Annotated in this window: 99 protein-coding genes, 3 tRNA genes and 1 pseudogene (1 of these 103 running past the window's edge); 40 read left to right on the forward strand and 63 right to left on the reverse strand. The window is 57.4% G+C overall.

Annotated elements, in window-relative coordinates:
* From ACFPM8_RS06545 to ACFPM8_RS06580, 8 genes are all read right to left on the reverse strand, one after another.
* Window positions 1-364, reverse strand: partial view of a redoxin domain-containing protein gene (locus ACFPM8_RS06545; RefSeq protein WP_378996254.1) — the 5' portion only. The gene continues 191 nt to the left of window position 1, outside the view; 364 of the gene's 555 nt are visible here — the first part of the coding sequence; the start codon lies at window positions 362-364; its stop codon lies beyond the left edge, outside the window.
* 70 nt (window positions 365-434) lie between these two features.
* Entirely contained in the window at window positions 435-980 is a 546-nt protein-coding gene (locus ACFPM8_RS06550) for a carboxymuconolactone decarboxylase family protein (protein ID WP_378996256.1), read from the reverse strand.
* Between the two features lie 275 nt (window positions 981-1255).
* Window positions 1256-1909, reverse strand: coding sequence for a MarR family winged helix-turn-helix transcriptional regulator (locus tag ACFPM8_RS06555; RefSeq protein ID WP_378996259.1), 654 nt, complete (start codon window positions 1907-1909; stop codon window positions 1256-1258).
* Between the two features lie 200 nt (window positions 1910-2109).
* Window positions 2110-3078, reverse strand: coding sequence for a PDR/VanB family oxidoreductase (locus ACFPM8_RS06560; protein WP_378996261.1), 969 nt, complete (start codon window positions 3076-3078; stop codon window positions 2110-2112).
* 47 nt (window positions 3079-3125) lie between these two features.
* The gene (locus tag ACFPM8_RS06565; RefSeq protein ID WP_378996264.1) at window positions 3126-3845 is read right to left on the reverse strand and encodes an MOSC domain-containing protein; all 720 of its coding nucleotides are present in this window, start codon (window positions 3843-3845) and stop codon (window positions 3126-3128) included.
* A 134-nt stretch (window positions 3846-3979) separates the two neighbouring features.
* Complete coding sequence (locus ACFPM8_RS06570) at window positions 3980-4693, reverse strand: glutamine amidotransferase (RefSeq protein ID WP_378996266.1); 714 nt, start codon at window positions 4691-4693, stop codon at window positions 3980-3982.
* A 242-nt stretch (window positions 4694-4935) separates the two neighbouring features.
* Window positions 4936-5964 (reverse strand): diiron oxygenase, encoded by a 1029-nt coding sequence (locus tag ACFPM8_RS06575; RefSeq protein ID WP_378996268.1) that lies wholly within the window; start codon window positions 5962-5964, stop codon window positions 4936-4938.
* Between the two features lie 44 nt (window positions 5965-6008).
* Window positions 6009-7226: an LVIVD repeat-containing protein gene (locus ACFPM8_RS06580; RefSeq protein ID WP_378996270.1), complete on the reverse strand. Its 1218-nt coding sequence runs from the start codon at window positions 7224-7226 to the stop codon at window positions 6009-6011.
* A gap of 722 nt (window positions 7227-7948) precedes the next feature.
* On the opposite strand from ACFPM8_RS06580, the gene imuA reads away from it, so the two are divergent.
* From imuA to ACFPM8_RS06595, 3 genes are read left to right on the forward strand one after another with little or no spacing between them, the layout of a single operon-like run.
* On the forward strand, window positions 7949-8695 hold the full coding sequence (gene imuA / locus ACFPM8_RS06585) for a translesion DNA synthesis-associated protein ImuA (RefSeq protein ID WP_378996272.1): 747 nt from the start codon (window positions 7949-7951) through the stop codon (window positions 8693-8695).
* Window positions 8628-10112, forward strand: a complete 1485-nt coding sequence (locus tag ACFPM8_RS06590; RefSeq protein WP_378996274.1) for a Y-family DNA polymerase — start codon at window positions 8628-8630, stop codon at window positions 10110-10112. Before imuA ends, ACFPM8_RS06590 begins: the two co-directional genes overlap by 68 nt.
* Before the next feature lie 14 nt (window positions 10113-10126).
* Entirely contained in the window at window positions 10127-13279 is a 3153-nt protein-coding gene (locus tag ACFPM8_RS06595; protein ID WP_378996276.1) for an error-prone DNA polymerase, read from the forward strand.
* 222 nt (window positions 13280-13501) lie between these two features.
* Here ACFPM8_RS06595 and ACFPM8_RS06600 read toward each other — a convergent pair whose 3' ends face one another.
* Window positions 13502-14095: a hypothetical protein gene (locus tag ACFPM8_RS06600; RefSeq protein ID WP_378996278.1), complete on the reverse strand. Its 594-nt coding sequence runs from the start codon at window positions 14093-14095 to the stop codon at window positions 13502-13504.
* 1109 nt (window positions 14096-15204) lie between these two features.
* Here ACFPM8_RS06600 and gspG point away from each other — a divergent pair.
* The 14 genes from gspG to ACFPM8_RS06670 all read left to right on the forward strand — a co-directional run bounded on the left by gspG (window position 15205) and on the right by ACFPM8_RS06670 (window position 27718).
* A complete protein-coding gene (gene gspG / locus ACFPM8_RS06605; RefSeq protein ID WP_378996280.1) occupies window positions 15205-15669 on the forward strand; it encodes a type II secretion system major pseudopilin GspG in 465 nt (154 codons plus the stop codon).
* Between the two features lie 9 nt (window positions 15670-15678).
* Window positions 15679-16902, forward strand: coding sequence for a type II secretion system F family protein (locus ACFPM8_RS06610; protein ID WP_378996282.1), 1224 nt, complete (start codon window positions 15679-15681; stop codon window positions 16900-16902).
* A gap of 5 nt (window positions 16903-16907) precedes the next feature.
* Complete coding sequence (locus ACFPM8_RS06615; protein WP_378996284.1) at window positions 16908-18605, forward strand: GspE/PulE family protein; 1698 nt, start codon at window positions 16908-16910, stop codon at window positions 18603-18605.
* Window positions 18586-19368, forward strand: a complete 783-nt coding sequence (locus tag ACFPM8_RS06620; protein WP_378996286.1) for a hypothetical protein — start codon at window positions 18586-18588, stop codon at window positions 19366-19368. Before ACFPM8_RS06615 ends, ACFPM8_RS06620 begins: the two co-directional genes overlap by 20 nt.
* 9 nt (window positions 19369-19377) lie before the next feature.
* A complete protein-coding gene (locus ACFPM8_RS06625) occupies window positions 19378-19920 on the forward strand; it encodes a hypothetical protein (RefSeq protein ID WP_378996288.1) in 543 nt (180 codons plus the stop codon).
* The gene (locus tag ACFPM8_RS06630) at window positions 19917-20474 is read left to right on the forward strand and encodes a hypothetical protein (protein WP_378996291.1); all 558 of its coding nucleotides are present in this window, start codon (window positions 19917-19919) and stop codon (window positions 20472-20474) included. Before ACFPM8_RS06625 ends, ACFPM8_RS06630 begins: the two co-directional genes overlap by 4 nt.
* A gap of 1 nt (window position 20475) precedes the next feature.
* Window positions 20476-21006, forward strand: coding sequence for a hypothetical protein (locus tag ACFPM8_RS06635; RefSeq protein WP_378996293.1), 531 nt, complete (start codon window positions 20476-20478; stop codon window positions 21004-21006).
* Complete coding sequence (locus ACFPM8_RS06640) at window positions 21006-23678, forward strand: cohesin domain-containing protein (RefSeq protein WP_378996295.1); 2673 nt, start codon at window positions 21006-21008, stop codon at window positions 23676-23678. Before ACFPM8_RS06635 ends, ACFPM8_RS06640 begins: the two co-directional genes overlap by 1 nt.
* A gap of 22 nt (window positions 23679-23700) precedes the next feature.
* Window positions 23701-24225, forward strand: coding sequence for a type II secretion system protein (locus ACFPM8_RS06645; RefSeq protein WP_378996297.1), 525 nt, complete (start codon window positions 23701-23703; stop codon window positions 24223-24225).
* Between the two features lie 2 nt (window positions 24226-24227).
* Window positions 24228-24602, forward strand: coding sequence for a type II secretion system protein (locus ACFPM8_RS06650; protein ID WP_378996299.1), 375 nt, complete (start codon window positions 24228-24230; stop codon window positions 24600-24602).
* The gene (locus tag ACFPM8_RS06655; protein ID WP_378996301.1) at window positions 24592-25119 is read left to right on the forward strand and encodes a type II secretion system protein; all 528 of its coding nucleotides are present in this window, start codon (window positions 24592-24594) and stop codon (window positions 25117-25119) included. Before ACFPM8_RS06650 ends, ACFPM8_RS06655 begins: the two co-directional genes overlap by 11 nt.
* Before the next feature lie 4 nt (window positions 25120-25123).
* Window positions 25124-25819: a response regulator gene (locus ACFPM8_RS06660; protein WP_378996614.1), complete on the forward strand. Its 696-nt coding sequence runs from the start codon at window positions 25124-25126 to the stop codon at window positions 25817-25819.
* A gap of 70 nt (window positions 25820-25889) precedes the next feature.
* Window positions 25890-27248 (forward strand): cytochrome C, encoded by a 1359-nt coding sequence (locus ACFPM8_RS06665; protein ID WP_378996303.1) that lies wholly within the window; start codon window positions 25890-25892, stop codon window positions 27246-27248.
* Window positions 27249-27430: 182 nt separating this feature from the next.
* Entirely contained in the window at window positions 27431-27718 is a 288-nt protein-coding gene (locus ACFPM8_RS06670; RefSeq protein WP_378996305.1) for a high-potential iron-sulfur protein, read from the forward strand.
* Between the two features lie 282 nt (window positions 27719-28000).
* On the opposite strand, the gene ACFPM8_RS06675 is transcribed toward ACFPM8_RS06670, so the two are convergent.
* Window positions 28001-29098 (reverse strand): sensor histidine kinase, encoded by a 1098-nt coding sequence (locus ACFPM8_RS06675; protein WP_378996307.1) that lies wholly within the window; start codon window positions 29096-29098, stop codon window positions 28001-28003.
* Between the two features lie 154 nt (window positions 29099-29252).
* On the opposite strand from ACFPM8_RS06675, the gene ACFPM8_RS06680 reads away from it, so the two are divergent.
* Window positions 29253-29612: a hypothetical protein gene (locus tag ACFPM8_RS06680; RefSeq protein ID WP_378996309.1), complete on the forward strand. Its 360-nt coding sequence runs from the start codon at window positions 29253-29255 to the stop codon at window positions 29610-29612.
* A gap of 98 nt (window positions 29613-29710) precedes the next feature.
* Here the strand turns inward: ACFPM8_RS06680 and ACFPM8_RS06685 are convergent, their stop codons facing one another.
* The 4 genes from ACFPM8_RS06685 to ACFPM8_RS06700 all read right to left on the reverse strand — a co-directional run bounded on the left by ACFPM8_RS06685 (window position 29711) and on the right by ACFPM8_RS06700 (window position 34737).
* Window positions 29711-30517, reverse strand: coding sequence for a class I SAM-dependent methyltransferase (locus tag ACFPM8_RS06685; protein WP_378996311.1), 807 nt, complete (start codon window positions 30515-30517; stop codon window positions 29711-29713).
* A 194-nt stretch (window positions 30518-30711) separates the two neighbouring features.
* Window positions 30712-31308 carry a nicotinamide riboside transporter PnuC gene (gene pnuC, locus ACFPM8_RS06690; protein WP_378996312.1) on the reverse strand — a complete coding sequence of 199 codons (597 nt, stop codon included), beginning with the start codon at window positions 31306-31308 and terminating at the stop codon, window positions 30712-30714.
* A complete protein-coding gene (locus tag ACFPM8_RS06695; RefSeq protein WP_378996314.1) occupies window positions 31308-32492 on the reverse strand; it encodes a phosphotransferase enzyme family protein in 1185 nt (394 codons plus the stop codon). Before ACFPM8_RS06695 ends, pnuC begins: the two co-directional genes overlap by 1 nt.
* Window positions 32482-34737, reverse strand: a complete 2256-nt coding sequence (locus ACFPM8_RS06700) for a TonB-dependent siderophore receptor (RefSeq protein WP_378996316.1) — start codon at window positions 34735-34737, stop codon at window positions 32482-32484. Before ACFPM8_RS06700 ends, ACFPM8_RS06695 begins: the two co-directional genes overlap by 11 nt.
* Before the next feature lie 164 nt (window positions 34738-34901).
* On the opposite strand from ACFPM8_RS06700, the gene ACFPM8_RS06705 reads away from it, so the two are divergent.
* On the forward strand, window positions 34902-35168 hold the full coding sequence (locus ACFPM8_RS06705; protein WP_378996318.1) for a CCDC90 family protein: 267 nt from the start codon (window positions 34902-34904) through the stop codon (window positions 35166-35168).
* Between the two features lie 5 nt (window positions 35169-35173).
* Here ACFPM8_RS06705 and ACFPM8_RS06710 read toward each other — a convergent pair whose 3' ends face one another.
* Window positions 35174-36589, reverse strand: coding sequence for an MFS transporter (locus ACFPM8_RS06710; protein ID WP_378996320.1), 1416 nt, complete (start codon window positions 36587-36589; stop codon window positions 35174-35176).
* 86 nt (window positions 36590-36675) lie between these two features.
* On the opposite strand from ACFPM8_RS06710, the gene ACFPM8_RS06715 reads away from it, so the two are divergent.
* Both ACFPM8_RS06715 and ACFPM8_RS06720 read left to right on the forward strand, forming a co-directional pair.
* Window positions 36676-37380 (forward strand): ArsR/SmtB family transcription factor, encoded by a 705-nt coding sequence (locus ACFPM8_RS06715; RefSeq protein ID WP_378996323.1) that lies wholly within the window; start codon window positions 36676-36678, stop codon window positions 37378-37380.
* Window positions 37381-37424: 44 nt separating this feature from the next.
* Window positions 37425-38477, forward strand: coding sequence for a DMT family transporter (locus ACFPM8_RS06720; RefSeq protein ID WP_378996325.1), 1053 nt, complete (start codon window positions 37425-37427; stop codon window positions 38475-38477).
* A 3-nt stretch (window positions 38478-38480) separates the two neighbouring features.
* On the opposite strand, the gene fghA is transcribed toward ACFPM8_RS06720, so the two are convergent.
* The 4 genes from fghA to alr form a co-directional block, all read right to left on the reverse strand.
* The gene (gene fghA / locus ACFPM8_RS06725; RefSeq protein ID WP_378996328.1) at window positions 38481-39326 is read right to left on the reverse strand and encodes an S-formylglutathione hydrolase; all 846 of its coding nucleotides are present in this window, start codon (window positions 39324-39326) and stop codon (window positions 38481-38483) included.
* A gap of 168 nt (window positions 39327-39494) precedes the next feature.
* The gene (locus ACFPM8_RS06730) at window positions 39495-40601 is read right to left on the reverse strand and encodes an S-(hydroxymethyl)glutathione dehydrogenase/class III alcohol dehydrogenase (protein WP_378996330.1); all 1107 of its coding nucleotides are present in this window, start codon (window positions 40599-40601) and stop codon (window positions 39495-39497) included.
* 36 nt (window positions 40602-40637) lie between these two features.
* Window positions 40638-42008, reverse strand: coding sequence for a DNA repair protein RadA (radA, locus tag ACFPM8_RS06735; protein ID WP_378996332.1), 1371 nt, complete (start codon window positions 42006-42008; stop codon window positions 40638-40640).
* 445 nt (window positions 42009-42453) lie between these two features.
* Window positions 42454-43542: an alanine racemase gene (gene alr, locus ACFPM8_RS06740; RefSeq protein WP_378996334.1), complete on the reverse strand. Its 1089-nt coding sequence runs from the start codon at window positions 43540-43542 to the stop codon at window positions 42454-42456.
* A 163-nt stretch (window positions 43543-43705) separates the two neighbouring features.
* Between alr and lplT the strand changes: the two genes are divergently transcribed.
* Window positions 43706-44968 carry a lysophospholipid transporter LplT gene (lplT, locus tag ACFPM8_RS06745; protein ID WP_378996336.1) on the forward strand — a complete coding sequence of 421 codons (1263 nt, stop codon included), beginning with the start codon at window positions 43706-43708 and terminating at the stop codon, window positions 44966-44968.
* A 37-nt stretch (window positions 44969-45005) separates the two neighbouring features.
* Here the strand turns inward: lplT and ACFPM8_RS06750 are convergent, their stop codons facing one another.
* From ACFPM8_RS06750 to tsaB, 4 genes are read right to left on the reverse strand one after another with little or no spacing between them, the layout of a single operon-like run.
* Window positions 45006-45995, reverse strand: coding sequence for a DUF1853 family protein (locus tag ACFPM8_RS06750; RefSeq protein WP_378996338.1), 990 nt, complete (start codon window positions 45993-45995; stop codon window positions 45006-45008).
* Complete coding sequence (locus ACFPM8_RS06755) at window positions 45976-46893, reverse strand: uracil-DNA glycosylase (protein WP_378996341.1); 918 nt, start codon at window positions 46891-46893, stop codon at window positions 45976-45978. The genes ACFPM8_RS06750 and ACFPM8_RS06755 overlap by 20 nt, the downstream gene beginning before the upstream one ends.
* Window positions 46890-47372: a ribosomal protein S18-alanine N-acetyltransferase gene (rimI, locus tag ACFPM8_RS06760; RefSeq protein WP_378996343.1), complete on the reverse strand. Its 483-nt coding sequence runs from the start codon at window positions 47370-47372 to the stop codon at window positions 46890-46892. Before rimI ends, ACFPM8_RS06755 begins: the two co-directional genes overlap by 4 nt.
* Window positions 47369-48073 (reverse strand): tRNA (adenosine(37)-N6)-threonylcarbamoyltransferase complex dimerization subunit type 1 TsaB, encoded by a 705-nt coding sequence (gene tsaB / locus ACFPM8_RS06765; protein WP_378996346.1) that lies wholly within the window; start codon window positions 48071-48073, stop codon window positions 47369-47371. The genes rimI and tsaB overlap by 4 nt, the downstream gene beginning before the upstream one ends.
* Window positions 48074-48205: 132 nt before the next feature.
* Between tsaB and ACFPM8_RS06770 the strand changes: the two genes are divergently transcribed.
* A complete protein-coding gene (locus ACFPM8_RS06770) occupies window positions 48206-48637 on the forward strand; it encodes a thioredoxin family protein (RefSeq protein WP_378996348.1) in 432 nt (143 codons plus the stop codon).
* Between the two features lie 3 nt (window positions 48638-48640).
* Here the strand turns inward: ACFPM8_RS06770 and ACFPM8_RS06775 are convergent, their stop codons facing one another.
* Genes ACFPM8_RS06775 through ACFPM8_RS06785 form a run of 3 tightly spaced genes read right to left on the reverse strand, consistent with a single transcriptional unit; the run spans window position 48641 to window position 52086 of the window.
* Complete coding sequence (locus ACFPM8_RS06775; protein ID WP_378996350.1) at window positions 48641-50923, reverse strand: xanthine dehydrogenase family protein molybdopterin-binding subunit; 2283 nt, start codon at window positions 50921-50923, stop codon at window positions 48641-48643.
* A gap of 58 nt (window positions 50924-50981) precedes the next feature.
* Window positions 50982-51317, reverse strand: a complete 336-nt coding sequence (locus tag ACFPM8_RS06780) for a hypothetical protein (protein WP_378996352.1) — start codon at window positions 51315-51317, stop codon at window positions 50982-50984.
* A 19-nt stretch (window positions 51318-51336) separates the two neighbouring features.
* Window positions 51337-52086 carry an ABC transporter ATP-binding protein gene (locus tag ACFPM8_RS06785; protein ID WP_378996353.1) on the reverse strand — a complete coding sequence of 250 codons (750 nt, stop codon included), beginning with the start codon at window positions 52084-52086 and terminating at the stop codon, window positions 51337-51339.
* Here ACFPM8_RS06785 and ACFPM8_RS06790 point away from each other — a divergent pair.
* The gene (locus ACFPM8_RS06790; RefSeq protein ID WP_378996355.1) at window positions 52085-52768 is read left to right on the forward strand and encodes an arylesterase; all 684 of its coding nucleotides are present in this window, start codon (window positions 52085-52087) and stop codon (window positions 52766-52768) included. The genes ACFPM8_RS06785 and ACFPM8_RS06790 overlap by 2 nt on opposite strands.
* A gap of 97 nt (window positions 52769-52865) precedes the next feature.
* On the opposite strand, the gene ACFPM8_RS06795 is transcribed toward ACFPM8_RS06790, so the two are convergent.
* The 12 genes from ACFPM8_RS06795 to ACFPM8_RS06850 all read right to left on the reverse strand — a co-directional run bounded on the left by ACFPM8_RS06795 (window position 52866) and on the right by ACFPM8_RS06850 (window position 67360).
* Complete coding sequence (locus ACFPM8_RS06795) at window positions 52866-54827, reverse strand: SurA N-terminal domain-containing protein (RefSeq protein ID WP_378996357.1); 1962 nt, start codon at window positions 54825-54827, stop codon at window positions 52866-52868.
* 83 nt (window positions 54828-54910) lie between these two features.
* Window positions 54911-54987, reverse strand: a tRNA-Asp gene (locus ACFPM8_RS06800).
* 58 nt (window positions 54988-55045) lie between these two features.
* Window positions 55046-55121, reverse strand: a tRNA-Val gene (locus ACFPM8_RS06805).
* Between the two features lie 87 nt (window positions 55122-55208).
* Complete coding sequence (locus tag ACFPM8_RS06810; protein WP_014006418.1) at window positions 55209-55481, reverse strand: HU family DNA-binding protein; 273 nt, start codon at window positions 55479-55481, stop codon at window positions 55209-55211.
* A gap of 270 nt (window positions 55482-55751) precedes the next feature.
* Complete coding sequence (lon, locus tag ACFPM8_RS06815) at window positions 55752-58163, reverse strand: endopeptidase La (protein WP_378996360.1); 2412 nt, start codon at window positions 58161-58163, stop codon at window positions 55752-55754.
* Between the two features lie 312 nt (window positions 58164-58475).
* Window positions 58476-59744: an ATP-dependent Clp protease ATP-binding subunit ClpX gene (gene clpX / locus ACFPM8_RS06820; protein ID WP_378996362.1), complete on the reverse strand. Its 1269-nt coding sequence runs from the start codon at window positions 59742-59744 to the stop codon at window positions 58476-58478.
* A 216-nt stretch (window positions 59745-59960) separates the two neighbouring features.
* Window positions 59961-60587: an ATP-dependent Clp endopeptidase proteolytic subunit ClpP gene (gene clpP, locus ACFPM8_RS06825; RefSeq protein ID WP_378996364.1), complete on the reverse strand. Its 627-nt coding sequence runs from the start codon at window positions 60585-60587 to the stop codon at window positions 59961-59963.
* 124 nt (window positions 60588-60711) lie between these two features.
* Window positions 60712-62064, reverse strand: a complete 1353-nt coding sequence (gene tig / locus ACFPM8_RS06830; RefSeq protein ID WP_378996365.1) for a trigger factor — start codon at window positions 62062-62064, stop codon at window positions 60712-60714.
* Window positions 62065-62269: 205 nt separating this feature from the next.
* The gene (locus tag ACFPM8_RS06835) at window positions 62270-62761 is read right to left on the reverse strand and encodes a CreA family protein (RefSeq protein WP_378996616.1); all 492 of its coding nucleotides are present in this window, start codon (window positions 62759-62761) and stop codon (window positions 62270-62272) included.
* Between the two features lie 103 nt (window positions 62762-62864).
* Window positions 62865-62951, reverse strand: a tRNA-Leu gene (locus ACFPM8_RS06840).
* A gap of 114 nt (window positions 62952-63065) precedes the next feature.
* Window positions 63066-66167 (reverse strand): efflux RND transporter permease subunit, encoded by a 3102-nt coding sequence (locus ACFPM8_RS06845; protein ID WP_378996367.1) that lies wholly within the window; start codon window positions 66165-66167, stop codon window positions 63066-63068.
* On the reverse strand, window positions 66164-67360 hold the full coding sequence (locus tag ACFPM8_RS06850; RefSeq protein ID WP_378996370.1) for an efflux RND transporter periplasmic adaptor subunit: 1197 nt from the start codon (window positions 67358-67360) through the stop codon (window positions 66164-66166). Before ACFPM8_RS06850 ends, ACFPM8_RS06845 begins: the two co-directional genes overlap by 4 nt.
* A gap of 247 nt (window positions 67361-67607) precedes the next feature.
* On the opposite strand from ACFPM8_RS06850, the gene hpnC reads away from it, so the two are divergent.
* The 3 genes from hpnC to hpnE all read left to right on the forward strand — a co-directional run bounded on the left by hpnC (window position 67608) and on the right by hpnE (window position 70913).
* Window positions 67608-68426, forward strand: coding sequence for a squalene synthase HpnC (gene hpnC, locus ACFPM8_RS06855; RefSeq protein WP_378996372.1), 819 nt, complete (start codon window positions 67608-67610; stop codon window positions 68424-68426).
* Window positions 68427-68699: 273 nt separating this feature from the next.
* Window positions 68700-69533, forward strand: a complete 834-nt coding sequence (gene hpnD / locus ACFPM8_RS06860; protein WP_378996374.1) for a presqualene diphosphate synthase HpnD — start codon at window positions 68700-68702, stop codon at window positions 69531-69533.
* 24 nt (window positions 69534-69557) lie between these two features.
* Window positions 69558-70913 carry a hydroxysqualene dehydroxylase HpnE gene (gene hpnE, locus ACFPM8_RS06865; RefSeq protein WP_378996377.1) on the forward strand — a complete coding sequence of 452 codons (1356 nt, stop codon included), beginning with the start codon at window positions 69558-69560 and terminating at the stop codon, window positions 70911-70913.
* Between the two features lie 12 nt (window positions 70914-70925).
* On the opposite strand, the gene ACFPM8_RS06870 is transcribed toward hpnE, so the two are convergent.
* Window positions 70926-71147: a DUF1059 domain-containing protein gene (locus ACFPM8_RS06870; protein WP_378996379.1), complete on the reverse strand. Its 222-nt coding sequence runs from the start codon at window positions 71145-71147 to the stop codon at window positions 70926-70928.
* Between the two features lie 261 nt (window positions 71148-71408).
* Between ACFPM8_RS06870 and ACFPM8_RS06875 the strand changes: the two genes are divergently transcribed.
* Window positions 71409-72554 carry an alpha-hydroxy acid oxidase gene (locus ACFPM8_RS06875; RefSeq protein ID WP_378996381.1) on the forward strand — a complete coding sequence of 382 codons (1146 nt, stop codon included), beginning with the start codon at window positions 71409-71411 and terminating at the stop codon, window positions 72552-72554.
* A gap of 124 nt (window positions 72555-72678) precedes the next feature.
* On the opposite strand, the gene ACFPM8_RS06880 is transcribed toward ACFPM8_RS06875, so the two are convergent.
* From ACFPM8_RS06880 to ACFPM8_RS06900, 5 genes are all read right to left on the reverse strand, one after another.
* Window positions 72679-73365 (reverse strand): ankyrin repeat domain-containing protein, encoded by a 687-nt coding sequence (locus ACFPM8_RS06880; protein ID WP_378996384.1) that lies wholly within the window; start codon window positions 73363-73365, stop codon window positions 72679-72681.
* Entirely contained in the window at window positions 73358-74152 is a 795-nt protein-coding gene (locus tag ACFPM8_RS06885) for a TatD family hydrolase (protein ID WP_378996386.1), read from the reverse strand. The genes ACFPM8_RS06880 and ACFPM8_RS06885 overlap by 8 nt, the downstream gene beginning before the upstream one ends.
* Window positions 74153-74277: 125 nt before the next feature.
* Complete coding sequence (rph, locus tag ACFPM8_RS06890; RefSeq protein ID WP_378996388.1) at window positions 74278-75012, reverse strand: ribonuclease PH; 735 nt, start codon at window positions 75010-75012, stop codon at window positions 74278-74280.
* 6 nt (window positions 75013-75018) lie between these two features.
* The gene (locus ACFPM8_RS06895) at window positions 75019-75948 is read right to left on the reverse strand and encodes a PP2C family protein-serine/threonine phosphatase (protein WP_378996390.1); all 930 of its coding nucleotides are present in this window, start codon (window positions 75946-75948) and stop codon (window positions 75019-75021) included.
* A gap of 84 nt (window positions 75949-76032) precedes the next feature.
* A complete protein-coding gene (locus ACFPM8_RS06900) occupies window positions 76033-77049 on the reverse strand; it encodes a serine/threonine protein kinase (RefSeq protein WP_378996393.1) in 1017 nt (338 codons plus the stop codon).
* Between the two features lie 111 nt (window positions 77050-77160).
* On the opposite strand from ACFPM8_RS06900, the gene ACFPM8_RS06905 reads away from it, so the two are divergent.
* The gene (locus tag ACFPM8_RS06905; protein ID WP_378996618.1) at window positions 77161-78060 is read left to right on the forward strand and encodes a YicC/YloC family endoribonuclease; all 900 of its coding nucleotides are present in this window, start codon (window positions 77161-77163) and stop codon (window positions 78058-78060) included.
* An 89-nt stretch (window positions 78061-78149) separates the two neighbouring features.
* Here ACFPM8_RS06905 and aceB read toward each other — a convergent pair whose 3' ends face one another.
* Entirely contained in the window at window positions 78150-79736 is a 1587-nt protein-coding gene (gene aceB / locus ACFPM8_RS06910; protein WP_378996395.1) for a malate synthase A, read from the reverse strand.
* 237 nt (window positions 79737-79973) lie between these two features.
* On the opposite strand from aceB, the gene ACFPM8_RS06915 reads away from it, so the two are divergent.
* The gene (locus tag ACFPM8_RS06915) at window positions 79974-80879 is read left to right on the forward strand and encodes a LysR family transcriptional regulator (RefSeq protein ID WP_378996398.1); all 906 of its coding nucleotides are present in this window, start codon (window positions 79974-79976) and stop codon (window positions 80877-80879) included.
* Between the two features lie 324 nt (window positions 80880-81203).
* Window positions 81204-81914 carry a TerC family protein gene (locus ACFPM8_RS06920; protein WP_378996400.1) on the forward strand — a complete coding sequence of 237 codons (711 nt, stop codon included), beginning with the start codon at window positions 81204-81206 and terminating at the stop codon, window positions 81912-81914.
* A 78-nt stretch (window positions 81915-81992) separates the two neighbouring features.
* Here ACFPM8_RS06920 and ACFPM8_RS06925 read toward each other — a convergent pair whose 3' ends face one another.
* Entirely contained in the window at window positions 81993-84032 is a 2040-nt protein-coding gene (locus tag ACFPM8_RS06925; RefSeq protein WP_378996402.1) for an OPT family oligopeptide transporter, read from the reverse strand.
* Between the two features lie 135 nt (window positions 84033-84167).
* Between ACFPM8_RS06925 and ACFPM8_RS06930 the strand changes: the two genes are divergently transcribed.
* Window positions 84168-84635, forward strand: a complete 468-nt coding sequence (locus tag ACFPM8_RS06930; protein ID WP_378996404.1) for a (2Fe-2S)-binding protein — start codon at window positions 84168-84170, stop codon at window positions 84633-84635.
* Complete coding sequence (locus ACFPM8_RS06935; RefSeq protein ID WP_378996406.1) at window positions 84632-86950, forward strand: xanthine dehydrogenase family protein molybdopterin-binding subunit; 2319 nt, start codon at window positions 84632-84634, stop codon at window positions 86948-86950. Before ACFPM8_RS06930 ends, ACFPM8_RS06935 begins: the two co-directional genes overlap by 4 nt.
* A 182-nt stretch (window positions 86951-87132) precedes the next feature.
* On the opposite strand, the gene rraA is transcribed toward ACFPM8_RS06935, so the two are convergent.
* The 6 genes from rraA to thrC all read right to left on the reverse strand — a co-directional run bounded on the left by rraA (window position 87133) and on the right by thrC (window position 93908).
* Entirely contained in the window at window positions 87133-87636 is a 504-nt protein-coding gene (rraA, locus tag ACFPM8_RS06940; RefSeq protein WP_378996408.1) for a ribonuclease E activity regulator RraA, read from the reverse strand.
* A gap of 26 nt (window positions 87637-87662) precedes the next feature.
* Complete coding sequence (gene clpB, locus ACFPM8_RS06945) at window positions 87663-90266, reverse strand: ATP-dependent chaperone ClpB (protein ID WP_378996411.1); 2604 nt, start codon at window positions 90264-90266, stop codon at window positions 87663-87665.
* A gap of 78 nt (window positions 90267-90344) precedes the next feature.
* On the reverse strand, window positions 90345-90824 hold the full coding sequence (locus tag ACFPM8_RS06950; RefSeq protein WP_378996413.1) for a molybdenum cofactor biosynthesis protein MoaE: 480 nt from the start codon (window positions 90822-90824) through the stop codon (window positions 90345-90347).
* Between the two features lie 31 nt (window positions 90825-90855).
* On the reverse strand, window positions 90856-91113 hold the full coding sequence (moaD, locus tag ACFPM8_RS06955) for a molybdopterin converting factor subunit 1 (RefSeq protein ID WP_378996415.1): 258 nt from the start codon (window positions 91111-91113) through the stop codon (window positions 90856-90858).
* 44 nt (window positions 91114-91157) lie between these two features.
* Window positions 91158-92417 carry a molybdopterin molybdotransferase MoeA gene (locus ACFPM8_RS06960; protein ID WP_378996417.1) on the reverse strand — a complete coding sequence of 420 codons (1260 nt, stop codon included), beginning with the start codon at window positions 92415-92417 and terminating at the stop codon, window positions 91158-91160.
* Between the two features lie 30 nt (window positions 92418-92447).
* The gene (gene thrC, locus ACFPM8_RS06965; protein WP_378996419.1) at window positions 92448-93908 is read right to left on the reverse strand and encodes a threonine synthase; all 1461 of its coding nucleotides are present in this window, start codon (window positions 93906-93908) and stop codon (window positions 92448-92450) included.
* 422 nt (window positions 93909-94330) lie between these two features.
* Here thrC and gmk point away from each other — a divergent pair, with 422 nt between their 5' ends.
* The 4 genes from gmk to ACFPM8_RS06985 all read left to right on the forward strand — a co-directional run bounded on the left by gmk (window position 94331) and on the right by ACFPM8_RS06985 (window position 97849).
* The gene (gene gmk / locus ACFPM8_RS06970; RefSeq protein ID WP_378996620.1) at window positions 94331-94975 is read left to right on the forward strand and encodes a guanylate kinase; all 645 of its coding nucleotides are present in this window, start codon (window positions 94331-94333) and stop codon (window positions 94973-94975) included.
* A gap of 43 nt (window positions 94976-95018) precedes the next feature.
* Window positions 95019-95222, forward strand: coding sequence for a DNA-directed RNA polymerase subunit omega (gene rpoZ / locus ACFPM8_RS06975; RefSeq protein WP_378996421.1), 204 nt, complete (start codon window positions 95019-95021; stop codon window positions 95220-95222).
* Window positions 95223-95255: 33 nt separating this feature from the next.
* On the forward strand, window positions 95256-97535 hold the full coding sequence (locus tag ACFPM8_RS06980; protein ID WP_378996423.1) for a RelA/SpoT family protein: 2280 nt from the start codon (window positions 95256-95258) through the stop codon (window positions 97533-97535).
* Between the two features lie 95 nt (window positions 97536-97630).
* Window positions 97631-97849 carry a hypothetical protein gene (locus ACFPM8_RS06985; RefSeq protein WP_378996425.1) on the forward strand — a complete coding sequence of 73 codons (219 nt, stop codon included), beginning with the start codon at window positions 97631-97633 and terminating at the stop codon, window positions 97847-97849.
* Window positions 97850-97931: 82 nt separating this feature from the next.
* On the opposite strand, the gene ACFPM8_RS06990 is transcribed toward ACFPM8_RS06985, so the two are convergent.
* From ACFPM8_RS06990 to ACFPM8_RS07000, 3 genes are all read right to left on the reverse strand, one after another.
* Complete coding sequence (locus ACFPM8_RS06990) at window positions 97932-98339, reverse strand: hypothetical protein (protein WP_378996427.1); 408 nt, start codon at window positions 98337-98339, stop codon at window positions 97932-97934.
* Window positions 98340-98401: 62 nt separating this feature from the next.
* Window positions 98402-98746, reverse strand: coding sequence for a zinc ribbon domain-containing protein YjdM (locus ACFPM8_RS06995; protein WP_378996430.1), 345 nt, complete (start codon window positions 98744-98746; stop codon window positions 98402-98404).
* A 154-nt stretch (window positions 98747-98900) separates the two neighbouring features.
* Complete coding sequence (locus ACFPM8_RS07000) at window positions 98901-99806, reverse strand: DMT family transporter (protein WP_378996432.1); 906 nt, start codon at window positions 99804-99806, stop codon at window positions 98901-98903.
* 133 nt (window positions 99807-99939) lie between these two features.
* Between ACFPM8_RS07000 and ACFPM8_RS07005 the strand changes: the two genes are divergently transcribed.
* Window positions 99940-100383, forward strand: coding sequence for an Lrp/AsnC family transcriptional regulator (locus tag ACFPM8_RS07005; protein ID WP_378996434.1), 444 nt, complete (start codon window positions 99940-99942; stop codon window positions 100381-100383).
* A 171-nt stretch (window positions 100384-100554) separates the two neighbouring features.
* Here the strand turns inward: ACFPM8_RS07005 and ACFPM8_RS07010 are convergent, their stop codons facing one another.
* The 4 genes from ACFPM8_RS07010 to ACFPM8_RS07025 all read right to left on the reverse strand — a co-directional run bounded on the left by ACFPM8_RS07010 (window position 100555) and on the right by ACFPM8_RS07025 (window position 103239).
* Window positions 100555-101583 (reverse strand): questin oxidase family protein, encoded by a 1029-nt coding sequence (locus tag ACFPM8_RS07010; RefSeq protein ID WP_378996436.1) that lies wholly within the window; start codon window positions 101581-101583, stop codon window positions 100555-100557.
* A 203-nt stretch (window positions 101584-101786) separates the two neighbouring features.
* Window positions 101787-102452 carry a hypothetical protein gene (locus tag ACFPM8_RS07015; RefSeq protein WP_378996438.1) on the reverse strand — a complete coding sequence of 222 codons (666 nt, stop codon included), beginning with the start codon at window positions 102450-102452 and terminating at the stop codon, window positions 101787-101789.
* 39 nt (window positions 102453-102491) lie between these two features.
* Window positions 102492-102668, reverse strand: a complete 177-nt coding sequence (locus ACFPM8_RS07020; RefSeq protein WP_378996634.1) for a hypothetical protein — start codon at window positions 102666-102668, stop codon at window positions 102492-102494.
* A 28-nt stretch (window positions 102669-102696) separates the two neighbouring features.
* Window positions 102697-103239, reverse strand: coding sequence for a phospholipase D family nuclease (locus ACFPM8_RS07025; protein WP_378996440.1), 543 nt, complete (start codon window positions 103237-103239; stop codon window positions 102697-102699).
* A gap of 430 nt (window positions 103240-103669) precedes the next feature.
* On the opposite strand from ACFPM8_RS07025, the gene ACFPM8_RS07030 reads away from it, so the two are divergent.
* Window positions 103670-105724: a M3 family metallopeptidase gene (locus ACFPM8_RS07030; protein ID WP_378996443.1), complete on the forward strand. Its 2055-nt coding sequence runs from the start codon at window positions 103670-103672 to the stop codon at window positions 105722-105724.
* A gap of 62 nt (window positions 105725-105786) precedes the next feature.
* Here ACFPM8_RS07030 and ACFPM8_RS07035 read toward each other — a convergent pair.
* Window positions 105787-106065 (reverse strand): annotated as a pseudogene (locus ACFPM8_RS07035) (IS630 family transposase); the annotation flags it as partial.
* 14 nt (window positions 106066-106079) lie between these two features.
* Here ACFPM8_RS07035 and ACFPM8_RS07040 point away from each other — a divergent pair.
* Complete coding sequence (locus ACFPM8_RS07040; RefSeq protein ID WP_378996445.1) at window positions 106080-106670, forward strand: dUTP diphosphatase; 591 nt, start codon at window positions 106080-106082, stop codon at window positions 106668-106670.
* 243 nt (window positions 106671-106913) lie between these two features.
* Here the strand turns inward: ACFPM8_RS07040 and ACFPM8_RS07045 are convergent, their stop codons facing one another.
* The 3 genes from ACFPM8_RS07045 to ACFPM8_RS07055 form a co-directional block, all read right to left on the reverse strand.
* A complete protein-coding gene (locus ACFPM8_RS07045) occupies window positions 106914-107837 on the reverse strand; it encodes a hypothetical protein (protein WP_378996447.1) in 924 nt (307 codons plus the stop codon).
* Window positions 107834-108895: a DUF2515 family protein gene (locus ACFPM8_RS07050; RefSeq protein ID WP_378996449.1), complete on the reverse strand. Its 1062-nt coding sequence runs from the start codon at window positions 108893-108895 to the stop codon at window positions 107834-107836. The genes ACFPM8_RS07045 and ACFPM8_RS07050 overlap by 4 nt, the downstream gene beginning before the upstream one ends.
* Window positions 108888-110452: DUF2345 domain-containing protein (locus ACFPM8_RS07055; protein ID WP_378996451.1), on the reverse strand; the 1565-nt coding region annotated here is incomplete at its 5' end. The genes ACFPM8_RS07050 and ACFPM8_RS07055, both read right to left, overlap by 8 nt.

The raw sequence follows: 110452 nt of genomic DNA on the forward strand, positions 1-110452 counted from the left end.
GCGTTCCGCGCAAGCCATATGCCTGCATCGTCAAAGGAACCGGGCCGACCGCAGCGGCTTGATCGATCGCAATCGGAAAGCTCAATTTATATTCATGGATGAAGGCCTTCAACGACACTGCCGTCATTGCCTCATGATGCTCAAACACCGAATGCAGCCCGATCACGGCGACCGATTCCTGCGGGAAGGTGCGGTGCACGGCCAGCGCTTGCGGAATGCCATGCGACACGCAACCTGGACACAACATTTGGAACGCATGCAGTACCACGACTTTTCCGCGCAACTGTTCCAGCGTGATGGCTTGGCGGCTGTTCAGCCATTGCGACACCTGTAACGCAGGCGCCAGGCGAAGTTCTTCTTTCACTTTATTCTCCCTTTCATATCAGGCAATCGGCGACGAGGCGGAGTCGCCGCCTCGTCAGCCGATGCGAGGATTAGTCGACTTTGCGCAGTGCGACTTTCGGGAAATCGACTTCGACGTTCAACGCGACGTTGATGTAGTTGGTGAACAGGTTCAACGCAACGTGCGCCAGAATTTCGACCACGGCTTCGTCGTCGAAATCTGCATTTTTCAAGGCAGCGATGTCGGCTGCGGTTACCTGAGCGCGGTTTTCAACCACTTTCAGCGCAAACGTCAGTGCTGCAGCCGTTCTGGCATCGGTCGAATGTCCGATTTGCGCAGCTGCCATTTCAGTAGCGCTGGCGCCGGCACCCTGACCCAGCACAGTGTGGGCGGCCAAACAATATTCGCAGCTATTGCGGTTGGCGATCGCTACCGCAATTTGCTCGCCGAGTTTGGCGCCCAGCTTGCCTTTGCCCAGCGCGCCAAACGAGCCCCACATGCTGTTGAGCGCAGCCGGCGAGTTCGCGACCGCGGCGAACATGTTCAGTTCTTTGCCAAAGGTGGCTTTAATTTGTTCCAGGGCAGGTTTGCTTTTTTCGTTGGCAGTTGCAAGGGTAACCAGTTTGACGTGCGACATATAAATCTCCAGATAAAAGGGGCGGGTTAACAAGAGCATGTGCGTGCCCGAACACACATGCTGAAATCATTCAGTCACTGCTCGCAAATTCGATGCATACCATCGGCCAGAAGGCGCCCTCATCATATTTTAAGTAGGACTCCTAAATTAATGGAGTAAAAAAATAGGCGCTTTCGCGCAACTCCACTTTTCAAGGCCGGCATAAACCCTGCCTCGTAAAATTTACCAACTCAATTCAATCTGCGGTCCTGCTTATATGGACCAAAAAATCCAGTTCATCCCGCAAAAGACAGCCAGTTCCTATTCGCCACCAGCGGCTCGGCTTCGCTATGCTCCGGACAATCCAGCCTCAGGTGATACACCCCCATCGGGGCACTGACCAGATTGCAATGGTGCGGCGTGGTCGAGCCGACATAACGATTTGCGTCGAAATATTTACAAGTAACGCACATGCGCGAAGTCGGTATCTTGCCGCTTTCCTGCAAGTTGCGAATCACCTTGATCATCATCCGCAACAACTGTGTTTTCTCTTCCTGGCCCAGGGACTGCACTGCCAATCCCAAGAAGCCGCTGGCTTCAGCAACCGTGGCCGACAACTTGGCGCCAGATGCACTCAGACGCAATGCAATCGCCCGTCCATCTTCCGCATCACGCCCTTTTTCCGCCAAGCCTTTTGCGACCAAAGTGCTCACCGCATCGCTGGCGGTGGCGGGTGTGATCGCCAATTGCTCGGCAATCACCGACAAGCGTAGCGGACTACTGCGTGCGGCCAACAAAGCCAGAATATCGACCTGGGTAGGCGTCAACCCATTCGCCACAGCCAGCTCCCACGCTTGACTGCGCATCGCGGTGCCGATCCGCGCAAAACTTGTTGCAATGCGACTCTCTATCGGCGTGCTGATGCTATCGAATGTGGTAGATGTGAACATTGAGTTGTTTCACCCAGGATTATATTATGCAGTCCTAATAATATGAGTCCCGCCAAAACATGTCAAGCATTTCGTATAAACAAATTCGGTAGCCGCGCGTTCCGCTTGACTTGCCCGCTACACCGAGCGAGCAGGGATGGCTTTGACCGCATTCACCCCTGCTGCACACGGCGCCGGATCGTGCTCGCCCCTGCTGCGCGCTACAGGTCCAGCACCAGAAGTTTGCTCTTCGCCCTGGAGCAACAGGCGATCACCTGGTTGTTGGCGCATCGTTCTTGCTCGGTAAGGAACTGGTCGCGGTGATCGGGTATGCCGTCGACTACCGTGGTCAGGCAAGTACCGCAGATTCCCTGCTCACAGGAGGTCGCAATCGCGATCCCGTGTTTGCCGAGCGCGGTGACGATGGTTTCGTTCGCGGCAACCGCATAGATCTTCCCTGTACTGGCAATCTGGATCTCGAATCCGGCATCGGCCGAGCTGCCCGCGGCGATTTCGGCTGAAAAATATTCCGTGTGCAAATTGGCGGCGTCCCAACCTTGCCGTTTTGCGGTATTCATCACCGCGTCGATGAATGGCTTGGGGCCGCAGACATAAACATGCACGCCCGGCTGCGGGCTACGCAGCGTGTGCTCGAGGTCGATGTATTGTTCCGGCGACTCATCATCGAAATGACAATGCACCTGATGCGAAAAATCGGAGTTTGAAATGCGATCGAGGAAGGCCGTGCGATTGCGCGACCGGGTGCAGTAATGCATTTCAAAATCGGTCCGGCTCAGCGCCAGTTGTTCAGCCATGCTCAGAATCGGGGTAATGCCGATCCCGCCGGCAAACAGCAAGGCCTTGCTGGTGTTCTCGGCCAGCGCGAACAGATTTTTCGGCTTGCTGATGGTAATCAAATCGCCTTCCCTGACCCGGTCATGTATCGCCTGCGAGCCGCCGCGCGAACGTTCGTCGCGCAATATGCCCAACAGATACCTATGGCGCTCTTCCGGGCTGTTGCAAAGGGAATATTGACGCACCAAGCCATCGCTTATGTGGACGTCGATATGCGAGCCGGCAGTAAAAATCGGCAGATTATTGTGCGCCGGGTCCACCAGTTCAATGGCGCAGATCCCCTGCGCCACAGTCGTCTTTTTCTTTACCACCACGGTCAACATTGATTGAGTCATTTCTTTATTTACCTTCTCTGCGTTGGATGAGATAGATCATGATCCGGTTAACCAGCTGCACCGCTTTCGACACCGGTCAGACGCGGCGACCAATCCTCGACGGCCCCTCTTTCCAGCCGCTTTTGCGCCAGTTGCCGCCATGAGAAACTGAGCGGAGCGAGATTGGCAATGCCGACCAAGGATGGTTTGTGCATTCTGGTTGCGTCGCCGTAGAGCGTCTCCAGAAGCTTGATCAGCGTCCAGTTGGGGCAAGGCCGATCTTCCAGCAAGAAGCAATCGCCGGCGGCAATCAGCCCAGTCTCCAGCACGCGGTAATACCATCCGGTCAGACGTGTTTTTTGAACCAGCGCGGCCATATCGTTGCGGCCAAAACGATGATTGAGTTTCCAGCATGGCTGCCGCGCCTGGGATATTTGCAACAGTGCAGTTCCTACGCGATAGATATCGCCGACGCAGCAGTTGTGTTCGGTCATGCCGACGGTGCTGATGTTCTCGCCGAATGCGCCCGGCCGACTGAGGACAGGGATTTCTCCGCACACGTCTATCCAGCTCGCATAGTGCTCGTATGGATAGTGATGCACGGCTTTTTCCGGTCCGCCATGACGCACCAGATCCCCTTGTTCATCGCCTTGCAAGCCGGTGTGACCGACAATTTGCGCGGCTTGGCAAGGATGCTTATCGATACCGCTGATGGCGCCGCTGTCATTCAACGGCACCGCCTTGCCGGTCAACAGGGTGACAATACTTACCGCATTATTTTCTGTCATAAGAGCTTCTTCTTTAAGCATAAAACCTTTGAGAGCTGGACCAGTCAGTTGCATGGCTGGACATGCTATGCGCCATGTCCAGCCATGCCCTCCAACTATTGACAACACTCGTTAAAGCTTGGCTTGCGGGGTATTCAGGCCAGAGAAACTTGTTCCAGCCATGCTGCGAAAAACTGCTTTGCCTGCCCTTCCAGGTGCGCGGCATGACTCGCGGTATCGGCCCGCAAATCGTTGACAGTGACGCCTTGTGCATTCGCGATTTCGCATGCATGACCGATCAGCCAGGCTTCGATGCTGTTGGCCAGTACTTCGGCATGGAACTGCAAGCCGAGTACATTTTTGCCGTATGAAAAAGCCTGGTTCTTGCACAATTTGGTAGACGCCAGATGCACCGCGCCTTCGGGCAGATCGAAGGTATCGCCGTGCCAATGGAGCACGGAGGTAGGTGCTTGGCCCAAAAAGGACAGCGGCGAGTCTTTGCCGGCATCCGACAGAGTCAGCGGCGACCAGCCGATTTCTTTGTAGCCGCCGGAATAAACCTTTGAGCCGAGCGCGGAGGCAATCAACTGCGCGCCCAAGCAGATACCCAGCGTCGGCTTCTTTTGCGCCAATCGGTTTTGCAGAACGCCTATTTCCTGCCGCAGACAAGGATAGTGCGCGGTTTCATACACCCCTATCGGTCCGCCCAGCACAACCAGCAGCTCGGGGTCGACTTCAGCGACATGCTGATAGAGATTGTCTTCTGTCGCTTCCAGATATTGAATGGAAAAACCTTTGTCTCTCAGAACCTGCTCGAAGGAACCGAGATTTTCAAAATGTACGTGACGTATTGCAATGGCTGTTTTCATATTTAGCTAACCGATCCTATCTAATAAATTCCTGTCCGATTTCACAGGTTTGCAAAGTAATTCTTTTACCGTAACCTTCATTTTGTTCTGGTTATGAACCGGCAGCGCCAGGCTGCCGGTCATAACGTCAATAGAAAAGGAAGGCCATGAATTCCAGTGCAACGACTTTCCTTAGGGCCGCACTCTGGAAAAAATGCTGGACTTCATTTTCGTTTCAACATGCTCTCCGGCTTGCGCCGAAATCAACCCAGCAAGCCTTGTTTTGCGAAACTGTCCCGGCCTACTTTGGTATCGAGCATGCCGATCTCGGATGCCAGCGAAACGATGCCGGCATAGTCGAGTGCGGCAAGATCGACTTCATGTTGATCCCTGCATTCCTGGATCATTGCTTCAGCATCTGGAAAATTAATTTGCTGCAACAAGGACAGCCAGACGTCCAGTTCCCGGTCCGCGAACCAGACCACGGGACGCGGCAGGATGTCGGCGCAAAAGGCTTGCTGGGCCTCTGTCAAGTTGTAGAAATAGAGCTTTCCAAAAGATCTGAATAACGGGCTGTGCGACATTTCGTCATGGCGGTGGGCCTCGACGGTTTGTCGGTTGAATGACTGGATTTCCTGATTCTCACTGAGTAAATGGAGGTAGTCGCTGATGAAGATTTCAGAAACCACTGCGGTGCAAAATTGAATCATCTGCCGCTGCCACGCGTGCTCCATCTGTGCTTGCATTTGCTTCATATAGCCGACCAGGTGAAATTGCGGCACATGCAGCGTATCCATGCCGCGCCAGCGCTTGGTCAAGCGATTGGCCTCTTCCACCAAATGCAGATGATAGGCCTCATCCACCATGGTTTCCGATGCCGCCAGCTGTGCTTCCGGGTCATCCAGTCCGGGCAGCCGTCCCGCAGTAATATCGGAGCAGGCAGGCGCAACGATTTCGGTTTCGATCTGTACGGTTTTGGCGTTGTACATAATCCAGCCGCAAGTCAGCACCTTGGATTTCATTTCCTTGGACGCGCTTAAGTACCGCGCCTGGTCTTTGAAGGGCAGCAGCTCTTCAAGGAAATCTTCCTTGTTTTCTTCGAAAATCGGGACGAGTTCTTCTTTCTTTACTCGCGCTCGATTAGGCCATGTTTTGGCAAATGCGCTCAGCATGCGTTTACTGCGTGAGACGTCATTTGACAGTGTTGATACGTCGTCGTTAAAGGCAATCATGATGTCTAAAATTCCAATGAGTGATGTTGCTAAAGAAACCGAAGGGCGGAAGCGAATCACCTGCTCACTCGTCGCCTGACTTGATACGACCGACCCCGGTGAATTTATCTATTCCTTCCCGCGGCAAATTCACCGTGGAACATTTCCAGGCCATCGGCTTTCGAGAAGACCTTGACCACCTTGTCTGTCTTGGTATCGATTTTGATCAGATAGTTGGAAATGAAGCTGGAAACAAAAACAAAGTCGCCGTCCAGCATCGCAGAAGCGGTATGCGCATTGCGGAAGTCGGCCGGCAACTCGCCATCGCCTGGAGACAGGCGTTTGATGAGCTTCGGCTGGCTCTGCTTACTGATATCCCAGATGGAAATGTAACCGTCACGACCGTAGTCGCCTTTCGGTGCATTCGTTTTTTCGCCCCAGGAGTCTTCTTCCGCGACATACATCTTGTTACCGACAATGGCGATATCCGACGGCGAACGCAACAGTCCATCTTTGGTGCCGTAGCCGGAAGTGGAGGCAGTGCCGATCACGCGTTTGGCGGTGCCTTCCTGAACGTCGATCAGCCAGACGCTAGGTTCAATGATTTTGAAGCCTTTGGGCGTAGTCGAAGTCGCGCCTTTTTGCATCGTCCCCATGTAGGCATAGCGATCATTCAACCACACCGCGTAGTGGGCAAACGCGCCATAGCTTTTACCTTCGCCAAGATGGATTTTCTTCGTGACTTTGATTGCTCCAGTCTCGCGATTCGGCGTGTAAACACGCAAATCGCTCATGTCGTAGTCGTAGCCGACGCCGAGACCGACCGTGCCGGCGTCGTTGAAGTTGACACCGTGTGTTTGACGGGTAAGGTCATGATCGCGATAGAGAACTTTTTGTTCCAGTTTTCCATCCGGCTGGACTTCGAAGCCGCGAATACGGTCATCCGTGTAATGCGTCAAATAGACGAATTTCGAATGAGGCAGGATAGTCGGCGCATGCGTCTGCGTGTACAACGGGCGCGACCACGGCATGATCGGCTGATTCTTGTCGGTTTGCGTCACGGCTGGGAAACTGGAACGCGTTCCAGAGGGATCCAGTTCGAGAGTCTGAAGAATCTCGGCATTCACCATGTGATTGGCCCAGTCAACCATGCCCAGCTTGACCGCGACCACGGCTGCCTTGAAAGGCGGCACCGCATCAGTCGTCACATACGCGGTCTTTTCGTCCGAAGCGATCATCGTGTGCTGGCAAGTTGCAGGGTTCCAGCCACGCAGTTGCGGCAACATCACTTTCGCCATTTCATCCGTGTCTGAATTGATCAGGATAAGTTCACAATGCATCATATTCACGGCTGACAAAATATGATGGGCAAACGCTGGGGACGACATCTGAAGCGCAATACCGACTGCTGCTGCAAGTACTGTCTTACGTGACGCGAATTGGCTGAATTTCATTACAGTTCCTTTAGGTAAACAATGTAAATAAATTTCGTAATCCTAACGGCATATCATTAATGCCACATGTATTATGGATTGCTAAGTGTTTATGTTGAGCAATTATTTTGATATATTTTTTTCTATCGTTTTTTGCTTCTTAATGGTGAAAATCTATTTTGATTTGCACCATAGTGGTGCTAGGCAGCTTGGCGATACCGCTGAAACCCTTATATTTACTTGGGTTTACGTCAAATTGGAAGAGTGGATTTGTTGACTGTGCGACAGCAAATGACGCACCAAAATCCAGCGTTCGCGGCATGGGGTGCAAGAAAGACAATTGAAGTAAATTGCCAATTAGATATTTTATTTATATTTCGTACTGCAGATTATCTTGATTTAACATGAATGTATTTTGCTGTACTGCAATGTAAAACTGGATGCCAACTCATGCTAAAACCAAGATGCAAGAGTTTGATTTCAGCTGTTGCTCACAATGCAAAACCAAGCATTTCACGTATATAGCGCGTCAGCTTCCATTACCAAATCACATAAGCATCCAAGCATTTATACTGTATATTTGTACAGTATAAATCGGCGATTAATGTCGCCGCTGTCACTTGGAGGCTGCCATGTCGGCGCAACTATCAACACTTTCCACGGCCGCGCAACAGCTCGTTTCGCACATGCCGCATGCGATTTGGCGTGCCGATCAAATGGGCTCGTATGCCACTGGCGTCACCGCGTCCGGCCATCCTGCGCTGGATGCCGAACTCCCCAATCACGGCTGGCCGGCCGCTACCTTGATCGAACTGCTATTGCAGCAGACCGGGATCGGTGAAATGCAATTGCTGCGGCCGGCGCTGGCGACTATCGCGCAACAGCGCCGCATCGTCTTGGTGCAGCCGCCGCACGCACCGCACATCGCAGCCTGGCTGGGATCGGGCTTGCCGCCGGAACGCCTGCTATGGATTAAAACCGCACGCAGCGCGGATGCCTTATGGAGCGCCGAACAGGTCTTGCGCAATGGCAGTTGCGGTGCGGTGCTGCTCTGGCAGACGCAGGTGCGGTCCGAAGCCTTACGCCGGCTGCATCTGGCGGCACAAGGCGGCGACACCGTGTTCTGGATGTTCCGTCCGCTGACGACGGCGCAAGATGCATCCCCCTCCCCGCTGCGGCTTGGATTGCGCCCCGCGCGTGCCGGCATCGAGATTGACTTGATCAAGCGGCGTGGGCCGCACGCCGCGCAAACGCTCTACCTGCCGCTGGCCGCCATGCCATCGGCTCCCGCAACCATACCCCCCGTTCGCCATGCGCTTTTGGATCAGCGTGCATCTGCCGCTATTAGCACTCGAAACCTTGCGCCCGCGCTGGTCTGAACCCGGCCCGCATGTCGTGCTTGAGCGCGAACAAGTGCTGGCGGTCTCTGCCGACGCAGCAGCGTATGGCGTGCATCTCGGCATGCGGCGCGGCGGGGTCGCCGCGATCGCACCCGCTGCGGTGCTGCATGAACGCGATGCAGTCAGGGAACAGCAAGCGCTCGACAGCATCGCATTGGCGCTGCTGCAATACACGCCGGAAGTCGCGCATGCGGAAGAGTCCAGCTTCGTGCTGGATGTCAGCGCCAGTCTGCGCGCCTTTGGCGGCCGGCTGGCACTGCTGCACCTGGTGCGCGCCACTGTCGGCGCTCTCGGTTTTACCGTACGCATCGGCAGCGCCCCCACGGCGCAAGGCGCGTGCATGCTGGCGCACTATGCCGGCACCAGGCAGACGTCGAAATGCCGCCGCAGCATCAAGCTCGGCACCATGACGCGCAGGATCGATCGGCTACCGTTCGAGGTCTTGCCCGCCGCGCGCCCTTACCGCGATTTGCTGGACGGTATCGGCTGCCGCAGCATCGGCGATCTGCGCCAGCTGCCGCGGGCCGGCTTGCAGCGCCGCACCGACCAATCCGTCCTCAACGCCATCGACCGCGCCTATGGCCAGGCGACCGAATTGTTCGACTGGGTGCAAGCGCCGCTGACATTCTCGGCAAAACTGGAATTGCCAGACCGGGTTGAACATGCGGAAGCGCTACTGTTTGCCGCACGCCGCCTGATCTTGCAGATGACCGGCTGGCTGGTCAGCCGGCAACTGGCGGTGTCGCGTTACGTCCTGTTGCTGGAACACGAACGCGGCCGTCAGGCGATTGCGCCGACAGCGGTCGAGATCATGCTGGCCGAACCCGCATGGCATGAAGAACATCTGCTCAGGTTATTGAAAGAACGCCTGGGCCGGGTCGAACTGAGCGCCCCGGTCATCGGCTTGCGGCTCGAAGCGGTACAGGTGACGACTATGCTGCCGCCGACGGCGACGCTGTTTCCGGAACCTGGATCGTCAAGCGCCGACTTCCATCGCTTGCTTGAATTACTCACCGCACGCTTGGGCCGTGACAACGTGCTGCTACCCGCCCCGGTAGCAGATCATCGTCCGGAGCGATGTAATGCTTGGGCGCCTGCAGGCACGGCTAAAAAAGCATCAGCGCAAGTTCCATTTCCATTGCCGGCCGGGATCGCGCGTCCGTTCTGGCTGCTGGAACAACCGATCGCACTGCCGTTGCGCGAGCACCGGCCGTTTTATGGTTCGCAGTTGCGCCTGATCAGCGGACCGGAGCGGATTGAAGCTGGCTGGTGGGACGGTGCGCTGGCCGTGCGCGATTACTTTGTCGCGCAAGGAGATGAAAACGCCTGCTACTGGATTTACCGCGAACGCGCCGACCAGGATGCGCGTTGGTATTTGCACGGGCTGTTCGCGTAAGTTGAGGCGTGACGATGACGACCATTCCTTCCATCATCCAGACCTTGCCCGCCTATGCGGAACTGCAGTGCGTGAGCAATTTCAGCTTCCTGCGCGGCGCGTCGCATGCGGAAGAGTTGGTGCAGCGCGCAGTGGAATTGGGCTACGCGGCGCTGGCGATCACCGACGAGTGCTCGGTCGCCGGCGTGGTGCGCGCGCATGGCGCCGCCAAAGGACAAAATCTGCAGCTGATCATCGGCAGCCAATTCACGCTGTCCAATCAGGATGGCAGCCCGGACTTGTCGCTGATCCTGCTGGCGCAAAACCGGGAAGGCTACGGCAACCTGTGCGAGCTGATCACGCATGGCCGCACCCATGCCGACAAAGGCAGTTACCTGCTGCGGCGACAGGATCTAGCCGCGCCGCCGCAAGCGGACATCGCCCATCTGCGCGGCATGCCGGATTGCCAGGCGATCCTGACGCCGGCATATGGCGCCAGCGCCGACGATATCAGTGCGCAAGCGGCATGGATCGCCGCCACGTTTGCAGGACGCGCTTCGATCGCCTTGACATCCTTGCTGCGTTCCAACGATGAACAACACCGCGCCAGCGTCGAAACAGCGGCTGCCCGACATCGCTTGCCGCTGGTCGCCACCGGCGATGTCTGCATGCATGTGCGGTCGCGCAAGCCGTTGCAGGACACCTTGACCGCGATCCGGCTGGGCCGGCCGGTTGCCGCATGCGGCTTTGAGCTGGCGCCGAATGCGGAACAGCATCTGCGGGCGCGGATCCGGCTCGCCAACCTGTATCCGGCGGCGGCGCTGGCGCAAACGATACGGATTGCGCAACGATGCACGTTCTCGCTCGACGAACTGCGCTATGAATATCCGGATGAGCTGGTGCCGGCGGGACAAACCGCTGCCAGCTATCTGCGAACGGAAACCTATATCGGCGCACGCCGGCGCTTTCCGGCCGGCATACCGGCGAAGGTCGAATCGCAAATCGAACATGAGCTCGAACTGATTGCCGACATGCGCTATGAGCCGTATTTCCTGACGGTGTACGACATCGTTCGCTTCGCCCGTGCCGAACGCATTCTGTGCCAGGGCCGGGGCTCTGCGGCCAATTCGACGGTCTGCTATTGCCTCGGCATCACCGAAGTCGATCCGGCGCGCGGCGATTTGCTATTCGAGCGCTTCATCAGCAGGGAACGCAATGAGCCGCCCGACATCGATGTCGATTTCGAGCACCAGCGGCGCGAAGAAGTCATTCAATACATCTATAACAAATACGGCCGGCTGCGAGCGGCATTGACCGCCGTCGTCATCAGCTATCGGCCGCGCAGCGTGCTGCGCGATGTCGGCAAAGCGCTCGGCGTCGATAGCACGGTGGTTGAACAGATCGCCAAATCGCACCGCTGGTGGGATGGCGAGTTATCCAAACATTTTCTCGCCGCCGGCCTCGATCCCGATTCGCCGGTTGCCCAATTGTGGCTGACGCTGTCGGCCACATTGCGGAACTTTCCGCGTCATTTGTCGCAACACCCGGGCGGCTTCGTCATCGCTCGCGGCAAGTTGTCGCGGCTGGTCCCGATCGAAAGCGCAGCGATGGCCGATCGCAGCGTGGTGCAGTGGGATAAAGACGATCTGGATGCGCTTGGCTTGTTGAAAATCGACGTCCTGGCGCTGGGCATGCTGACCACCCTTCGGCGCGCACTCGACCTGGTGGCCGAGCAGCGCGGCCAGCCGTTTGGCTTGGCCGACATTCCTGCCGAAGATCCGGCTACCTACGACATGATCTGCCGGGCCGATACGGTGGGCGTGTTCCAGATTGAAAGCCGGGCCCAGATGACCATGCTGCCAAGACTGAAGCCGCGAACCTATTACGACCTGGTGATCGAGGTCGCGATCGTCCGACCGGGGCCGATCCAGGGCGGCATGGTCCATCCGTATCTGCGCCGGCGGCAAGGTTTGGAGCCGGTCACGTATCCGAGTGCGGACATGAAAACAGCCCTGTCGCGCACCCTGGGCGTGCCGATTTTCCAGGAACAGGTGATGCAGGTGGCGATGCTGGCGGGCGGCTTTACGGCGGGCGAAGCCGATCAGTTGCGGCGTGCGATGGCGGCCTGGAAGCGCAAGGGCGGACTGGAAAAATTCCAGGGCAAATTGATCAACGGCATGCTGCAACGCGGCTATACAGAACAATTTGCCGCGTCTATCTATGAACAAATTCAGGGCTTTGCCGAATATGGTTTCCCCGAGAGCCACTCGGCAAGCTTTGCGCTGCTCGCCTATGCCAGTTCCTGGCTCAAGTGTCACGAACCGGCCGCCTTCCTGGCCGCGTTATTGAATAGCCAGCCGATGGGATTTTATTCGCCGTCGCAACTGGTGCAGGATGCGCGCCGTCACCAAATCGAGGTGCGTCCAGTGGATGTGTGCATCAGCAATTGGGAGGCGACACTGGAACCGCAAAAACCGTCGCAAGCGGCGGTCCGGCTGGGACTGAACAATGTGCAGGGCATGTCACGCGAGGCCGCACGCCGCATCGAACAGGCGCGATCAATCCGGCCGTTCGCCGATCTCGACGACATGGCGGCCAGAGCGCAACTGACGCGCGCGGATTTACAGGTATTGGCTGCGGCGAATGCATTGGAACAATTGGCCGGCCATCGGCGCCAGGCGCTGTGGCAAGCGGCGGTGGCGACGCCCGACAAAGGCATCCTGCAATATGCGCCGGTGCGCGAAGCGGAAGTAACGCTTGCCGCGCCGACCGAAGCGCAAAACATCGTTGCTGATTACCAGGCATTGGGGCTGACGCTGGGACGGCATCCGCTGGCCCTGCTGCGCCCGACTCTCGCAAAAAGACGTTTTTTGCCGGCAGAGGTTCTAAACACCTTCGTGACGGGGCAATGCGCCCGCGGCTGCGGCATCGTGACGGTAAGGCAAAGGCCGGAGACGGCCAAAGGCACCATGTTTGTAACGCTGGAAGATGAGACCGGCCCGCTCAACGTGATTGTGTGGCCGCGACTGGTGGAAAGGCAAAGGCAGGAATTGCTCGGCTCAACGCTGCTTGGCGTTTACGGCATTTGGCAATGCGAAAGCAATGTGAGAAGTCTTGTGGCGAAAAGACTGGTGGATCTATCGTATCTATTGGGTGGCTTGACAACGACTAGCAGGGATTTTGCCTAGCCGAGCAATGATGTTGGCATGCGTCAAGAACCCCATGGTTCCCGCTTTATCGGCGGGAGCCATGGATGCAGGGTTCAATTTGTCATAGACAAGAACGCCTCTAAAAACCGTAGCGAGCGGCCCAAGGTCGGGGAGACGATGTTGCAACACCTGCAGCCGTACGGAGCGGGCGAGCATCGCAGCCCCGAGATTGGGTCGCGCAGTAGGTTTTTAGAGGTCGCTTTAAGCAACTGCTCGATCGAATCGTCCGTTCCCCATGTTGTTCTTCGCCCACATCGTCAAAAGAAGCATCGTGAAGAAACCGCCGGCGATCAGAACCGGGTAAGCCGCCAGCAATTGCACCAGCGAATACTTCCAGGCAAGCGGACGACCGACACCCAGCATCGCGGCATAGAACCAGGACACGCCGGATACCGCACCGGTGAACAGCGCCAACGTGCGCTGGCTGAACGAGAGCTTCAGCAAGGAACCGGCTTTTTGCAAGGCCGGCATCACGGTGCTGTGCAACAGGAAACCATTGATGGTCAATAGCACCACGATGGTGATTTTTGCCTGCATTTTCGGATTAAGGAAATAGACCAATCCTTTACCGGACACATCCATCCAAACAATCGCAATCCCCGTAATCCAGAGTGCTATGAGAGAGAGAGAAACCGTTTTTTTAAGATCGGCAAGATGGGTATTGTCGCTGTGATCCAACGCATCACCGTTGATGAGTTGCTTGATCATGGCAATGTCGCTGGTCAGAACAAGTCCGATTGCCACACAACAAGCGATAAGATGAGCGTAAACGATCCCGAGGCGCAATAATTCCATAAAAACTCCTTGTTTCAGTAATGAAATAATGTAATAATTCAATCACATTTTAATTTGTAAGATAACTTAACTATTGCTCAAGATTTTAGAGGGTCTGAATAGCAATAATTTGAGTCGTAAAATGGTATTTAGCTATTGCCAAACTCCATCAGAAAACATTGAAGTGTCGGTTTGCCTCCCCCCTTTTATAGAAAATTGAAAACACTTTGCCCACGCAATAAAAATTGCACGGCATTACTTTTAATTTGAGTGTGTGTACTCAAGGATCGAGCGCTGGCACGTGGACGAGGCTTCGTGTGCCGCTCTTTTCAGGTTATAGAAAACTGAATTGGTCCCGTTTGTAATTAATTGGATTTTCACCAGCAAGGCATCAGTCCCCACTGGCTCGCATTGACATCAATAACTCCTCCGATGTCAACATCCAATTTACGGCAGTGCAAATTGCCCGATCTTTTTACAACAATCCTGGCTGCACAGCGCTTTTGATGAGTCAAACTCATTGCGGATGTATCAAGGCTCTGCTACAAAAAAAGGCCATTATACCCGCTACTTCCTCATCTGCCTAAAAAATAATCAGATAATTCTGATTTCCTCCTGTTTTACCAGTCATCTCCCGCCGGTTTCGCTCTCTTCAACTCCACAGCAATCGAGCTCCCGCCCCTCGACATGAAAGCCGGCAAGAGTCGCAAAGGACGATCACACCCTCCCTCACAGAACGTCCGAAAACCAAACGAAAACCTGCAAAAACTCCGTCATTGCCATGCCCCACCCGCCAGGACGAGGGACCTTACTACATTGCCGGTAGGGGGATTACTACTTCGGGCTCACTCCAAAAAAGGGCGATTACTACTACGCGCAGTGTGCAAATAAGGGGGCTTACTACTTTGCGCCCTACCCGAAAAAGGAAGCGCCCTACTTTAGGCTCATGCAAGCCAATACCCACGTTGACAAACAGGGATATTAAATTACAATCAAATTGCATTTAAGACAAATAACTGAGACCTGAACCGGGTCCGGCAGCTTCGCAGGCATTTGCGGGAAAAACACCGCGTAATGATGCACTACTTGTTTGCCCACCGGGGTGGGTCTGTAGTTCAGGGAGAAGGATCATGACCCGTACCGCCATCTGTGGCGCACAGCGTCTTGTGCCTGTTCGCAGCAATCGGCACACCGGCTTTACGCTGCTGGAACTGCTGGTCGTGATCGTCATCATCGGCCTGCTTGCGGGTATTGTCACCCCCCGCTATTTCGAGCAGCTGGGTAAATCCAATACCAAGATTGCACGCGCCCAGATCGATTCCATAGGCAAGGCCCTCGACCAGTATCGGCTGGATATAGGGCGCTACCCCACCACCGAGCAAGGTCTGCAGGCGCTATCCATCAAACCCAATAACGAAGAGAAATGGCAAGGCCCGTATCTGCAAAAGGCCGTGCCCAGCGATCCATGGAGCCGCGATTATCTCTATAAATCGCCGGGTGATCACGACGAATACGATCTGAGCTCACTCGGGGCCGACGGTCAAGTTGGCGGCACCGGTGAAAATGCCGATGTCGGCTCCTGGCTGCCGCGCTAGGAGAGCGACATGGGCGATCCGCGCATGCTCGAGTTCGATATCGTGGCGAAAGCCCCAGCCGGCATCATGCGCACTCTGCGCATTGCGGCGCTGGATGCGGAGCTGGCAACCCGCCTGGCGGAGCGCGACGGTCTGCGCGTGCTGTCCTGCAAGCCGCGCCCCGGCGGATTTTCCCGGATCGGCCGACGCAAAAACGCACTCAGTCGCGTGCGCCTGGATGTCGCCCTGTTCGCGCATGAACTCGGCTCGCTGCTGGACGCCGGATTGGGCATCATCGACGCGATCGAAACACTGGCCGAAAAAGAGCGCTCATCCGAAACCAGCCGTGTCCTGGCGCGCCTGGTACTGTCGCTGAAAGAAGGACGCAGCCTGTCTTCGGTGATGGGCGATCGGCCGGACGTGTTCCCGCAATTGCTGATTGCCACCATCGCCGCCAGCGAGCAGACCGGCGACATGGCGGCCGCGCTGCGCCGCTACTCGGCCAACTTTGAAACCCTGCGCGGGATTCGATCCAAGGCCATCAGCGCCGCGGTGTATCCGCTGATGTTGCTTGGGGTCGGCTTCCTGGTTGTGCTGTTTCTGCTGGGCGTGGTGGTGCCCAAATTCTCGGTTTTAATCGAAAGCTCGCGCGGCGATATCCCGTTCGCGTCGCAGATCCTGATCGGCATCGGCAAAACCATCCACGCCCATCCGCAAATGATGGCCGCCGCCGTTGTCACCCTCTTGATAACGCTGGTCTGGAGCATTCGCCACGCCGCCAACGCCAACTGGAACCTGCCGGTGCTGGAGCGGCTACCGCTGATCGGCGCGCTGATCCACATGTTCCGCCATGCGCAGTTCTACCGCACCAGCGGCATGCTGATCGAGGGCGGCATTGCCGCGGTGCGCGCTTTTGAGATGTGCGGTTCGCTGCTCAGTCCCGGCGACCAGCAAAAGCTGCTGCGTGCGGTAGTGTCGATACGCGAAGGGGCGGCCATCGGGCCGGCTTTGCAACGGGCCGGACTGGCCGATTCGGTCGCGCTGCGCATGCTGACCGTGGCGCAACGCACCGGCCAGCTGGCGGAAATCCTGGCGCGCATCGCGACCTTCCAGGAAAGCACGCTGGCGCGCGCGATCGAAGTCACCACCCGCCTGTTCGAACCGGTCCTGATGTTATTCATCGGCCTCATCATCGGCGCCATCGTGGTGCTCATGTATCTGCCTATTTTCGACCTTGCATCCAGCCTCCAGTGAGCATCATGAAAAACGAACCGATTTCACTCAAACGCGTGCTGGATGCCGAATTCATCGTCGAGATGCAGCGCCAATCCAGCTCTGCGCTGAATGCGATCGAACTGATCGCGGAAAGCTTCGGCGCCGATGCCGACGGCTATCTGCAGGCCGCCGCAGCTTACTTCGGCATGGCGCCGGTCACGATAGACGGCATGCGCCTGATGAAACCCGAATTCGACCTGATCTCGTTTGTCGACGCCAACAAAAGGCTCTGCATTGCGTTCACCGACCAGAACAACGAATTGAAGCTGGTCACCGCCGACCCGCTCGACGTGCGCACCCGATCCTGGATTTACGCCCGGCTGCGCAATCGCAGCGCGCAATCGCTGAGCTGGGGCATCGCCACCATCGGCGACCTGCGCTCCTACCTGGTATCGATGGAAAAAACGGTGCGGGCGATGGACTCGATCGGGATTTCCGACACCGTCAACGCCAGCGACAGTGCGGCGCTGTCGATCTCGATCGAAGACATCAGCAGCACCGGCAGTCAAATCGTGCGCCTGGTTAACTCGACCATCTACGACGCTCTGCGCGCCGGCGCCAGCGACATCCATCTCGAAACCCTGTCGCACGGCATGAATATCAAGTACCGCCTGGACGGCGTCCTGACCACGATCAAGCATATCGACGGCAGCGACACCTCCGAGCAGGTGCTGTCGCGCATCAAGGTGATTTCCGAGCTGGATATCGCCGAACGCCGGATTCCGCAGGATGGTCGCTTCAAAGTGCTGGCCGAAACCAGGGAAATAGACCTGCGGGTCTCGATCATGCCCAATCTGTTCGGTGAAGACGCCGTGCTGCGCATCCTGGACCGCTACCACCTGTCGGGCGAACGCCAGACCCTGAGCCTGGAAACCCTCGGCTTCGCCGACTCGGCGATGGCTTTTGTGCGCCGCCTGTCCTTGCTGCCGTACGGATTGCTGCTGGTCACCGGCCCCACCGGCAGCGGTAAGACCACCACCGTGTATGCCGCCATCTCGGAAATCAATACCGGCCTGGACAAAATCGTCACCATCGAAGATCCAGTCGAGTATCAGTTGGCCGGGGTGCTGCAAATCCCCGTCAATGAAAAGAAAGGCCTGACCTTTGCACGCGGCCTGCGCTCCATCCTGCGTCACGATCCGGACAAGATCATGGTGGGCGAGATCCGCGACCCGGAAACCGCGCAAATCGCGGTGCAAGCCGCCCTCACCGGCCACCAGGTGTTCACCACCGTGCACGCCAACAACGTATTTGACGTGATCGGCCGCTTCGCCAATATGGGCGTGGATTCCTACAGCTTCGTGTCGGCCCTCAACGGCATCCTGGCGCAGCGCCTGGTCCGCATCAATTGCCCGCAATGCGCGATCGACGACCAACCGTCGGCCGAGCTGATCCACCGCTCCGGACTTGGCACCGCCGCGCTATCCCGCTTCAACTTCAAACGTAGCCTGGGCTGCGCCCACTGCCGCGGCACCGGCTTTAAAGGACGACGCGCGATTGCCGAAACCTTGTCGCTGGACGACACCCTGCGCGACCTGATGGCGGAACGTGCAGCGCTCTCCAAGATCAAGCACGCGGCACGCCTGGCCGGCCTGAGAACGCTGCGCGAATCGGCCGTCGACCTGGTCGCGGCAGGCATGACCACGCTGGAGGAAATCAATCGTGTTACTCCTGTCGAATAGACCCGCGCAACTGGTGATCGAAGCCGATCAAGTCTCGGCGCAACTGGTCGCTCGCGGCAACCTCAGCGCCGACGTCGTGGTCCCGGTCGCCAAGGAGCACGACGCGATCGGCCGCTACGAGCACATCGCGCAGGCCGTCGGCGATGCCATCATGCAGCTCTCCAGCCAAGCCCCGCACGCGTTGCGCACGCTCAATCTGATCGTCGGCGACAGCTTCGTCTTCTATGACGTGCTGGAAATCGACGCCCGCCGGCTGTCTGCGCCCGAATTGAACCGGATGGCCAGCCTCGGCATGGCCGATACCCTGGGTCTGGATGCGAGCGAATTGCTGATCCGCTGTTCAGTCCAGAAAGGCGGCATGAGCGCGGTCATATGCGGCATCCCGGTGGTCTTGGTGGACGCGATCAAGCGCGCTGTCGGCGACGCCGGATGCAGATTGAACCGGCTGGAACCGGCCTTCGTCGAATTCCTGAATCGCCATCGCTTGCAGCTTAAGCAGCGCCACGCCTTGATCGCACGGCTGCAAAATCATTCGCTGATGCTGGGCCTGCTGCAAGACGGCAACTGGAAAGCATTCAGCGCCGAACGTTTGTCGAAAATCGTCTGGACCGAGTTGCGCGACAACTGCGAGGCCTTTTGCAGCCGCATCTGCGTACCGGATCAGCAGCTGCTGCCTATCCTGTTCGACGCCGACACCGTGGAAATCCCGGTGGAAGCCAGCGAGCGCTGGCACCCTCTGCCGCTCACCAGCGAATTTTCCTAGGAGTCCGCCGTGTCAGCGCTACGCAAGCTGGATCTGGATTTTGGAGGGCGGACAAGCCGTCCGCGGCCGCTCGGCATCGCCCTGCTGGCGATCGGCGCGACGGCCGCTATCGCCGCCCTGTTGCAGTTAAGTACGGCCTATAGCGCGCGCCAGCTTGAACAGTCGGCCAACGACACGCTCAGCGCCCGCATGCGCTCGTTCCAAAGCGACGACGACAGCCACGTCAAGGTCTCGCCAGCCCAATTGCAGCGCTATCGCAATGCGGCCGCGGTGGCGGATCAATTGCGCATGCCTTGGGACGATTTGCTCAAGATGCTGGAATCGGCGCCGATGGAACATGTGGCCCTGCTGTCGATAGAACCGATCGCCTCGCGCCATCAACTGCGACTGGCGGCCGAGGCACGCGATGTCTCCACCATGCTCGACTACCTGAGCTATCTGCAGCAGCAGCCGACCCTGCATCAAGTCATCCTCAGCTCGCACCAGATACAGCGCCAGGCGCCGGGCTCGCCGGTGCGGTTCCAGATCCAGGCGCAATGGAGCGAAAAATGAACAACTTCAACTCCATGCAGCTCACCCTGCGCCATGAACTCAGCCGCTTGCTGGGACTGAAGGGCGCGATCGGGGCCGGCCTGATCGCACTGGCGATCTTGATCCTGCTGCTGATTGCGCCGCGCTTGCACAAGGACGCCCGCCAGACCAGACTGCAGACCGTGGCGCAACTGAAAGCGTTTAATCGCGACCGCCTGGTGCACCGCAGCGCCCCCAAATCCGGCGAGCAGCTGACCCAATTCAACGCCTGGTTCCCGACCATCAACCAGAATGCCGGCGACCTGCGCCGCGTGCTGGACCAGGCCGACCAGGCCAAGCTGGTGATCAACAAGGGCGACTACCAGATTTCCAGCGATGTCGGCATGTCGTTTGTGAAGTATGAAGTGGTGCTGCCGGTCAAAGCCAACTACCACACCATCCGCAGCTTCGTCGCCGGCGTACTGAACGCCGTACCGCACGCCTCGCTGGTCGAACTGCACATGGAACGCCCCGCCGCCAATAGCGACGTGCTTGAGGCCCGCATCCATTTCACGCTTTTTTATCGCGGAGCCTGAGATGCGACTCCCCCTCACTCATCGCAAATTGGTCCTGCTGCTGGTGGCCGGCGTGCTGGCCCTGTATTCCGCCCTGCATTTTCGGGAAGGCAGGCCTGAAGCAGGTCCGGCCGAGCCCGACCACCGCGCACGCGCCCATGCCGAGGCGCAATCCACTACTACCGCGGCCGAGGCCAAACCGGCGCTGGCGCTAAGCTTGCCGAAACGCGGCGACCTGGATCAAAAGCCGAAAGCCAATTTGTTCGCCGCCACCGACTGGACTCCGCCGCCACCGCCGCCACCGCCGCCGGTCAAGGCCGCTCCACCGCCGCCGCCGCAAGCGCCGCCGCTGCCGTTCAGCTTCGTCGGACTGCTCGAAGACCGCAGCAAACCGACGGCCTTCCTGGCCAACGGCGAAGCGCTGCTGATCGTTGCCGCCGGCGACACGATAGACAACACCTACCATGTAGACACAGTCAGCCCAACGGAAATCGCCCTGACCTATCTCCCGCTCAATCAAAAGCAAATCATCCGAATCCAAGGAGAACTCTAGTGCGCCTCCTAACCACACTCACAAGAGCCCGACTGTCCCGTGCGCTCACGCCGTTGCTGCTGGCAGCGTTGCTGGCCGGCTGCGCCGCCCAGAACCTGCATCGCGACGGCCAACGTCAGATCAAGGCAGGACAGACCGACCAGGGGCTGGAAAACCTTCGCCAGGCGATGCTGCTGGAGCCCGACAATTTGCGCTACCGGCTCGACTACAGCAATGGCGTGAATGACGAAACCAAAAAACTGAACCAGCGCGCTGAAGCCTTGCGCACCGCCGGCGACCTGAATGGCGCGCGCGAGACTTTCGTGGCCGCGCTCAGAGTCGACAACAGCAACGAGCGCGCGCAACGCGGCATCGCCGAGGTCGACAGGGATATGCGTCATGCGGCGATCCTGTCCGAAGCGGAAAAGCTGATCGCCGGCGGCAAGTTCGACGCCGCCAAGGAACGCATCAAGGCGGTCCAGATGAGCAACCCGTCCAACCCGCACGCGCAAGACTTGATGCGCAAGATCGACGACGAACTGGGCAAGCAGCATCGGGCCAAGGAAGCTCTCATCGTCAGCCAGTCCATCATGAAAAAGCCGGTCACCTTGCAATTCCGCGATGCCAATCTGCGCATGGTGTTCGAAGCACTGTCGCGCACCACCGGCCTCAACGTCATCTTCGACCGCGATGTGCGGCCGGATTTGAAAACCACCATCTTCGTGCGCGACGGCACGGTCGAAGACACCGTCGATTTGATCCTGATGCAAAGCCAGCTGGAAAAAAGAGTCCTCAACGCCAACACCATGTTCATCTATCCGGCCATCCCGGCCAAACAGAAGGAATATCAAGAACTGAAAGTACGGACCTTCCCGATTTCCAACGGCGACGCCAAATATCTCCAGGGCATGCTCAAGAGCGTACTGAAGATCAAGGAAGTCCAGGTCGATGAACATAGCAACACTCTGGTGCTGCGCGACACGCCGGAAGCATTGGCGGTAGCGGCCAACGTCATCGCCGCGCACGACCTGGCCGATGCCGAGGTCATGCTGGAAGTCGAAGTGCTGGAAGTCTCGCGCGACCGGCTGTCCGATCTGGGCATCGCCTGGCCCGACAACTTCAGCCTGTCGACGCCTACCGGCAGCGGCGGCGGCGCACTGACCCTGGGCGAGCTGCGGCACCTGAACCGCAACCAGCTGCTGACCACGCCGCTGCAGGCAAGCTTGAATCTCAAACTGCAAGACACCGACGCCAATATCCTGGCCAGCCCGCGGATTCGCGTGCGCGACCACGAAAAAGCAAAAATCCTGATTGGCGACAAAGTCCCTATCATCACCAACACCGTCACCCCGGTATCGACCGGCACCCCGGTGATTACCGGCTCGGTCCAGTACATCGATGTCGGCATCAAGCTGGAAGCCGAGCCGCATGTCTACACCGAGGGCGACGTCGGCATCAAGCTCAATCTCGAAGTCAGCAATATCGTCAAGGAAATCTCCGGCCCCGGCGGCTCGCTGGCTTACCAGATCGGCACCCGCATGGCATCCACCAGCCTGCGCCTGCATGACGGAGAAACGCAAATCCTGGGCGGACTGATCAGCGACTCCGATCGCAACACCGCCGCCAAAATTCCGGGCCTGGGCCAGCTGCCCATCCTGGGACGCCTGTTCTCCAACAACAACGGCGACCATACCAAAACCGAGATCGTGCTCTCCATCACGCCCAGGATCCTGCGTGCCAAGGGCATCGCCGAAGACAGCATGAGCGACGTCTGGTCAGGCACCGAATCGACCATCCGCGAAAACCCTCTGCGGCTAGACCCGATCGCCAACGTCAATGCAGGCCCGGCCAGCACCGCCGCCAGCACGGTCAGCGCCAGTCATCGCAGCGATCCGGCTGCACAGGCGGTGCCGGCAGCAGCGCCGGCACTGGCCAAACCGGTCGAGCCCGCCGCTCCTGCGGTCAGCCCGCTCAGTCCGGTCAGCGGCAGCGTGGTGGTTGCGCCGCCGACGCCATCGGCGCCGCCTAGCCTGCCTGCGCCACCCGCAGCGTCATCGCCGCCGGCCACAGTATTGCCAGCCGAGATACTGACGCCCAACGCCGCACCGGCCAGCCCCGATCCGCACGCCGAGCAGGCGCCGGGGGCCGCCAAGATCGCGCCCAAAGCCGCAGAGCCGAAGATCAGCGCCGACAACAGCGCCGCCGCGCCCGTGCCCATCATCGCGGCCGCCATCGTTCCAGCCGCCGCAGTTGCCAAAGGTGCCACAGCTGCCACAGGTACGGGACCGCAAATCAGCTGGAACTCGCCCGACGGCATCAGGACCGGGGATCGCTTCAGCGTCACCGTCAGCGGCGCCAATTTCGACAACATCCACGCGCTGCCGCTGTCGATTCACTACGACTCGGCGGTCCTGACCTTCGTTGAAGCCAGCGCAGGCGAGTTCAGCACCCGCGCCGGCGCCGCCACGATAGCGCCGACCGTCAATCAATCGGCCGGCCGCCTCAGCATGCTGCTGACCGCGGATAAAGCCGCATCGTTCGCCGGTTCCGGCGACCTGTTGAACCTGACCTTTATCGCCAAACTGCCGCGCAAGCAAACCCAGATGCTGCTGGCCCAAGTCGATGTCAATGACGGCCACGGCTCACTGACCATTCCTCGCCCGCAGCCGCTGACATTGACAATCGATCCATAGCCCCTAAATTGAGGTTTGAGCAATGAACACCTTGACGGTTTGGATCAGAAAACGTCAGACCCGTCGGCACCTGGTTCCGGCTACGCGCGGCTTCACGCTGATTGAACTCATCATCACCCTGGCCCTGGTCGGCGTGGTCGCCCTGGTCGCCCTGCCGCTCTATGAAATCACCTCGGTGCGGGTCAAGGAAACCGAACTCAAACTCGCCCTGCGCCAGATTCGCAGCGCGCTCGACGCTTACAAAACCGCAGCGGACACCGGCCAGATTCCCAAACTCTCCGACGAATCCGGCTACCCACCGACCCTGCAAGTCTTGGTGGATGGCGTAGAAAACTCGACCGATCCCAACAAGACGCGACTGGTGTTCCTGCGCCGCATTCCACGCGACCCGTTTTTCCCGGATGCCAGCGTCCCGGCTGAACAGACCTGGGCGCTGCGCAGTTACGGCAGCCCGCCGGATGCCCCGCAGCCGGGGGCCGACGTGTTCGATGTAGCGTCACAATCGACCCACAAGGGTCTCAACGGCATTTCCTATACGGAGTGGTGATCATGTCGCGACCTCCTGGCAAAACCGGCAAGCGCGCCGCTGGCTTCACCCTGATTGAAATGGTGATTGTGCTGGCCCTGATCGGCCTGCTGCTGACCTTGGCCGTGCCGCGCTATTTCAGCGCCCTCGATAATGGCAAAGTCAAGGTCCAGCAGCAGAACCTGTCAACCATGCGAGATGCAATCGACAAGTTTTTCGGCGATCGCGGCCGCTACCCGGACACGCTCGACGATCTGGTGCAAAAGCATTATCTGCGCAGCGTCCCGCTAGACCCGCTGACGGAAAAGAGCAACTGGCTGATCGTGGTCCCCAGCGACCCGACCTTGGGCGGAGTCTATGACGTGCACAGCGCCACGGATGCGCACGATGAAAATTAACCAACACTATCCCCGGCGCGCGCGCGGCGTCGTCTTGCTGGCCCTGCTGCTGACGCTGGCCCTGATGGCGATTGCGCTGATGGGCGCGGCCAACTGGTGGGCGTTCGAGCGCCAACGTCAAGCCGAAGAACAGCTGCTGTTTGTCGGCGACCAGTACCGGATGGCGATCGCGCACTATTACTACGCCACCCCTGGCCCGGCCAAAGCGCTGCCGCTAAGTCTAGCCGACCTGCTCGAAGATCACCGCTTCCCGGTTCCGGTACGGCACTTGCGCCGCCTCTACCTGGATCCTATAACTGAAGAACCATTCGAGCTGTTGCATAGCGACGAACAGATTTATGGGGTGGCGAGTACCTCGACCAAACAGACCATCAAGCGCGCCGGTTTCAGCCCGCGTTATCGCGCATTCGAAGGACTCGAAACCTACAAACAGTGGCAATTCTCGTTTAGCCCTGCGCGACTCGGAAAGGCCCCGGCTTTGGCGCCGCCAAAGACAGCCAGGCCAATAAAAAAGTAGGGAGATAAACATGAGTCATCGAGTCTTGATCGTCGAAGACCATAATCTGCTGCGCGAAGGCCTGCGCTCCATGATCATGCGGCTGCCCGATTACGAAGTGGTCGGAGAGGCATGCGATGGCAAGGAAGCCATACATAACGCGATTTTATTGCGGCCCGATCTGATCCTGATGGATCTGTCCATGCCCGGCATCAACGGCATCGAGGCCACCGCCCAGATAAAGCGACGCATGCCGAACGTCCGCATACTTGCCCTCACCGGCTACAAGACCGATGAATACGTGCGCGAAGCGCTGCGTGCCGGTGCCGACGGCTACGCTCTCAAGGACTCGTCCTATGAGGAATTCGTCAACGCCATCCACACCGTCATCCGCGGCAAAAAATTCATCTGCCCGGACGTCTCCGTGCATCTGATCGACATCATCCTGCATCGCGGCAGCCCGGCGCCGTCCAGCACTCCCTGGGATACGCTGACCTCGCGCGAACGCAGCATCATCAAACTGATCGCCGAAGGACGCACCAATCGCATGACCGGCCAATTTCTCAACATCAGTTCCAAGACCGTGGAAAAACATCGCGCCAATCTGATGCACAAGCTTGGCTTGAAAAATGCGACGGAACTAGTGCTGCTCGCGCTGGAAATGGGCTTGATTGAAAATCGAGGAGAAGCAAAAAATAGCGCTCAGCAGTTGCAAAATTAATCTCGTCTGCTAACTTGATTCAGAGCATCGAAGGAAACAACAACGATTTACAAATCAGGGAGAGTTCATCATGCTGAATTTGCATACGTATTTAAAACGCATTGCAGTCGCCTTGTACTTAACCGTTTTTCTGGGATTTTTCTCCAGTGCCATGGCAAATCCGCTGTTCGCCAGGCAAACAGCGCTGAAGTGTTCTTCCTGCCACACCATCTACCCCGAACTCACCCCCTTTGGCCGCAAATTCAAGCTCGGCGGCTACACGCTGGGGGAACGCGAAACCATTCCGCTGGCCTTGATGGCCATCGTTTCCAGGAACCAGATCAGGGACAACACCGACAAATCGACCGGCGACAAACTGTTCGGCAAGGATAGAGAATTTGTCGCCGAAGCCTTCAGCCTGTTCTCCGGCGGCCGCTTTACCGATAACGCCGGCGCCTTTATCCAGTGGACCTATAACAATATTGCGACGAGTGACGGCCAACAATTCCATGGCCACGGCGCGCTCGACAACACCGATTTCCGCCTCGTCAAGAATTTCGGCACCGAAGAAAAACCGACCATCTTCGGCCTCACCCTGCACAACAACCCGACCGTGCAAGACGTCTTCAACACCACCCCGGCCTGGAGTTTTCCGTACTATGCACCGACCATCGCCTCCGTCGGCCGCGGCGTGCCGACTTTCCTCGAATCGGGAGCACGGGTAGCCGGCTTTGGCGGCTACGCCTACCTGCAAGATTCCATCTACCTTGAAGCGTCCTCCTACCAGACCGCCAAGGGCGCGCTGTCGGCCCTGCGCTGGGGCACGCCTGAAGACCAACGAGTCGCGCTGGATGGCGCCAATCCTTACTGGCGCCTCGCCTACACCTACACCTTCGACTCCGAACGCCAGAACGTCACGTTCGGTCACTTCGGCACCGTCACCTCGCTCAAGGCCAGCGACGGCAATGCCAAAGGCGATCGCTTCCGCGACATCGGCTTCGACGCCCAGTATCAGTACATAGGCAAGGATGGCCACCACATCATCTCGGGTCAGGCTTCCACCATTTCCGAGCACACCGACTGGCGCTCCAGCTTTAACGACGGCGGGGTTGACAATCCGACCTCAAAAATACGCTCAACCAGGGCCAAGCTGTCCTACCTGATGGATCGCACCTACGGCATCACAGGTGCAGTGTTCCGCGTCACGGGCGATGCCGACTTCGCCAGATTCGGCAGCACCAACGGCAAACCGGATACCTCAGGCTACATCATTGAGCTGAACTACTGGCCGCAGTACGTCTTCCCGTTTGATCCGCAGGCCAATGTCCGCTTCGGCCTGCAGTACACCGGCTACACCAAGTTCAACGGCAGCTCGTCGAATTTCGACTCCACGATGAGAAACGCCAAAGACAACAACACGCTTTATCTGTACGCGTGGTTCATGTTCTAGCCAAGAAGGTCTTATTTAGCGCTGACGGCCGTTGTGGGGGGAGTCCTCCCCCCACAACGGGGGAAATAGCGTAGTGCTGTCAAGTGCCCCAGTAATTATTCTTAACCTAACTGGCAAGCTGCTGATTCGCTTGCAGCGGAGGTCGTTCGTACAACCTACAGCTATACCGTTTGGAGGGAACCATGAGCCCGATTAAACAAGTATCGCGCCGGAGGGCGCTGCGTAGGGTGGGTGAATTGCTGGGCTCAATTTTCCTGCTTCGATTCGTGGCGCAGTCGCGCCCCGCCATCGCCGGTACCGCCAGCAAAGCCAGCATGCATTATCAAGACCATCCGAACGACGGCGACAAGTGCGCCGACTGCCCCTCGTTCCGCCTCAACCCGGAGCCGGACGCGACCATGGGCAAGTGCAAGATCGTGGCGGGAGATATCGATCCTAACGGCTGGTGCATAGCTTTCTCTCGCCGGTGAGATTGTCGCCTTTATAAACCTACTGTGCGGCCCAATCTCGGGGCTGTGATGCTCGCCGTACAAGCGTACGGCTGCAGGTGTTACAACATCGTCGCCCCGACCTTGGGCCGCTCGCTACGGTTTCTAAAGGCGACCTTGAGGTCCGTTAAACCCCAACAAGTAGGGCGGAAAAGCGTAGCGCCTTCCGCCGTTGGATGCGCCACTTACGTTCGATGCATCCAACACGGCGGATAACGCTGCGCTCATCCGCCCTACAGGCCGTTGCGGATTTTGAACAGGGTCTTAGGGTACCAACGACCAATAAGCTTCTACTGTCGTGCCGCTATTGGGCGCCGATTGAATCGAAAACCGCCCGCCGGTCGATTCAACTCGCTCCCGCATGCTCTTCAAGCCGACGCCTCCCTCATGCTCACTTTGATCGAGATCGAAGCCCTTGCCGTTGTCGCCGATGCGCAAGCGCAGATTGGCGTGCTCGACTTGCAGCGATAGCGTCACGGTCGATGCATCGGCATGCTTGGCCGCGTTGTTCATCGCCTCTTGAATGATGCGGAAGATGTCCAGCTTGAGCGCTACCGGGATCTCTGCTTCAACCGCGTTCAGTTCCAGCTTCAAGTGCACGTCCCGGTAGGCGTTTTGATAATTGCGGCAATGCCATTCTATGGTCGGAATCAACCCCAGGTCGTCCAGGCTGCTGGGCCGCAGCTCGATCGAGATGCGCCGGATTTCACTCATCGCCTCGCGCAGCCGCAACACCGTCTCATCCAGGATGCGGCCGCCCTCATCCGATTGGCCGCCCTTCACGTGGCGGGCGGCGTCTTCCACCATGAACTTGATCATCGCCAGCACTTGGCCGATGCCGTCATGCAGCTCCGACGAGACCCGTTTCAATTCGAGTTCGTGGGCGGCAATCAGGCGATTGGAAAATTGCTGCAGCTCCGGTTCGGAACGCTGCAAGGTTTGCAGCAAGGCGCTGCGGCTGGTTTTTTCCGACAGCACCAGCAACACCGAGTGCGTCGCGCCGTCGCTATGATCGAGGTATTGCGGGATCACGCAGAGGATGCTTTTGCGGCCGCTGCGCCCCCGGAAAACCAGGTCGAACAGTTCCGGATTGTCGGCCCTCCGGCCCGGCTTGAGGACTTGTTCCAACGCGCTCAAACCGTCGATCACCAGCCGCGTCAACAGCGTTCCGCGCAACTCCTCTGCTTTGAAGCCCAGCATGCCAGCCGCCATCTCATTGATGCTGAGGATCGCGCCGTCGCTGTCGACAATCACCGAGGCGATCCCGATCAACTCGCTCAACTCGCCGAACTGCGCCTCCGACAGTTCCAGCTCGCTGCTCATGACCCGCATCGCCCTCATCATCTGCTGCAGTTTCAACATGATGTCGCTCCTTCTATCAGCACTCCAGAATCTCATGTACTGCGATATTGCCGCCCACCTGTCAAATTTACTAGTGGCATAGAGCAACATGTTCGCCTAGCTTACTTTTACTGACCATCCGGTCAGCAGACCGTGTAGAAAAGCGAGGATCATCATGCCATTTTTTGGACTCGAACCTTTTGATACAGCAAAAGTGACTTATGTGTGGATGGGCGTTGGCGGACCAGGCGCATTTTTTGTAGAGGTCTCCGGCCACGTTCGCAAATTCACCAGCCATATTGAACTCTTGCGCGACAAAGATTTTGTGGGCGGCTTGAAGATAGATGTCATGGGATGGACCGGTCCGTTAGCAGAACCACCGAGCACCACTCCCTACACAGTAAAAGCGTCTTTTAAAGGCTTGCACGTACCTAAAGTAGTCATCCATGGCAGCAATAAAACGCTGGTGGTCGAGGTCAAGCAAATCCCCGAGTCGGAAGCCGAGGCCTACCTTCAGAGCCTGGCAGCTGATTGATCAGCGCCTGCAACGCAAGGGCACCCTGAAAACCTGCAGCACGTTGCAGCAAGCCCCCCAATCTCGAGGCTGTTCGTTACGGTTTTTAGAGGTGCCCGTTAAGGCTTGATCGCACAAGTAGCAATAAAAGTCGGCAAGAAACGATCAATCACAAAACGCGGATTCGGCTGAAAATCTTCGTAGTAACCCGACATCAACAGACCGGCATCCAGCTGGGCGCCGATCTGGTCAGCCAGACTATGACCGAATACCAGCGCCTCGCCGCGCGCAAGCTTCTGCTGCAATGCCGCTTCTGGCATATCGTCCAAGTCCGAGTAAGGGATCTTGTAACACGGCCGGATCATGCCTTGTTCGGCGTACTCCGGATGACGGTCGCCGACAAAGACGACAGGATTGTAGAAACTGGCCAGCAGCTTGCCGCCGCGCTTCAAAACCCGGGCGCACTCGCGCCAGACCGGTTTGACATCCGGGACATAGAGGTTCGAGATCGGATTGAAGATCAAATCGAAGGACTCATCAGCAAAAGCCGACAAATCCCGCATATCGCCTTGTATCGTCGCCAGCGTCAGGCCATCGCGTTGCGCCACCATGCGATCCTGCTCCAGTTGTTTCTCGGATGCGTCAAGTACCGTTACCGCTGCGCCCGCAGCGGCCAAGACTGGGGCCTGCTGGCCACCGCCGGATGCCAGACACAGAATGCGCAAGTTCCGCACGTCGCCCAGCCAGCTCGCCGGCATCTCGCCGGGTGTCAGCCTGACCGACCAACGGCCTGCGCGCGCCGCCGCCACCACCTCGGATGAAACCGGGAGCGACCATTCGCACGCCTGCGCCGCTTGGCGATCCCAGGCCTCGCTGTTATAGGAAAAGACGTCAGGATGAGTTGGAGAAGAGGTTGAAATTGGCATTGAAGTTATCTCAAAAAAATAAAGGTCGATCTCAAGACGCTGTTGCGCGAGCCCATGACGTGCTTTTCATAATGACATTTGTCAAACCTGGCGCCGTGTCAATCCGAGGCGGTCGGCGTCGTAGATCGCGAAGATCGGCCCAAAACCGCCAATCGACAATAGCTTGCCGTCGATCCGCGTACATCGTCATTTATTTACATAGCCGCAGCTAGCTCGACAGCCTGCCCCCGCTCATGCAATCGCAGCTCGCGCCGCCAGTTGCGCAAACCGATCAGCGCCAGCACGATGAACGCGGCATACAATCCGGCGGTCAAGGTCAGGTCCTTGTACAAATACACGCCGACATAGACGATATCGACGGCGATCCAGAGCCACCAGTTGGCGACGTATTTGCGCGCCATCCAGAACTGGGCCACCAGGCTGAAACTGGTCAACGCCGAATCGAGCCACGGAATATGCGCATCGGTGAACCGCGCCATCGTATAGCCCAGCAGCAGGCCGCCCAGCGCGCCGATCAGCAGCCCCGCCGCCCAGCCGGATGCGGACAGTCGTTGCGGCTGGATGTCGTAACGGTCCGGGGTGGCGCGGCTCCACTTCCACCAGCCATACAATTGCATCAACGCAAAAATCAATTGCAGCAACAGGTCCGAATACAGCTTGGCCGCGAAGAATATCCGTGCATACAGCAGCACCGAGACAAACCCGATCGGCCAGCACAGCAGCTTGCGGCGCGCGGTCAGCCAGACCGCCAGGGCGCTGACGACGACGGCGGCGATTTCCAATGCGGACATTACGGTTCCTTGTTCATCAAATGTGCGTAGCGCTGCCGCAGGTGTTCCAGCAGATACTGGCCGGCATCGCTGTGGAACCACTCTGCGTGGCCGAGCAAATAAGTATCGTAGGCGAGCGCCGAATTGTCTGCCGATCCCAGCACGCCATGAAAATAAGCCAGCTCCGACAACGCAAATTCGACGTGGGCCAAAGGCAGCAAGGCCGGCAGCGCGGCGGCCTCCTGCGGCGACAACGGCGTGACCGCTTCGTAAGCGTCGAGCATGGCATCCAGCTGGTCGATATGCACCAGCTGGCGCTGGCTGCTTGGGTGCGATGGCAGCGCCAGCCATTCGATGATGTTGCGTTCGATGGCGTTGGCGATGTCGTAGACGGCACAGGTCCGGTCCGCCAGGCCGAAATCGAGGATTGTGGTCACCTCGGCTGCGGCTGACGGTGCTTTGGTGTGCCACAGCAGGTTGGACGCATGCCAGTCGTTGTGGGTCCAGAGCGGCGTCAAGCCGTTCAACAGCGGCTGCAAGCGCGCATGGAACGGCATCAATACCCGCTGCACGTCATCGCGCCAGGGACGCTGCGCCAGATAGTCGGCCAGCGCCGGCCGTTGCGCGATGTATTGCTGCATCCGGGTCAGCGGATCGTCCGCATTAAAGATCGTAAAGCCGGACACCAGCAGTTGCGCGCTGCGTGCCGGCGCATCGTAGCCACGCGCCGCACTGTGCATGTGCGCCAGCGCGGTGCCGGCCGCAGCCGCATGTTGGGGTTTCAGGAAAGGGGTCCAGGAAGTAGCGTCGCGGTACAGATCGACGCCGGCGCCGATCCGGTGCACCTCGTAAGTCCAGCCGTCATCGGCAATCGCCGAAGCGCCGTCGGCGGCGTGCAGCACCTCGCTCGCCGCCAGCCCGCGCTGCTGCAAATGGGCCATGAAGCGATGCTCTTCCATCAACTCTTCCACGCTCCTGATCGCCTGTAGCAAGCGTTTTACGAACACCGGCCCGGAGGCGGTATCGACCGTGCAGGCACTCGAAAACGGCCGCGGGCTGTGCCAGCTCAAGCCTTGCACCGCGCCGACTTGCGGATAGCGCTGCAACAGCCGGACCACCTCGTCCAGCCGCAATGCCGGCCAGCTAGGCGCCACCGGCTCCAGGCCCATGCCGTGACTCAACAAGGGGGAATTGTCAGAAGTCATATTGCAGCGCCAGGCGCGCGGTGCGCGGCGCGCCCAGATGCAAGTAGCCGTCGCCGACGTATTCGCCGACGTCTTTCCAGTAGCGCTTGTCGAACAGGTTATCCACGCTGAGACGCAGCAGCGCGGCGTGGCCGGCCAGCACAGTCTTGTAACGCAGGCCAGCGTCGAACACGCTGTAGGCCGGCACCTCGACATTGCCGTCCCGGGTCGCGGCTTTGCGGCCGCTGTATTGCCAGCCGCCTTGCACGCTCAGGCCCGGCAACTGCGCCAGCGCGTAGTCGGCATACAGCGCGGTCCGCAGCCGCGGCACGTTGATCGACTGATGCGCATCGTATGCCGCGGTGCCGGTCCGGTCGGCCTGTGCCTGGATCAAGGTCGCGCTCGCTGTCAGGCGCAATTGCCGGCTGACTTGGCCGGCCGCTTCCAACTCGATGCCTTTGTGGACTTCGCTGCCTTGCTGCACGTAGGTAAAGCCCAAGGCATCCGGTTTTGGATATTCGTAGGGTTTGGTCATCTGGAACACGGCGGCGCTCAAGCTCAGTTGATCACGCCAATCGAACTTGAGGCCGGCCTCGATTTGGCGCGACACCGTTGGCGGCAGGAACGCTTGACTGTTCTCGGCCCAGTAGGCGGCCTGCCCGCCCATGCTCAAGCCCTTGCTATAGCTGGTATACAGCGCCAGATTGGTTTGCGGCTTGTAAATCAGGGCCAATTGCGGCAGCAGCATGGATTGGTCGGTGGTGCGGGTCGCGGCGCCGCTGGCATCCAGCGCCCGCTCATGAACCCACACCTGACGCGCACCGGCCAGCAACTGCCATTGCTCGTCAAACTGAAGGCGATCTGTCACGAACAAGGCCTTTTGCCGGCTATCGAGACGCAGCGTGGAGGCATCGGGCGTGGCGTCTGCCGCTGCAAATACCTGCGGATTCGGGTTGTAAATATTGTCGATGCCGATAGGCTGATTGACGCCGTCGCTCTGGCTGACGGTACGCCGGAAAGTACTGGCGCCGAAAGTCAGGTCATGGCGGATTGCACCGGTACGGAGCTTCCCTTGCAACACCGCCTGCAACTGATCGTTGCGCCGCGTATCGTCTGGGAACCGGTAATCGTAAATGTCGAAATTGCCGCCGGCGCTGAAGTAGCGCTCCGGCGTCGACCCGTCGTTGCAACCGGTATAGATCGCGCAACCGTACGGGAAAGCGGAATTGTCGTCGATCACCACCCGGCTGCGGCTGGCCGCAACATAAGTATGCCAATCGGCGGACAGATCGAGATCCAGCCGCAGGTTGAGATTGAGCGAGTCTATCGTGACCGGCTTGGCCCAAGGCTGGCCGCCCAGCAGCGTCGATGGCGACACATTAGACGGCAGCGCGCTGCCGCCCAGCAGTTGATAACCCGGCGCCGAGCGCTGCTCGCGATGTTGATATTCGGCGTCGAACTGTAGCGAGGCTTGCGGCGAAATATGCCAATCCGCGGCCAGCGAGGCGAAATTGCGGTGGCCGTCGTCGTTCTTGACGTAGGAGTGCATGTCCTCATGCGCGGCGTTGATGCGCAAGCCGAACTGCCGTCCGGGACCGAATACGGTGCCGACATCGGCTGCCAGGTAAGGCGATCCGCGGGAATCTGTCGCCAACGTGACCGAGCGCACATTGGCCGGACGTTTGGTGACGTAGTTGATCAGCCCGCCGGGCGCCGCCATGCCGCTTTGCAGGCCGGCCAGGCCCTTCAGGATTTCGACGCTTTCCTTGTTTTCAAGGGCGACGGTTTGTTCACCGGCGATGCTCAGGCCGTTGATTTGGTAGCTGGACGCCAGATCGAGCGGAAAGCCGCGAATGCTGAAATTTTCGTAATAGCCCAGCGGCGCGTAATTGGCGCCCACCGACGCCTGGTTTTTCACGACGTCGCTCAGAAGCCGCGATTGCTGGTCATCCAATTGGCTGCGCGTCACCACCGAGACCGAGGCCGGCGTATCGAGCAGGGATGCTGCGCCGAAAGCCGCGACCGTGGCTGTGCGGCTGCGATAGCCGTTGGCGCCGGATCCGGGTTCGGTAATGGTCACTGTCGGCAAAGTCGGATCGTTGTTTTGAACAGGGACGTTTTGCGCTTGCACGATACCTGTGGCGAAGACAGCGGCGAGGATTGTAGGTTGGGCTGCAAAGCCCAATGTTTGATAGCGATTAAAGAAATGTTGGGCTTTGCAGCCCAACCTACGACTGCTTGTTTCAGTTACTTTTCTATTTGTCATGACTCTGTTGCGATTGAGCTTGCCGATGAATGAGGCAATCAGCCTCATCAAAGCGGCGTATTTTATCTCTCAACGCGCGATTCAAACGCAAACGCGTTTGGCATGGCTGAATATAATTTCGAATTGGTCACCATGATAAAATCCGGCAGATAGGAGATTTGCTGATGGCGACCGTCACATTCGATACGCATAAATTCGTTAAAACCCTTGAAGCCGCCGGCTTGCCCGAGCAGCAGGCGGAAGCTATTTCCATCGCAGTTCGCGATTCACATGAGTCTGTCGATGTCGCTACCAGGCGTGACGTGGATGACTTGCGCAAGGATATTGACTCCAAGCTGGAAAAAATGGAGCTGCGCCTGACCATCAAACTAGGCACCATCGTCATGCTTGCCTTGGGCGCATTTACCGCACTGTCGAAGTGGATCGCCTGAGATAACTATCCAGTCGTGCCCACCCCTACTCCTCGCGCCAAGCTCGCGTCCGACGGCCTTATCCAATAAGCCAATCCTGCCGCCGCCATCAGCATCATTGACGCGGTCAGCAAAGCGATTTTGACGCCGGCAATCATTTCCCCATCCGCACCGCCACTGACCAGCGCCCCGAATACCGCAACGCCGATCGCCCCGCCAACCTGCCGGGCGGCATTCAGTACTGCCGACGCCGTGCCCGAGCGCGCCTTTTCCACGCTGGAGAGTATCGAAGTGGTCATGGCCGGGACCGCCAGCCCCATGCCGCCCGGAATCAGCACGAAGCCAGGCAACAGATCGATGAAGCTGGCGTGAGTCGTTATCCCCAGCCCTGCCAACAGCGCATAGCCCGACGCGCCGATCAGTCCGCCCAACACCATAGGTATCCGCAAACCGACCCGCCCAATCAGCCAGCCGCTGACCAGATTGGAAAAAATGAAGGTGCCGGTGAGGGGTAAAAAGGCCAGTCCGGCTGCGATCGTGCTGTAGCCCAAGATCTTTTGCAGATAAAAACTTAAAACGAAAATCACCCCGTAATAGGAAAAATTGACCAGTACGCCAAACAGCACCGCTGCCGTGAAACTGAACTGGCGGAAGAAATGCAGCGGCAACATCGGCGTCGACGTTTTCTGCTCAACCCGGATGAACGCCGCGCCCGCTATCAACGCCAGCAAGAACCCGCCCAGCACCAGCGGATGCCGCATGCCCAGCGGATGAAATTCAATCACGGCCCCCACCAATCCGGTCAGGGCGAGGATGGCAAGCAACTGCCCCAGCACATCGAATGAGCGCGACTGCAGCTTGCCCGGCAGTTGCGGCACGACCCGCAATGTCAGCAAGAAACCCAAGGCGCAAATCGGAATATTGACCAGGAAAATGCTGCGCCAGCCAGCGACCGATAGCAGCAAACCGCCGACCACCGGCCCGGCCGCGATCGACACGCCGCCGGCGGCGGTCCACAAGCCGATAGCGCGCGCCAGCAATTTTTTATCGTGAGCGCAAGCATGATTCAAGATGGCGAGCGAACTGGGGACCAGCAATGCCGCGCCCAGCCCCTGCAGCGCCCTGGCGCCGTTCAGGAACACCGCATTGGGTGCAAAACCACAGGCCAGCGAGGCGGCGGCGAAGAACAGGAAGCCGGCCAGGAACATGCGCCTGGAACCGAACTTATCGCCCAGCGCTCCCGCCGACAACAGGAAAACCGCGAAACCGAGGGTATAAGCATCCACCACCCACTGCAGATCGGCGACACGCGCCCCCAGGTCGGCCCCCATTTGCGGCAGCGCGACGTTGACGATCGTCACATCGAGTTGCACGATGACAAAGGCAAAGCTGGTGGCGGCGAGAATCCAGCGCACGGCTGAAGGCTGTTGGATGGTGCTCATGGTGATGCTCCCTAAGAATCAATGTTGCAATTCTGGGGGAGCTCGGATAACTTGTCACACATCAACAGTACGGTTTCAACCAAACTATGAACGACGAACCTGATATCGGCCGCTTGGCCCGCACCATCGGCGACCCGACCCGCATCAAGATGTTGCGCCTGCTGATGGAGGGCCGCGCCTTGACCGCCAAGGAACTGGCCTACGGCACGGACGTAGAGCCGGCCACCGCGACGACCCATTTACGCCGGCTGCTGGACGACAATTTAGTGGGCATGACCACCCAAGGCCGACATAAATACTTTCGGCTGGCCTCGCCGGATGTGGCGCGCCTGATCGAAACGCTGATGGTGGTTGCCCCTGCCGGCAAAAGCAAGCGCGCCGACCATGCCGAGGACGCCATCTGCACCGCGCGGTTTTGTTATGACCACCTGGCAGGCAAGCTGGGCACCCAACTGACCGCGGTGCTGCTGGAGCGGGGGCTGCTGCAGGCCGATGACGGCCCGGCGGAGGACAAGAAATTCTCGATCCCGGCGGCAGGCGTTGCCTGGTTTAGTTCTTTCGGCATCGATCTCCAGGCGCTGAAGAAAAGTCGGCGCCGGTTCGCCTATCCCTGCCTGGATTGGAGCGAACGCAAAGACCATCTGGCCGGTGCGTTGGGCGCGGTGCTGGCCCAGCGCATGATAGCGCTGGGCTGGCTCACGAGGAGTAAACATTCGCGCGTGGTAGCCATCACCGAGGATGGACACAGCGCTTTGGAGGCACAATTCGGGATCATCATGCATCAAAAGTAAGGCGTAAACTCGACTGAAATTTCTAGCAATTCAGGATAAAGATCATGCACCAAGGCGTTCTCTACGCATTCATGGCGGCGGCACTGTTTGGCGCCAGCACCCCTTTTGCCAAACTATTGATAGGCCAAGTGCCGCCGGTGATGCTGGCCGGCTTGCTGTATCTTGGCAGCGGTCTTGGCCTGTCGGTTTGGTACGGCGTGCGGCGACTTCAAGCGCATGACAAGCAAGCTGGCACCGGCCATTTGGTCGCCGCCGACCTGCCTTGGCTAGGCGCTGCGATTGTCAGCGGCGGAATTGCCGGTCCGATGTTGCTGATGTTCGGCTTGGCGCAAACACCGGCCTCGACTGCCTCGCTGCTGTTGAATATGGAAGGCGTCATGACTGCGCTGCTGGCGTGGTTCATCTTCAAGGAAAACTACGATCGGCGTATCGTGCTGGGGATGCTCGCCATCATCTTGGCCGGCGTGCTGTTGTCGTGGCAGCAAATGCCGGAGTTCGGCGTGCCGTGGGGACCGCTGGCGATTGTCGCCGCCTGCCTGTGCTGGGCGATCGACAACAACCTGACGCGCCGCATTTCGGCCAGCGATGCGGTCCAGATTGCGAGCATCAAGGGATTGGTGGCCGGCTCGGTCAATCTGGGATTGGCGCTGATGCTGGGAGCGCAACTGCCGGGCTTGCAAAAAATAATGGCGGCAGGACTGATCGGTTTTTGCGGTTATGGCGTCAGTCTGGTGCTGTTCGTGCTGGCCTTGCGGCATCTCGGCAGCGCCAGGACTGGCGCTTATTTCTCGATCGCGCCGTTTGTCGGCGCCGCGATTTCCCTGTTACTGCTGAACGACACTGTCGGCCTACTGTTCTGGCTCGCCGCGGCATTGATGGCGGTCGGTATCTGGCTGCACCTGACCGAGCGCCACGAGCACCCGCATACCCATCAGGAACTGGCCCACACTCACAGCCATCGCCACGACCAGCACCATCAGCACGAGCATGACTTCGAATGGGACGGCAGCGAGCCGCATACCCACCAACATCGGCATCTGCCGATTACCCACAGTCATGCGCATTACCCTGACATCCACCATCAACACAGTCACTAAGGACTAATTCGCCGTCAGTATCCGATGGTGAAAAGCCAGATGATCCTCAATCATGGTCGAGATGAAGTAATAGCCGTGGTCGTAGCCGGCGTGGCGGCGCAGGGTCAGCGGTTGTTGCGCCTGCGCGCAGGCGGCTTCGAAGCGTTCCGGCATTAATTGCTCGGTCAGGAATTTATCGCCCAGGCCCTGATCGATCAATATCCCCTGCGGGAACGGCTGCTGCAGCCCCTGCATCAAGGCCGTTGCGTCGTACTGCTGCCACGCGGCTTGATCCGCGCCCAGATAATTTCCGAAAGCCTTTTGCCCCCACGGGCAGTGGCTGGGTGCGGCGATCGGCGCAAACGCCGACACCGAATGAAAAATCGCCGGATTGCGCAAGGCCAGCACCAGCGCCCCATGGCCGCCCATCGAATGACCGAAAATACCGATGCGGTCGGGCTGCGCCGGGAACTGCTTCAAAATCGTTTGTCGCAGCTCGTGCAGCACGTACGAATACATCCGGAAATTCGAGGCCCACGGCGCTTGCGTCGCGTCCAGGTAAAACCCTGCGCCATCGCCGAAATCCCAGCTATCGGCAACGCCGGCGATACCGGTGCCGCGCGGACTGGTATCCGGCGCCACCAGCATGATGCCGTGCTGCGCCGCGTAACGCTGGGCGCCGGCCTTGATCATGAAGGTTTCTTCGGTACAGGTCAGGCCGGCCAGATACATCAGCACCGGCACCGGCCCCAGCCGGGCTTGCGGCGGCTGGAATACCGAAAACCGCATCGGCAAGCCGATTTCAGCCGATGCGTGCCGGTAAAAACCTTGTATGCCGCCAAAGCAGGCATGTTCGCTGATGAGCTCCATATGCGTCCCGATAATCCTGTTGACTAAAAATACGGCGTAGGTCGGAAAAGCGCAGCGCCTTCCGACGTGCCTCCAGCCGCTAAAAAAACCACGGGCCTGACCGGCTGATGCAATTCACGCCGTCGGAAGACGCTACGCTTTTCCGACCTACCGAATTGGCACTGTCCGTCAATAAATAACCACCGAGCGAATCGACTCGCCGCTCTTCATCAGATCGAAGCCTTCGTTGATCCGGTCCAGTGGCAAACGATGGGTGATCAGGTCGTCGATATTCAGTTTGCCGTCCATGTACCAGTCGACGATTTTCGGGACGTCGGTACGGCCGCGGGCGCCGCCGAATGCCGAACCTTTCCAGACCCGGCCGGTCACCAGCTGGAACGGCCGGGTGCTGATTTCCTGACCGGCGGCGGCCACCCCGATCACGATAGACTGGCCCCAGCCCTTATGGCAGCACTCCAGCGCCTGGCGCATGGTGGTGGTGTTGCCGATGCATTCAAAACTATAGTCGGCGCCGCCATCGGTCAGGCCGATGATGGCATCGACCACGTTTTCGACGTCGTTCGGGTTGATGAAATGGGTCATGCCGAATTTGCGCGCCATCTGCTCGCGCGCCGGGTTGATGTCGATGCCGATGATCTTGTCGGCGCCGACCATGCGCGCCGCCTGGATCACGTTCAAGCCGATGCCGCCGAGACCGAACACCACCACATTGGCGCCGGCTTCCACCTGGGCGGTGAACAGCACCGCGCCGACCCCGGTGGTGACGCCGCAGCCGATGTAGCAGACCTTGTCGAACGGCGCATCTTCGCGGATCTTGGCCAGCGCGATTTCCGGCACCACGATGTAATTGGAAAAGGTCGATGTGCCCATGTAATGAAAAATCGGCTTGCCGTCTATCGAAAAGCGGCTAGTTGCATCCGGCATCAAGCCGCGTCCCTGAGTCGAGCGGATCGATTGGCACAGATTGGTTTTTTGCGACAGGCAGAATTTGCATTGACGGCATTCCGGCGTGTACAGCGGGATCACATGATCGTCTTTCTTCAGGCTTTTGACGTCGGGGCCGACATCGACCACGATGCCGGCGCCCTCATGGCCCAGGATCGACGGAAAAATACCTTCCGGGTCGGCTCCGGACAGAGTGTAATAATCGGTGTGGCAAATCCCGGTGGCCTTGATTTCAACCAGCACTTCACCGGCCCGCGGGCCGCCCAACTCGACTTCCTCGATGGTCAATGGCTGACCGGCTTTCCATGCGATAGCTGCTTTGGTTTTCATTTTTTTGTCCTTTTATTTAAACAAGCCACGGTGGCCCTATTCGGCCTCGCGTATTTTAGTCAAAGCATCGTCGATGCGCTCCACCGCCAGCACGGTCAAACCTTCGATCTTTTGTTTGGGCGCATTCGATTTCGGGATCATCGCAATCGAAAACCCCAGTTTGGCCGCTTCGCGCAAACGTTCCTGACCACGCGGCGCAGGGCGGATTTCACCGGCCAGACCGACTTCCCCGAACACCACCAAGCCGCGCGGCAGCGGCCGGTTGCGCATCGACGAATGGATCGCCAGCAGCACCGCCAGATCGGCCGCCGGCTCGGTGATCTTGACGCCGCCGACCGCATTGATAAACACATCCTGGTCGAAAGCAGCAATCCCGGCATGCCGATGCAGCACCGCCAGCAGCATTGCCAGGCGGTTCTGCTCCAGACCGACCGACAAGCGGCGTGCGTTCGGCACATGCGAGGCATCGACCAGCGCCTGGATTTCGACCAGCAACGGCCGCGTGCCTTCTTGTGTCACCATCACGCAGGAACCCGGCACCTGGTTGTCATGCTGCGACAAGAACAGCGCGGATGGATTCGATACGCCCTTCAAGCCTTTTTCGGTCATCGCAAAAACGCCCAGTTCATTGACGGCGCCGAAGCGGTTTTTAAACGCCCGCACCAGGCGGAAACTGGAATGGGTATCGCCTTCGAAATACAACACGGTATCGACGATATGCTCCAGCACGCGCGGCCCGGCCAGCGCCCCTTCCTTGGTCACGTGGCCGACCATGATGATGGTGATGCCCGACTGCTTGGCCACCCGGGTCAATTGCGCCGCGCACTCGCGCACCTGCGCCACCGATCCCGGGGCCGAACTGAGCGCATCGGAATACACGGTCTGGATCGAGTCGATGACCGCCACTTCGGGCTTGTGTTCGACCAGTGTGTTGAGAATTTTTTCGAGCTGGATTTCAGCTTGCAGCTTCAGATCCTTGGCATCGACTGCCAGCCGTTTGGCGCGCAATGCAATTTGCGCCCCGGATTCTTCGCCGCTGACGTACAGGACTTTTTTTACCTGCGACAGATTGGCCAGCGCCTGCAACAACAGCGTCGACTTGCCGATCCCAGGATCGCCGCCGATCAGCACCACCCCGCCCGCGACCAGTCCGCCGCCCAGCACCCGGTCGAACTCCTCGATCCCGGTACCGAAGCGCGGCACGTCGATCGCCTCGATATCGGCCAAGGTCATCACCGGCGCGGTCTGCGCCAGCCCCTGATGCTGATTCGAAAAGCGATTGCCGACCGCCTCCACGAGGGTTTCCACCAGCGTATTCCACTGCCCGCAGGACGGACATTGCCCAGTCCACTTATTAGCGACGCCGCCGCATTCGGTACAGGTGTAATTGGTTTTAGCTTTGGCCATTCGGTTCAACAATCTATTTAGTGAAAAACATGAAACAAAATTTGGGTTGCAGTTGCAGTTGCAGTTGATTTTGACCTGCATTCCGCATTGGGACGCTGCCAAATGTGGCGGCTGTCAGTCGGGAATTGTGGGAAGACATGTTTGAGCGTAGCGAGTTTGTCTTCACACCCGACTGATAGACGACACATTTGGGGACCCGACCAAAGGGAGGGCAGTGGCTTGCGGTCGCCTTTTGTTTGCTTACTTTATTTTGGCGAAGCGAAGCAAAATAAAGTAAGTCGCCGTCAGGGCGAAAAGCTGAGATCGTCAAAACCAAAACAGCTAAAAACAACCCTCGGCGCTCCGTGGCCCGTTAAAAGGGGTCAGAGTAATTTACGGCGATAAGACAGCCGTAAAAAAACTCTGACCCCATTTAACTCGTTGATTGGCGGAGCAGCCGCCAGCCCTATCCCCCCACCTCCACCACCCGCACCCGCGCCGCTAACGCACACATCAACTCATACCCAATCGTCCCCGCAGCATGCGCCACCTCATCAATCGGCAACCCCTCCCCCCACAAAGTGACCTTACTCCCTACCCCAGCCCCCGCCACCTGCGTCAAATCAACCGAAAACATATCCATCGAAACCCGCCCGACAATCCCGCAACGCACCCCATCGACCAGCACCGGTCCGCCATTCGGCGCATGCCGCGGATAACCGTCGGCATAACCGCAAGCCACCACGCCGATCGTCATCGGCCCGGCCGCCACAAAGCGGCTACCGTAACCGACCGTCTCGCCGGCCTCGATGCGTTGAATGCCGATGATCTCGCTGGTCAGCGTCATCGCCGGTTTCAAGCCGAAAGTCTCGGCGCTTGCGGCACCCGGCGTGGCGCCGTACAACATGATGCCGGGCCGGATCCAGTCGGCGCGCAATTCAGGATGCATCAGATCGGCAGCAGAATTGGCGACGCTGCGCTCGCCAGGCAAGCCAGCCGCGCCTTGCTCGAAACGCTGCATCTGTTGCAGCAATGGCAAGCCAGGGTTGAGCGGATCGTCGGCATTGGCAAAATGCGTCATCAGACTGATGTTGCGCACCGCCGGGATCGCACGCAGGCGGGCGTAGGCGGCGCGATACGCATCCGGTTTGAAGCCTAGCCGGTTCATGCCGCTATTCATTTTCAAATGGATGTCCAGCGTTGGGTCCGAACCGAGGCCTGCCCGCTCAAGCAACGCAATCTGTTCGACGCAATGCACCGTGAACTCAAGCCGTGCCTGCACCACGGTTGCCAGATCAGCACCATCGAAGACGCCCTCCAGCAGCAAGATCGGCTTGCGCCAGCCCAGTTCGCGCAGGCGCAACGCATATTCCGGCTCGACCAAGGCCAGACCGTCGGCCTCGGCAAAGCCGCGCATGCCGCGTTCCAGGCCATGACCGTATGCGTTTGCCTTGAGCACCGCCCATACTTTTGCGTTTGGCGCATGGGATTTGGCTACACGCAAGTTGTGTTTTAACGCCGAAATATCAATGGTCGCGACGATTGGTCTGGGCATGAATGAAGGCTCTGGCAGGTATTTTTATTAGAAGGGAAGCATTTTACTGGATGAATTACAGCGTCTGGATAATTCCTTCCAATGCTCATCCATAATCACGGGAGTGTCATATTTTCATGGTATAAAGCAGGCCGGAGACACATTGTTACATTCTAAGATGCGAATGAATCGCGGTTTTTATACCATCATGGCGGCGCAGTTTTTTTCCTCGCTGGCCGATAACGCCCTGCTTATAGCGGCGATTGCATTGCTGGCTGAAATTGCGTCGCCGGCCTGGATGACGCCTTTGCTCAAGCTGTTTTTTGTATTGTCTTACGTGCTGTTGGCAGCTTTTGTCGGTGCTTTTGCCGATTCGCTGCCGAAAGGCCGCGTGATGTTCATTACCAACATGATCAAGATTTTCGGCTGCCTGATGATGTTCGTTAATGTCCATCCGCTGATAGCCTATGGCATCGTCGGCTTCGGCGCGGCAGCGTATTCACCGGCCAAGTACGGCATCCTGACCGAGTTGCTGCCAGCCGAAAAACTGGTCGCCGCCAACGGCTGGATCGAAGGCTTGACCATGGCGTCCATCATTCTCGGCACGGTTCTGGGCGGCGCATTGGTCAACCCGCAAGTCACCTCGGTCCTGCTGCAATTGCAGGTGCCGGTGCTCAAATGGAGTTTGCATACCCCTACCCATGCGGCCTTGAGCGTGATTGGAGCGCTGTATCTGGCCGCCACCATTTTCAATCTTAAAATCCCAGATACCGGTGCCCGCTACGCCCACCAGGAGCGCAATCCGGCCAAGCTGGTCACTGATTTCGCCAACTGCTGCGCGATTTTATGGAAAGACAAGCTGGGCCAGATTTCACTGGCGGTCACCACGCTATTCTGGGGAGCCGGCGCGACGCTGCAATTTATCGTGCTGAAGTGGGCCGAGAAATCGCTCAATATGCCGCTCGACAAAGCCGCCATCCTGCAAGGCATCGTGGCATTCGGCGTCGCGCTTGGAGCGATTACCGCAGCCCGCATCATCCCGCTGAAAAAATCGCTGTCGGTGATGCCCATGGGGATTGTGATGGGGATCGTCGTCATGTTGATGACGGTGGTGCATTCGGTCTGGACCGCCTATCCGCTGCTGATTATCATCGGCGCGCTGTCCGGGTATTTTGTGGTGCCGATGAATGCGCTGCTACAGCATCGCGGTCATGTGCTGATGAGCGCAGGCCACTCGATTGCGGTGCAAAATTTCAACGAGAACCTGTCCATTTTGACCATGCTGGTGCTGTATGCAGGGATGATCAAAATGGATCTGGATGTGAACGTGGTGATCTTCATGTTCGGGCTGTTTGTCGCCGGCATCATGTTTTTCATCATGCGTTGGCATGCGGCCAATCAGCGCGAACATGATTCGCTGGCGTTGATTGGTGAAGCCAAGCATTGAGCTTTATCAGCCCCGTAAGCCGTGGGCCGCGGCGAAATCAACTGGATTTCGCTGCCGCCACGCGGCGCTGTTCGGCAGCCCGCTGTCCCCAGTCGTCCGGCACCACAAATCCCCTGCAAGTTTCAAGTCCATAGCCATCCTGCGGACGCAAGGTCGCCAACATCACCGGCGACTCGTCCGCGCTGAAGTGCTGCAGCAAAATTTGCCGGACTTGCATCGCGCTGAACGACTGCTCCAATGGAATTTTTGCCGGCGCCAGCCAACGTTGGCGCGTCAACAACACATATGTTGCGGCATCGTCCAGCGGCACGGTCGACAAGCCGCACCAATAACCGCGGCAAGCGTTGGCGGAGACTCCCAATACAGCGGGCAGTGCCAAGTGATCGTTCTGATAAAACAGCCACCCTTTCACCAGCGCCTGCGCGGATGCGATCCCTTGTTCCAGATGGGGTTGTGCAGCGGGATGCTGCGACAACGCCAGTTGGCGATGCAAAATCTTTTGCATTTTTGCACCTAGCGAATCTGCCAGGTTGGGGCCGAGAAAATCTTCCGCCTGACGGCTGTCGTCGCTGGTTTCAAGCAGGTAAAACTTGGTGGCGAACTCCCAGTGCACCAACTCTCCGTTCAAACGCAATAAAAAATCGAATTCGCCGATGGTGTCGTTTTTGCTGGCCCTGACTTGCACGCTGTGCGCTACCAGCAACTGTCGCTGCTGGAAGTAAAACGCCATCAGTTTTTCTGCGTACAGCCCGAGCCGGGCCGACGGCAAGCTGCCGATATAGTTGTGCAATTGCTGCAATTGCTCCGGCTCGCTCTCCAGCGAGGCCAGCCATGCCGCCAAATTCCGGTCGGCGTAAGTGGCGATCTTGCCTTGCCACTGCGGCGCTTGCGCATCCAGCAGGTCAGGCGCATCCAGCAACCAGGCCAAGGCCCGAACATGCGGATCGTTGAGATGGTTCCAGCGCTGATGAAACTGGGCCTGGAATTCAGCTGAATCTGGGCTGATATCACTCACCGGGGTTGGCATAGGTGCTCATGGCTAGACACAGATCGCTCCAGACCTTGCCTTTATCGGCCAGCTGGCGCAACAGGTAGGCGGGGTGATATGTCACCACCAATGGCCGCCCCGCATAGCGATGGACTTTGCCGCGCAGTGTCGACACCGGGGTCTTGGGGTCCAATTCGAGCAGTGACAGCGCCGCGGTTTTACCCAGCGCCACCAGCACGGTCGGCTGGATCAATGCGATTTGCCGTTGCAAATACGGCAGGCAGGCAGCAACTTCTTCCGCAGAAGGCGGCCGGTCGCGGCCGTTGTCGTCGGTCGGCCGGCATTTGACGATATTGGCGATGTAGGCGTTGTCGCCGCGCTTGAGTCCCATTGCCACCAGCATGTTATCCAGCAGCTTGCCGGCAGGACCGACAAAGGGTTCACCTTGCATATCCTCGTTGCGCCCCGGCCCTTCGCCGATGAACAGCCATTTCGCCTGCTTGTCGCCGACGCCGAATACGGTATTGCGGCGGCCGTGGCACAGGCCGCAGCGGGTACATCCGGCCACTGCATCTTGCAATTGCGACCAGTCGAGTTCTGCGACCTGCAGCGATGCGCTTGCCGGATTGTCCGGCGCCTTGGGGACGGCCGGCCAGACAACTGGCGGTTCGGGCTCATCCGACCAGGCGGAGACGGTCGGGGCTGTCGCTTCCGCTGTACTTGGCGGCGCTTGCACTGGGGCTGCCGGCGGCATTGGTTCGACAACGACCGGAGCTGGTGCAACCGGTAGCTCTACCGCCGGTTCTGCTACTACGATTAATTCTTGCGCCAATTCCGACACGGGCTGCAGCGGCTCATCGCCGGAATGCCGCCTCAGCCAGACCGGACCGATACCGATCTCATCAAGAAAAGCCGTTCGTCTTGAGATTGAATTCATAGCGGCAAGCTCATCACAATGGCATCTTCGCGGCTATCGCCGGCAGCGGGATAATAAGCGCGGCGGCGGCCGATTTCGGCAAAACCATAACGCTGGTAGATCGCGATCGCGCGCGTGTTCGATGGCCGCACTTCCAGCAGCACCGAGCGCATGGCGTTTTCACGCGCCAGCGCACACACTTTATCGAGCAGCATTTTGCCGATGCCGCGCCGTTGACTATCCTCACGCACGCTGATATTGAGCAAATGCGCTTCATCCACCGCCAGCATCATGAAGAAATAGGCGACCACAAGCTGGGCCGCATCGCGCAATACCCAGCATTGATATCCGCTCTCGATGGAATCGGCAAAATTACCGCGCGTCCATGGGTGCGAATACACCCGCTGTTCGATCTCAAGCACCTGATCCAGGTCATCCATGCGCATCTCTGCAAACGACAGCGACAAGTCCAGCTCGTCCGGCAGCAGGTTGGCGCTCATGGCTTCACCTTGGCAGCGCGTTCGGCGATAGTCAGCGCGACTTGATTGCGCAAATATAAAGGTTGCGCTTCGACCGCACTCAAACCGCGCCCCTGGGCGAAGGCGACGCTGCCCAGCTGCGCAATCTGGCGCGCATGCGGCATCACCTCGGGACGGGCATTGACGGCAAATTGCGCGTCAATAAAAGCGTCTGCATACGCCGTCAGGCCATTGCCGCAAGCCTGGAGCGGTCCTTGTTGGCTGGCCAGTGGCAGCACTTGCGACGGCGCCGACAAGGTCGGCTCCACCAGCACCTGCCAGCCGCCGTCCAGATAACGGTATTGCGCCCAGTAGAGTTCACCCATGCGCGCATCCAGCAAGGCCAGCACCTCGCTGGCGCCATCCAGGTCGCGACAAGCCTGCGCCATGGCCTGCAGCGTCACTACCGGCAGTACCGGCAAATCGACGCCGAATGCCAGTCCTTGCACGATGCCGCAGGCGGTGCGGACGCCGGTAAACGAACCGGGGCCGACGCCAAACGCCAGCGCGTCGCAGTGGGATAAGCCTATCCCGGCTTCCGCCAGCAAGCTTTGCACCATCGGCAATATGGTTTGGGAGTGGGTCTGAACGCCCGCTGATTCGCGGGTAATCACCTGACCGTCACGCAATAATGCGGCGGAGGCGAGTTCGGTCGAAGTTTCGATAGCAAGAATAGTCGGCATGGGCGGTATTTTACCGCGCCCGCCCGTGCTCTGGCTGCACTCTGCAACACCCTCTTTTGCCAAATACCCGGCATCGGCGCAAAGTGCAGTAATCCAAGCAAGATAAAGCCCACTCACGGTAAAATACCGCCCATGCCAATTTTGACTCTCGACAACGATAATCGCGCCGAAATAGCGCGCGTTCTGGCCGACGACGGCTGGGTAGTGGCCTGCCTATGCGCCAGATGGTGCGGCAGTTGCCGCGATTATCTGACGAATTTCACCGCCCTGTCGCAGCGCCATCCGCAACTGCAGTTTGCCTGGATCGACATCGAGGACCAGGCCGACCTGATCGGCGATCTGGACGTCGACAATTTTCCGACCTTATTGATACAACGCGGCGATGTGGTGGCTTTTCTGGCGCCGGTCGAAATGGACTTGCGCCTGGCGGAAAGAATCATTCTTGCGCAAATGGAAAAAAGCCCAAGCGAGCTTCAAGCCGAAGCCGCCAGCAGCGCCGAACGGCGCAACTGGCAGCTGGAAGGCAATCTGCTGAAGCGCCTGGCCGAATGCGACCGCGGCTAAAGGCTAAGACAGGCGTAACGGCAAACTACGCAAGCGCTTTCCCGTAATTGCGAATACCGCAGCAGCGACCGCCGGGGCCACCGGCGGCACACCAGGCTCGCCAATGCCTTGCGGCGGCTCGGCGCTCTTGATAATGACGGTTTCGACCAGCGGCGCTTCATGCATCCGCAGTACCGGATAGTCATGGAAATTGTTTTGCGCAACGCGACCATCCTTGATCGTCACTTCCCCCATTAACGCCGCACTCAAGCCATAGATCACGGCCGACTCCATTTGCTGGGCAATGATGTTGGGATTGACGGCAATCCCGCAATCGACTGCGCAAACAATTTTATGCACGCGAATTTCCTTATCGGCGACGGATACCTCCGCCACTTGCGCCACGATGGTGCCAAAGGATTGATGCAGCGCCACGCCATGCGCACGGCCCGCCTCCGGCTTGCCGGCCTTCTCCAAAGCAGCTTTGAGTACAGCACTGTGACGCGGATGCCGCTTTAGCAAACCGAGACGGAATTCAGCCGGGTCGCGACCAGCGGCATGCGCCAGTTCCTCGATAAAGCTTTCTTTGAAAAACGCATTATGCGAATGCCCGACGGAACGCCAATTACCCAGCGGTATCGCACTTGGCACGATCACATGCGCGATCCGCTGATTCGGGATTTCATACTGCATGTCGTACTCGCCTTCCGCGGTCGCCTTGTCGGGTCCGGCAGCCGGCAAGCCCAGATTGCGCTTCAGGAATTGGGAGGTCAGCGAACCGCTGGCCGACTTGCTGTGATAAACCAGCACGTTGCCGGCGCCATCCAGCCTGGCTGAGAACTGGGCTAACGCCGCGGGTCGATAGACATCGTGCTGGATGTCGTCTTCGCGGGTCCAGATCATCTGCACCGGCGCGCCATCAGCCTGTTTGGCGATGGCCACCGCCTGCGCGATCATGTCGGTCTCCAGCCGCCGGCCGAAACCGCCGCCCAGGTACAAGACTTCGATAGCGACATCGTCACTTTTTACGCCGGCAATTTTGGCGGCAATGTCAACCGCGATACTGGGTACTTGGGTCGAGACCCAGAGATTGACTTTGCCATCCTTGACCTGGGCGGTGCAGTTGATAGGCTCCATCGTCGCGTGCGCCAGAAACGGCGCGCTGTAAGTCGCTTGCACCAAAGTCGTGGCGCCGGCCGCGGCCGGGATGGCCAAATCAGGATCGCCGCTGCTGTGATACACGAAACCGGATTCCGACTCCAGGCTGTCGGAGAATTGCTTGAATATCGCCTCGTTCGACAAGGCATGGCTAGCACCTTCCTGCCATTCGATCGGCAATTTTTCAGCCGCCTGCCTGGCTTGCCAAAACGATTTGGCGATCACCGCAACGCCAACGGTCGCGCCGAAGTGTTCACCGATCGCGGCCGAAAAATCGACCACCTTCACCACTCCCGGCAACGGTGCGATTGCCGTCGCATCGAAGCGCTGCAGCGTACTGCCGAACACCGGCGCCATCCTGACTGCCGCATACAGCAAGCCGGCCGGGCGGGCATCAATACCGAATTTGGCGCTGCCGTTGACTTTAACGGCGGAATCGCGCCGCGCTTGCGACTGGCCGATCAATTTGAAATCCTGCGGCTGTTTGAGCGCGACGACACCCGGCGTGAGGCCGGCGGCCTTGGCCGCCAACGCACCATAGTTAGCCTGACGGCCGCTGGCATGCCGCACTACGCCATCGCTGACTGTGCACTCGCCCGGCGCAACCTGCCACTCCTGGGCGGCGGCCTGCACCAGCATCGCCCGCGCGGAAGCGCCCGCCAGACGCATCGGCTGCCACGCATCTTTGATGCTGGAAGAACCGCCGGTAATCATGATGCCCAATTCGCGCCCGACTTTGGCCGTCAGCCACTGCGCGGCGTATTTGAGCGCGCCTTCGTCATCCGGATGAAACGGCAAGGCCTCCGACCATAAAGCGACGTTGCCGTAGATGCCGTCGATCGGCGCTTGCTCGATACGTACTTGGGACAACGGCACGTCCAGCTCTTCCGCAACCAGCATCGGCAATGCCGTATGCACTCCCTGCCCCATTTCACTGCGCGGCATCGCCACCGTAACAATCCCATCCGGCGCGATCTTGAGCCAGCCGTTCAACGCAATTTCTCCATTCTGCGTAGGCAATGGATGAGAACTGACGAGGCGCTGCCGCGGCGGCAGCAGGCCCCAGCCGACAATCAGCGCGCCGCCGATGCCGAGACCGCCGAGGATGAAGCGGCGGCGCGATTTTTTTTCAGGTTTTCCGTCCTGCATGGTGACTTTCTGATTTGTTTTTCATATGCGTCGCAATCGACATTACCAGCCTCAGACCTTATCGAAACAGCGCTATTGACGCGACCGCCAGCGCCAACACCGCCACCCCGACTGCGACACCGCACAACACATTCGCGCGACGCAATTTCGCGTCGACCGTCAGCACTTCTTGCTCCAGCAGCGGCAACGCCGTTTTCAGTTGCTCGGCCAAGGCCTTGATGTCGCTGATGTTTTGCAAGGATGCGCCTTGCAACTCGATGACCTGCTGCTGCAAAATCTGGATCTTGCTTTCCTCGGAAGCGCCTTTACGCCTGGTAAAAACCGGCACGGCAACGGCAATGATGTCACTCACATAGGGAAGAATTGCTTTTGCCACCGGAAGCCATGCTGCCATCGAACTTGCTCCAATCTCATTATTGAAATATCTGCGCATCGGCAGGCGTACTATCCCCCGGCCGCAGCAGCCGGCCGGCCGCAATCGTAATCGTTTGCCGGCATTGCATTGCAATCGATGCATCGTGGGTGACCAGGACCAAGGTGGAGCCGCGCTCTTGATTCAGGTCGAACATCAACTGGATCACTGCATCGCCGGTGGCCGCATCCAGACTGCCGGTCGGCTCATCGGCAAACAACAGCGGCGGTTCGGTAACGAAAGCACGCGCCAAGGCCACTCTTTGCTGCTCGCCGCCCGACAGATATTTTGGATAATGCCGCAATCGGCTTGCCAGCCCTACCCTTCCCAGCATCGTTTGCGCTTTATCCTTGGCATCCTTGTCGCCCCGCAACTCAAGCGGCAGCATGACGTTTTCCAATGCATTCAAGTGACTCAGCAATTGGAATGACTGGAACACGAAACCAAGTTTGTCCTTGCGCAATCCGGCGCGTCCATCTTCATCCTCCGCAAAAATATCGATGCCATCGATCATCACCGTCCCTGACGAAGGCGTATCCAAGCCGGCCAACAAGCCCAGCAAGGTCGACTTGCCGGAACCTGAGGCCCCGACAATCGCGAGAGTGGTGCCGCTCTGAACGTTAAAATTGATATCATCCAGAATCACCAGTTCGCCGTTGGTATCGGCAACCCGCTTGCTCAAGCGGCAAACATCAATAGCGGGGACCGTAGTCATCATCGTGGCAGGAATAACAGAAGAGGATTGATGCATGCAGATTATCGACTCCAGATTGTGGAATGTAATTCAGAGGTGGAAGCAACGCGTTGGCATCAAGGTTACTACCGGCTTGCAGCTGACCGCCTTGCTATTCGGCCTGATGTGCATGAGCAGCGCCTATTCTGCATCAAATTCGATTCTGGTGTTAGGGGATAGTTTATCGGCGGAATACGGACTGGCGCGAGGCAGTGGCTGGGTCGCTTTGCTGGAACAGCGTCTGAAGGCGGAGCATGTAGCTGGCAGCATCACCAATGCCAGCATCAGCGGCGAGACCACCAGCGGCGGCCAAGCGCGTCTGCCGGCATTATTGAAACAGCGACCGGACATCGTGATAATCGAACTGGGCGCCAATGACGCGCTACGCGGGCTGCAGTTGAGCGCCACCGAAAGCAATTTACGCACGATGATCGCCGCAGCTCAAGGAGCGCATGCCAAGGTGTTGTTGGTCGGAATGCGCATCCCGCCTAACTATGGGCGCGACTATACCGAAAGATTTGCGTCGCTATATGCAACAGTGGCAAAGCAAGCCAAGATTCCGCTCGTCAGTTTTTTGCTGGACGGCGTGGCTGACAAGCCAGACCTGTTTCAAGCTGATCGCATACACCCGATAGCGCAAGCACATCCCATCATGTTGAACAATGTCTGGCCGCAGTTGAAACCGCTGCTGGCGCATTGAAGCATCAGTGTTCGAGCTGCATTCAAAATGCGTTCTGACTGCAGCAGTATAAAAAAAGCCGCTCTTCAGCGGCTTTTTTTTATTTCTACCAATGTGTTTATTTCGAGGCTGCCGACGATCCGCTGTCGAGTTTCTCATCATCGCTGACAGAAGATGCAGCAGTCAGCGGCTTCAGAATTTTGACCTTGGCCTTTTCTTTTAAAACATTGATGAAAGCCTGCATCTCTTGCTGTGCCAGCACACCAGTCACTTGCTGCTGCTCCGCTTGGCGACGGGCCTGATCAGGAGTAGCCGGCTGACCCACCTTGCCGATGCGATAAACAGCATAACCCTGCTGCGGCAAAACCACACCGACATAAGCCGGCAGCTTGCTGACATCGGCTTTCATTACCGCATCAAATGCAGCCGGGGCAACACCTTGATTCTTGATTCGCGACACGCTTTGAGCTGCAGCAAAACCGGTTGCATTGTCTTGCGCCTTCAACGCAGCCAGCTTTGCCTCGCCTGTTTTTTGAGCCAGTGCAGCCTCTTCCGTCTGCATCACCTTATCGCGTATCGCCGCCTGAACTTCTTCGAATGGACGCTTGCTTACCGGCTTATATTCGACCACATGGCCCGCAATCAGCGTGTTCGGCGCGACTTCGACAGCTTCCGTATTGTGTTTATTCTTGAGTGCTTCGTTTGAGTACAAGGCAGTCAGGAATTTCTGATTATTGAACGGCGCGGTAGGCGCGATCGCCGGATTCGGTTGACGCCCCAGATTCGATGCCGTCTGAATCTGCAGCTTCAATTTGTCCGCCACCGACTTCAGGCTGTCCGCTTGCTCGTAAACGGTATTGCTGAAAATCTCTGCCAACTCGGTAAACTTCTTTGCCGCCAGTTGCTTTTTGATTTCCGCGGTAATGTCAGCCTTGACTTCGTCGAGTGGCTTGACGCCGGCCGGTTTGATACCGGTCAACTCGATGATGTGATAACCAAAGTCGGACTGCACCAGGCCACTGATCTCGCCCTGCTTCAGCTTGGATACGGCGTCCTCGAACGGCTTGACCATCATGCCGTTACCGAAGTAACCGAGATCACCACCCAATTCAGCGGACGCGGTATCTTGCGAATTCGCTTTCGCCAGCTTGGCAAATTCAGCTGGGTTTTTGCGAACTTGCGCCAGTAAATTCTCTGCCTTGGCTTTGGCCGCAGCCTGCTCGACAGCGGAAGCATCTTTCTTCAAGGAGATCAGGATATGACTGGCGCGACGCTGTTCCGGCGTTGTGTAGCGCTTATCCACGTTTTGATCGTAATAGGACTTGACGTCGGCATCGCTGACCGCCACTTGCGCGGCGACGGTGGCGCTATCCAGCACCACATACTCAGCCTTCACTTGTTCCGGGATCTCGAACTGACGACCATTCTTTTCGTAATAGGCCTTCACCATGTCGTCGCTGACTTTAGCCTGCGATGCATAGTCGGTTGCCTTGAATAGCAATTCCTGTACTTCTCGCTCCTGGTCATTGATATCCGACATACGCGCCGCCACTGTCATTGGCGCGAACGCTGTCGACTGCACAGCACCGTTCATTTGTTGCATGACCATGTCCTGGCGCAACCGTGCCTCGTACATAGCGGGGTTCAGACCTTGCGCCGCCAATAGCGCCTTGTATTTGTCGTTATCGAATTTACCGTCGGCTCCGATCAGGTCCGGCACAGCCAGAATGGCTTGTTGCAGGGTTTGATCAGAGACAGCCAGATGCTCGCGCCCAACCGCTGCAGTCAATGCGCGCTGCGAAATCAAGTTATCCAACACACCCTGTTTGGCTTCCGGCGTTTCGACCATTTTAGGATCGAACTGATCACCGAACATTTGTCGCAGGCGATTCATTTGGTCGCGCAGCGCCGCATCCAGATCTTGCTGGGTAACCGACTGGCCAGCAACTTTGGCGATCGTGTTAGCCCCTTCGCCAAAACTGCTATAGCTTTGCAGCCCGACAAGAGCAAAGGAAGGGATGATTAACAGCAGCAATAAAAACTGCATCAAACGCTGATGGGTACGAATAAATTCAAACATGGTTGGCCAATCAAGAACAGACTGATGAAATGAATCAGTGGCACATATGAAAAAAGGCGAACTCTCGTTCGCCTTTTGTGTTTTGGCGGAGTGGACGGGACTCGAACCCGCGACCCCCGGCGTGACAGGCCGGTATTCTAACCAGCTGAACTACCACTCCTAAAACTGCTATTGCAAACGCCTTACAGCGCGATCGCAAATTTTCATGCTTGACTGCCTGGTGGGTGCTGAGAGGCTCGAACTCCCGACCTACGCCTTGTAAGGGCGCCGCTCTACCAACTGAGCTAAGCACCCCGTATCGCTTCTATTCAAACAGTACCTGATACAAAACGCGAGGATAAGAACAGTCAAACATTGGCGTTTGTCACCACGCCAAAAGCATTAGTTTACAGCATCTTTCAAAGCTTTACCAGGTTTAAATTTAGGAACTTTGGCAGCTTTGATTTTAATTGCTTCGCCTGTACGTGGATTACGGCCTGTCCGTGCGGCACGCTTACCAACAGAGAATGTGCCGAAGCCGACCAGCGTCACGGAGCCATTCTTTTTCAGCGTGGTTTTAACTGCAGCGATCACTGCATCCAGCGCACGTGTCGAAGCAGCTTTGGAAATGTCTGCTGATTTGGCAATGTGATCGATTAATTCGGTTTTGTTCACTTAGGGCCCCTCACAAAGATTGAAATTCGAGATGATATTTTTTACCTACATTTTTGCGGACATCATCGCAGAGAATGCAGAAAAAAATCCGCAGCCCGTATTAAACAAGTCGCAAAGCCTTGTGTCAAGCGGTTTGCGGAGCATCCGCACCAGTTCAAGCCGATTTAACAAACTAAAATATTCAAACTCAAATTCCTTCGCGCATAAAAAAAGCGCCCTTGCGAGCGCTTCTTTCATGGGCAGAAATTTGACCAAGCCACGCAAGCTCTTTTAATGCTTGACCACGCTAGGATCCGATTTCTCGCTGCTCTTGGTAACCGCGGTATCGACCACTGCCTCTTCGTCGGTCAAAGCCACCGGCTGCCGCTCCAAGGCGAGCTCAAGCACCTTGTCGATCCAGCGCACCGGTACGATTTCCAGCTTGTTCTTGACGTTGTCCGGGATCTCGGCCAGGTCCTTCACATTCTGCTCGGGGATCAATACCATCTTGATCCCTCCGCGATGTGCCGCCAACAGCTTTTCTTTCAGGCCGCCGATCGGCAACACCTCTCCACGCAAGGTAATCTCGCCCGTCATCGCAACATCGGCCCGCACCGGAATCCCGGTAAAAATCGAGACCAATGCGGTTGTCATCGCGATCCCTGCCGATGGTCCGTCTTTCGGCGTTGCACCTTCAGGCACGTGGATGTGAATGTCGCTCTTCTCGAACACTTCACTCTTGATGCCGAGCTTCTTCGCGCGACTGCGCATCACGGTGCGCGCCGCCTCAATCGACTCTTTCATCACGTCGCCCAATGTACCGGTGCGAATGATCGCGCCTTTGCCGGGCATAGTCATGGCTTCAATTGTCAGCAAGTCGCCGCCGACTTCCGTCCACGCCAAGCCGACCACCTGGCCGATTTGGTTTTCTTTTTCGGCGATGCCGTAATCGAAACGTCGAACGCCGAGGAATTTGTCGATGTTCTTGGAGGTCACCGCAACTTTTTTCTCCTGCTTTTTCAGCAGCAACAGCTTTACCACCTTACGGCAAATCTTGGAAATTTCACGTTCGAGAGAACGCACTCCAGCTTCCCGTGTGTAGTAACGAATGATGTCGCGGATCGCACCCTCGGCAATGCTGATTTCCTCTGCTTTCAGACCGTTGTTTTTGACTTGTTTAGGCAGCAGATAGCGTTGCGCGATATTCGTCTTTTCGTCCTCCGTGTAACCCGACAGTCGGATTACCTCCATCCGATCCAGCAAAGCCGGCGGGATGTTAAATGAGTTCGAGGTTGCGACAAACATCACATCCGACAAGTCGAAATCGACTTCGATGTAGTGGTCCGAAAACGTATGGTTCTGCTCTGGATCAAGCACCTCAAGCAAAGCGGAAGACGGATCGCCTCGGAAATCCATGCCCAGCTTGTCGATCTCGTCGAGCAGGAACAACGGGTTACGCACGCCAACCTTAGCCAGGCTTTGCAAAATCTTGCCCGGCATCGAGCCGATGTAAGTACGACGGTGGCCGCGGATCTCAGCCTCGTCGCGCACGCCGCCCAAAGCCATCCGCACGAACTTGCGATTGGTGGCGCGGGCGATCGACTGCCCCAGCGAGGTCTTGCCAACACCAGGAGGACCAACGAAGCACAGAATCGGCGCTTTCAGTTTATCGACGCGCTGTTGTACGGCGAGATATTCCAGAATGCGTTCCTTGACCTTATCGAGACCGTAATGATCGCCTTCCAGCACCTTCTCGGCATTTCCAAGTTCATTATTGACCTTGGATTTTTTCTTCCACGGCAAACCAACCAGTGTGTCGATGTAATTTCGCACCACTGTTGCTTCCGCAGACATTGGCGACATAAGCTTCAGTTTTTTTAGTTCGCTCTGCGCTTTTTCAAACGCTTCCTTCGGCATCTTGGCAGACAGGATTTTCTTTTCCAGCTCATCCAGATCGGCACCTTCTTCGCCTTCGCCAAGCTCTTTCTGGATCGCTTTGACCTGTTCGTTCAGGTAGTACTCGCGCTGAGACTTTTCCATCTGCCGCTTGACGCGACCGCGGATACGCTTTTCGACTTGAAGAATATCCAGCTCGCCTTCCAGCTGCCCAAGCAAGTGCTCGTAGCGCTTGGCGATATTGAAGATTTCCAGGATGACCTGCTTTTGCTCCAGCTTCAGAGGCAAATGTGCAGCGATGGTATCGGCGAGTCGACCCGCGTCATCAATGCCGGACAACGAGGTCAATATTTCCGGTGGAATTTTCTTGTTCAATTTGACGTATTGGTCAAATTGTTGAACGATTGCGCGACGCATTGCCTCCACTTCCGCCTCATCACCCAGCTCCGAGTCGACCGGAGTCAGGTCTGAGACGAAATGCGTGTCCAGTTCGCTGATGTGATGAATACGGGCGCGCTGGGCACCTTCCACCAATACTTTGACGGTACCATCAGGCAATTTCAACATTTGCAAAATGTTGGCGACGCAGCCGATTTCATAAATATCGTCTGCCGAAGGCTCATCCTTGGCAGCCGCTTTCTGAGCGGCCAGCATGATGCTCTTGCCCTGCTCCATCGCAGCTTCGAGCGCCTTGATCGATTTTGGACGCCCGACAAATAAAGGGATCACCATATGCGGGAATACAACCACATCCCGTAACGGCAAAAGCGGCAACTGCGTTTGTTCAGTAAATGTAGAAGTCGTCATGACGAGCCTTATCAAAAAAACTTATTAATGATGTTGGCACGAGTGGCCGAAACTCAAGCCCCAGTCTCAACAATAAATCACTACTTCTATTTGTTATGGCAAATAAAAAAAGCCACACGCGAAGTTACCTTCGGGTGGCTTTGCGATTGAAGCCAGATGAATTATATTTCGGCAAATTGTACTGCGATTGCGCGAAAAGATGGCTTAAAACCTTATTCCCTTCATGTTTTTACAAATCTCTAGAACGCCGTCAAGATCTGTAAAGAGCTGCCATCAGATGATGGCAGCTGGCAAAACATCAATTAACTCCAGTTACTTCGCGCCGGACACCTTCGGTTGCTCATGATAGATCAACAATGGTTTCGCACCGCTCGTGACCGTATTTTCATCAACCACCACCTTGGCGACATTTTGCTGACTTGGCAGGTCATACATCACGTCAAGCAGCACATGCTCCAGGATCGATCGCAAACCACGCGCACCGGTCTTGCGCGCCAGCGCTTTCTTGGCGATGGCATGGAGCGCAGCTGGTCGGATTTCAAGCTCGGCCCCCTCCATCTGCAGCAGCTTGGAGTATTGCTTAACAAGCGCATTCTTCGGTTCAATCAAAATCTCGATCAATGCAGCCTCGTTCAACTCCGTCAAGGTAGCAATCACCGGCAGGCGGCCGACCAGCTCTGGGATCAATCCGAAACGGGTTAAGTCCTCTGGCTCCGCGTCCAGCAGCACTTCGCTTGAGGTGCGCTCGCTCTGGCTCTTAACATTTGCCGAAAAGCCGATCCCGCTTTTTTCCGAGCGTTCTGAAATGATCTTGGCAAGACCATCGAAAGCGCCGCCGCAAATGAACAGGATATTGGTGGTGTCAATCTGCACGAAATCCTGATTCGGGTGCTTGCGCCCGCCTTGCGGCGGCACCGAAGCCATGGTGCCTTCGACCAGTTTCAACAGCGCTTGCTGCACGCCCTCACCTGACACATCGCGGGTAATCGACGGATTATCCGACTTGCGCGAGATCTTATCGATCTCATCAATGTAGACAATACCTTTTTGCGCCTTCTCTACTTCGTAATTGCAATTTTGCAGCAATTTTTGAATGATGTTTTCGACGTCTTCGCCGACATACCCGGCTTCGGTCAACGTGGTGGCATCGGCGATCACGAACGGCACATTCAGCATGCGCGCCAGCGTTTGCGCCAGTAAGGTCTTGCCTGATCCGGTTGGACCGATCAGCAGGATATTGCTTTTAGCTAGCTCGACGTCATCCTTCTTGCCAAGGTGCTTGAGGCGCTTATAGTGGTTATAGACCGCCACCGACAAGATCCGCTTGGCAGTTTTTTGCCCGATCACATACTGGTCGAGCAAATCGCAGATTTCCTGCGGAATCGGCAGTTCCGATTTTTGCCCATCCAGCGTTTCGACATTTGAGGCCTCATCAGTAATGATGTCATTGCAGAGGTCGATGCATTCATCACAAATGAATACCGACGGACCCGCGATGAGTTTTTTTACCTCGTGCTGGCTTTTGCCACAAAAGGAGCAATAAAGCAGTTTTTCGCCGCTGGAAGATTTTTTATCAGGCATAGAGACACTGTTTAAGTAAGAGTACGTTTGGCATTGATTTGATATTACCTGCGAAAAGCAAATTCGTCACGACACCAGCCAACAAAAGCGCTTCGGACAACTGTCTTTGAGGCACATTGCCGTATCGATTGTAGCCACGCAAGAACATCTAGAACCGGTTTGAAAAGCAAAACGCCCGAACCTTCGGGTCCGGGCGTTTTGCGCGATACATACCAATCAAGAGCGTGTCGCCAGAACCTTATCAATCAGACCGTATTCCACCGCTGCGTGCGCAGACATGAAATTATCGCGATCGGTATCCTTGCTGATCTGGTCAACGGTTCTGCCGGTTTTTTCCGCCAGAATACCGTTCAGACGCTCGCGCAGATACAAAATCTCACGCGCCTGGATTTCGATATCCGAAGCTTGCCCTTGTGCACCGCCTAGCGGTTGATGAATCATGATGCGCGAGTTTGGCAGTGAAAAGCGCTTGCCCTTGGCGCCTGCAGCCAACAAGAACGCGCCCATCGATGCAGCCATGCCCGTGCACAGCGTCGACACGTCCGGCTTGATGAACTGCATCGTATCGTAAATCGCCATACCGGCAGAGACCGATCCGCCGGGAGAGTTGATATACAGGGAGATATCCTTCTCAGGATTTTCGCTTTCGAGAAACAGCAATTGCGCGACCACCAGATTGGCAGTCTGGTCATTGACCGGACCGACCAGGAAGATCACACGCTCGCGTAACAAGCGCGAATAAATATCGTACGAACGCTCGCCGCGACCACTTTGTTCGATCACGATCGGCACCATTCCGAGCATGTCAGTATCGAGTGCCGAATTACGATTAAAGCCTGTCATATTTTTCCTTATGGAGAGCGCTCAAAACCTGATTGACGCTGCCACCTATAAAACCTGTTGCGTCACCCAAGCTCATCACGAGCTTGGGTCGCTTGCTACGATTCTTATAGGTGTTCCAGGACAATTAAGCCTGTTGCCCGTTGTTGCTCATCAATTCATCAAACGCTACCGATTTCTCGGTGACCTTTGATTTGCCCAGCACGTAGTTAACGACGTTTTCTTCCAAAACAAGGGCTTCGACTTCGGACAAACGACGGCGATCGCTGAAATAATATTTCAATACTTGTTGCGGATCTTCGTAGCTTTGAGCGAAGTCTTCAACCTGCGCCTTCACCTGTTCCGGTGTCGCTTGCAGTTTGTTTTCCTTGACCACTTCGGCCAGGATCAATCCCAGGCGAACGCGACGCTCGGCTTGCGCTGTGAACAGTTCTGGAGGGAATGGCATGTCGTTGACGTTCATGCCGCGTTGCGCCATATCCTGACGGGTCATTTCGACCAGGCGTTGCACGTCTTGCTCGACCAATGATTTTGGCACGTCCAGATCGCTTACCTTGATCAACGCGTCCATCACGCTATCTTTGTTCTTGGCCTTGACGCGGGAACCCACTTCGCGCTCCAGGTTGAGTTTGATGTCGGCGCGCATTTTTACCAGATCACCGTCTTCGATGCCCAGTGTTTTAGCGAACTCAGCGTCAACTTCAGGCAGGTGCGCCCACTCCAATTTCTTCAGAGTAATCGTGAATTCGGCAGTTTTGCCGGCAACATCCTTGCCGTGATAGTCAGTAGGGAATGCCAGATCAAAGGTCTTGGCTTCGCCGACTTTGAGTCCGATCGTAGCGCTTTCGAATTCTGGCAGCATGCGGCCTTCGCCCAGTACGTATGCGTAGTCGTCAGCTTTGCCACCCTGGAATTCGACGCCGTCGATCTTGCCGACGAAATCGACTGTAACGCGGTCGCCGTTTTGAGCCGACAGATCGCTGCCGCCATCGCCATGCGCGCCCTGCTCGCCTTTAACGTGATAGTGCACACGTTGCTTGCGCAGGATGTCGATGGTCTTGTCGATTTCAGCGTCGCTGACTTCCGCTTTGGTTTTTTCGACTTCTACGCCAGCCAGATCACCGATCTTGACTTCAGGATAGACTTCGAAAGTCGCATCAAATGCGAGTGTGCCCTCAGCCACGCCTTCGCTGGTCTTGGGCTCGATCTTTGGAAAACCGGCAACGCGCAGATTGTTTTCATTGGCGGCATTGTTGAATGCGCTGCCAACTTTGTCGTTCAGCACTTCGGTTTCCACTTGATATCCATATTGTGCAGCGACCATTTTCATCGGCACTTTACCTGGGCGGAAGCCAGGAGCCTTAGCCGTGCGAGCGCGAACTTTCAAGCGCTTTTCGACTTCAGTCTGCACTTCGCTCAATGCGATGGTGAGGGTAATACGGCGTTCAAGTTTATCCAGAGTTTCGACTGCAGTTGCCATGTGAATCGTCCAAAAATAAAAAATTCTGTGGAGCGACCAGAGGTGATCAAGCCGCCTGAGAATCCCGGAACTCCGGATTCCCTGTTGACCAGAGCGGCGGATTATCGCCGCTTTCATCCCATCTCTGTCGCGCTAAAGTCCGTTATTCTATACGTAAATTTGGTTGTTGCGCCAAAACCAGCAATACCGCCCCGGCAATACCTGCTTATTTGACAGGAATCGGGCTATTTGCCGGTACCGGCACCGCTGTAACGCTGTTTTGCGGGCTGCCGTCAACCAACTTATCGGAGTAAGTCAGGTAGATAAGCGTATTGCGCTTCGGGTCGATCACGCGAACGATATGCAGGCGCTTGAACAGCACCGACATCCGCTCTGTAAATACATCTTCCTGCAATGGCAGTTTGCCCGTGAATTGCACCGTAGCCGCAACCTGGCGACAGGCAATCGATGCCTCGGCACGATCTTCGGCCAAACCAACCGTGCCCTTGACGCCGCCGGTACGCGCTCTCGATACATAGCAGGTAACGCCCTGCACCTTGGGATCGTCATAAGCCTCAACCACGACCCTATCATTGCGCCCGATCCAGCGGAATGCCGTGCTTACCTCGCCAATCTGCTCAGACGCCGCCTGCACGACACCGGACGCGACGGCGCTAAGTCCGAGCAACGTTATCAGAACCAAAGATTTTGCACGCATAGCTCCCCCGACAGAAAAGTCAAAAAATGCTCCAGGCATAAAAAAACCCTCCTGAGAGGGTTTCTACATTTCCAGCCAGCCGGACAATATTTACCGACAAGCCTGGTGCGACCGAGAGGACTCGAACCTCCACAAGATTGCTCTCGACAGGACCTAAACCTGTTGCGTCTACCAATTTCGCCACGGTCGCATTTGAATCAATCGGTCTACGCGATTGAACAGCCGGCTATTCTACTTCAAGCTTTGAAATATGGCGAGAGGGGAACCACCCACTTTCGCCATATTTTTATGGTGGAAATATTCGCTAGCCCGGCTTCCTGACCCGGAACCAGGCTGCATATAAAGCCGGCAGGAATAGCAGGGTCAAGCCGGTGGCAACGATCAGGCCACCCATGATCGCCACCGCCATCGGCCCCCAAAACACCGAACGCGATAAAGGAATCATAGCCAGCACCGCCGCCGCCGCGGTCAGCATGATAGGCCGGCAGCGCCGCACAGCCGATTCGACCACGGCATTCCACGGCGCCACACCTGCGGCGATATCGTGCTCGATCTGGTCGATCAAAATCACCGAATTGCGAATGATCATGCCGAACAGTGCAATCACCCCGAGTTGCGCGACAAATCCGAATGGCCGCTGCAATATCAGCAAGGCCATCGCCGCACCGGCGATCCCCAGCGGTCCGGTCAGGAACACCAGCAATGCCCGCGAAAAACTATGCAATTGCAGCATCAGCAAAGTGAAGATAATGAAAATCACCAAGGGCACATTGGCTGCGATCGAGTCCTGCGCCCGGCCAGCGTCATGCGCGGCGCCGGCGACATCAATGACATAACCAGGCGGCAATTGCGCGCGGATTTTGTCCAGTTGCGGATTGATCTGAGCCGTCACCGTCGGCCCCTGCACACCATCCACCACATCGGCCTGAACCGTGATCGCCCAGTTGCGCCACTCGCGCCAGGCCACCCCCGGCTCCCACACCAATTTAACGCTGGCGATTTGCGCCAGCGGCACCGACTTGCCGCTGGCCGTCGGCACATTGGCTTGATTGAGCGCATCCATCGTCGACCGCTCATCGGACGGCTGCCTTACAACGATGTCGATCAGGCGGTCATGTTCGCGATATTGGCCGATCGTGCTACCAGTCAACAGTGTGTTGACCGTCTGCATCACGGTTTGCGAACCGATCCCTAGAGCACGCAATTTATCTTGATCGAGATCCACCCGCAGCACCTTGACCGACTCATTCCAGTTGTCATTGAGGCCGACGATGTTGCGATTGCCATTCATTACCTCTTTCACCTGATCGGCGATGGCCCTGACCTTGAGCGCATCGGTGCCGCTGACGCGGAACTGCACCGCATAGGGCACCGGCGGACCGCTTTGCAGCAATTTCACGCGTCCGCGCACTTCGGGGAAATCATGCTTGAAGACATCTTCGATTTTCAGCCGCAATTTGTCGCGCGATGCCAGATCTTTGGCCAGCACCACCATTTGCGCAAGATTAGTCTGCGGAAAAATCTGATCCAGAGGCAGATAGAAACGCGGACTGCCGGTGCCGATGTAACTGGTGACGCTTTCCAAGCCATCCTGACGCCGGATGAAAGCCTCGAATTTTTTTGCCTGCGCCTCGGTAGCGCTGAAAGACGAACCTTCCGGCAGCCATAATTCGACCATCAATTCCGTCCGACTGGAATCCGGGAAAAATTGCTGCTCGATAAACTTGAAGCCGAACAGGCCCAGGCCAAACGCCGCCAGCGTCAGCAAAATCGTGGTCTTGCGCCATTCGACGCACCAGTTGACTGTCCTTCTGACGCGGGTATAGAACGGCGTATCGAACAGCTCATGATGACCATCGGCGCCGGCGGCCGGCTTCACTTTCAACAACAAATAACCGAGGTAAGGCGTAAACAGCACCGCCGCCAGCCAGGAAATCAGCAAGGCCAGCGCATTCACCGAAAATATTGAAAAGGTATATTCGCCAGCCGCCGATTTAGCCAGGCCGATCGGCAAAAATCCGGCGGCCGTAATCAAGGTGCCGGTCAACATCGGCATCGCGGTCGAGGTATAGGCGAAGGTCGCCGCTTCCAACCGCGACAACCCCTCTTCCATCTTGCGCACCATCATTTCGACCGCGATGATGGCGTCATCCACCAGCAAACCGAGCGCGATGATCAACGCACCCAACGATATTTTGTGCAAGTCGATGTTGAAAATCCGCATACACAAAAAAGTCACGGCCAGCACCAGCGGAATCGTCAACGCCACCACCAAGCCGGGGCGCACATCGACGCGGAACGGTTTGGTGTGCAAGCCAAGCGAAAAAAAGCTGACCGCCAGTACGATCAGCACGGCTTCGATCAATGTTTTGATGAATTCATTGACCGATTCCGCAACCACCTTCGGCTGGTTGGATACCCGCTCCAGCTCTATCCCCACCGGCAATTTGGCCTTGATTGCGGCCACCACCTTCTCCATCTCCTTGCCCAGCGTGATGATGTCGCCGCCTTTCGCCATTGAGACACCCAAGCCGATCACTTCCTTACCGTTGAAGTGCATTTTGCTTATGGGCGGATCCTGGTATTCGCGCTTGATCACAGCGAAGTCGCCGAGCCGGAAAGTGGTGGCGGCACCCGGCGCACCGGCCCGCAATTGCAGATTTTCCAAGTCTTTCGGCGATGCCAGTGCCCCGCTGACGCGGATTTGCAGATTGTCACTGGGGGTTGCCAGCAACCCGGTCGATTGCAGCGCATTTTGCGCACTCAATTGATTGACGATGTCCTGCAGCGTGATGCCTAGTTGCGAGAATTTTTTCTGCGAAAACTCGATGAATATTTTTTCATCCTGGACGCCGAACATTTCAACCTTGTCCACCGACGGCACAGTCAGCAATTGCTGACGCACAAAATCGGCGTAATCCTTGACATCGGCATAATTGAAACCATCGCCGGAAATCGCAAAAATCGAGCCGTAGGTATCGCCGAATTCATCATTAAAAAACGGCCCCAGCACCCCTTGCGGCAAAGTCAGGCGCATGTCGTTGATTTTCTTGCGGACCTGGTACCAGGCGTCGACCGTGTCTTTTGGCGTTGCGGCCTCTTGCAATTGCAAGATGATCAGCGTCTCGCCCGGCTTGGAATAGCTGCGAATGGTATCGACGTGCGGCGTTTCCTGAAGCTTTTTCTCCAGCTTGTCGGTGACCTGATCGGCCATCTGCAGTGCTGTGGCGCCCGGCCACTGGGCCGACACCACCATCGCGCGGAAGGTAAACGGCGGATCTTCGTCCTGCCCCAGACGGCCATAACTCATGATGCCGCCAATCAGCAGCGCCACCATCAGGTAACGCGTCAGCGGGATATGTTCGAGCGCCCAGCGCGATAGATTGAAACCGTTTCCCTTGCTCATTGCACAGCCCCACTGGCTGTGGAAGAAGTTTGGGCTACCTTGGCTGGAGTCGATGCCGTCTTATCGCCATGCGCTACGGGCTCGGGCGCGTTCAGGATGGTGACTTTTTGCCCTGATTTCAGCTGGTTGACGCCTGCGGTCACCACTTGCTGACCGGCAGCCAGGGCGCCGGCGATCAGGACATCGTTCCCTTGCTGACCGGCGATTTGCACCGGCACTTGCCGCACGGCGCCATGCTCGACCACCCACACTACGCTGTGATCCTGGACCCGCAATAGCGCGGTGAGCGGGACCTTGATCGCGTTGTCGCTGGTTTTGCTGGCGAACGCGGCATACGCGGTCATGCCAAGTTTGACATTGGGCGCATCGTCGGGAATCGCAATCTTGATGCTATAGGTACGAGTGACAGGATCGGCAATCGGCGACACCTCGCGCACCGTGCCATGAATCACCTGTTGCGGATCGGCCCATAAGCGCACGCGCACATCGGTGCTGCGACGTAATGCATCAACCTGGTTTTCCGGCGCACCGACCACCACTTGCTTGGCGCCCTGGCGCGCCACATTGACCACCGGCGTGCCGGCAGCGACCACCTGCCCGGCTTCGGCATGAATCCCGGTCACCACGCCATCCACATCCGATGCCAGCGTGGCATAAGCGGTTTGATTGAGCTGCCCCTTGAAAGCCGCCTGGGCTTGATCGTAAGTCGATTGGGCCGCCTTGAACGCGGTGTCCTTGGCCTCCAACACTGCCTGGCTGACGAAATTCTTGTCGCGCAATTCCTGATAGCGCTTCAAATCGGCTTGCGCCAGATCCCGATTGCTTGCCGCAGACTTCACCGCCGCCACGGCCTGCGCCTGCGACAATTGCAAATCTTGCGGGTCGAGCCGCATCAACACCTGACCGCGCTTGACAGTGCTGCCGACCTCGACCTGGCGGGCGATAATCTTGCCGCCGACCCGGAATCCGAGCTGCGACTCATAGCGCGCCTGGACTTCCCCAGGAAATTCCGATATGACGTCGGCATTCGCCGGCGTCAGCACTATCACTCTTACCGGCCGGATGTCTTCTGCCTTTTCGGCCGGCTTGGAACAGGCTGTTAGCGCAACCAACAGGCAGGCGGCAAACAATTTGGCAGTACGCGCGGCAACTTCTGGCAGTGCTGCTTGACGCGGATTTATCGGGGTCAACACGGTTTTTCCTTTACTATTCGGGGCTGAAAATGCGCCTGCGATTGACTGCCGCTGCTTGAGCAGGCCATCGCGGCACTGCGATGCGAGCGTGCCGGCAAGTTCATAAACAGCTTTAAGTCCAGCTTTTAAGTCGGCAATTATAGTTGCCCGTGATCATGATTGACCACGGCTATTTGGTAACCGATCAGGCAAACAGCAACAGTCCAATTTCTTTTTTCCAAACAACAACACACTGTTTACGCGCTAAATGTCTGTCAATCATTACGAAAATTTCCCGGTGGCGTCGCTGCTGCTGCCAGCGCCTCTGCGCCCTGCAGTACGGGCAATATACGCCTTCGCGCGCAGCGCCGACGATATCGCCGATGAAGGTGATGCCACGCCCGAAGATCGCTTGCGCGCGTTGCGCGCCTATGAAGCGGCACTGGACCTGATCGAACAAGGCCAACCGGCTGAAAGCGCGTTGTTCCAGACACTGGAACAAACCATCGCCAGCCATCGGCTGCCGCTGACACCGTTTCGCGACTTGCTGTCGGCATTCAAGCAGGATGTCGTGACCACCCGTTACACCCAGTTTGGCGATTTGCTGGATTATTGCCGGCGCTCGGCCAATCCGGTCGGCTGCCTGATGCTGCATTTATATGGCGAGGCGACCACATTGAATTTGCGCGATTCGGATGCGATCTGCTCGGCATTGCAGTTAATAAACTTCTGGCAGGATGTCGCGATCGACTGGCCCAAGGCGCGGATTTACCTGCCGCTGGAAGACCTGCAACGCTTCGGCGTGACCCAGGCCCACATTGCCGAAGGCATCGTCGATCATGCCTGGCGCCGATTGATGCAGTTCGAGGTGCAGCGTGCGCGCACCATGATGACCGGCGCCAAGCCGCTGGCGCTGCGGCTGCCGGGCCGGATCGGCTGGGAACTGCGCCTGGTGATACAAGGCGGATTGCGCATCCTGGAGCGGCTGGAAGCGGTCGATTACGACGTGTTCCGTCATCGGCCAAAACTCAATAAAGCCGATTGGATACTGCTGGCATGGCGTGCCGTGCGCATGGGGCACGCCTAAGATCTGCAACAGCCGGCGGATGAGCGCAGGGTTATCCGTCATGTGACGCTCAACATGCGACGATTGCGACCGGCATTGCAACCGGCATTGCGGCGGAAGGCGCTACGCTTTTCCGCCCTACTATCCATGACAAAAAGGTGCTGCGTAGGCTCTAAAAGATGACTCTGTAAAAAGTTATTCTTTCAGTCATCCGTTTTTACGTATACTCCCGGGCAAGCCGAATTCAGCAATGCGCGGCGGTTGCCCTTGTCATTTTTATCAGCCTTTATATCCATGTCCCCCGACGATTACTGTCAGCAAAAAGCCGCTCAGAGCGGTTCCAGTTTTTATTACAGCTTCCTGTTTTTGCCGCAGGAACGTCGCCGCGCCATCACCGCGCTCTATGCGTTCTGCCGTGAAGTCGACGACACCGTCGACGAATGCACGGATGCCAGCGTAGCCCGCAACAAATTGATGTGGTGGCGCAAGGAAATCGCCGCCATGTTGGCCGGCAATCCATCCCATCCAGTGACGCAGGCGTTACAACCGCATTTGCAGCCTTACGGACTCGACGGCAAGCACCTGCAAGCCATCATCGACGGCATGGAGATGGATCTGGACCAGACCCGTTATCTCGACTTCCCTGGCCTGAAGCGATATTGCTGGCATGTCGCCAGCGTCGTCGGCATCTTATCGGCCAGCATCTTTGGCGTCAGCCAGCCGCAGACTCTCGAATTCGCCGAAAAACTCGGCCTGGCGTTTCAATTGACCAACATCATTCGCGACGTCGGCGAAGATGGCCGCAAGGGCCGGATTTACCTGCCGGTCAACGAATTGCAGCAGTTCAATGTCACCGCCGCCGACATCCTGAACGCCCGCCACACTGACAACTTTGTCAGCCTGATGCGGTTCCAGGTAGCGCGCGCGCAGCAAGCCTACGACGAGGCATTTGCCTTGCTGCCGAAGGAAGATCGACGTGCGCAGCGTCCCGGCCTGATGATGGCCGCCATCTATCGCGCGCTGCTGACCGAAATCGAGCGCGACGGCTTTCACGTGCTGAATCAACGCATATCGCTGACGCCGATCCGTAAATTGTGGCTGGCATGGAAAACCTATGTGCGCGGTTGAACCGGCACGCTCAACCATGCTGAAATGACTGTCTCCGCAAAAAATATCGCCGTTATCGGCGCTGGCTGGGCCGGCTGTGCGGCAGCGGTCGAACTGGCGCGCGCCGGCCGCCAGGTCACCTTGTTCGAGGCCGGCCGTTACCTCGGCGGGCGGGCGCGCCGGGTCGAGATCAACGGCAGCACGCTGGATAACGGCCAGCACATTTTGCTCGGCGCTTACCGCCAAAGCCTGCAATTGATGCGCACGGTCGGCATCGATCCGTCCGCCGCGACGCTACGCTTGCCGTTGCAGATGTGCTACCCGGCCGATAGCGGCGGCATGACCTTCGCCGCGCCGCGCCTGCCGGCTCCGCTGCATTTGTTGCTGGCGCTGTGCCGTGCGCGCGGGCTCAAGCGCGACGACAAGCTGGCGCTGGCGCGCTTCTCTTCCGCTGCGCGCTGGATGGGCTGGCAATTGAACGACGATTGCAGCGTCAGCACTTTGCTGGAACGCTTCAACCAGACCGAACGCCTGATCCAGCTGATGTGGCGGCCATTGTGCATCGCCGCGCTAAATACGCCGCCGGAACAGGCTTCGGCCCAGGTTTTCCTGGCTGTGCTGCGCGACAGCCTGGGTGCGCGCCGCAGCGCTTCCGACATGCTGCTGCCGCGCGTCAACCTGAGCGGCCTGTTTCCAGAGCGCGCTGCCGCTTTTATCGAACAACGCGGCGGCAGCGTCCGGCACGGCTGCCACGTCAGGCAACTGCGCGAGTACCCGAATCGCCACGATCGCCGGTGGAAGCTTGCGGGAAATGGATTCAGCGAAGAGTTCGATGCAGTCGTGATCGCCACGCCGCCCGACATGGCAGCCAATTTGCTGAGCGGCCTGATAGCGCCGGCACTGACTTCCGTATTGCGCGGTTTCAGTTATGAACCGATCACCACCTGCTACTTGCAATATGCCGCCGACACGCGGCTCGAACGGCCGTTCTTCGCATTGGTAGACCGTCCGGGCAGCACCTCGAATAGCGCCGCCTGGGGTCAATTCGTATTCGATCGCGGCCAGCTCGATCCGGCTCAGGCTGGCTTGCTGGCCGTGGTGATCAGCACCTCGTCCGCCGCCATCGAAGCCGGCCGCGACATGCTGGGACAAGCGGTTGCGGCACAACTGGCCGAGGTCTTCCGCCAACCGCAACTGGCGCATCCAGACTGGATCAAGGTCATTTCAGAGAAACGGGCAACCTTCGCCTGCACCCCGGGCCTGATCCGCCCAGCCAACCGCGTACCCGAGTTGGACGGTGTGATGCTGGCCGGCGATTACACCGTCAGCGACTATCCGGCAACGTTGGAGGCTGCGGTGCGCAGCGGCATGCTGGCGGCGCAGGAATTGCTTGGCAGCTGAACCGGCGCCAGCTCAGGTGATCGGCGGTGTACTTTCTTTTTTCAATGGCGGCGTGCCCTCCTTGAACAACTGGCCAAGCTGTTTGCGCAAGTCCGGCGTGTCTTCATGGTGATGCACGCTGACCGCATGCTGGACTGCCGCCTCCAGCAGTTCGCTATCGGTATCTGCGCTGATCGCCACCGAGCAGTTCATGTCGCTCGGATATTCGCGGCAGTCGATGTATTTGCGTGGCATGGTAGCTCCTGAATAGATGTCATTAGGTTGCACTGAAACGCCAATCCGTCGCTGCTTCAGCGGGTTCGCTCCAGAATTCAAGCATAGGTTTACAGGGATGGATGTCAAAGACGATTTGGACCTGATCCGAGATGCCTGATGCCAAACGGCAATCGACTTTCCCCCATGGCTACTATTTTTTCCTCTACGATAGAGGGCTGGCCTAAGCCATGGCAGCAAACTCATTTCCAATAGCCAAAATCAGATTCACGGAGAACCCACATGCCCGTCATTACCTGCGTCGAAGATCTGCGCATACTTGCCCAGAAGCGGGTGCCGAAAGCGTTTTACGATTACGCCGACAGTGGTTCTTATACCGAATGCACCTACCGCGCCAACAGCAGCGATCTGGCGGCGCTGAAATTGCGCCAGCGGGTAGCCATCAACGTCGATCAACGCAACATCGCTACCCAGATGATCGGGCAAGACGTGACGATGCCGGTGGCAATTGCCCCGACCGGCCTGACCGGCATGCAATGGGCCAACGGCGAAATGCTAGGTGCGATCGCCGCCGAAAAATTCGGTATCCCCTTCACCCTGTCGACCATGAGCATTTGTTCGATCGAAGACGTTGCCAGCGTGACCACCAAGCCATTCTGGTTTCAGTTGTACGTGATGCGCGATCGCGGCTTCGTCAGATCGCTGATCGAGCGCGCCAAGGCGGCCAAGTGTTCGGCGCTGGTACTGACGCTGGACCTGCAAATTCTCGGCCAGCGCCACAAGGATTTGAAAAACGGCATGTCGGTGCCGCCCAAACTGACGCTGGCCAATGTGCTGGACCTGGCCACCAAACCCGGCTGGGTCTTGCGCGCGCTCGGTGCCCGCAAGACGTTCGGCAACCTGGCCGGCCACGTCAAGGGCGGCTCCGGCATCCTGACGCTCAGTCAGTGGACCGCGAGCCAGTTCGACCCGACCTTGTGTTGGGACGACATTGCCTGGATCAAGGAGCAATGGGGCGGCAAGCTGATTCTGAAAGGGATCCTGGATGTCGAAGACGCCAGGATTGCCGCCACCACCGGCGCCGATGCGATCGTCGTCAGCAACCACGGCGGGCGCCAATTGGACGGTGCGGTATCGTCGATTTCGGCGCTGCCGGCGATTGTCGATGCGGTAGGCGATCGGATTGAAGTCTGGTTCGACGGCGGCATTCGCAGCGGCCAGGACGTGTTGAAAGCCGTCGCCCTCGGCGCCAAAGGCACCATGATCGGCCGCGCCTTTCTGTATAGCCTGGGTGCGATGGGCGAAGCTGGGGTCACCAAGATGCTGGAGATTCTGAGGCAGGAACTGGATGTCAGCATGGCGCTGACCGGGACCAGGGATATTCGGGATGTAGGACAGCAGGTTTTATCCAATTACCCGGCTCCGTGACTGCCTTCTTTTATTCCAATTGATACGCCGCTTCTAACTAGTTGGGGACAGAGTAATTCGTCGCGCTACGGCGACTCTTAAACTCTGTCCCGCAATTGTTGTGGCTTCTCTGTCCTGCAAATATTTACAATTTTCCCGCCTTCTTCAACCGATACGTCAAGCCATCGACAATATCCTGATGATCGAATTTCCTGGCCAGATCAATCGCCGTCATGCCGACATCGTTTTTCAAAGTCGCGTCGGCGCCGGCATCCAGCAGCAGCTTGACCGTCAGGATTTTCCCGGCGCGGGCCGCCATCATGATCGGCGTTGTATGGTTGGGCGAGCCGGCATCGATATAGGCGGAGGCGTCCAGCAACATCTGGACGATCTCGTCGTTGCCTACCGCAGCGGCATAATGCAGCGCGGTCCAGCCGGTGTTGTTGGGTTCTGCCTCCTTATCCAGCAAAGCCTTGACCGCGGCCACCTTGCCTTTATATGAGGCAATCATCAGAGCGGTATCGCCGTTGCGGGCACGCGCATTGAGGTCGATGCCGCGGGCGTTCAGTAGCACCGCAAAGACCTTCTTCGAGTCCTCCTGCAAGGCCAGCATCAATCCGCTCTCGCCGCGCTGGGGCTCGACCAGATTAGGATCGACGCCATGCGCCAACAGCGCCTGCATGCCGCGCTCGTCATCCATTTTGACCGCCTTGAAATAATCATCGGTCTTATTCGCCTTGCTTGACAGTGGCAAACAGCCAAATACAAGCACCAATACCAGCACCATACGAAAGAAAGCCGAAGTTCGACTATGACTCTGCGGATTAAACATGCGCTTGGTCCTTTGTTAGCTTGAACAATTTGAAAAAATTATCTGTCGTCTGTTGCGCCACCTGGGCTGCCGGCACCTGTTTCAGGTTGGCCAGAAACTCGCCGACGTGCATGACCCATCCCGGCTCGTTCATTTTCCCACGGTGCGGCACCGGCGCCAGGTAGGGCGAATCGGTCTCGATCAAGGTGCTTTCCAGCGGCACCGCCAGCGCCACCGCCTGCAACTCCTTGGCGCTCTTGAAAGTCACGATGCCGGAAAACGAAATATAAAACCCCATCGCGATGGCTGCCTCGGCCACTTCCAGCGATTCGGTAAAGCAGTGCATCACGCCGCCAGCGCCGCCGGCGTCGGTACCGGCGCCCTCTTCCTGCATGATGCGGATGGTGTCGGCGGACGCGGCGCGGGTGTGAATGATCAACGGTTTGCCGGTTGCGCGGGAAGCACGAATGTGACGGCGGAAGCGTTCACGCTGCCATTCCAGATCGCCTTGCAAGCGGAAATAGTCGAGTCCGGTTTCGCCGATGGCGATAATTTTCGGATGATCGGACAGCCGGATCAAATCATCCACGCTGGGTTCGGGTGTGTCCTCGTAATCGGGATGAACGCCGACCGATGCATAGATATTCGGATAGTTTTTTGCCAGTTCCAGCACTTGCGGAAAATCGGGCAAATCGACCGATACGCAAAGTGCATGGGTGACGTGATTTTGCGCCATCCTGGCGAGAATTTCCGGAAGCCTGGCGGACAGTTCGGGGAAATTTATATGGCAGTGGGAATCGATATACATGGGGGCGATTATATAGGCTGCAGACGGCGCTCACGAAGTAAGCGGCGTTAAAAAGGGGCGGAGTTTTTTCGCATTGCAACTGCGAAAAGACTCCGCCCCATTCAATTTCTCAACGACAAACCTATTTATGCAGACAAGCCAAGAACCTGTCGCTGCAACAGGATAAGATCGCTAATCCCGACTTGCGCCAGATCCAGCAAGCTATTCAAGGTCGGACGGTCGAAGGCGACGCCTTCGGCGGTTCCCTGCACCTCAATAAAGTGACCGGCATCGGTCATGACGACGTTCATGTCGGTATCGCAGCCGGAGTCCTCCACATAATCCAGGTCCAGCACCGGTGTTCCTTGATAGACGCCGACCGAGATCGCGGCGACAAAATGCTTGAGCGGCATCGCGGCAATCGCCTTGCTTTCCACCAGTCCCGAAAAAGCATCGTAGGCGGCGACCATGGCCCCGGTAATCGACGCGGTGCGCGTGCCGCCATCAGCCTGGATTACATCGCAATCGAGATGCAAGGTGCGCTCGCCGAATGCCTGCAAATCGAAGGCGGCGCGCAACGAGCGGCCGATCAGGCGCTGGATTTCCTGCGTGCGGCCGGATTGCTTGCCTCTGGCTGCTTCGCGATCCATGCGGGTATTGGTGGAGCGCGGCAGCATGCCGTACTCGGCCGTCAACCAGCCCTGGCCTTTGCCTTTCAAAAAACCGGGGACTTTTTCTTCCAGGCTGGCGGTACAGATCACTTTGGTGTCGCCGAATTCGACCAGCACCGAACCCTCGGCGTGCTTGGTGTAATTACGGGTCAGGCGCACGTCGCGCAAGGCATCGGCGGCGCGTCCGCTGGGGCGGGTAATGGACGACATGAGAATTTATTCCTTAGGTGTGAGGCTGGATGTTTTTTCGATCGCGCCGCGGATTTCTGCGATCGCCTTCTCGATATCGGCATCGTTAAATGCCTCATCGGCATCGGTAGCGCCAAGCCGCGGAGCCTGAATGGTGGTGGTCAGACTGCCGATCGGCAAGGTGTGGGTGACGATACTGGATGGATCGTCGAGATTCGGGTCGCTGCCCCAAGCCATCGCCAGTGCGGTCACATTGTCGCTGGTCTTGCCGGCAATCCCGAGCGCGCTGGTAATGAGCTCCGGTATCGCCCGCACAATGGTGCTGGTTTGCAGGCGCTGCGCCATGGTGTGATCCGGCAGCACCGACCACAAGCCATCGGAACACAGCAACATGACGTCGCCGGCCTGCAGACTCACGCGCCGCGACAGTTCGACTATCGGCATATTGTTGGCGCCGAGGCAATTGAACAATTTGTTGCGATCAGGATGCGTGGCCCGTTCCGATGGATCGGCCTTGCCTTGTGCAATCAGGCTCTCGATCCTCGAATGATCGCGGGTGCGGGCCAGGATTTGCCCGTCGCGCATCCAGTACAGCCGCGAATCGCCGCAGTGCGCCCAAAATGCGCTGTTATGCTGAATCAGGCAGGCAACCACGGTAGTACGGGGAGTTTCCGACAGTTTATGGACATCCTTGTAACGATGGATTTCCATGTGGGCGGCATAAAAACTGTCTTCCAGAAAACGTTCCGGCTTCTTGATATAGGGTTGCGCATTTTTCTGAAACAGCGAACCGATCGTCTGCATCGCGATATTGGCCGCGATCTCGCCGTGCAGGTGGCCGCCCATGCCGTCGGTCAGCAACAGCAGCAAAGCGTCGCGTGTAAAGCTGTAGCCCATCCGGTCTTGATTGACCTTGCGGCCGCCGATATGGCTCTCTTGATAAACAGAAAATCGCATGAAAACTCAGTAAGTAATTCTTATTGGAAATATCGCTCAAAAAAACACTCTTGGAATAACCCGCCCATAACGCTAGACGGCGAACTATTGCGTGTTTTCCTGAATCATCGTGTTCGGGTTGCTCACTGGCTTTCTGCGAAACTCGAGTTGGGTAAAGAAGACGCTGCGAATTTTGCGCGTGATCCGATCCGGTATGCTCACCACCTCTTCCTGCACCGGTTCCATCAAAGCTCGCTGCACCGCGAACACGCTTTGCGGTCTTTGCATCGGATCGATCATCAGGCACCAGCGCACCACCTGGATCAGCTCCGCTGAATACAGCCCTTCCAATCTGCGGAAATGGCCTTCCATTTTGTCGTTCAGCTTGCGTTGATCGACCGGTTGCGGCGGCGCACCCACCATGCAGGCGAAAATCGACGCGCCGATGCTGTAAATATCGGTCCACGGACCCAGATTGCCGTTCCGCTCATACAACTCGGCCGGCGCAAAGCCCGGTGTGTACATCGGATACAGCTTCGGCGAATCGGAGCGCAAGGTTTGGCGAGCCGCGCCGAAATCCAGCAGAATCGGCGTGCCGTCAGCGCGCAAATAAATATTTGCCGGCTTCAGATCCAGATGCAGCAACTTGTGGGTATGCACTTCGCGCAAGCCGTTCATCACGTGACGGAACATCTTGCGGATGAATTTTTCGGACACCAGCGGCTTCTCGCCCTTGTCGCGGCGACGCAGGATATGCTCTTGCAGCGAACGGCCCGACTCGTAAGCCATCACCATATAAACCGTTTCGTTGGCGCGGAAAAAGTTAATCACGCTCACCACGTTAGGGTGCGTGATACGCGCCAATGCGCGGCCTTCCTCGAAAAAGCATTTGAGGCCGATCCGGAAAGTCGGCAGATTTTCCGGCGAAATCGCCGGTGCCAGCTCGCCCCACTGGCGCAGCGCCAGCGAACTCGGCAGATATTCCTTGATGGCGACTGCGTTGCCATCTTCGTCGTATGCCAGATAGACAATACTGAACCCGCCAGAAGCAATCTTCTTTACAATGCGATATCCAGCGATTTTGAGCCCGTCAGGCAGTGGGGCATTGTTTTGCGCGGCCATGCGATCCTACCTTAGTCAATATTAGAGTGGATTGTCTTGATAAATCGCCGAATTGTAAAGTAGAACCCTTGCAAACGAGAAATAAAGGACAGCATTTTGACTATCTGTAGCATGACCGGCTATGCCGTCATCAATCGCGAAACCGCCGCGGGCACCATTACCATCGAACTCAAGAGCGTCAATTCGCGCTTCCTGGATTTGCAATTCCGGCTCAACGACGATTTGCGCTCGCTGGAGCCGGCCTTGCGCGAAGCCATCATCGGCCGTATCGCGCGCGGCAAAGTCGAATGCCGGCTCAGCTTTGGCCGCAAGATTGCCGGCGGCACCAGCCAGGCGCTGAATACCGCATTGCTGGCTTCGCTGGCGGATATGCAAGTAGCTGTGCTACAACAGTTCGGCACTGCGACACCGCTCTCGGTCAACGAATTGCTGCGCTGGCCCGGCGTCATCGAAGAGGCCGTGATTAGCCAGGACACCCTGCAAGCCGAAGTCCAGGCCACGATGAATGCGACGCTGGAGGCATTTGTCGAATCGCGGGCACGTGAAGGCGCGGCACTGCAAGCGACGCTGATCACCCGCATCGACGCCATGGAAGCGATCGTGCAACGGATTGCGCCGCTGGTGCCGCAAGTGATTGCGCAATTCCAGCAAAAAGCGACCGAACGCATGCAGGAAGCGCTCGGCCTGGCCCAGCAAAATTCGAATGGCAACAGCCCCACCCTGTCGCGCGACGAAGTGCTGGACCGGATCCGGCAAGAAGTCACGCTGTATGGCATCCGCATCGACATTGCCGAAGAACTGTCGCGACTGGCAGCGCACCTGACCGAAACCCGGCATATCCTGAAAAAAGGCGGCCAAGTCGGCAAGCGCCTGGATTTCATGATGCAGGAACTGAATCGCGAAGCAAATACTGTCGGCTCCAAAGCGGCCATCAAGGAATTGGCCGATGCGTCGATGGAATTGAAATTGCTGATCGACCAGATGCGTGAGCAAGTGCAGAACCTCGAATAAAATCAATGTCTTAATAAAAAAGCCGATCCTGCGATCGGCTTTTTTTGCAACTGAAGGCGGCATATTAACCCATCAACCGCCCCTCTCAATCAGATTTCTTCGTACAGCGGCAAGGTCAAAAATTCCGCGAACGAAGCCGAGGTCGACATTTCTTCAAAGATTTTCGCGGCACGGTCGTAAGTCGCGCCTTCGCCGACCAAGCTCTTCACCTTGACCAACTCTTCCGGGATCATCGCCAGCACCATCTCAGCCGTGACTTTGCGACCATCTTCCAGCACGCCTTTGCTGGAGCGTATCCATTGCCAGACTTGGGCGCGGCTGATTTCTGCGGTTGCCGCATCTTCCATCAGGTTGTGGATCGGCACGCAACCATTACCGGCCAGCCAGGCGCCCAGATAGTGGATGCCGACGTTGATGTTGTAACGCAGGCCGGCTTCGGTGATCGGCGCTTCCGGCTTGAAGTCGAGCAGATCGGCGGCGCTGACGTTGATGTCGTCGCGCTGCTTGCTGATCTGGTTCGGCTTGTCGCCCAGGACTTTCTTGAACTCGGTCATCGCCAGTTCGACCAGGCCTGGATGGGCGACCCAGCCGCCGTCGTAGCCATCGGTCGCGTCGCGCGCCTTGTCGGTGCGCACACCGCCCATCGCGATTTCGTTCTTTTCAGGATCGTTCTTGATCGGGATCAAGGCTGCCATGCCGCCGATCGCCGGTGCGTTGCGCTTGTGGCAAGTCTTCAGCAACAGCAATGCATAAGAACGCATGAACGGCGCTGTCATCGTTACCTTGGCGCGGTCGGCCAGGCAGAAGTCTTTGTCCAGCTTGAATTTCTTGATGCACGAAAAGATGTAATCCCAGCGGCCGGCGTTCAGGCCCGAGCTGTGCTCGCGCAGTTCATACAGGATTTCATCCATTTCGAACGCTGCCAGAATCGTTTCGATCAGGACGGTAGCCTTGATCGTGCCTTGCGGCAGGCCGAGTTCGTTCTGGGTCATCACGAAGATGTCATTCCACAGACGGGCTTCCAGATGCGATTCCATCTTCGGCAGATAGAAATATGGACCGGCACCGCGGGCCAGCTGCTCCTTGGCGTTGTGGAACATGAACAGCGCAAAATCGAAAATACCGCCGGAGACACGCTTGCCGTCCACCAGCACGTGCTTTTCATCCAGGTGCCAGCCGCGTGGGCGCACCACCAGCGTTGCCACCTTCTCGTTCAATTTGTACGATTTGCCATTCTGTTCCAGCGAAATCGTCTTGCGGATTGCGTCGCGCAGATTGATCTGGCCGCTGATCTGGTTGTCCCACACCGGCGAATTCGAATCTTCAAAGTCGGTCATGTAGCTGTCGGCGCCGGAATTGAAGGCGTTGATCACCATCTTTCGTTCGACCGGGCCGGTGATTTCAACGCGACGGCATTCCAGTGCCGGCGGGATCGGCGCAATTTTCCAGTCGCCATTGCGGATATGCGCGGTTTCAGGCAAAAAGTCAGGGCGCTCGCCGGCGTCCAGACGCTTGGCCCGCTCCACCCGCGCTGCCAGCAACTCCTGGCGGCGCGATTCGAACGCACGGCTGAGTTTGGCGACCAGCGCCAGCGCGTCCGGCGTCAGGATTTCGTCGTAACCAGCTTGAATGGCGCCGTTGATTTCCATTCCGGCCGGCAGTGTCAATTGAGTCATGTTTAGCTCCTGTTTTTTATAAATTAAAGAAATTCTTTATCCTCAACGACGACAAGATCCCATTCTCCGCCGCTGAATTTTGCATTGCGCCATATCGGATATGCAAAATTTGATATGGCATTATCTAACTTTTAGGCTATGTAGTATATTTAAACCAAATCATCACAGGTGAGACGATTTATCACTTGATCTATGTGTTTAAGTCACAAATGAAAATTTCAGGATAATTGGGAATCAGTGGATCAATTCAAGCAAATTTCCACCTTTGTGGAAGTCGTCGCCAAAGGCAGCCTGTCGGCCGCAGCGCGCGCCGAAGGCATCGCACCGGCGATGATCGGGCGGCGACTGGATGCGTTGGAAGAACGGCTCGGCGTCAAACTGTTGCAGCGCACCACCCGCAAGATCGCCCTCACCAACGAAGGCCAAGCCTTCCTCGAGGATTGCCAGCGGATTTTGGCCGATCTGGAGGATGCCGAATCGGCGGTTTCGGAGCGCAGCGCGCATGCCAGCGGCCATTTGCTGATTTCGGCACCGGCCGGCTTCGGCCGCCAGCACGTGGCGCCGCTGATGCCCTCCTTCCTGACCGAACATCGCGACGTCACGCTGACCCTGAACCTGAACGACCGCGTGGTCGACCTGATCGGCGAAGGGATAGACGTCGCGATCCGCATCGCCGCGCTGTCGGATTCGACGCTAGTCGGCACCAAATTGGCCGACAACAAGCGCATCGTGGTGGCTTCGCCAGCCTACATCAAACGCCATGGCAAACCGCAAACCCTGGACGATCTGCAAAAGCACAACTGCCTCGCGATCAGCAGCGAAGGCAGCCAGCGCGGCTGGAGCTTTCGTCACAACGGCAAGATCGTGACCCTCAAAGTCGCCGGCAACATGGTGTGCAACGATGGCCAGGTGCTGCACGATTGGGCGCTCAGCGGCAAGGGGCTGGCCTGGCGCTCGATGTGGGAAGTCGGGACCGAGATCGAATCCGGCGAACTGGTCACGGTGCTGGATGAATTTGCCGCTCCCGGCAACGACATCTATGCCGTATTTGCCCAGCGACGGCATTTGCCGTTGCGGATCAGAGTATTTATCGACTTTCTACGGCGCGCTTACGCCCAGCCCGACTATTGGCGCAACGGATAATTCAGCCAGAGCTGTTTCAATTTAAGGGATTGCTGATGTACAATAGCGCCCTGCTGCACGACGATCTCGCCGTGCAGCGCCCTCTCAAAGGGGAGTAGCTCCTGAACATTGAAGTTTGCCTTCGATGTTTTGCAAGGTAGTCGTCATCACGGAACAGGCACAGCGTCTGCACCCGGTTACCTTGGCAGCTTAGTTGTTCTAGCTGTTGAGCAAGACCTTTGTCAGCATGGATCCCATGCAGGCAAAGTGTCGCGTATTCACTCCTCGTCACTCCTGTTGTTGTCCATGCTTGAGGTTATCGACTAACCCTTGTTGGAGACTTTTATGGATTTATCTCACTTTCTTGCCCTGCTCGGCATGGCCGACTGGAACGTTGGCGCTTTTTTTGCCGCACTCTTATCTATCGTCGTGATCGACCTGGTACTGGCCGGAGACAATGCCATCGTGATTGCGATGGCGGCGCGCACCTTGCCTGACCATCTGCGCCGCAAGGCGATTGTCTGGGGCACGCTGGGCGCCGTAGTAACGCGGGTATTGATGACCATCGCGATGGTCTGGCTACTCAAGATCCCCGGTCTACTGCTGATCGGCGGCGTCGCTCTGCTGTGGATTGCCTACCGCTTGCTGACCCAGTCCGACAGCGGCGAAAGCCATGGCTCGGGCGCCAACACCATGCTGGCCGCACTGAAAACCATCATCATCGCCGATACCGTGATGGGCATCGACAACGTGCTGGCAGTCGCCGGCGCCGCCCATGGCAGCATCGCGCTGGTCATTGCCGGCCTGCTGATTTCGGTCCCCATCATGGTTTGGGGCTCGACCCTGGCGCTGAAGCTGATCGAACGGTTCCCGGTCACGATCTATGTCGGCGCTGCAATCCTGGTGTACACCGCGATGAGCATGATTACCTCGGAGCCGCTGGCGCGTCCGCTGTGGGAAAGTCTGCCGTGGCTACGCCACGTCGCTACCGTGGCCGGCTTGCTGTTGGTATTGGGAGGTGGTTGGGCTGTTTCCAGACAAGGTCGCAGCGAGTGATGTGATTATTACCGCTTGAAACCAATGATCCCCGTCTAGGCGGGGATCATTTTCATTTCTATCTTTCTACTAGGCGATCTAGCTGCGCGCAGCCAACACCCGCCGCGCAAATCCCCAGCCGACCAGCACAAACACCAGCAGGCCGAGCAACTGCGCCGTATTTTCGAAAGACGCACCGACCATCGCCAGCGGTGCATCGTTGCCGGTGAAGCCGATGACGGCGGCCAACAGTACGCCGATCAAGCTTTCCCCGACGATCAAACCGGATGCCAGCAGCACGCCGCGCCGGTTGGCCGATTCCGCAAATTGGTGATACGGCACACCTTGCTTCTGCGCCCGCTTCTTCAACGTGCGCTCAACCAGCCATGCCAATACAGCCCCCAATACCAGCACCGACGCTACAGTCGGCGGCAGATAGATGCCGATCCCCACCGCCAGTACCGGCAGGCGCGCCGCGCCACCGCGGCGGCGCAGGATTTCGTCGATCAGCACCATCACCACGCCCAGTCCCATGCCGATCTCGATCATGTTCCAGTTCAGCTGGTGCGTAAAAATGCCGGTCGCAATCGCGGTCATCAGGGTTGCTTGCGGTGCCGACAAGGCATTCGCCGCGTCCATATCGGCACGCGGCATGGCGCCGGCAAAACCGTACGCGTTATACAGCAGCTCCAGCACCGGAGGAATCACCAGCGCCCCAACCACGCAGCCGATCAGCAAGGCCACCTGTTGCCGCCATGGCGTAGCGCCAACCAGCCAACCGGTTTTCAGGTCCTGCATATTGTCGTTGGAAATAGTCGCCACCGCGATCACTGCCGACGTGGTGAAAATCGCCAAGGCAATTCCTAATTTGTTGCCGGCCTCGGTTGCCAACAAACCGTCGGCGCTGCTGGCCAGCAGGATCAACAGCGAGACCAGGATCACGGCGATGATGCCGATCCCCGAAATCGGGCTAGCCGAGGAACCGATCAACCCCGCCATGTAGGCGCAAGCGGCGGCCACCAGGAATCCGAAAATGACGGCAAACAGCACGCTGTAGGCGACCAGGCGCCACATGATGCCCGGCGTGATCGGCGCCGCGCTCAAGAAGCTGGCAAAGGTCGCGACCAACACCGCCACCACTACCAGCGTGATGCCGATGATCCACTTCGGCGCCAGATCGAGCTCGGTGCGCGGGATGTTGACCCGTCCGGCACCGCTGCGCAAAGCCTGCGATGACGCCTTCATGCCTTCCACCATCGGCTTGAATAGTGTGCCCAAGGTCCAGACCGCGGCCACGCCGATGGTGCCGGCACCGATGAAGCGCACGTCCTTGGTCCAGAATCCGGTCGCGAACTTGGCTAGAGTCATGCCGTCCGGCATGCTATGCATCGAGGTCAATACCGGTACCGCCACTCCCCAGGCAATCAACAAGCCGATCAGCATCGCGATCCCGGCGACGATGCCGATCAGGTAGCCGGCACCCAGCAGCGCCAGCGAGAATCCGGTCGAAACCCGTACCACCGCAGCCCCCGCCGCGAACCACAAATTGATGCCCTCGCCCAGCACCCGCAAGCCCGATGACGCCAAGGTCACCAGCGCCGCCGTCAAGCCGCCGGCCATGATGTCGACAATACCGGTTTCGGAATTGGCGCCTGAGGAGTTCTGATCGGCGCCTGCATCCGCGCTGCCGACCCGCAGGATTTCCGCGGCGGCGACGCCTTCCGGATATGGCAGGTCGCTTTGCACCACCATCGCATGTCGCAACGGGATCGTGAACATCACGCCCAGCATGCCGCCGGCGACGCAGATCGCCAGGGTTTGCCAAAACGGAAAGCCTTGCCAATGGCCGATCATCACCAGCCCCGGCAAAATAAAGATGATGGCGGACAGGGTTCCGGCTGCGGAAGCCTGGGTTTGCACCATATTGTTTTCAAGGATGTTGGCGCCCTTGAACATCCGCAGCACCGCCATGGAAATCACGGCGGCCGGGATCGCGGACGAAAAGGTCAGGCCTACTTTCAAGCCCAGATACACGTTGGAAGCGGTAAACACCACCGTGATCAAAGCGCCAATAATAATGCCGCGTATGGTTAATTCGGGCAGGGATGCAGAGTCGGGAATGCGACCGGTTAAAGACATCGAAACTCCATTATGAAAAATGCTGGTCGCCAATTATCCCCGAAACAGTTGCTAAACATCAAAATAAATGTACGGTCTAGAATATCCAGCCGGACCGCAGTAGCCGATCAACTCCAAGTAGGAAAGAGACGACTCATGACAAACCTGAATATCAACGGCAAGCAGCATGAAATCGATTTACCGGAGGACACTCCCCTGCTTTGGGCGCTACGCGATCACATCGGGCTGACCGGCACCAAATTCGGCTGCGGCATGGCGCTGTGCGGAGCCTGCACCGTGCATCTCGACGGTGAACCGATCCGCTCCTGCGTCACCCCGATCAGCGCCGCGGCCGGTAAAAAAGTGAGCACCATCGAGGCGATGGCCGAAGACCGCGTAGGCCATGCGCTGCAGCAGGCATGGATCGCACTCGGGGTGCCGCAATGCGGTTATTGCCAGGCCGGTCAAATCATGTCGGCCACGGCCCTGCTGAAAACCACGCCCAAACCCAGCGATCAGCAAATCGACGAAGCGATGAGCGGCAATCTTTGCCGTTGCGGCACCTATACCCGCATCCGGGCCGCCATCAAACAGGTCGCCGCCAAGCAGGGAGCCGACCAATGAGCGCCGCCTTCGATATCGAGAAACTGGATTCACCCCTTTCCATGAGCCGCCGCATCTGGCTCAAAGGCATCGGCGCATTGACCGGATTGGCGCTGACGGTCGGCCTCGATGGCATGGTCAGCGCAGCCGACGCCGGTCCGGCGCAAAAATACGGCGCCGATCACATGCCGGGCGGCACCGTCAACAATCCATTGATCTTCGTCTCGATCGGCAGCGATGGCATGGTCACCATCGTCGCCCACCGCTCGGAGATGGGACAAGGCATCCGCAGCAGCTTGCCGCTGGTGGTCGCCGACGAACTCGAGGCCGACTGGAGCCGGGTGCGCGTGGTGCAAGCCCATGCCGATGAAGAACGCTATGGCAACCAGAACACCGATGGCTCGCGCAGCATGCGCCACTTCTTCATGCCGATGCGCCAGGTCGGCGCCACCGCCCGCCTGATGCTGGAAACCGCAGCCGCAGCGCGCTGGGGCGTACCGCTAGCAGAAGTCAGCGCAAAAAATCACGAAGTGCTGCATGCGCCCAGCGGCCGCAAGCTGGGCTATGGCGCGCTGGCAGCCGATGCTGCCAAGCTGCCGCTGCCGGCAGCCGCACAAGTCCGCCTGAAAGATCCGGCCCAGTTCCGCTACATCGGCAAAGACAGCTTCAACAGCGTCGATTTCCAGGACATCGTCAGCGGCCATGCCCACTACGGCATCGACACCCGACTGGAAGGCATGCTGTACGCCGTGGTCGCCCGGCCGCCGGTATTCGGCGGCAAGGTCGCCAGCTTTGATGCCGCCGAGGCGTTGAAAGTGCCAGGCGTGGTGCGCGTGATCGAACTCAAGGGCAGCCCGCCGCCAGCCTTGTTCAACCCGTTGGGCGGAATTGCCGTGATCGGGCGCAATACATGGGCGGCGATCAAAGGCCGCGAAGCATTGAAAATCACCTGGGACCACGGCCCCAATGCCGGCTACGACTCCGGCACGTTCAAGACCACGCTGCAAGAGGCTGCGCGCAAACCGGCCAAGGTGGTGCGCGATCAAGGCAACGCAATGGGGGCGCTGGCCAAGGCCGCAAAACGGATAACGGCCGAATACTATCTCCCGCATCTGGCCCACGCCACGATGGAGCCGCCGGCCGCCGCCGCGCGCATCGCTCACGGCAAATGCGAGGTGTGGGCCTGCGTGCAAGATCCGCAAGCCACGCGCCAGACGGTTGCCGACCGTCTCGGCTATCGGCCGGACGACGTCAAAGTCAATGTGACCTTGCTCGGCGGCGGTTTCGGGCGTAAATCGAAACCCGACTTTGCGGCCGAAGCGGCGCTGCTGTCGCAAGCGATGGACGGCACGCCGATCAAGGTGACCTGGACTCGCGAAGACGATCTGCGCCATGATTATTTCCACACCGTCTCGCTGGAGCGCCTGGAAAGCAGCCTCGATGCCAACGGCAAACCGCAGGCATGGCTGCATCGCACTGCGGCGCCGACCATCTCCTCGACCTTCGTCGCCGGCGCCAAGGGCGAATCGGCCGGCGAACTCGGCATGAGCGCGCTCAATATCCCGTTCCTGATTCCGAATATCCGCATCGAAGCACCGGAAGTGGAGGCGCATACCCGCATCGGCTGGTTCCGCTCGGTATCCAATATTCCGCACGCATTCGCGGTGCAATCGTTCGTCGCCGAACTGGCGGCGGCGGCCCGGCGCGATCATAGGGAATTTTTACTGGAGTTGATCGGACCGGCACGCAAGATCGATCCGCGCGAGATGTCCGACAGCAGCAATTACGGCGAGTCGCCGCTGCGCTATCCGCTCGATACCGGCCGCATGCGCCAGGTGATTGAAATGGCGACGCAGGAAGCGGGCTGGGGCCGCAAGCTACCGAAGGGGCACGGACTCGGCCTGGCAGTGGCTTACAGCTTCATGACTTACGTGGCGGCGGTGATCGAAGTGGCGGTCAATGACGCCGGCGAAATCAGCCTTCCCCGGGTTGACCTGGCGCTCGATTGCGGCCCGCTGGTGACGCCGGATCGGGTCCGCTCGCAAGCCGAGGGCGCATGCATCATGGGTTTGAGTCTGGCGCTGAGCGGCGAAATCACTTTCAAGAACGGCAGCGCCGAGCAAGGCAATTTCCATGAATACGAAATCCTGCGTTCATTTTCAGCACCACGCGATCTGCGCGTGCATCTGGTGCCGCACCAGTACGACATGCCGCTCGGCGGCGTCGGCGAACCGGCCACGCCGCCGATCGCACCGGCCTTGTGCAACGCCATTTTCGCGGCCACCGGCAAACGCATCCGCAATCTGCCGATCAGGGATCAGTTGAAGAAAACGTAAGGGCACCTCTAAAAACCTACTGCGCGGCCCAATCTCGGGGCTGTGATGCTCACCGTACCTTCGTACGGCTGCGCTTCTCGCCCCGACCTTGGGCCGCTCGCTACGGTTTTTAGAGGTGCCCGTAAGTTGACGACGATATCCCGGCGCGGTTGGCCGGGATATTTTTTACTACGTCCGCTATTTCACGGTGAAATAACCAGCTTCTCGCGCGCCACCAGCACGCCATCGGCGTCCGCGTAAATCCAGTCTCCCGGCGCCACCGCGACACCACCAATCGACACCCGGATGTCGCGCTCGCCCAAGCCCTTGCGCACGCTGCGCTGCGGATGCGTGGCGAGCGCGCGAACGCCGATGTTGCAGGCATTCAGCTCGGCCGAATCGCGCACGCAGCCATTGACGACAATCCCGGCCCAGCCGTTTTTTTCAGCCAGCATGCCGAGATTGCCACCGACCAAGGCGCAGCGCAGACTAGCGCCGCCATCGATCACCAGCACCTGGCCTTCCCCCGGGACTTCCAGCGTTGCACGGACCAGCACGTTGTCCTCGAATACCTTTAAGGTGCGGGCCGGGCCGGAAAAGCTTTGCTGCTTGCCGAACGCCAGGAACATCGGCGGCAATACCGCCAGAATGCCGGTGCCGAGCTTATCTTCATTGGCATCGCAAATATCGCAAGTCGAAAAAGTCATCACAAACCTATCGTGTTTGAAAACAGTTAAGCCGTTGCCTTAAACACCAGCTCATCATGGTTGACTGTCACATGAATAGTGTCCTTCGGGCCGAATTTCCCTTCCAGGATCAGCTTCGACAACGGATTTTCGATCTTCTGCTGGATCGCGCGCTTCAACGGTCGCGCACCGTACACAGGATCAAAACCGGCCTCCGCGATCTTTTGCAGTCCGGCTTCCGAAATCTCCAATCGCATATCCATCTGCGCCAGACGCTGCTCCAGAATTTTCAGCTGGATCTTGGCAATCGCGCCGATATTCTTTTCATCCAGCGCATGGAACACCACGATTTCATCGATGCGGTTAATGAACTCCGGACGGAAATGGCTTCTGACTTCGTCCATCACTTCCTGCTTGATGGAAGCCGGATCGCTCTCTCCCACCGCCTGAATCCGATGCGAGCCCAGATTCGAGGTCATCACGATCACTGTGTTCTTGAAATCCACGGTGCGGCCCTGGCCGTCGGTCAGACGGCCGTCGTCCAGCACTTGCAACAGCACGTTGAACACATCGGGATGGGCCTTCTCGATTTCGTCGAGCAGGATCACGCTGTACGGTTTGCGCCGCACCAGCTCAGTCAGATAGCCGCCTTCTTCGTAACCAACATAACCGGGAGGCGCACCGATCAGACGCGCTACCGAATGCTTCTCCATGAACTCGCTCATGTCGATCCGGATCAACGCGTCCGTGCTATCGAACAAAAAGCCTGCAAGCGCCTTGCACAGCTCGGTTTTGCCGACCCCGGTCGGCCCCAGGAACATGAACGAGCCATATGGCCGGTCCGGGTCGCCCAATCCCGCACGTTGGCGTCGGATCGCATCCGAAACGGCTTCAATCGCCTCATCCTGACCGACCACCCGGCGATGCAATTCCTCTTCCATCTTAAGCAGTTTGTCGCGCTCGCCCTGCAGCATCTTGGCCACCGGAATGCCGGTAGCACGCGACACGATCTCGGCAATTTCATCGACTCCGACCTGGGTCCGCACCAACTTCGGCTTGCCGCTCGCTTCGGCATGCGGCGCGGCCAGCTCATCCTGCTTGGATTGCGCCTCGAGCGCCTTTTCCAGCTCGTTGAGCTTGCCGTACTTCAGCTCGGATACTTTCTGCCAGTCGCTGTTGCGGGTCGCTTCGTCGATTTGCAGACGCAGCTTTTCGATTTCTTCTTTCAAATGCTTGCTGCCCTGGGCGGCAGCTTTCTCTGACTTCCAGATTTCTTCCAGGTCGGCGTATTCGCGCTCCAGTTTGGCGATTTCTTCTTCGATCAGGGCGAAGCGTTTTTGCGACGCCTCATCCATCTCGCGGCGGACCGCTTCGCGCTCGATTTTCAGTTGGATCAGACGGCGGTCGAGCTTGTCCATGACCTCCGGCTTGGAGTCGATTTCAATCTTGATCTTGGCCGCGGCTTCATCGATTAGGTCGATCGCCTTGTCCGGCAAGAAGCGGTCGGTGATATAGCGATGCGACAATTCCGCCGCCGCGACAATCGCCGGGTCGGTAATTTGAACGCCGTGATGGACTTCGTACTTTTCCTGCAAGCCGCGCAAAATGGCGATGGTCGCCTCGACGCTGGGCTCATCCACCAGGATCTTCTGGAAGCGGCGTTCCAGCGCCGCATCCTTTTCGATGTACTTGCGATACTCGTCCAGCGTCGTCGCGCCTACGCAATGCAATTCGCCGCGCGCCAATGCCGGCTTCAGCATATTGCCGGCATCGATCGCGCCTTCCGCCTTGCCGGCCCCGACCATGGTGTGCAGCTCGTCGATGAAAACAATGGTCTGACCTTCGTCCTGGGCGATTTCCTTCAATACCGCTTTCAGCCGTTCTTCAAACTCGCCTCGGAATTTGGCGCCTGCCAGCAGCGCCGCCATATCGAGCGACAGCACGCGCTTGGATTTCAGGCTGTCCGGCACTTCGCCATTGACGATGCGTTGCGCCAGACCTTCTACAATCGCGGTCTTGCCGACACCCGGTTCGCCGATCAGTACCGGATTGTTCTTGCTGCGGCGTTGCAATACCTGGATCGCGCGCCGGATTTCATCGTCGCGGCCGATCACCGGATCGAGCTTGCCAAGGCGCGCCCGCTCGGTCAGGTCAAGAGTGTATTTTTTCAATGCTTCGCGCTGCCCTTCGTCGCCCTGTGAAGCGACGTTGGCGCCGCCGCGCACGGCTTCAATCGCGGCTTCCAGCGCCTTGCGGGTCAGGCCGTGTTCACGCGCCAGCCGGCCGGCATCCGATTTGTCGTCGAGCAGGCCGAGCAACAACATCTCGCTGGCGATGAATTGATCACCGCGCTTTTGCGCTTCTTTGTCGGCCAGATTGAGTAATCCCAGCAGATCGCGACCGATCTGCACTTCGCCGCCGGTGCCGGAGACTTTAGGCAGCCGTTCCAGCGTCGTCTTGAGCCCGGTCGTCAAGGCGGCGACATTGACACCCGCCCGTTGCAACAGCGAACGGGCGCTGCCGTCCTCCTGGTTCAGCAGCGCCAGCAAGGCATGGACCGGCTCGATGTATTGATTGTCATTGCCGACGGCCTGACTTTGGGCATCGGCAATCGCTTCCTGCAGCTTGGTGGTTAATTTATCGAAACGCATGGTTCCTCCAAAAGATCTAATGAGGAGAAAATTGGGACTGGCCAGCTTATTTCAAGGAAGCGATGAGGATACTGACGACTACAGGTTTCGAATGGTCTCCTCGCCATCTTGCCGCCACTTGGCCAACGCCGTCTCATCGCTGACACGGGCATCGACCCAGCGTGCACCTTGGGGAGTTTGCTCTTTCTTCCAGAAAGGCGCTTCGGTTTTCAGGTAATCGATGATGAATTCGCATGCCGCGAACGCTTCACCGCGATGCGCCGAGGTCACCGCGACCAGCACGATCTGATCCAGCGGCAACAATGGCCCGACCCGATGAATCACCAAGGCATCGAAGATATCCCAGCGCTGTTTGGCCTGCGCCACGATGGCGGACAAGGCTTTTTCGGTCATTCCGGGATAATGTTCCAGCTCCATTTGCGCTACCGCGCTGCCGTCGCTCAGATCGCGCACGGTACCGATAAAACTGACCACCGCGCCGACTTTGGGATTGCCCAGCCGCAATTGCGCAAGCTCGGCAGCAAGATCGAAGTCCTCGGTCTGAACGCGAATTGGCATGATGTATTCCTGTCAGCGCTTATTGAAACCGTCAGCCGCCGGTGACAGGCGGGAAAAATGCCACTTCGCAATCGTGGCTCAGCAGCGTGTCGGCGCTGGTCATTTCCTGATTGAGCGCCATCAGCAACGCGCGCCCTTCCGCCAGGACTTCCGCCCAAGCGCCGCCGCGTGCACGTAAATAACAACGCAGGTCACCGACGGTTTTGACAGTAGCCGGCAGCTCCACGGTTTCCTCGGACAGTTTGAGCGCCTCTCGCACGCTGGCAAAAAAACGTATTTGGATTTTCATTGGATTTTCCTTGGCTTCACAGCGCAATCCTGGTCCGATCGGAATTATTGCAGCAAGGCAGAAAATGGCAGGAAGCGCACCCGATCTCCGGCGGCAATGGTTTGTCCTGCCGGATTGTCGATCAGGCCGTCGCCCCATACCACCGAGGTCAATACCCCAGAGCCTTGATGCGGAAACAAATCCAGACCGCCGTTTTGATTGATTTTTGCGCGTAAAAACTCCTGGCGGCGGTCGGCTTTAGGCCAGACGAAATCCGCCCGCATCGTCATCGCTTGCGGCGCCACGTCGGTCACACCCTGCAGACGCAGGATGAACGGCCGCACGAACAGCAAAAAGGTGACGAAGCTGGACACCGGATTGCCGGGCAAGCCGATAAAAAATGCCGATGTTCCCGGCGTGCCTTCAGCGTCACGCCGCACTTCGCCGAACGCCAGCGGCTTGCCTGGCTTCATCGCGATTTGCCACATATTCAGGCGTCCTTCGGCTTCTACCGCCGGTTTGACGTAATCTTCTTCGCCGACCGAAACGCCGCCGGAAGTAATAATCAAATCGTGCTGTCGGGCGGCGCGACGCAAAGTCTCGCGGGTAGCATCCAAAGCATCCGGCACGATGCCGTAATCGGTAATTTCACAGCCCAGGTTTTCAAGCAAGCCGCGCAGCACAAAGCGATTGGAGTTGTAAATGGCGCCCGGCTTCAACGGCTCGTCCGGCATGGTCAATTCATCGCCGGTAAAAAACACGGCGACCCGCAACTTGCGCAGCACCGGCAAGCTTGCCAGTCCAACCGAGGCCGCCAGCCCCAGATGTTGCGCACGCAAACGGGTGCCGGCCGGCAGGATCACGCTGCCGCTGCAGATATCTTCGCCGGCGCGGCGAATCCACTCGCCTGATGCCGGCGCATGCTTGACCAGCACCATATCGCCGTCCGCGGTTTTATCCAGTTCGCACATCTCCTGCATCACCACCGCATCGGCGCCGGCCGGAATCATGGCGCCGGTAAAAATACGGGCCGCAGTGCCCGCTTGCAGCATCTGACCGACATGACCGGCCGGGATCCGTTGCGAGACCGGCAGTCTGGCCTGAGCGCTGCTGCAGTCGACAGCACGTACCGCATAGCCATCCATTTGCGTGTTGTCGGCCGGCGGCACATTCAATTGCGAAACTTGGGCTGTCGCCAGCACCCGGCCATTGGCCGCCAGCGTCGGTATTTGTTCGACGTCGGCAGCGTGCTGCAGGGGGCGCACCGCGGCCAGCAGGACATCCAGCGCTTCAGCGGCGCTCAGCATTGATGATTTTTGTGTCATTTTTCAAAGTGGATGGATAGGCGCTGCAAATTACAAGCCGGTATGGGCGGCGATGAAAGCCTTGACCTGCGACACATCGGCCGCCATCACTTCAAACCGCTGCGGCAGCGCTTCGATATTTTCAAAGCCGGCCGGCCGTTCGGCATCGCGCCCCAGCGCTTCGCGTATGGTTTCGTTGAACTTGGCAGGCAATGCGGTTTCCAGCACGATCATCGGCACCCCGGGGGTCAAATTCTCGCGGGCTACCTTGATGCCGTCGGCGGTGTGCGTATCAATGGTGATACCGTAGCGGGCCTGTACATCGCGGATGGTATCGACTCTATCCTGGTGCGTCGAGCGGCCGGACTGGAAGCCGAATCGTCCGATGTCGGCGAACTCATGACCGTCGCTGCCGCTGTTGCCCGACAGGTCAAAACCGCCTTGCGTTTCGACCTGCTGGAACAAGGCCCGCACCCGGTCGCTGTCCCGGCCCAGCAAATCGTGGATGAAACGTTCGAAATTGGAAGCCTTGCTGATATCCATGCTGGGGCTGCTGGTGTGATATGTCTCGGCCGAATTGCGCACGCGATAAATGCCGGTGCGGAAAAATTCGTCGAGTACGTCGTTTTCGTTGGTAGCTACAACCAGCTTGTCAATCGGCAGGCCCATCATGCGGGCGATGTGGCCGGCGCAGATATTGCCGAAATTGCCGGACGGGACGGTGAACGACACCTTTTGATCGCTGCTGGTGGTAGCACTCAAGTAGCCGCGGAAGTAATACACCACTTGCGCCACCACGCGCGCCCAATTGATCGAATTGACGGTGCCGATTTTTTGAGCCGCTTTAAAGTCGTGGTCGTTGGAAACCGCTTTGACCATGTCCTGGCAATCGTCGAACACGCCTTCCACCGCCAGGTTAAAAATGTTCGGGTCTTGCAGACTGAACATCTGCGCGGTCTGGAACGCGCTCATTTTCTTATGCGGCGACAACATGAACACCCGAATGCCTTTTTTGCCGCGCATCGCATACTCGGCAGCGCTGCCGGTATCGCCGGAGGTCGCGCCAAAGATATTCAACTCGGCATCCTTCTTGGCCAAGGTGTACTCGAACAGATTGCCGAGCAATTGCATCGCCATGTCCTTGAACGCCAAGGTCGGACCATTCGACAATGCTTGCAGCACCAGCTTGCTGCCGTCTTTTTCTTCCAGTACGCGCAACGGCGTAATTTGGCTGGCGTCCTCGCCGGCGCGGACATTCCGGTAAACCTCGGCACTATATGTTTTATGCGCCAACGCCTTCAGGTCAGCGGCCGGGATATCCGTCGCAAATTTCTGCAACACTTCAAACGCCAGGTCGGCGTAGGACAGCGTACGCCAATGATCCAGTTCGGCCCCGCTCACTTGCGGATATTCGGCAGGCAGGTACAGGCCGCCATCCGGCGCCAAGCCGCCCAGCAGAATTTCGGAAAAAGATTGTGCCGCCGAGCGACCACGGGTGGAAACGTATTGCATAGAATTGGATGGTTTTTATTGCGCTGCAAATGCAGCAACTGGTGTATCGGATAGCTGGATTAGCGTTGAACTGGGTTGCGTTGAGTCGATTGCCATTATAGCTGCCGGTGCGGCGACGCCGACATTTTTGGCCGCCGGCACAAATGTACTATAAGCACGGCGCCATCGCTATCGACGCGCAAGCCACAGAGTTTCCGCAGGGCTAATTCAACAGCTGCAAATCCATTCGAATCCGCTTTAGAGTCTTATTGCCCCGCTGATATAATAGCGAACATATTTTGGGTATATAGCCAAACCAAGAACCCTCATGGACCAGGCAGGAACCCACTGTCAACTTACCACCATCCGTTTCAGAATATTTAATTGTCATGACCCCCTCAAATCCGCCGTCATCCCCATCCGATCTACTGAACAGCTCGGCGATGCCCGATGAGCACCCGAGTTCCGGCAGCTTGTTCATGGTGGTAGCACCTTCCGGCGCCGGCAAGTCGACGCTTGTCAATGCGTTGCTGGCACAAGAACCGGCGATAAAGCTGTCGATTTCCTACACAACTCGACCACCGCGTCCCGGCGAACAGAATGGCCGCGAATACCACTTCACGTCAGTCGAGGATTTCCGCGCACGTCACAAACAAGGCGAATTCCTGGAATGGGCTGAAGTGCACACCAATTATTACGGCACCTCGCGACTGGCAATTGCCGAACAAATCCAATCCGGCACCGATGTATTGCTGGAAATCGATTGGCAAGGCGCGCAGCAAGTAAAGAAACAATTTCCGCACGCGGTCGGCATTTTCATCCTTCCACCATCTATTGCCGCACTGGAAGAACGACTGAAAAAACGCGGTCAAGATGAACCTCAGGTTATTACCCACAGGATTCTTGCGGCAGGCGGCGAAATCGCACACGCTCCCGAGTTTGAATATGTTATTATTAATCAAGAGTTTGCGTCTGCTTTATCGGAGTTAACGGCTATCGTCAAAGCGACTCGTTGCCGCTTCACGCAACAGGCAGTACGCAACGCATCTTTATTTGCCCAATTGGGCATCCATGCCAACTTAAGTTAACACGCAAGTTAAGACTAAGCTGTCACAGATTTCTGGAGAATATATGGCCCGCATTACCATCGAAGATTGCTTGAAACAGATCCCTAACCGCTTTCAATTGACGCTAGCAGCGACTTATCGCGCACGCCAATTGTTGCAAGGTCACACAGCAAAAGTAGAAGCAAAAGATAAACCAACCGTTGTTGCGCTGCGCGAAATCGCCGCCGGCAAAGTCGGCATAGAAATGCTGAAAAAGGTACCTGGTTAATCTTTCACATCATGCGGCTGATAGCGACCCAGTATGAACCTGACTTCTCCAGATTCAAGCCTGTCATCAGCCGCAACCACAAAAAAGCGCGCGGCATCCTCTCGCTCAGCCAGTAAAACCGCCAATACCTCGCCAATACCTGATCAGCTAACGTCTAAAAATAGCGTTGCGTCGATCACTCACCTAACTACCAAACTAGCCGAATACCTGACCTCTGCAGAGCTGAAGAAGGTCAAGGAAGCATATCGCTTTTCGGACGAAATGCATCTGGGCCAGATGCGAAAGTCAGGCGAGCCGTACATTTCCCATCCGATTGCCGTGGCTGAAATCTGTGCCGACTGGAAGCTGGACGCACAGGCAATCATGGCAGCGCTGCTGCACGACGTAATGGAAGATCAGGACGTCAAGAAAGATGAGCTGATCGAGCGTTTCGGCGCGCAGGTGGCGACATTGGTGGATGGCCTGTCCAAGCTGGATAAAATCGAGTTCCAGAGCCAGATTGAAGCGCAGGCGGAAAATTTCCGCAAAATGCTGCTGGCGATGGCGCGCGATGTCCGCGTGATCCTGGTCAAGCTGGCCGATCGCTTGCACAACATGCGCACGCTGGGCGTGATGGCTCCGGAAAAAAAACGCCGCATTGCCCGCGAGACGATGGAAGTCTATGTGCCGATCGCGCATCGACTCGGCCTCAACAACATCTACCGAGAACTGCAAGAACTGGCGTTCTCACATTTGTATCCGCTGCGCCACCGAACCCTGATGAAGGCGGTCAAGGCCGCACGCGGCAACCGCCGCGAGGTGGTCAGCAAGATTCTCGAATCGGTCAGCACAACACTGGCGGCGACTGGCATCAACGCACAAATCGAAGGCCGCGAAAAAAGCCTGTTCGGCATCTACCGCAAGATGCACAGCAAACATCTGTCGTTTTCACAAGTGCTGGATGTTTACGGTTTTCGGATCGTAGTCGACACTTTTGCCAACTGCTACCTTGCGCTCGGCACTCTGCATGCGCTGTACAAGCCGATGCCGGGCAAGTTCAAGGATTACATCGCAATACCAAAATTGAATGGCTACCAGTCGCTACATACGACACTGATCGGTCCTTACGGCACGCCGGTCGAATTTCAGATCCGCACCCAGGACATGCACCGCGTGGCCGAGTCAGGCGTTGCCGCACACTGGCTTTACAAGGATGACGAAGGCAATCTGAGCGACTTGCAACAGCGCACCCACGCCTGGCTGCAATCGCTGCTCGACATCCAAAAACAAACAGGCGATTCGGCCGAGTTTCTGGAGCACGTCAAGGTCGACCTATTCCCCGATTCGGTCTATGTATTCACGCCGAAATCAAAAATCATTGCATTACCCCGCGGCGCAACTGCGCTTGATTTCGCGTACACCATTCACACCGATGTCGGCGATCAAACCATCGCCGCCAAAATCAATCACGAGTCGGCCCCCCTGCGCACGGAATTACACAATGGCGATATCGTCGAAATCATCACTTCGACCAGTTCGCGCCCGAGTCCCAACTGGCTCAGCTTTGTCCGTACCGGCAAAGCCCGTTCGGCGATCCGCCATCATCTGCGCACCATCAACTTGAATGAATCGGTTGATCTCGGCAAGCGGCTATTGTCACAGGCATTGGCCACGCTCAACCTCAATCCGGTATTGGCCCAGATAGTCGTCGATCGCCTGCTCAATGAGTCCAGCGCCAAATCGCTGGATGAAATCTATGCTGACATCGGCGTCGGCAAACGCATGGCCGCACTGGTAGCGCGACACATCATGGGCCTGATCGAGAATGAATCCTTATCGGTACCGCTGCTGGACATGGAAGGCATTGCGATTCCGAACAAGCCGGATCCGGTGGTGATCTATGGCAGCGAAGGTGTGTCCGTACAGCTTTCACCCTGCTGCCTGCCGATCCCCGGCGACCACATCACGGGTCAACTGAAACGCGATCAGGGCCTGGTGGTCCACGCTGAAGATTGCAACATAGCCAAGCGCCAACGCAATAAAGAGCCGGATCGCTGGATCGAAGTGCAATGGGGCGAAGAATTGAACCGCCGTTTCGACTGCCGGATCAAGGTACTGGTTTATAACGACAAGGGCATTCTGGCGCGTGTTGCCGCCGAAATCGGCGATTCCGATGCCAACATCATCTACGTCAATATGGATGACGACAAGGATCAAATGATGACCCAATTGATCTTCACCATTCAAGTTGAAGATCGCGTCCATCTTGCGCGATTGTTACGCAATGTTCGCCGCATCCGTGGCGTAACACGGATTTTGCGAGACCGAAGTTGAACACCGCCGCATCATTCATCGAGAAGCGAAGCCGATAAATAAAATCTGGTATTGTTGCCTCGGATATTACCCCGCTTAACCACAAGGAGACTCTTATGGATTTGGTAGAAAAATTCGACGCTAAAGGCGCTTCAGGGACTGGGTATCATGTGGAGGGATACCAGAACCCCATAGACGCATCAACGTTAAGCGATGCCACTAGCCCGCTACCGGGGGAAAAGATTTACCGACTGTTAGACGGACGTCCATTAAAGCCAATCTCGGATAAGAAATTTGTCATTATCCAGACAGGGGAAGAGATCCACAGGATATAACCAGACACAAAAAAAGCCCGCGACCATCAGGAAGCGGGCTTTTTTATTGCCGACAGTATTTCAACAAATGTCTTGCGCTGGTTTAGGCTGCGCCAAGAAGGTCGCTTGCGTTAAGGATGGCATAGACAATCTCCGGATTCTTTTCGAGACACCGGCGGACGGCTGCAGGAATGGACTGCCGCGTCTTCCTGCACAGCCCCGGACGCTCCACAAGCTGGATGTTGAGGCCGCGCACGGTACGCACTTCGCGACTGCCTGGATTAATCTGAAGAACAATACCCAGTTGTGCCTGCATGCGTACTTCGATGTGCTTCAAATCAGCATAGCTTGAAATATTCTCGATGCGCGTAATGAGTTTTTTCTCATCCGCCATCGTCAACCTCAGTATCCGAAGATCGCCGCCAGGGTCATTCAATAAACCGTCCCGATCACAGGTGCAAGCACCCGGTGGGCACTCCTTGCGAATCGGAAAGGGAATTGATTGGGACATATGGATCACATTGCAGATAAATTATCGTAACGCGAGGAGAATCTGACACCGCCCTCGCAACATCACACTTTTTTGACGAACTCCGATTTCAAGCTCATGGCCCCAAAGCCATCAATTTTACAGTCGATATCATGGTCGCCATCAACCAAGCGAATATTCTTGACCTTGGTCCCCATTTTGACGACTCCGCCAGAACCTTTCAATTTCAAGTCCTTGATCACGGTGACTGTATCGCCGTCCTGCAATACATTGCCAGCGGAGTCGCGGTAGATCTTGATGCCATCCGCGGCCGACTCGACGGCAGCGTGCACTGGCCATTCATGGGCGCACTCGGGGCAGATGTACAGGCCGCCGTCTTCGTACGTAAATTCAGAATTGCATTTGGGGCATGCTGGTAGAGCGCTCATGATGTCATCCTTCCGGGTAAGGCAAAAATCGTAAAAAGGAAGGCAGTATACTGCTTGCCGATGACATTCCTGTTTCTTTCTGATTATTGACGAGCGCTTTTGACAGTCCTGCCTTATCGCGCAAATCAGGGCAGTTGCGAGAATTGCCGGGCATTCAACTGATGGCTTGAGGGTCCTCGACGCGCGCTTTCGGTTTCCACAATGACCAGCCAAGATTCATCCCGGCGGCCGCGATCAGAATGGCGGCCGCGCCGACCAACTGGGCCGGATGCAGCCGATGGCCGAAGGCCAGGAAATCTACCGTGATCGCGACAATCGGGTAGATGAAGGATAGCGATCCGGTCAGGTGCGTCGGCAGTTTTTGAATCGCGCCATAAAGCAGGATATACACCAGTCCGGTATGCACAACGCCGACCGCAACCAGCGCGCCCCACGTTTTCATATCAACAGGAAAGTCCGACAGATGCGCAAAAGGCGCGAGCATCACGACCCCGACGCAGACCTGGATCAAGGCAATCAGATGCGGCGGCGTGTCGGCGAGCTTTTTAGTAATGATGGCTGCGATGGCATAGAAAAAAGCCGCACCGAGCGCCATCATGGCGCCTGAAAAATAGTCCATACCGATATATTCGACATCAGGTTTCACCTGCACGATCAAGAGCATGCCGGCAAAGGCAATCGCCAGCCACGTCAGCTTCGTCATCGTCAACCGTTCCCGGAAAAACAGCGCGCCAAGGACCACCAGCATGAAGGGCTGGGTGTTGTAGAGCGCCGTGGCGATCGAGATTGAGACCCGGGAGAATGCGTTAAACAGCAGCAGCCAGTTGACGACAATGGCCACGCCGCCGAGCGCCGCGAGGCCCAGCATGCGCAAAGAGAAGACTCCGCGCAGCAGCCCCAGCGCGGCACAGACAATGAGCAGCGTTATCGCGCCGAACACGCAGCGCCAGAACACCACGTCCATCACGGGCTGGCCCGAGAACACGACAAACCAGCCTATCGTTCCCGAAATCACCATGGCGGCGGCCATCTCGACCGTCCCGCGTACCTTATTGTCCATCAATACCCCCGGAGAATTGTCTGGGGCTGATAATCTCACGTTGCAATGTCTCTTTCCATAATTTATAGAAGGATATTTTTCGCAAATGCCTTATTATATAAGGCAATTTTGCTTATTTTCGAGGAAATGACAAATGTTGAACAATATCGACCAACGCATCCTTGAGGTACTGCTGAAGGACTCGCGAATTTCGCTGAAAGAGCTGGCGCAGCAAGTCGGCCTTTCCTCGCCAAGCATTTCGGAGCGGCTACACCGCCTTGAGGAACGCGGCGTCATCCGTGCCTTCAGCATTGAGATCGACCCGCAAGCTCTCGGCTACCAGTTGCAGGCGATCGTTCGCATCCGGCCTTTACCCGGCAAACTACACATCGTCCAGAAGTTGATCGAGGAAACTCCCGAGTTCTGCGAGTGCGACAAGGTGACTGGAGATGATTGCTTTATCGTTCGACTATTCGTCCGGTCGATCGAACAGCTCGACCAGATCATCGATCGCATTGCCGACAAAGCCGAGACCAGCACCGCGATCGTCAAGGCGCAACCGATCAAGAGACGTCCGCCGCCGTTTGGAATTGCGTAGGCGATCGAGTGTCGCCTCGAACCGATTTCAACCGGTCAAATCCACCATTATGCGGACGAGCCACACCAACCAGAGCTGCCACAGCCCAAGCACGGATTTATGCGCCGGAAATAGCTTGCCACGATTGGACGCGAACCTACGCGCTGCTCAGGAAAACCCAACCACGCCGCGCTACGATTTGATGACTCTCTTAGCCGCCAATAAATACAAGGACGACGGCTGCCGCTGGTATTCGCGCCAACAGGTGAAAGTCATCTTGATGACATGATCGTCGTCGGATGCAATCGCCAACTGCAATAATTCGGGCCAAGCGACCTGCTCACCTGCCGCTACCGGATCGACCGGCAACGCAAGTTCATCGGCGGCAACAGGCGGCGCACCAATCGACACATAGGCGGCGCAAAGTGCTGCCCAGACATCCGGCAACAGACGCTGCGCCAAAGTCCCGGGAATATGCGCGAATACCTGCCGCGTTGCAAACAGCCCCGTCACCATATGCATGACCGTGAAGCTGTTTGTTTTCCAATACAGGGCCAACGCAGCGTGCGCCATCTCATCAAGCAATCCAGCATGCTCCGGCGGCGCAAGAAGGTGCGCACCAAACAAGGGCTCGCTCGCCACGGCGCGTAATCGCGAGGAAATCAAGTCATCGCTAAAAACTGCGCCATTCAGCGCATTCGACAATGCGGCCCACCCCTCATGCACCGAAGCCGCCCGGCGGCGCTCGACCGATTGCATATTGATAGGCAGATTTCTGCTGACCAGCGCTGCCAGCCCGGCGGCAATTTCACCCGAATGCTCTGCCTCCAACCCGTATCCGAGCCGGATCAGCGCATGAAAAGCGCCGCTGGCCGGTGCAAACGGCACCCGCCCCAGCACCTGCGCGACGACCGCATTCGCCCCCGACCTGACAATCCAGTGTGCAAAGTACGCACGCAACGCCCCGAACGCCGCAGCGTTGCCGGTCATTTCCGTCCAATTCTGTGCATCGACCCGCATCGTGATCTCAGGCGCCGGCAGACCGAATCGCCGCACCCACATGTCGAAAAACGCCTGCAAGCGCTCCGGTCCCGCCCCCATGCCGGCAAGCGCGCACAGCGCCATTGGACAGTGGTTGGTCGTGCCTTTGCCTTCCACGTCGAGCTGCGCATTCGAGTCAAGCAACTGGCGCAGCGCCTCATCGTAAGGTGATTTGTTCATGACATTTTCCCGAGTGCGGGTTTGGTTAGAGAGCTCGATGGTGCGTTGAGCAAGCGCCTTCTCGATCTTCCTGTCGGTCTGGTACTGGCTCAACGCGTACACCGCCCAGATGGTCGCGGGAAGCCCGCCAATGGTGAAGAACGTCAGCCACGGCAGAATCAAGAAATCAATAAGCGCATTTTTCTCTCGTCGTCGTTGGCTGGTTAGTTATCCAGACCGTTGGCTTCCCAGCTCACGCTGGTCAGCTTCACACTTTGCTGCTGCTCTTTTTTGCCCGCGTCTTCGGCGATCTGCGCGACATGGGGAAAGGCCGTTAGGAATTCCGGCTTCTTCGCCCAATCAGCCAATCCTTCGATCTTGTACTGGTACTTCACGCTGGCTTCCTGGTAATCGCCAAACTTCATCGGGCCTTCCCACTTAACCACCTTGTCGAGAGCCATCTTGCCCCAGCATAGGTCTGTCTGCACTTCCTTGATCCTGCCGTTCAGGCCGATGTGTTCGACATCCTTTTGCCGCTCGAACGGCTTGGCCGCATCGGTCAGGGTGTAGCGCTTGACCTTGAACTTGACGCCATTCGGCTTGCCGTCAAAGCCCGCTCCTTCGAGCTCTGTATCGACTCCCTTCGCAAGGCCCACGGCTTCCAGTGCGACCATGCGTCCAGCCGTGCCCGTCGGCATGGACTTTTGCAGGAGCAAGTCCATCTCATTGACATCGACCGGCCACTTGGTGATGTTCAGGCATAGCTCGCCCTTCTTGTCGAGGTATTGCACGATGGCTGCCCCGAAGTTCTTTTCGTTCGCATCGGTCTTGCTGCCACAGCCCGCAAGCAAGATTGTCATTGCGATGGCACCGCCTACTACCTTTCTCATGTTTTCCCTTTCTTGGTTGTTGAAGAAATCTGTCTACGATCATGTTTCATGCCCGACATTGAGCGGACGCAAATAGCCGCGCGCGACGGCCTCCGGCACCGAGAACGAATAGTGCCCGAGCATGTTGATATGCGCATGACCGAAAGGCGACAGCCGCGTCTCGCTCTCGGGCCGCACCGGATGATGCCAAGTGCTTAAGTCGGATCGCGGCCCCATTGCTCCCCGAACCCCAGATTCACGACGTTCAATACGTCGAAGCGTGATCGATGCCCTGCTCAAATCTGTTCTTCCAATGCTTCAAATAAGAAGCTGCCAGATCAGGGTCATTCCAGACCACGATTACGTTCTCGCTATTCGACTTGGCCGCTGCTTTGCTGAAATTAAACGAACCTGTCTCAACGTTGCGATCATCGACCACAATGTATTTGTCATGATGGATGGTGTAGGTTGAAATGGTGCGCGCGGGGATTCCGGCGTTTACAAGAAGGTTGAGGGCAGCTTGGCCGGCCTTTGCTCGATTGCCGCGATCATCCACAACCACTCGTACATCCACGCCCCGCTTCTTTGCATCCAGTAGCCCGCGCACGATCACAGGCGAAGTAAACGAGTAAGCGGCCAATCTGATCGATGAATGCGCCGCATCAATGGCTTTTAGTACAAGCTGTTCTGCTCCGCCTTCGGGAGAGAATGCATTTTCTACTTTGGATTGATTGGATGTTCCAGCATAAGTAACGGGGATTGCGGATGCGGACAGGACAAGTGCGAGGATGAGAGTTATTTTTTTCATGCAGGGATTTTGCAGAGTCCTACGGCAGAACTACTGGTGTGGCGATAACAGTTCATTTTGATGCCCAGCTGAATATTTAGTTTGGCAATAAATGCTGCCATGAATAGATTTCCATGCGGCATCTAATTTAAGGGCACCGATTCTACCTCACGAACATTCGAAATTACAGCCCTAGCAAGTACTTTCTCAATAGCAGTCTCCAACCTCACAATTTGTAATTCTCACGTATCGGCATCAAATTTTCGTTATCCCGACCTGAATCCGCGCCCTCGCCTAGCAGGCATATCCAGGATTGCGCGTAGTCGACAATCTTGCCGCCTTCCTGGACGCGCTAAAATCTGAGCCTCTAGGCGGCGTGGATATCGGCACGTAAAAAATTTCCATCAGGCTATACAATAGCGTTCTCTTCATTAGCCAGATGCTCACTGCCATGACGGACATTCACGCCAACAATCCGCTGTTACAGGATTGGAATACCCCCTACGGTTTGCCGCCTTTCTGTCAGGTGAAGGCTGAATATTTCGCCCCCGCCTTCGAAGTTGCGCTGCCTGCTCACCTGGCCGAAATTGACGCAATTGCCGGGCAATCCGCAACGCCTGATTTTGCCAATACGCTAGCCGCGTTCGACGCGTCAGGCCGCCTGAACAGCCGCATCACCCTGCTGTTCGAAAACCTGACCGCCAGCGAAACCTCGCCTGCCTTGCAAGCAGCCGAGACAGCACTTGCGCCGCGGCTGGCGGCGCACAAGAATGCGATATACCTGCATGCGGGCCTGTTTGCGCGCATCGATGCGCTGTATGCGCGACGCACGGAACTGGATCTGGACCCAGTTCAACTGCGCTTGCTGGAACGCGTGCACCTGGATTTCGTGCGTGCTGGCGCGAACCTGCCGCCGCAATCCCGGGCGCGCTACAGCACAGTGACGGAAAGGCTGGCGACCCTGAGCACCGAGTTCACGCAAAACGTGCTGGCCGATGAATCCGGTTTTGCGCTGGAGCTGAAAGATGAGGCAGCGCTGGCTGGCTTGCCGGAATTCCTGCTTGCTTCGGCGAAGGCGGCGGCGCAGCAGCGCGGCTTGCCGGAAGACTGCCACGCGATTACGCTGTCGCCGTCGCTCGCGGAGCCTTTCCTGACGTTCTCGGAACGGCGGGATCTGCGTGAGACGGTCTGGCGCGGCCGGGTAGCGCGCGGTGCGCATGCTGGCGCGCACGACAATCGGCCGGTGGCGGCTGAAATCATGGCCTTACGCCAGGAACAGGCGCAAATGCATGGCTATCCTACCTATGCAGATTACCAACTGGTTGACCGCATGGCCGGCAAGCCGGAAGCGGTATCGGCCTTGCTTGGCAAGGTCTGGGAACCGGCCAAGGCCAAGGCTGAAGACGACCGCATTGCGCTGACCGAAATGGCGCGTCGCCTGGGCCAGCCGACGCCGATTGCCGCCTGGGACTGGCGCTACCTGGCCGAGAAAGTGCGGCAGGCACGTTACGATCTCGACGATGCAGAACTGAAGCCATACTTTGCGCTGGAAAACATGATATCCGCCATGTTCGACTGTGCCGGGCGGCTTTTCGGCGTCAGCTTTATCGAGCAGCATGGCGTCGTTTTGCATCATCCCGATGCGCGGCTATGGGAAGTCCGCAGCCGCGACAGCGCTCTGATCGGCTTGTTCATCGGCGACAACTACGCACGCCCCAGCAAGCGCAGCGGCGCCTGGATGCACGTCTTCCGCAACCAGTCCGGCCATGACGGCGGCACGCTGCCGATCGTCATTAATAACAATAATTTCGCGAAGGCCTCAGTCGAACCTGCGTTGTTGAGCTTTGACGATGTGCGCACCTTGTTCCATGAGTTCGGTCATGGCTTGCATGGCCTGTTGTCACAGGTGAAGTACGAACGCCTGGCCGGCACCCAGGTACTGCAGGATTACGTTGAACTGCCTTCGCAGATTTTTGAAAACTGGGCTGAAGAAGAAACCGTGCTGAAACGCCATGCGCGGCACTACCAGACCGGTGAAGCGATGCCTTCAGCTTTGCTGGACAAACTGAAGCGGGCGCGCCAGTTTGACCAGGCCTGGGCCACCATCATGTATGCCGGTCCGGCCCTGATCGATATGGCGCTGCACTCGCTGCCCAACGGCAGCGCTGTCGACATTGCCGCCTTTGAAGCGCAGCAGTGCGAACTCTTGGGCGTGCCGCAAGATATCGGCCAGCGCCATTATCTGAGCCACTTCCAGCATTTGTTCACGGGTTCTGACTATGCCGCCGGTTATTACGTCTATATGTGGGCCGAAGTGCTGGATGCGGATGCCTACGATGCATTCACTGAAGCCGGCGATCCGTTCGACCAGGCGATTGCCGGGCGTTTGCAGCGTCATATCTATAGTTCTGGCAACAAGCAAGATCCTGCGCTGGCTTTCCGTGCATTTCGTGGGCGTGATCCGAAGGTGGAGCCTATGCTTGCCAAGCGCGGTTTGATCAGTTAGATATGTAGAGATTATTGCAAACACACTTGGCGTTGTTACGTCGGGACGACCATCCGCTCCTGCAACACCGGGTCTTTCCGATCCAGCGCCTGAATCGCGGTCTTCTCTTCGACGCAAAATACCGCCGCGTTCCGTGGCGGGTTCATGTAGAGACCGATCACTTCCGCCGCTTTGGTCTCGAAATCCGGATCGTTCGATGCGAGATAGCCTTCGAGGCGATGTGGCTTGATGCCGTGTTTAGCCCAGATGCGAGCGATCGTCATGTGCGAAATATCACCGCCCAGTTCGGCCGTCAGCTTGCGCGTCGACCAGTGCGTCGAGCCATCAGCCGGTTTGTGTTTGGTGCTACCCGTTCTTGCGCGCCAGCGTCGTCGAGGGTGCTGAAGCGATGGAGCACCACGGTTGGAAATGGTGGAAGAAGCAAGAGATGGACAAAGCCCAGTTCGCGATGGAGCTGGTCGATATCTGGCATTTCACGTTGAGTCATGCGATTGTCGTCGCAAAAGGCGATATGGACGCCGCCGCATCCCTGGTCCTGAACGGCCTGGAATCGACCTACGGACGCGAAGGTCTGATGTTTGATGGTCGATACTACAAGTTTGCCAAGCTGGATACCATTGACCGCGTCGAACTGCTCATCGGCATCTCGGTGTCGCGTCGCTCATCCATCCCGTTGTTCGAGACCTTGCTCACCGATGTCGGCGTGTCATGGGATGAGCTGTACTGCCAATATGTCGGCAAGAACGTACTGAACCTGTTCCGGCAAGACAACGGCTACAAGGAAGGCACCTATCTGAAAATCTGGCCGCAGACAGGCGCCGATAGCCTGGAAGACAATCAGGTTCTGGTCAAAATCACCGACAAATTCCCGAACCTGCAGCCGGAGGAACTATATTCCGCTTTGCAGACGGAATACCAAGCAGCGGTCACGCTCCAGGCTGCGTAAAAATAGGCTCTTGGCGAATGCCGCTTAAAGCAATTTCGGCATGGAGAAGCGTTCTTTTTTCTTCGCGTTATCCAATAGCTTCTTCTTGTCTTGTTCGATGCGGCGGCACTCCGAGCACCAACTCATGTTGATGACTTTTGGCAGCACCATCCCGAAAACACATTTACATTCTGCCCATTGAGATTTTTAAAACCAAATAGTTTTGGTCAGTTGCGCTCAACTCAAGTTGCCAGAAATCGCATTTTATTCATCTGGATTCTGGTACTTAGCATCAATCTTGAAGCCTAAGTTACTGAGTTTTTCTTCAGAATGTAGCCGTTCTTCAGCCTGTCTTGTGCGCACGGCCGGGTACAATTCCTTCCAGCGCTGCCGGTCTTCAAAAGTTTGCTCACTACGCTGAAAACTGTCTTTGCTCTCAAGACCAAGAGTGAGGAAATAGGCCCCAGGTAAATTAGGATCCATCCTTTTTTTATCCCGCATAAGCTGCACATTCATGTAGACATCATTTAGATAAAATTGCCACCCTGTCATATCCTTGATCTTCATCCATATATCCAATGAAGGTACATAACTAGGATCAAGTGACAGCAAGCCTGCTCCATTTTCAATCTCGCTCATCTGATAACGTAGTGCTTCAGTACCGTTAAGGCGCGGCATACTGGGGTCAATCCATCGTTTCCAGCCCGCTTCCTGAATTCTCTGCAGTAAAGCGTAAAACTTGAGGCGCGCGTCATCGTGAAGGACGTTATTTCGTGGAGGCAGTCCCATACTGATAGAAAAACCAGATATTCCCTCCGTGGGATATGTGTCATCGGAGTTCCCCATTACAGAAAGAACTGAATCCACAGCCAGATTGCTAGAACCATTTTTTATGATGACAGTGCCTAGCGTACCGTCGGACCAATTAACCCTGTAAAAATGCGATCCCGGATTACGATCATTAACATCAACGATTTCTTTGTATTTCTGTGCAAAGTCTTTACCGGACTCGCCGATCTCAACAACGACATTACTGTGCATAACGGTTTTTTTCTCCAACAAATTAAACAATCCAGCCTTGATATCACTGCCAAATATAAGCCAAAGTGCAATGGCCATTGGCACAATGAACCATGCTGCCAATACACTAGGCAACCAATTCTTAGGAAGAGTTTTTTTGAGCTTCATTGAGGTGGATGTTCATCAGGATAGACTACGCCATCGTGGGTACCTACCCATCCTGCTATGGCAGCCAATTCACTTTCCATTTGGCCCTTGAATTTAATCATTCGATTGTGAAACTGATCGGCCACAGAGGTAATCCAAAGCATTCGGCTATCGTACTCTTCCAATTTTGTTTCTTTGGGAGCGGGGTTCTTCAATTGTGATTCGCTAGTGCCACATTGACTGGTAAATGTAATCTGCAATTCAGGGCTGAATATGCTGGCCGCGAGAGCGAATGCTCTGGTGGGGTAACCTGAAGTTTGTCGCAGCTCGTGGTCATCGTCTCTTTGAACTTTTATCCACCAAGCGAAATCCGGATCGTTGTAAATAAGCTTTTGCAGAATGTTTCCTTGCTCGTGGCAGGCCATTGCCATCAAGTGTCGCAATTGCAAATTTTGCCTCTTGCGATTATCTGGCATCCCCTCAATTTGCCTGACCAAAGCGAACCCTTCTGCGACCTCCGGCTTGACCTTCAAATGGTCAATCTTTGGCAATGACTTTGCTTCCCATGGCAGTTTTTTGATTTGCTGTTTGACCTGATCGACATAGGTGTCAGTGTTACGTTCACCCACGCATTGATCAAACGATGTTGGACTAACGCTGTAAAACCAATGCCATGCCGCGATATCCATAAACAGCCAGAAATTACCCTGCCCCAGCCCTTCGCGAACGGTGGTACCCATGACAGGCCGAGTATACGAAAGCTGTAATGTTTCCAAGGTACAGGCCACCGTTTTGCTCGCAAATGCGCCCAGCGCCATCCAATAGTAGCGCCCCTTCTTTTCGGGCACACCATGCTCTTCCGTTTCCAAATACATCCTGGCATAGGTTGCGGAGATGCGTCGCGCCCTGGCTGGATAAAGGTTTATGAGCCTATAAGCCCCATTATTTTTCTTGTTGGAGAGGCGCGTGTAGCAGAACTGCTGCGCCATTGACCACAAGGTTGGACAGCCACAATGGACTTCAACACAACTATCCGGTCGGTCATTAGTCATTGCCTCGATCGTTGCGCCGTCAGCCATTTTTGTCCTTTGAGGTGTTGTTGGATGGGTCTTTATTCGCCCCTTCATCAGCCGAGACTTCGGCCCATTGCAGTGAAAATTTCAGTTTTTCTGGAGTGTCCGTATGAACTCTGGGCGTGCTGCCATCGACCGTCGTTGCAGCTTCATGACCGATGTCGTCGGCGCCGGTAACAGTGTATTTCATATTGTTCAGTGGCTTGCCGCTCGGGTCGAACAGGCTGAAGGTTTCATCGTAAGCTTTGACGGCAGGAAAGCCGCGCGTATCGACTCCCATAGACTTAGACCCCGGCATACTATGCGTAGCCGCATGCGCCACATAGCTGCCGTTGGTGCCGTGCTCGATCCCTGCCGCATTGTGGCGGGCGTAGCTGCCGCCGCCGTTGACCAGCAATTCTTCCTTGGCGCTGATCGTGATGCGGTTGGCGGTCTGCGTGATGTTCAGTTTGGCCAAAATGTTGATGCTGTCCGACAGCGCCTGCACGTCGATGTCGCCGCCGGCCGCCACCATCTTGAGCCCGGCCTTATACACAAACAGTCGGAAAGTTTGGCGGATGCTGGCAAACCAGCTGCCGCCGCTGGCGATAGCCAAATCCTTGCCGGTGGTCAGCGCGGTGTGCTGGTCGCTGGCGATATGGGTGCTGCCGCTGGTCGTGGTTTCGATACCAGCCGGGCTGGCCAGCACCAGGTGCGGTGCCGACAGCTCCGGGAAGCTGCCCTCCTCGCCTCCAGCACTGCCTTTGATCGCATCGTTCTGCGCCTTGATTACCTTGGCGACGTCGGCTTGCTGGCCCTGGGCTTCCTGCGCGCCGCTCTGCTGCGCGGCATCGGCCAGCGTTTCCTGCTGCTCGCGCGCCGCGGTCAAGCGCTGCACCGTCTCGCCCATGTCCGTCATATGCGCGGCGGCGTTGGTGCGGGCTTCAGTGGTTAGCAGCATGCCCTTGGCTGATCTTGCGACACCATGCCCATCGGAGCGCAGCTCCCAGCCTTGGCCGCGGGCGTCCTTGCGGCCGGCGTTGTCTTCGATGCGGGTGATGTGGCCGAGCGACAGTTGGCTGTGCTGATGGTCGCTCTTCAGCTGGACTTGAATTTTTCCATTGGTATCGTCGAGGATCGCGTGATTGCTTCGGCCGCCCGCGGCATTGCCGCCGCCAGCTGTCAGTTCGCGGCTGCGCAAGCCGGTCAGCGCTTGCTGGTCGGCCAGCTTCCACGGCGGCATGTTGCGCTCGTTGTAGACGCAGCCGGTGACGATGGGCTTATCCGGATTGGAATCCAGAAACTGCACGATCACTTCCTGGCCGATGCGCGGAACAGCGATCAAGCCGCGATCACCGCCGGCCCAGGAACTGGCAACCCGGACCCAGGCCGAACTTTTTTCATCGTTGCTGCCGATCCGGTCCCAGTGGAATTGCAGACGCACCCGGCCGTATTCGTCGGTGTGGATTTCCTGATTCTTTGGGCCGACCACGGTCGCGGTTTGCGGGCCGTGGATCTTGGTCGCGACGCTGTGGTAGCCGCGGCCCGGACGCCAGGGGATGCTTTTGCGGATGCAGCTCAGGC

The organism is Paraherbaspirillum soli (genome assembly GCF_042654985.1).
In the GTDB taxonomy this organism is placed as follows: Bacteria; Pseudomonadota; Gammaproteobacteria; order Burkholderiales; family Burkholderiaceae_D; genus Paraherbaspirillum; species Paraherbaspirillum soli.

Coding starts and splice junctions, on each gene's coding strand:
- ACFPM8_RS06550 (WP_378996256.1), bottom strand. CDS start 980: ATGTCGCACGTCAAACTGGTTACCCTTGCAACTGCCAACGAAAAAAGC.
- ACFPM8_RS06555 (WP_378996259.1), bottom strand. CDS start 1,909: ATGTTCACATCTACCACATTCGATAGCATCAGCACGCCGATAGAGAGT.
- ACFPM8_RS06560 (WP_378996261.1), bottom strand. CDS start 3,078: ATGACTCAATCAATGTTGACCGTGGTGGTAAAGAAAAAGACGACTGTG.
- ACFPM8_RS06565 (WP_378996264.1), bottom strand. CDS start 3,845: ATGACAGAAAATAATGCGGTAAGTATTGTCACCCTGTTGACCGGCAAG.
- ACFPM8_RS06570 (WP_378996266.1), bottom strand. CDS start 4,693: ATGAAAACAGCCATTGCAATACGTCACGTACATTTTGAAAATCTCGGT.
- ACFPM8_RS06580 (WP_378996270.1), bottom strand. CDS start 7,226: ATGATGCATTGTGAACTTATCCTGATCAATTCAGACACGGATGAAATG.
- imuA (WP_378996272.1), top strand. CDS start 7,949: ATGTCGGCGCAACTATCAACACTTTCCACGGCCGCGCAACAGCTCGTT.
- ACFPM8_RS06590 (WP_378996274.1), top strand. CDS start 8,628: ATGCGCTTTTGGATCAGCGTGCATCTGCCGCTATTAGCACTCGAAACC.
- ACFPM8_RS06595 (WP_378996276.1), top strand. CDS start 10,127: ATGACGACCATTCCTTCCATCATCCAGACCTTGCCCGCCTATGCGGAA.
- ACFPM8_RS06600 (WP_378996278.1), bottom strand. CDS start 14,095: ATGGAATTATTGCGCCTCGGGATCGTTTACGCTCATCTTATCGCTTGT.
- gspG (WP_378996280.1), top strand. CDS start 15,205: ATGACCCGTACCGCCATCTGTGGCGCACAGCGTCTTGTGCCTGTTCGC.
- ACFPM8_RS06610 (WP_378996282.1), top strand. CDS start 15,679: ATGGGCGATCCGCGCATGCTCGAGTTCGATATCGTGGCGAAAGCCCCA.
- ACFPM8_RS06615 (WP_378996284.1), top strand. CDS start 16,908: ATGAAAAACGAACCGATTTCACTCAAACGCGTGCTGGATGCCGAATTC.
- ACFPM8_RS06630 (WP_378996291.1), top strand. CDS start 19,917: ATGAACAACTTCAACTCCATGCAGCTCACCCTGCGCCATGAACTCAGC.
- ACFPM8_RS06635 (WP_378996293.1), top strand. CDS start 20,476: ATGCGACTCCCCCTCACTCATCGCAAATTGGTCCTGCTGCTGGTGGCC.
- ACFPM8_RS06645 (WP_378996297.1), top strand. CDS start 23,701: ATGAACACCTTGACGGTTTGGATCAGAAAACGTCAGACCCGTCGGCAC.
- ACFPM8_RS06650 (WP_378996299.1), top strand. CDS start 24,228: ATGTCGCGACCTCCTGGCAAAACCGGCAAGCGCGCCGCTGGCTTCACC.
- ACFPM8_RS06655 (WP_378996301.1), top strand. CDS start 24,592: ATGAAAATTAACCAACACTATCCCCGGCGCGCGCGCGGCGTCGTCTTG.
- ACFPM8_RS06665 (WP_378996303.1), top strand. CDS start 25,890: ATGCTGAATTTGCATACGTATTTAAAACGCATTGCAGTCGCCTTGTAC.
- ACFPM8_RS06670 (WP_378996305.1), top strand. CDS start 27,431: ATGAGCCCGATTAAACAAGTATCGCGCCGGAGGGCGCTGCGTAGGGTG.
- ACFPM8_RS06675 (WP_378996307.1), bottom strand. CDS start 29,098: ATGTTGAAACTGCAGCAGATGATGAGGGCGATGCGGGTCATGAGCAGC.
- ACFPM8_RS06680 (WP_378996309.1), top strand. CDS start 29,253: ATGCCATTTTTTGGACTCGAACCTTTTGATACAGCAAAAGTGACTTAT.
- ACFPM8_RS06685 (WP_378996311.1), bottom strand. CDS start 30,517: ATGCCAATTTCAACCTCTTCTCCAACTCATCCTGACGTCTTTTCCTAT.
- pnuC (WP_378996312.1), bottom strand. CDS start 31,308: ATGTCCGCATTGGAAATCGCCGCCGTCGTCGTCAGCGCCCTGGCGGTC.
- ACFPM8_RS06695 (WP_378996314.1), bottom strand. CDS start 32,492: ATGACTTCTGACAATTCCCCCTTGTTGAGTCACGGCATGGGCCTGGAG.
- ACFPM8_RS06700 (WP_378996316.1), bottom strand. CDS start 34,737: ATGACAAATAGAAAAGTAACTGAAACAAGCAGTCGTAGGTTGGGCTGC.
- ACFPM8_RS06705 (WP_378996318.1), top strand. CDS start 34,902: ATGGCGACCGTCACATTCGATACGCATAAATTCGTTAAAACCCTTGAA.
- ACFPM8_RS06710 (WP_378996320.1), bottom strand. CDS start 36,589: ATGAGCACCATCCAACAGCCTTCAGCCGTGCGCTGGATTCTCGCCGCC.
- ACFPM8_RS06715 (WP_378996323.1), top strand. CDS start 36,676: ATGAACGACGAACCTGATATCGGCCGCTTGGCCCGCACCATCGGCGAC.
- ACFPM8_RS06720 (WP_378996325.1), top strand. CDS start 37,425: ATGCACCAAGGCGTTCTCTACGCATTCATGGCGGCGGCACTGTTTGGC.
- fghA (WP_378996328.1), bottom strand. CDS start 39,326: ATGGAGCTCATCAGCGAACATGCCTGCTTTGGCGGCATACAAGGTTTT.
- ACFPM8_RS06730 (WP_378996330.1), bottom strand. CDS start 40,601: ATGAAAACCAAAGCAGCTATCGCATGGAAAGCCGGTCAGCCATTGACC.
- radA (WP_378996332.1), bottom strand. CDS start 42,008: ATGGCCAAAGCTAAAACCAATTACACCTGTACCGAATGCGGCGGCGTC.
- alr (WP_378996334.1), bottom strand. CDS start 43,542: ATGCCCAGACCAATCGTCGCGACCATTGATATTTCGGCGTTAAAACAC.
- lplT (WP_378996336.1), top strand. CDS start 43,706: ATGAATCGCGGTTTTTATACCATCATGGCGGCGCAGTTTTTTTCCTCG.
- ACFPM8_RS06750 (WP_378996338.1), bottom strand. CDS start 45,995: ATGCCAACCCCGGTGAGTGATATCAGCCCAGATTCAGCTGAATTCCAG.
- ACFPM8_RS06755 (WP_378996341.1), bottom strand. CDS start 46,893: ATGAATTCAATCTCAAGACGAACGGCTTTTCTTGATGAGATCGGTATC.
- rimI (WP_378996343.1), bottom strand. CDS start 47,372: ATGAGCGCCAACCTGCTGCCGGACGAGCTGGACTTGTCGCTGTCGTTT.
- tsaB (WP_378996346.1), bottom strand. CDS start 48,073: ATGCCGACTATTCTTGCTATCGAAACTTCGACCGAACTCGCCTCCGCC.
- ACFPM8_RS06770 (WP_378996348.1), top strand. CDS start 48,206: ATGCCAATTTTGACTCTCGACAACGATAATCGCGCCGAAATAGCGCGC.
- ACFPM8_RS06775 (WP_378996350.1), bottom strand. CDS start 50,923: ATGCAGGACGGAAAACCTGAAAAAAAATCGCGCCGCCGCTTCATCCTC.
- ACFPM8_RS06780 (WP_378996352.1), bottom strand. CDS start 51,317: ATGGCAGCATGGCTTCCGGTGGCAAAAGCAATTCTTCCCTATGTGAGT.
- ACFPM8_RS06790 (WP_378996355.1), top strand. CDS start 52,085: ATGCAGATTATCGACTCCAGATTGTGGAATGTAATTCAGAGGTGGAAG.
- ACFPM8_RS06785 (WP_378996353.1), bottom strand. CDS start 52,086: ATGCATCAATCCTCTTCTGTTATTCCTGCCACGATGATGACTACGGTC.
- ACFPM8_RS06795 (WP_378996357.1), bottom strand. CDS start 54,827: ATGTTTGAATTTATTCGTACCCATCAGCGTTTGATGCAGTTTTTATTG.
- lon (WP_378996360.1), bottom strand. CDS start 58,163: ATGACGACTTCTACATTTACTGAACAAACGCAGTTGCCGCTTTTGCCG.
- clpX (WP_378996362.1), bottom strand. CDS start 59,744: ATGCCTGATAAAAAATCTTCCAGCGGCGAAAAACTGCTTTATTGCTCC.
- clpP (WP_378996364.1), bottom strand. CDS start 60,587: ATGACAGGCTTTAATCGTAATTCGGCACTCGATACTGACATGCTCGGA.
- tig (WP_378996365.1), bottom strand. CDS start 62,064: ATGGCAACTGCAGTCGAAACTCTGGATAAACTTGAACGCCGTATTACC.
- ACFPM8_RS06835 (WP_378996616.1), bottom strand. CDS start 62,761: ATGCGTGCAAAATCTTTGGTTCTGATAACGTTGCTCGGACTTAGCGCC.
- ACFPM8_RS06845 (WP_378996367.1), bottom strand. CDS start 66,167: ATGAGCAAGGGAAACGGTTTCAATCTATCGCGCTGGGCGCTCGAACAT.
- hpnC (WP_378996372.1), top strand. CDS start 67,608: ATGTCTGTCAATCATTACGAAAATTTCCCGGTGGCGTCGCTGCTGCTG.
- hpnD (WP_378996374.1), top strand. CDS start 68,700: ATGTCCCCCGACGATTACTGTCAGCAAAAAGCCGCTCAGAGCGGTTCC.
- hpnE (WP_378996377.1), top strand. CDS start 69,558: ATGACTGTCTCCGCAAAAAATATCGCCGTTATCGGCGCTGGCTGGGCC.
- ACFPM8_RS06870 (WP_378996379.1), bottom strand. CDS start 71,147: ATGCCACGCAAATACATCGACTGCCGCGAATATCCGAGCGACATGAAC.
- ACFPM8_RS06875 (WP_378996381.1), top strand. CDS start 71,409: ATGCCCGTCATTACCTGCGTCGAAGATCTGCGCATACTTGCCCAGAAG.
- ACFPM8_RS06880 (WP_378996384.1), bottom strand. CDS start 73,365: ATGTTTAATCCGCAGAGTCATAGTCGAACTTCGGCTTTCTTTCGTATG.
- ACFPM8_RS06885 (WP_378996386.1), bottom strand. CDS start 74,152: ATGTATATCGATTCCCACTGCCATATAAATTTCCCCGAACTGTCCGCC.
- rph (WP_378996388.1), bottom strand. CDS start 75,012: ATGTCGTCCATTACCCGCCCCAGCGGACGCGCCGCCGATGCCTTGCGC.
- ACFPM8_RS06895 (WP_378996390.1), bottom strand. CDS start 75,948: ATGCGATTTTCTGTTTATCAAGAGAGCCATATCGGCGGCCGCAAGGTC.
- ACFPM8_RS06900 (WP_378996393.1), bottom strand. CDS start 77,049: ATGGCCGCGCAAAACAATGCCCCACTGCCTGACGGGCTCAAAATCGCT.
- ACFPM8_RS06905 (WP_378996618.1), top strand. CDS start 77,161: ATGACCGGCTATGCCGTCATCAATCGCGAAACCGCCGCGGGCACCATT.
- aceB (WP_378996395.1), bottom strand. CDS start 79,736: ATGACTCAATTGACACTGCCGGCCGGAATGGAAATCAACGGCGCCATT.
- ACFPM8_RS06920 (WP_378996400.1), top strand. CDS start 81,204: ATGGATTTATCTCACTTTCTTGCCCTGCTCGGCATGGCCGACTGGAAC.
- ACFPM8_RS06925 (WP_378996402.1), bottom strand. CDS start 84,032: ATGTCTTTAACCGGTCGCATTCCCGACTCTGCATCCCTGCCCGAATTA.
- ACFPM8_RS06930 (WP_378996404.1), top strand. CDS start 84,168: ATGACAAACCTGAATATCAACGGCAAGCAGCATGAAATCGATTTACCG.
- ACFPM8_RS06935 (WP_378996406.1), top strand. CDS start 84,632: ATGAGCGCCGCCTTCGATATCGAGAAACTGGATTCACCCCTTTCCATG.
- rraA (WP_378996408.1), bottom strand. CDS start 87,636: ATGACTTTTTCGACTTGCGATATTTGCGATGCCAATGAAGATAAGCTC.
- clpB (WP_378996411.1), bottom strand. CDS start 90,266: ATGCGTTTCGATAAATTAACCACCAAGCTGCAGGAAGCGATTGCCGAT.
- ACFPM8_RS06950 (WP_378996413.1), bottom strand. CDS start 90,824: ATGCCAATTCGCGTTCAGACCGAGGACTTCGATCTTGCTGCCGAGCTT.
- moaD (WP_378996415.1), bottom strand. CDS start 91,113: ATGAAAATCCAAATACGTTTTTTTGCCAGCGTGCGAGAGGCGCTCAAA.
- ACFPM8_RS06960 (WP_378996417.1), bottom strand. CDS start 92,417: ATGACACAAAAATCATCAATGCTGAGCGCCGCTGAAGCGCTGGATGTC.
- thrC (WP_378996419.1), bottom strand. CDS start 93,908: ATGCAATACGTTTCCACCCGTGGTCGCTCGGCGGCACAATCTTTTTCC.
- gmk (WP_378996620.1), top strand. CDS start 94,331: ATGCCCGATGAGCACCCGAGTTCCGGCAGCTTGTTCATGGTGGTAGCA.
- rpoZ (WP_378996421.1), top strand. CDS start 95,019: ATGGCCCGCATTACCATCGAAGATTGCTTGAAACAGATCCCTAACCGC.
- ACFPM8_RS06980 (WP_378996423.1), top strand. CDS start 95,256: ATGAACCTGACTTCTCCAGATTCAAGCCTGTCATCAGCCGCAACCACA.
- ACFPM8_RS06985 (WP_378996425.1), top strand. CDS start 97,631: ATGGATTTGGTAGAAAAATTCGACGCTAAAGGCGCTTCAGGGACTGGG.
- ACFPM8_RS06990 (WP_378996427.1), bottom strand. CDS start 98,339: ATGTCCCAATCAATTCCCTTTCCGATTCGCAAGGAGTGCCCACCGGGT.
- ACFPM8_RS06995 (WP_378996430.1), bottom strand. CDS start 98,746: ATGAGCGCTCTACCAGCATGCCCCAAATGCAATTCTGAATTTACGTAC.
- ACFPM8_RS07000 (WP_378996432.1), bottom strand. CDS start 99,806: ATGGACAATAAGGTACGCGGGACGGTCGAGATGGCCGCCGCCATGGTG.
- ACFPM8_RS07005 (WP_378996434.1), top strand. CDS start 99,940: ATGTTGAACAATATCGACCAACGCATCCTTGAGGTACTGCTGAAGGAC.
- ACFPM8_RS07010 (WP_378996436.1), bottom strand. CDS start 101,583: ATGAACAAATCACCTTACGATGAGGCGCTGCGCCAGTTGCTTGACTCG.
- ACFPM8_RS07015 (WP_378996438.1), bottom strand. CDS start 102,452: ATGAGAAAGGTAGTAGGCGGTGCCATCGCAATGACAATCTTGCTTGCG.
- ACFPM8_RS07020 (WP_378996634.1), bottom strand. CDS start 102,668: ATGGGGCCGCGATCCGACTTAAGCACTTGGCATCATCCGGTGCGGCCC.
- ACFPM8_RS07025 (WP_378996440.1), bottom strand. CDS start 103,239: ATGAAAAAAATAACTCTCATCCTCGCACTTGTCCTGTCCGCATCCGCA.
- ACFPM8_RS07030 (WP_378996443.1), top strand. CDS start 103,670: ATGACGGACATTCACGCCAACAATCCGCTGTTACAGGATTGGAATACC.
- ACFPM8_RS07045 (WP_378996447.1), bottom strand. CDS start 107,837: ATGAAGCTCAAAAAAACTCTTCCTAAGAATTGGTTGCCTAGTGTATTG.
- ACFPM8_RS07050 (WP_378996449.1), bottom strand. CDS start 108,895: ATGGCTGACGGCGCAACGATCGAGGCAATGACTAATGACCGACCGGAT.